Origin of the sequence: Flavobacterium sp. 90 (genome assembly GCF_004339525.1) — a bacterium.
Lineage (GTDB): Bacteria > Bacteroidota > Bacteroidia > Flavobacteriales > Flavobacteriaceae > Flavobacterium.
Window position 1 is genome coordinate 5,190,045 of the sequence record NZ_SMGE01000001.1, and the last position, 115,343, is coordinate 5,305,387.

General features: G+C 34.1%; 94 protein-coding genes (1 of these 94 only partly in view). 52 read left to right on the forward strand and 42 right to left on the reverse strand.

Annotation, left to right across the window (positions count from 1 at the left end):
• Window positions 1-77 carry the end of a DUF6055 domain-containing protein gene (locus C8C83_RS20870; protein ID WP_121330490.1) on the forward strand. 2,161 nt of this gene lie to the left of the window's left edge, so 77 of the gene's 2,238 nt are visible here — the last part of the coding sequence; the start codon falls outside the window, past its left edge; its stop codon occupies window positions 75-77.
• Window positions 78-210: 133 nt separating this feature from the next.
• Here the strand turns inward: C8C83_RS20870 and C8C83_RS20875 are convergent, their stop codons facing one another.
• Window positions 211-1,149, reverse strand: coding sequence for a ring-cleaving dioxygenase (locus tag C8C83_RS20875; RefSeq protein ID WP_121330491.1), 939 nt, complete (start codon window positions 1,147-1,149; stop codon window positions 211-213).
• Between the two features lie 363 nt (window positions 1,150-1,512).
• Here C8C83_RS20875 and C8C83_RS20880 point away from each other — a divergent pair, with 363 nt between their 5' ends.
• Window positions 1,513-3,102 (forward strand): sigma 54-interacting transcriptional regulator, encoded by a 1,590-nt coding sequence (locus C8C83_RS20880; protein ID WP_121330492.1) that lies wholly within the window; start codon window positions 1,513-1,515, stop codon window positions 3,100-3,102.
• Window position 3,103: 1 nt separating this feature from the next.
• On the opposite strand, the gene C8C83_RS20885 is transcribed toward C8C83_RS20880, so the two are convergent.
• The 16 genes from C8C83_RS20885 to C8C83_RS20960 form a co-directional block, all read right to left on the reverse strand.
• Window positions 3,104-3,721: a TMEM175 family protein gene (locus C8C83_RS20885; protein ID WP_121330493.1), complete on the reverse strand. Its 618-nt coding sequence runs from the start codon at window positions 3,719-3,721 to the stop codon at window positions 3,104-3,106.
• Window positions 3,722-4,258: 537 nt separating this feature from the next.
• On the reverse strand, window positions 4,259-4,609 hold the full coding sequence (locus C8C83_RS20890) for a hypothetical protein (RefSeq protein ID WP_121330495.1): 351 nt from the start codon (window positions 4,607-4,609) through the stop codon (window positions 4,259-4,261).
• Window positions 4,609-5,229, reverse strand: coding sequence for a dienelactone hydrolase family protein (locus C8C83_RS20895; protein WP_121330496.1), 621 nt, complete (start codon window positions 5,227-5,229; stop codon window positions 4,609-4,611). The genes C8C83_RS20890 and C8C83_RS20895 overlap by 1 nt, the downstream gene beginning before the upstream one ends.
• Before the next feature lie 164 nt (window positions 5,230-5,393).
• Window positions 5,394-5,684, reverse strand: coding sequence for a GNAT family N-acetyltransferase (locus tag C8C83_RS20900; RefSeq protein WP_121330497.1), 291 nt, complete (start codon window positions 5,682-5,684; stop codon window positions 5,394-5,396).
• A gap of 71 nt (window positions 5,685-5,755) precedes the next feature.
• On the reverse strand, window positions 5,756-7,114 hold the full coding sequence (locus C8C83_RS20905; RefSeq protein ID WP_121330498.1) for a sigma-54 dependent transcriptional regulator: 1,359 nt from the start codon (window positions 7,112-7,114) through the stop codon (window positions 5,756-5,758).
• Between the two features lie 9 nt (window positions 7,115-7,123).
• The gene (locus C8C83_RS20910) at window positions 7,124-9,403 is read right to left on the reverse strand and encodes a histidine kinase dimerization/phosphoacceptor domain -containing protein (RefSeq protein ID WP_132011890.1); all 2,280 of its coding nucleotides are present in this window, start codon (window positions 9,401-9,403) and stop codon (window positions 7,124-7,126) included.
• A 53-nt stretch (window positions 9,404-9,456) separates the two neighbouring features.
• Entirely contained in the window at window positions 9,457-10,122 is a 666-nt protein-coding gene (locus tag C8C83_RS20915; RefSeq protein ID WP_121330501.1) for a YoaK family protein, read from the reverse strand.
• Window positions 10,123-10,130: 8 nt separating this feature from the next.
• Window positions 10,131-10,604, reverse strand: coding sequence for a DNA starvation/stationary phase protection protein (locus C8C83_RS20920; RefSeq protein ID WP_121330502.1), 474 nt, complete (start codon window positions 10,602-10,604; stop codon window positions 10,131-10,133).
• A gap of 240 nt (window positions 10,605-10,844) precedes the next feature.
• Window positions 10,845-11,276: a DoxX family protein gene (locus C8C83_RS20925; protein ID WP_121330503.1), complete on the reverse strand. Its 432-nt coding sequence runs from the start codon at window positions 11,274-11,276 to the stop codon at window positions 10,845-10,847.
• An 11-nt stretch (window positions 11,277-11,287) separates the two neighbouring features.
• Complete coding sequence (locus tag C8C83_RS20930) at window positions 11,288-13,174, reverse strand: amidohydrolase (protein WP_121330504.1); 1,887 nt, start codon at window positions 13,172-13,174, stop codon at window positions 11,288-11,290.
• A gap of 8 nt (window positions 13,175-13,182) precedes the next feature.
• Window positions 13,183-13,914, reverse strand: coding sequence for a M17 family peptidase N-terminal domain-containing protein (locus tag C8C83_RS20935; RefSeq protein WP_121330505.1), 732 nt, complete (start codon window positions 13,912-13,914; stop codon window positions 13,183-13,185).
• 17 nt (window positions 13,915-13,931) lie between these two features.
• Window positions 13,932-15,308 carry an alginate export family protein gene (locus C8C83_RS20940; RefSeq protein ID WP_233566174.1) on the reverse strand — a complete coding sequence of 459 codons (1,377 nt, stop codon included), beginning with the start codon at window positions 15,306-15,308 and terminating at the stop codon, window positions 13,932-13,934.
• A gap of 93 nt (window positions 15,309-15,401) precedes the next feature.
• The gene (locus tag C8C83_RS20945) at window positions 15,402-16,034 is read right to left on the reverse strand and encodes a hydrolase (protein WP_121330507.1); all 633 of its coding nucleotides are present in this window, start codon (window positions 16,032-16,034) and stop codon (window positions 15,402-15,404) included.
• Between the two features lie 136 nt (window positions 16,035-16,170).
• Complete coding sequence (locus C8C83_RS20950; protein WP_121330508.1) at window positions 16,171-16,494, reverse strand: phosphoribosylpyrophosphate synthetase; 324 nt, start codon at window positions 16,492-16,494, stop codon at window positions 16,171-16,173.
• Between the two features lie 69 nt (window positions 16,495-16,563).
• Window positions 16,564-17,382, reverse strand: a complete 819-nt coding sequence (locus C8C83_RS20955; protein ID WP_121330509.1) for an alpha/beta hydrolase — start codon at window positions 17,380-17,382, stop codon at window positions 16,564-16,566.
• An 815-nt stretch (window positions 17,383-18,197) separates the two neighbouring features.
• Window positions 18,198-20,186, reverse strand: coding sequence for an ATP-binding protein (locus tag C8C83_RS20960; RefSeq protein WP_121330510.1), 1,989 nt, complete (start codon window positions 20,184-20,186; stop codon window positions 18,198-18,200).
• Window positions 20,187-20,477: 291 nt separating this feature from the next.
• Here C8C83_RS20960 and msrA point away from each other — a divergent pair, with 291 nt between their 5' ends.
• Window positions 20,478-20,972, forward strand: a complete 495-nt coding sequence (gene msrA, locus C8C83_RS20965; protein WP_121330511.1) for a peptide-methionine (S)-S-oxide reductase MsrA — start codon at window positions 20,478-20,480, stop codon at window positions 20,970-20,972.
• Window positions 20,973-21,315: 343 nt separating this feature from the next.
• Here the strand turns inward: msrA and C8C83_RS20970 are convergent, their stop codons facing one another.
• From C8C83_RS20970 to C8C83_RS21000, 7 genes are all read right to left on the reverse strand, one after another.
• Window positions 21,316-22,731 (reverse strand): alkaline phosphatase, encoded by a 1,416-nt coding sequence (locus C8C83_RS20970; RefSeq protein WP_121330512.1) that lies wholly within the window; start codon window positions 22,729-22,731, stop codon window positions 21,316-21,318.
• A gap of 125 nt (window positions 22,732-22,856) precedes the next feature.
• Window positions 22,857-23,780, reverse strand: a complete 924-nt coding sequence (locus tag C8C83_RS20975) for a glycerophosphodiester phosphodiesterase family protein (protein ID WP_121330513.1) — start codon at window positions 23,778-23,780, stop codon at window positions 22,857-22,859.
• A gap of 19 nt (window positions 23,781-23,799) precedes the next feature.
• The gene (locus C8C83_RS20980) at window positions 23,800-25,074 is read right to left on the reverse strand and encodes an MBL fold metallo-hydrolase (RefSeq protein WP_121330514.1); all 1,275 of its coding nucleotides are present in this window, start codon (window positions 25,072-25,074) and stop codon (window positions 23,800-23,802) included.
• An 85-nt stretch (window positions 25,075-25,159) separates the two neighbouring features.
• Entirely contained in the window at window positions 25,160-26,569 is a 1,410-nt protein-coding gene (locus tag C8C83_RS20985; RefSeq protein WP_121330515.1) for a RagB/SusD family nutrient uptake outer membrane protein, read from the reverse strand.
• Window positions 26,570-26,586: 17 nt separating this feature from the next.
• Entirely contained in the window at window positions 26,587-29,781 is a 3,195-nt protein-coding gene (locus tag C8C83_RS20990) for a TonB-dependent receptor (RefSeq protein ID WP_121330516.1), read from the reverse strand.
• A 37-nt stretch (window positions 29,782-29,818) separates the two neighbouring features.
• Entirely contained in the window at window positions 29,819-30,883 is a 1,065-nt protein-coding gene (locus tag C8C83_RS20995) for a FecR family protein (protein WP_121330517.1), read from the reverse strand.
• A 165-nt stretch (window positions 30,884-31,048) separates the two neighbouring features.
• A complete protein-coding gene (locus C8C83_RS21000; RefSeq protein ID WP_121330518.1) occupies window positions 31,049-31,648 on the reverse strand; it encodes a sigma-70 family RNA polymerase sigma factor in 600 nt (199 codons plus the stop codon).
• A 637-nt stretch (window positions 31,649-32,285) separates the two neighbouring features.
• Between C8C83_RS21000 and C8C83_RS21005 the strand changes: the two genes are divergently transcribed.
• Entirely contained in the window at window positions 32,286-34,037 is a 1,752-nt protein-coding gene (locus tag C8C83_RS21005; RefSeq protein ID WP_121330519.1) for an alkaline phosphatase D family protein, read from the forward strand.
• A 276-nt stretch (window positions 34,038-34,313) separates the two neighbouring features.
• Here C8C83_RS21005 and C8C83_RS21010 read toward each other — a convergent pair whose 3' ends face one another.
• The gene (locus C8C83_RS21010; RefSeq protein ID WP_121330520.1) at window positions 34,314-35,603 is read right to left on the reverse strand and encodes a hypothetical protein; all 1,290 of its coding nucleotides are present in this window, start codon (window positions 35,601-35,603) and stop codon (window positions 34,314-34,316) included.
• An 826-nt stretch (window positions 35,604-36,429) separates the two neighbouring features.
• On the opposite strand from C8C83_RS21010, the gene C8C83_RS21015 reads away from it, so the two are divergent.
• A complete protein-coding gene (locus C8C83_RS21015; protein WP_158598179.1) occupies window positions 36,430-37,428 on the forward strand; it encodes a helix-turn-helix domain-containing protein in 999 nt (332 codons plus the stop codon).
• A gap of 12 nt (window positions 37,429-37,440) precedes the next feature.
• Here C8C83_RS21015 and C8C83_RS21020 read toward each other — a convergent pair whose 3' ends face one another.
• Together C8C83_RS21020 and C8C83_RS21025 are read right to left on the reverse strand one after the other, a co-directional pair.
• A complete protein-coding gene (locus C8C83_RS21020) occupies window positions 37,441-38,409 on the reverse strand; it encodes an AraC family transcriptional regulator (RefSeq protein ID WP_121330522.1) in 969 nt (322 codons plus the stop codon).
• A gap of 32 nt (window positions 38,410-38,441) precedes the next feature.
• Window positions 38,442-39,422 carry an AraC family transcriptional regulator gene (locus C8C83_RS21025; protein WP_132011891.1) on the reverse strand — a complete coding sequence of 327 codons (981 nt, stop codon included), beginning with the start codon at window positions 39,420-39,422 and terminating at the stop codon, window positions 38,442-38,444.
• Window positions 39,423-40,329: 907 nt separating this feature from the next.
• Between C8C83_RS21025 and C8C83_RS21035 the strand changes: the two genes are divergently transcribed.
• The 15 genes from C8C83_RS21035 to C8C83_RS21105 all read left to right on the forward strand — a co-directional run bounded on the left by C8C83_RS21035 (window position 40,330) and on the right by C8C83_RS21105 (window position 53,401).
• Window positions 40,330-40,629 (forward strand): phosphoribosylpyrophosphate synthetase, encoded by a 300-nt coding sequence (locus C8C83_RS21035; RefSeq protein WP_121330524.1) that lies wholly within the window; start codon window positions 40,330-40,332, stop codon window positions 40,627-40,629.
• Between the two features lie 55 nt (window positions 40,630-40,684).
• On the forward strand, window positions 40,685-41,098 hold the full coding sequence (locus tag C8C83_RS21040) for a hypothetical protein (protein ID WP_121330525.1): 414 nt from the start codon (window positions 40,685-40,687) through the stop codon (window positions 41,096-41,098).
• Between the two features lie 33 nt (window positions 41,099-41,131).
• Window positions 41,132-41,608, forward strand: a complete 477-nt coding sequence (locus tag C8C83_RS21045) for a Dps family protein (RefSeq protein ID WP_121330526.1) — start codon at window positions 41,132-41,134, stop codon at window positions 41,606-41,608.
• A gap of 73 nt (window positions 41,609-41,681) precedes the next feature.
• On the forward strand, window positions 41,682-42,125 hold the full coding sequence (locus C8C83_RS21050; protein WP_121330527.1) for a DoxX family protein: 444 nt from the start codon (window positions 41,682-41,684) through the stop codon (window positions 42,123-42,125).
• 5 nt (window positions 42,126-42,130) lie between these two features.
• Window positions 42,131-43,552 (forward strand): tyrosinase family protein, encoded by a 1,422-nt coding sequence (locus tag C8C83_RS21055; protein ID WP_121330528.1) that lies wholly within the window; start codon window positions 42,131-42,133, stop codon window positions 43,550-43,552.
• Window positions 43,530-44,150 carry an SCO family protein gene (locus tag C8C83_RS21060; protein WP_121330529.1) on the forward strand — a complete coding sequence of 207 codons (621 nt, stop codon included), beginning with the start codon at window positions 43,530-43,532 and terminating at the stop codon, window positions 44,148-44,150. Before C8C83_RS21055 ends, C8C83_RS21060 begins: the two co-directional genes overlap by 23 nt.
• A 17-nt stretch (window positions 44,151-44,167) precedes the next feature.
• The gene (locus tag C8C83_RS21065) at window positions 44,168-45,517 is read left to right on the forward strand and encodes an alginate export family protein (protein WP_121330530.1); all 1,350 of its coding nucleotides are present in this window, start codon (window positions 44,168-44,170) and stop codon (window positions 45,515-45,517) included.
• A gap of 39 nt (window positions 45,518-45,556) precedes the next feature.
• On the forward strand, window positions 45,557-46,351 hold the full coding sequence (locus C8C83_RS21070; RefSeq protein ID WP_132011892.1) for an alpha/beta hydrolase: 795 nt from the start codon (window positions 45,557-45,559) through the stop codon (window positions 46,349-46,351).
• A 437-nt stretch (window positions 46,352-46,788) separates the two neighbouring features.
• Window positions 46,789-47,475 carry an alpha/beta hydrolase gene (locus tag C8C83_RS21075; RefSeq protein ID WP_121330531.1) on the forward strand — a complete coding sequence of 229 codons (687 nt, stop codon included), beginning with the start codon at window positions 46,789-46,791 and terminating at the stop codon, window positions 47,473-47,475.
• Between the two features lie 69 nt (window positions 47,476-47,544).
• Window positions 47,545-49,347: an amidohydrolase gene (locus tag C8C83_RS21080; RefSeq protein ID WP_121330532.1), complete on the forward strand. Its 1,803-nt coding sequence runs from the start codon at window positions 47,545-47,547 to the stop codon at window positions 49,345-49,347.
• Window positions 49,348-49,442: 95 nt separating this feature from the next.
• Entirely contained in the window at window positions 49,443-50,414 is a 972-nt protein-coding gene (locus C8C83_RS21085) for an alpha/beta hydrolase (protein WP_207903541.1), read from the forward strand.
• A gap of 109 nt (window positions 50,415-50,523) precedes the next feature.
• On the forward strand, window positions 50,524-51,213 hold the full coding sequence (locus C8C83_RS21090; protein ID WP_121330533.1) for a hydrolase: 690 nt from the start codon (window positions 50,524-50,526) through the stop codon (window positions 51,211-51,213).
• A gap of 18 nt (window positions 51,214-51,231) precedes the next feature.
• Window positions 51,232-51,660, forward strand: a complete 429-nt coding sequence (locus tag C8C83_RS21095) for a DoxX family protein (protein WP_121330534.1) — start codon at window positions 51,232-51,234, stop codon at window positions 51,658-51,660.
• Window positions 51,661-52,068: 408 nt separating this feature from the next.
• Window positions 52,069-52,482, forward strand: a complete 414-nt coding sequence (locus tag C8C83_RS21100; protein WP_199735316.1) for a nuclear transport factor 2 family protein — start codon at window positions 52,069-52,071, stop codon at window positions 52,480-52,482.
• Window positions 52,483-52,534: 52 nt separating this feature from the next.
• Window positions 52,535-53,401 (forward strand): alpha/beta hydrolase, encoded by an 867-nt coding sequence (locus tag C8C83_RS21105; RefSeq protein ID WP_121330536.1) that lies wholly within the window; start codon window positions 52,535-52,537, stop codon window positions 53,399-53,401.
• A gap of 81 nt (window positions 53,402-53,482) precedes the next feature.
• On the opposite strand, the gene C8C83_RS21110 is transcribed toward C8C83_RS21105, so the two are convergent.
• From C8C83_RS21110 to C8C83_RS21135, 6 genes are all read right to left on the reverse strand, one after another.
• A complete protein-coding gene (locus C8C83_RS21110) occupies window positions 53,483-54,556 on the reverse strand; it encodes a TlpA disulfide reductase family protein (protein ID WP_121330537.1) in 1,074 nt (357 codons plus the stop codon).
• Between the two features lie 100 nt (window positions 54,557-54,656).
• A complete protein-coding gene (locus C8C83_RS21115) occupies window positions 54,657-55,532 on the reverse strand; it encodes a pirin family protein (protein ID WP_121330538.1) in 876 nt (291 codons plus the stop codon).
• 80 nt (window positions 55,533-55,612) lie between these two features.
• A complete protein-coding gene (locus tag C8C83_RS21120; RefSeq protein ID WP_121330539.1) occupies window positions 55,613-56,194 on the reverse strand; it encodes a Crp/Fnr family transcriptional regulator in 582 nt (193 codons plus the stop codon).
• A gap of 98 nt (window positions 56,195-56,292) precedes the next feature.
• A complete protein-coding gene (locus C8C83_RS21125) occupies window positions 56,293-57,231 on the reverse strand; it encodes an AraC family transcriptional regulator (protein ID WP_121330540.1) in 939 nt (312 codons plus the stop codon).
• Window positions 57,232-57,255: 24 nt separating this feature from the next.
• Window positions 57,256-58,188, reverse strand: coding sequence for an AraC family transcriptional regulator (locus tag C8C83_RS21130; protein WP_121330541.1), 933 nt, complete (start codon window positions 58,186-58,188; stop codon window positions 57,256-57,258).
• Between the two features lie 128 nt (window positions 58,189-58,316).
• Window positions 58,317-59,237, reverse strand: coding sequence for a helix-turn-helix domain-containing protein (locus tag C8C83_RS21135; RefSeq protein WP_121330542.1), 921 nt, complete (start codon window positions 59,235-59,237; stop codon window positions 58,317-58,319).
• Between the two features lie 450 nt (window positions 59,238-59,687).
• On the opposite strand from C8C83_RS21135, the gene C8C83_RS21140 reads away from it, so the two are divergent.
• The 7 genes from C8C83_RS21140 to C8C83_RS21170 all read left to right on the forward strand — a co-directional run bounded on the left by C8C83_RS21140 (window position 59,688) and on the right by C8C83_RS21170 (window position 65,927).
• The gene (locus C8C83_RS21140; RefSeq protein ID WP_121330543.1) at window positions 59,688-60,206 is read left to right on the forward strand and encodes a RidA family protein; all 519 of its coding nucleotides are present in this window, start codon (window positions 59,688-59,690) and stop codon (window positions 60,204-60,206) included.
• A gap of 256 nt (window positions 60,207-60,462) precedes the next feature.
• Window positions 60,463-61,344 carry an alpha/beta hydrolase gene (locus C8C83_RS21145; protein WP_121330544.1) on the forward strand — a complete coding sequence of 294 codons (882 nt, stop codon included), beginning with the start codon at window positions 60,463-60,465 and terminating at the stop codon, window positions 61,342-61,344.
• 5 nt (window positions 61,345-61,349) lie between these two features.
• The gene (locus C8C83_RS21150) at window positions 61,350-62,108 is read left to right on the forward strand and encodes a sulfite exporter TauE/SafE family protein (RefSeq protein ID WP_132011893.1); all 759 of its coding nucleotides are present in this window, start codon (window positions 61,350-61,352) and stop codon (window positions 62,106-62,108) included.
• 17 nt (window positions 62,109-62,125) lie between these two features.
• The gene (locus tag C8C83_RS21155; RefSeq protein ID WP_121330546.1) at window positions 62,126-63,109 is read left to right on the forward strand and encodes a glyceraldehyde 3-phosphate dehydrogenase NAD-binding domain-containing protein; all 984 of its coding nucleotides are present in this window, start codon (window positions 62,126-62,128) and stop codon (window positions 63,107-63,109) included.
• Window positions 63,110-63,127: 18 nt separating this feature from the next.
• Window positions 63,128-63,742, forward strand: coding sequence for a pyridoxamine 5'-phosphate oxidase family protein (locus C8C83_RS21160; protein WP_121330547.1), 615 nt, complete (start codon window positions 63,128-63,130; stop codon window positions 63,740-63,742).
• Between the two features lie 160 nt (window positions 63,743-63,902).
• Window positions 63,903-64,841, forward strand: coding sequence for a ring-cleaving dioxygenase (locus C8C83_RS21165; RefSeq protein ID WP_121330548.1), 939 nt, complete (start codon window positions 63,903-63,905; stop codon window positions 64,839-64,841).
• A 39-nt stretch (window positions 64,842-64,880) separates the two neighbouring features.
• Entirely contained in the window at window positions 64,881-65,927 is a 1,047-nt protein-coding gene (locus C8C83_RS21170) for a proline iminopeptidase-family hydrolase (RefSeq protein WP_121330549.1), read from the forward strand.
• A gap of 774 nt (window positions 65,928-66,701) precedes the next feature.
• On the opposite strand, the gene C8C83_RS21175 is transcribed toward C8C83_RS21170, so the two are convergent.
• The 5 genes from C8C83_RS21175 to C8C83_RS21195 all read right to left on the reverse strand — a co-directional run bounded on the left by C8C83_RS21175 (window position 66,702) and on the right by C8C83_RS21195 (window position 71,475).
• Window positions 66,702-67,844, reverse strand: coding sequence for an HNH endonuclease signature motif containing protein (locus C8C83_RS21175; protein ID WP_121330550.1), 1,143 nt, complete (start codon window positions 67,842-67,844; stop codon window positions 66,702-66,704).
• A 152-nt stretch (window positions 67,845-67,996) separates the two neighbouring features.
• Window positions 67,997-68,845 (reverse strand): hypothetical protein, encoded by an 849-nt coding sequence (locus C8C83_RS21180; RefSeq protein ID WP_121330551.1) that lies wholly within the window; start codon window positions 68,843-68,845, stop codon window positions 67,997-67,999.
• A 155-nt stretch (window positions 68,846-69,000) separates the two neighbouring features.
• Window positions 69,001-69,858: a DUF4238 domain-containing protein gene (locus C8C83_RS21185; RefSeq protein WP_121330552.1), complete on the reverse strand. Its 858-nt coding sequence runs from the start codon at window positions 69,856-69,858 to the stop codon at window positions 69,001-69,003.
• A gap of 103 nt (window positions 69,859-69,961) precedes the next feature.
• Entirely contained in the window at window positions 69,962-70,297 is a 336-nt protein-coding gene (locus tag C8C83_RS21190; protein ID WP_121330553.1) for a hypothetical protein, read from the reverse strand.
• A 287-nt stretch (window positions 70,298-70,584) separates the two neighbouring features.
• Window positions 70,585-71,475, reverse strand: a complete 891-nt coding sequence (locus tag C8C83_RS21195; RefSeq protein ID WP_121330554.1) for an EamA family transporter — start codon at window positions 71,473-71,475, stop codon at window positions 70,585-70,587.
• Between the two features lie 103 nt (window positions 71,476-71,578).
• Between C8C83_RS21195 and C8C83_RS21200 the strand changes: the two genes are divergently transcribed.
• The 3 genes from C8C83_RS21200 (at window position 71,579) to C8C83_RS21210 (ending at window position 79,079) form a co-directional block, all read left to right on the forward strand.
• Window positions 71,579-72,055, forward strand: a complete 477-nt coding sequence (locus C8C83_RS21200) for an Lrp/AsnC family transcriptional regulator (RefSeq protein WP_121330555.1) — start codon at window positions 71,579-71,581, stop codon at window positions 72,053-72,055.
• A gap of 451 nt (window positions 72,056-72,506) precedes the next feature.
• The gene (locus C8C83_RS21205) at window positions 72,507-76,484 is read left to right on the forward strand and encodes an ATP-binding protein (protein WP_121330556.1); all 3,978 of its coding nucleotides are present in this window, start codon (window positions 72,507-72,509) and stop codon (window positions 76,482-76,484) included.
• Window positions 76,485-76,637: 153 nt separating this feature from the next.
• The gene (locus C8C83_RS21210) at window positions 76,638-79,079 is read left to right on the forward strand and encodes a TIM-barrel domain-containing protein (protein WP_121330557.1); all 2,442 of its coding nucleotides are present in this window, start codon (window positions 76,638-76,640) and stop codon (window positions 79,077-79,079) included.
• 219 nt (window positions 79,080-79,298) lie between these two features.
• Here C8C83_RS21210 and ilvN read toward each other — a convergent pair whose 3' ends face one another.
• Complete coding sequence (gene ilvN / locus C8C83_RS21215; protein ID WP_121330558.1) at window positions 79,299-79,841, reverse strand: acetolactate synthase small subunit; 543 nt, start codon at window positions 79,839-79,841, stop codon at window positions 79,299-79,301.
• 653 nt (window positions 79,842-80,494) lie between these two features.
• Here ilvN and C8C83_RS21220 point away from each other — a divergent pair.
• From C8C83_RS21220 to C8C83_RS21290, 15 genes are all read left to right on the forward strand, one after another.
• Window positions 80,495-80,845: a DUF6122 family protein gene (locus C8C83_RS21220; protein ID WP_121330559.1), complete on the forward strand. Its 351-nt coding sequence runs from the start codon at window positions 80,495-80,497 to the stop codon at window positions 80,843-80,845.
• Window positions 80,846-80,946: 101 nt separating this feature from the next.
• Window positions 80,947-81,894, forward strand: coding sequence for a thioredoxin-disulfide reductase (gene trxB / locus C8C83_RS21225; RefSeq protein ID WP_121330560.1), 948 nt, complete (start codon window positions 80,947-80,949; stop codon window positions 81,892-81,894).
• 269 nt (window positions 81,895-82,163) lie between these two features.
• Window positions 82,164-85,601, forward strand: a complete 3,438-nt coding sequence (locus C8C83_RS21230) for a pyruvate carboxylase (protein ID WP_121330561.1) — start codon at window positions 82,164-82,166, stop codon at window positions 85,599-85,601.
• A gap of 411 nt (window positions 85,602-86,012) precedes the next feature.
• Window positions 86,013-86,582, forward strand: coding sequence for an RNA polymerase sigma-70 factor (locus C8C83_RS21235; protein ID WP_121330562.1), 570 nt, complete (start codon window positions 86,013-86,015; stop codon window positions 86,580-86,582).
• 168 nt (window positions 86,583-86,750) lie between these two features.
• Window positions 86,751-87,941, forward strand: coding sequence for a FecR family protein (locus C8C83_RS21240; protein ID WP_158598180.1), 1,191 nt, complete (start codon window positions 86,751-86,753; stop codon window positions 87,939-87,941).
• Window positions 87,942-88,040: 99 nt separating this feature from the next.
• Window positions 88,041-91,511 (forward strand): TonB-dependent receptor, encoded by a 3,471-nt coding sequence (locus tag C8C83_RS21245; protein WP_121330564.1) that lies wholly within the window; start codon window positions 88,041-88,043, stop codon window positions 91,509-91,511.
• A gap of 16 nt (window positions 91,512-91,527) precedes the next feature.
• The gene (locus C8C83_RS21250; RefSeq protein ID WP_121330565.1) at window positions 91,528-93,024 is read left to right on the forward strand and encodes a RagB/SusD family nutrient uptake outer membrane protein; all 1,497 of its coding nucleotides are present in this window, start codon (window positions 91,528-91,530) and stop codon (window positions 93,022-93,024) included.
• Between the two features lie 304 nt (window positions 93,025-93,328).
• Entirely contained in the window at window positions 93,329-94,579 is a 1,251-nt protein-coding gene (locus tag C8C83_RS21255; protein ID WP_158598181.1) for a TlpA disulfide reductase family protein, read from the forward strand.
• A gap of 28 nt (window positions 94,580-94,607) precedes the next feature.
• Window positions 94,608-95,123 carry a protein-disulfide reductase DsbD domain-containing protein gene (locus C8C83_RS21260; RefSeq protein ID WP_121330567.1) on the forward strand — a complete coding sequence of 172 codons (516 nt, stop codon included), beginning with the start codon at window positions 94,608-94,610 and terminating at the stop codon, window positions 95,121-95,123.
• Window positions 95,124-95,179: 56 nt separating this feature from the next.
• Entirely contained in the window at window positions 95,180-96,643 is a 1,464-nt protein-coding gene (locus C8C83_RS21265) for a hypothetical protein (RefSeq protein ID WP_132011894.1), read from the forward strand.
• 43 nt (window positions 96,644-96,686) lie between these two features.
• Complete coding sequence (locus tag C8C83_RS21270) at window positions 96,687-98,060, forward strand: TlpA disulfide reductase family protein (RefSeq protein WP_121330569.1); 1,374 nt, start codon at window positions 96,687-96,689, stop codon at window positions 98,058-98,060.
• Window positions 98,061-98,508: 448 nt separating this feature from the next.
• Window positions 98,509-100,548 (forward strand): cytochrome c biogenesis protein CcdA, encoded by a 2,040-nt coding sequence (locus tag C8C83_RS21275; protein WP_121330570.1) that lies wholly within the window; start codon window positions 98,509-98,511, stop codon window positions 100,546-100,548.
• Between the two features lie 96 nt (window positions 100,549-100,644).
• Window positions 100,645-102,162 (forward strand): aminotransferase class V-fold PLP-dependent enzyme, encoded by a 1,518-nt coding sequence (locus C8C83_RS21280; RefSeq protein ID WP_121330571.1) that lies wholly within the window; start codon window positions 100,645-100,647, stop codon window positions 102,160-102,162.
• A gap of 182 nt (window positions 102,163-102,344) precedes the next feature.
• On the forward strand, window positions 102,345-105,137 hold the full coding sequence (locus C8C83_RS21285; RefSeq protein WP_121330572.1) for a pitrilysin family protein: 2,793 nt from the start codon (window positions 102,345-102,347) through the stop codon (window positions 105,135-105,137).
• A 213-nt stretch (window positions 105,138-105,350) separates the two neighbouring features.
• On the forward strand, window positions 105,351-105,827 hold the full coding sequence (locus C8C83_RS21290; protein WP_121330573.1) for a hypothetical protein: 477 nt from the start codon (window positions 105,351-105,353) through the stop codon (window positions 105,825-105,827).
• Between the two features lie 113 nt (window positions 105,828-105,940).
• On the opposite strand, the gene C8C83_RS21295 is transcribed toward C8C83_RS21290, so the two are convergent.
• The 3 genes from C8C83_RS21295 to C8C83_RS21305 all read right to left on the reverse strand — a co-directional run bounded on the left by C8C83_RS21295 (window position 105,941) and on the right by C8C83_RS21305 (window position 108,722).
• Window positions 105,941-106,573 (reverse strand): flavodoxin, encoded by a 633-nt coding sequence (locus tag C8C83_RS21295; protein WP_233566175.1) that lies wholly within the window; start codon window positions 106,571-106,573, stop codon window positions 105,941-105,943.
• A 34-nt stretch (window positions 106,574-106,607) separates the two neighbouring features.
• Window positions 106,608-107,648: an alpha/beta hydrolase gene (locus C8C83_RS21300; protein WP_199735317.1), complete on the reverse strand. Its 1,041-nt coding sequence runs from the start codon at window positions 107,646-107,648 to the stop codon at window positions 106,608-106,610.
• Window positions 107,649-107,744: 96 nt separating this feature from the next.
• Window positions 107,745-108,722 carry an aldo/keto reductase gene (locus tag C8C83_RS21305; RefSeq protein WP_121330574.1) on the reverse strand — a complete coding sequence of 326 codons (978 nt, stop codon included), beginning with the start codon at window positions 108,720-108,722 and terminating at the stop codon, window positions 107,745-107,747.
• A 254-nt stretch (window positions 108,723-108,976) separates the two neighbouring features.
• Between C8C83_RS21305 and C8C83_RS21310 the strand changes: the two genes are divergently transcribed.
• The 7 genes from C8C83_RS21310 (at window position 108,977) to C8C83_RS21340 (ending at window position 115,247) form a co-directional block, all read left to right on the forward strand.
• Window positions 108,977-109,882: a helix-turn-helix domain-containing protein gene (locus C8C83_RS21310; protein WP_121330575.1), complete on the forward strand. Its 906-nt coding sequence runs from the start codon at window positions 108,977-108,979 to the stop codon at window positions 109,880-109,882.
• 39 nt (window positions 109,883-109,921) lie between these two features.
• The gene (locus tag C8C83_RS21315; protein WP_121330576.1) at window positions 109,922-110,782 is read left to right on the forward strand and encodes a helix-turn-helix domain-containing protein; all 861 of its coding nucleotides are present in this window, start codon (window positions 109,922-109,924) and stop codon (window positions 110,780-110,782) included.
• 135 nt (window positions 110,783-110,917) lie between these two features.
• A complete protein-coding gene (locus C8C83_RS21320; RefSeq protein ID WP_121330577.1) occupies window positions 110,918-111,631 on the forward strand; it encodes a DUF1330 domain-containing protein in 714 nt (237 codons plus the stop codon).
• Window positions 111,632-111,728: 97 nt separating this feature from the next.
• Window positions 111,729-112,811, forward strand: a complete 1,083-nt coding sequence (locus C8C83_RS21325; protein ID WP_199735318.1) for a twin-arginine translocation signal domain-containing protein — start codon at window positions 111,729-111,731, stop codon at window positions 112,809-112,811.
• A 63-nt stretch (window positions 112,812-112,874) separates the two neighbouring features.
• The gene (locus C8C83_RS21330; RefSeq protein ID WP_121330578.1) at window positions 112,875-113,876 is read left to right on the forward strand and encodes an NAD(P)-dependent alcohol dehydrogenase; all 1,002 of its coding nucleotides are present in this window, start codon (window positions 112,875-112,877) and stop codon (window positions 113,874-113,876) included.
• A gap of 40 nt (window positions 113,877-113,916) precedes the next feature.
• A complete protein-coding gene (locus tag C8C83_RS21335) occupies window positions 113,917-114,600 on the forward strand; it encodes an NAD(P)H-dependent oxidoreductase (protein WP_121330579.1) in 684 nt (227 codons plus the stop codon).
• A gap of 35 nt (window positions 114,601-114,635) precedes the next feature.
• Complete coding sequence (locus C8C83_RS21340; RefSeq protein WP_121330580.1) at window positions 114,636-115,247, forward strand: NAD(P)H-dependent oxidoreductase; 612 nt, start codon at window positions 114,636-114,638, stop codon at window positions 115,245-115,247.
• The last annotated feature ends 96 nt before the right edge of the window (window positions 115,248-115,343 follow it).

A 115,343-nucleotide genomic window follows, 5' to 3' on the forward strand; every position in this document is an offset into this window, starting at 1 on the left:
ACTTAACTCCGGGAGTATATTTATTACATATTCAAAGAGGAAATAATGTTGTAAGCAAAACATTTATCAAAGAATAAGAATTCATTATTTTATTGATTCTAACGAAATCATTAGAATTACAGAAATACAAAAACCTCCAAAGTCATTGATTTTGGAGGTTTTATTGTATTCGAAAGCATAGTTTTATGTAGAACTATACTTTCATGAGAATTAATTTATTTTCACCAAATGCGCTTCAATTGCAGCTCTGTCAGACTCATATTGAGCAGGAAGTTTTAAGTTTTGACCTAATTCTTCTAAAGGCTCATCTACTGTAAATCCAGGATTTTCTGTAGCGATTTCGAACAAAACTCCTCCTGGTTCTCTGAAATAAAGAGAGTGGAAATAGTTTCTGTCAATCTGTGGTGTAATTTGCAAACCGTATTCTTCGATTTTTTCACGGAAGTGCATTAAAATTTCATCATTCTGAACTCTGAAAGCTACGTGATGGACAGTTCCGTTTGCTCCCAAACCGCGTTTTTCTTCAGGTAATTCTACCAAGTCAACAATTGCAGCATTTTCTACCGCATCTGTTGCATAACGGTAACGGTTTACGTCTTGATCGATCAATTTATAACCAAATATTTCGGTTAAGATTGCAGCAGTTGCTTTTATGCTGTTTAAAGTCAAAGTGATGTTATGAAAACCTCTTGTCGCTACATCAGCTTTTACTTCGTCAGTTTCCCAAGGTTTTCTGTTATCGTCTGTTTTAGATTCGATTAATTCTAATTTTAAACCGTCCGGATCTAAGAAAGTAAGGTATTTTTCTCCAAATTTTTCCGAAGGTTTATTATAAATCACATTGTATTGCTCAAAACGTTTTTGCCAGAAATCAAGGCTTCCTTTAGGAACAGAATAACCAATTTCTGTAGCCATTCCGGAACCTTTTCTTCCTTGTTGAATTCCTTCTCCCCAAGGGAAAAAAGTTAAGATTGTTCCAGCGCTTCCAACTTCATCTCCAAAGTAAAAATGGTACGTTCCAGGATCATCAAAATTTACTGTTTTTTTAATAAAACGTAATCCTAATATGTTAGAGTAAAAGTTGAAGTTACGTTTTGCATCACCCGCAATTGCAGTAATATGGTGTAAGCCTAAGATTTTATTTTCCATGGTATTTTATATTTAATTGTTATTGATTTTGTTATACAAATTTACGTCTGTTATACGGCTGCATCGATTAACCTAGATTAAGAAATAAAAAAGCCGTTATTTTTTCATTCGCAAAGTAATAACCAAATAATATTCCAGTTAGGTTAAGTGATTGTATGTAAGGTTTTTGATTATTCTTTAAGACTTCAAATGCTACGATATATCGTAATTTTATAAACGGATCTTATTTTATTTAGAAAACTAATAGTATTTTACTTAACGCTATTTCTTAAATTTACGGTTATAACTCGTTGCTTGTAATTCGCAAAAAAAACATTAAACTCAACGTTTTATAATATCAAAATACCACACCAATTATTATTTATGGATAAGCCAAATGACCAAACTGCAATTATAATGAAGCGATTGCAGGAACGAGAAAAAGAACAAATGCTGATTTTGTCAATTTGTAGTGCGCTTTCTCAGGCTTTAACAAAAGAAGAATTGGATATCGTAGTAAGTAACAGGCTTAAAGAAGAATTTTCTTTTGATGATTTTATTTTGGCTTCCGCCGATGAAAAAGAAACGGAATATCATATTTTCTATCACTATTTACAGAAGGAAACAGCAATAAAAAAGTACCTGATTAATGATGGTTTTTTTGATCTCTGTCTGGATTCTCCAGATACCGTTATTTTTGACCTAAAGACTTTAGACGAAAAAAAGAATAATTTTCCGGATTATATTTCTACGGTTAATAATAAAGGTCTTAAAAACGGAATAGGAATCTGTCTTCCATATATTAAAGGAAATAGAAATGTACTTTTCCTGTTCTTTAAAAACCCGAATATTTTTAGCAGAGAATCAAACCGAATCATTAGAGGAATTGGAATGCAGCTTTCTATAACTCTGAGAAATATTATTTTGAGTCAGGAATATGAAAGCAAAATCAGCGCGATTAAAAGTCTAAATATAAAGACTGTTGAAAAGGAAGAAGAACCGATAACCATAAGTAGTGAAGGCTTTTACGGAATTGTTGGAAACAGTAATGCCATGCAAAACGTTTACGAGCTTATTTCGCAAGTTGCAGCTTCTCAATCGACGGTTTTGATTTCTGGCGAAACGGGAACCGGAAAAGAACTTGTGGCGAGTGCGATTCATAATTTGTCTTTGGCTTCGAATAAAAAAATGATCAAAGTAAATTGCGCATCGATTCCCGAAAATCTTATCGAAAGTGAATTATTCGGACATGAAAAAGGTGCTTTTACAGGAGCATTAGAATCCAGAATCGGTAAATTTGAACAAGCTGAAAATAGTACAATTTTTTTGGATGAAATAGGAGAGATGCCTTTAGAATTGCAAGGAAAATTACTTCGTGTGCTTCAGGAAAAAGAATTGGAAAGAATAGGAAGTAATAAAATCATAAAAGTAAATGTTCGCGTTATTGCGGCAACAAACAGAACATTAGAAAAAGAAGTTGCCGAAGGTCGTTTTAGAAGTGATTTGTATTATCGCTTAAATGTGTTTCCAATCGCATTGCCTTCGTTGCGGGAACGCCCGGAAGATATTGAACTTTTAGGGAATTTTTTCTTAGAAAAACATGCTGCAAAAATCGGAAAGAAAGTAAAAGGTTTTTCTCAAAAAGTATTGAAAAGCATGGTCGCAAATGAATGGCCGGGAAATGTGCGCGAATTAGAAAATATAGTCGAAAGAAGTATTTTATTTGCTAAAGAAGAAGTAATAAAAGAAATGAGTTTTCCGAAGCTTTTTAAAACCGAAACAACTTCTGAAACTGATTTTCATATCAAAACATTACAGGAAATAGAGAAGGAGCATATTTTGAAAGTAGTGAAAAAATGCAACGGAAGAATCTCTGGACCACAAGGCGCAGCAGTTTTATTAGGTTTGCCTTCAACAACTTTGATGTCGAGAATGCAGAAATTAGGCATTAAAAAAGAACATTCTGCAAAATGATTTATTCCTGAATCATTTTTATTTTTCCGGAAGAAATTGCCCAAAAAATCAACAATCCCATACTGATAATCAATGCAAATGAAGGGTATTGAAATGAAATACCAAAAGCAATTAAGTAAGTTGGTAATCCGTATAAATAATTGTTTCGGATTTTTTTTATAGCCGAATTTGTAATTTCAGGACGTAAAAGTTTCTTATTGCTGCTTGCTGTAAACCACAATAAATTGTATGAAAGATTGATTAAAACGAAGATTCCTGTATAGATTGCAACTGCAATATTAGATGCGTCGCCTTCAAAAAAACGCGCCAATAAAGCCGTTGGATAAGAAACAAGCGTTACCAAAAAGAGAATCAATCCGTTTGCAAACATAATCGCAGTGTTGCGGCTGTAAATTTGTTTGAAAATCTTGTGATGATTCACCCACATGATAAAAATACTGAAAAAAGAAAGCGTAAAAGCAAGATACGATGTCCATTCTCCTTTTAAAAAAGCCAATAATTCAGCGCCATTTTTGATCGCATTGGCGTCTGGCGCATGAAGATCCAAAACCAAAAGCGTAATGGCAATGGCGAATACGGCATCGCTGAAATTTTCTATTCTTACGGTTTCTTTTTCCATTTTGTAATTGTATTGAAATACATAATCATTTAACCGCAAAGTGCGCAAAGATTTTTTTAGTTGCGTGATGTTGACAAACACAAAGTTCGCAAAGCTTTGTATTGATTTAGCTTTGCGAACTTTTTATGCACAAACGCGATTAACAGTAAGAAAAAACTTTTGCGAACTTTACGGTTAATATTTTTTACCGCAAAGTGCGCAAAGATTTACGCAAGGCTCGCAAAGTTTTTAGACAAAGCTTCGCGAACTTTTTATGCACAAACTCGATCAACATTATGAAAAAACTTTTGCGCACTTTACGGTTAATATTTTTTACCGCAAAGCGCGCAAAGATTTACGCAAAGTTCGCAAAGTTTTTAGACAAAGCTTCGCGAGATTTTGTGTTGAAAGACATAATTATTTTTACCGCAAAGTGCGCAAAGATTTACGCAAGGTTCGCAAAGTTTTTAGACAAAGCTTTGCGAACTTTTTATTGACAAACGCGATCACTAATATGAAAAAACTTTTGCGAACTTTGCGGTTAAATTTTTTCTCAATCTATAACTTTATAAATATTGATTTTCGCAGTTTTGGTTCAATATTTTTTGTTTTGTGTCCTTTTCCGGTTGTGTCTTCTACCAATAGAATTGATCCTGTTTCAAAGGTTCTTTTTTCTCCTAATGAAGTTTCGATTTCTACACCGCCTTCTAATAAAACAATATATTGACGATCCGGAGCATTGTGAAAATCATAATCGTAAGATGGTTTGACTTCTCTAAATACGATTGATTTAACAGCTTCATCATCAGATAAAAACCCGATATCGCCATTGTTTTTCAAGGAAACTTCGAAGTCTTCAAAATGACTTTCGCCATTTTCGTCGCTGTAAACCCGAGTTATCGTGATCATTATTTCTTAGAAAAAATAAGCGCATTTGCACAATCTACTTCATCCTGACTGATAGTATGCCCCATATTCGGATAGATTTTTTTAGTAACGTCTGCACCTAATTTTTCAAGAAGTGCTTCGGTTTCGTTTACTCTTTCGACCGGAACATGAAAATCAGGATCACTTGTTCCGATGAAAATTGGTGTGTTTTCAAAATTTCCGGAGTAATGGTTTTCATAGACTTTATCGCCAATAAGACCGCCTGTAAAAGCAACGACACCGCCATATTTTGCAGCATTTCTAGCTGTAAATTCCAGAACCAGACAAGCACCTTGTGAGAAACCAAGGAAATAAATATTTTCCTTTTCGATTCCGTTTTGCTGAACAGCCAGAACAACCTGATGAATAGCATCTAATGATTTTGAAAAAGAAGGTTCATTCTCTTCAATTGGCACTAAAAACGAATACGGATACCAGGTTCTGTTTTCTGCCTGAGGCGCAACCAATGCAAAATCCGAAACATTAAGATGTTTTGCAATCGAGAGAATATCATGAGCTCCAGCGCCACGACCATGAATCATGATTAAGGCTTTTTTTGCTTCATTTAAAGGAATACCGTCGGTTAAAATTTCTGTATTCATAAGTTTTGTTTTTTAATTGATGTTGTTGGAATAGCGTGATTTTTTGTTTCACTTTATGTGAAAACTTTGTGACTTTGCGTCTTTGCGAGATTATTTTTTTTTCTCTAAGCAGTGGGAAATTTGCGCAAAGACGCAAAGTCGCAAAGTTTTTTTAAGCTATTCAATTACTTCTTCCAGATATCTGCATATTCATCCGGATGTCTTTTGAATTGCGCATGAACATAAGGGCAAAGTGCCAAAACCATCATATTATTGGCGCGAACATAAGAAACCATTTCTTCCAGAAGTTTCTTTGCATAACCTTTTCCTTCGGCTTCCGGTTCAACACCAGTATGGTAAACGGTTAGTAAATCATCTTTGATGCTTACGGTCATTTCGCCAAGCTTTTTGTCTTCTACATAAAGATTAAAAGCGCCGTGTTTTTTTTCGTCTAATTCTAATTTTATTGTTTCCATATTTATTTTTTATGTCTTGGTTTAGAATTACAAAGTTCGTTAAACTAGGAGTTAAGTCTACTTAATGTAGATTAATTATATCCTTGTTTTATACCTAATTTTTTCATTTTTGAAAACAAAGTCTGTGGTTGAATTTTCAAGAGTTCTGCCGCACCGCCGGAACCCGAAACTTTTCCGTCACAAATTTTAAGCGCATTCATGATATGCTCTTTTTCCATTTCTTCCATCGATAACATTTTGCCGTTATTACTTTCTAACGGGTTTGAAGTATTTGTTGGAAGATCAAATTTTTCAATTTCGTTTGTTTTAGCGAGAAGCACATTTCTTTCTATTAAATGTTCTAATTCCCGAATATTTCCCGGCCATTCATATCCTTTTAATTGTTCTAAAGCTGTTGAACTAATACTGTTGACATTTTTCCGTGAACTTGTTGCGTATTTCTTTAAAAAGTAGTTTGCAAGAGCTTCAATATCTTCTTTTCGTTCTTTTAGAGTCGGCAATTGAATCGGAAATACATTTAAACGATAGTATAAATCAAGCCTGAAACGTCCTTCCGCAACTTCTTTTTCGAGTGATCTGTTGGTTGCTGCAACAATTCGAACATTGATTTTAATGGTTTTATTTCCCCCAAGTCGCTGAATTTCTTTTTCTTGTAAAACGCGTAATAGTTTTACCTGAGAATCAAGCGGTAATTCGCCAATTTCGTCCAGAAAAATAGTTCCGTTATCAGCTTGTTCAAACTTTCCGATTCGTAAAGAATTAGCGCCAGTAAAAGCACCTTTTTCATGTCCGAAAAGTTCCGATTCTATTAGAGAATGTGGTAAAGCAGCACAATTTACAATTACAATTGCATTTGATTTATGTGCTGATAATTCATGTATAGAATGTGCCGCTCTTTCTTTTCCTGTACCGCTTTCGCCAAGAATCAATACAGAAGTTTCGGCTGGAGCTACAATTTTTATTTTTTCGATTACATCTTTCAAAAGTTCACTATTACCAATAATCCCTTCAATTTCCTGATCTTCGTTATCAACTGATTTTTCTGCTAATGTTCCTCTTTCCTGATCGTATCTATATTTTGCAATGTCCAGCATTACGATAAGATCTCTTTCTCTAAACGGTTTTACCATAAAACCATACGGATGCGTTGCTTTTACCGCTTCAAGAGTAGATTGGTTGGTATTGGCAGAAATATATAGAAACGGCAGTTGTATTTCGCGGAGTTCCCAAGCAAGGTCAATTCCCGTAAGGTCGCCTTTGAGCATAATGTCAAGCAAAACCCAATCCGGTTTTTTGTCTTCGATTAATTTTCGGGCCTGAACCACAGAAGAAGCAATGCCAACTATTTGATAACCCGCTTTTAGCAACATGATTTTTAGATCATTTGCAACTATAAATTCATCTTCAACAATTAGAATTTTCTCCTTCATTTCTTAAAATTATATAATTTCAGCATTATCAGTTGATCCCTCAAATTCGGTGTTTCTTGTAAATGTAATAGTGATTTTTAAACCATTATCATTTTTCATCTCAAAAGTTCCGTCAATCTGATCGGTTAACCCCATCATTAAATTCATACCAAGTGAATCTCTTTCAGTATCTTCAAAATCTTTAGGAAGTCCAACACCATTGTCTGCAATCAAAAGTTTGTAATCCCTGTTTTCTATATTTTTAAGGCTTATAATTACTTCTCCTTTTTTGTCTAGAGGAAAAGCATATTTTATCGCATTATTTATCGCTTCATTTATAATTAAACCAAGCGGAACTGCTTGAGCAACATCAAGATAAACTTTTTCTGTATCAAGTACAAAGTTAATTTTGGTATCCGTATCAAAACATTCTCTCATATAACTAATGAGTTCATAAATATACCAAGACATATCAATATTTGCCAGATTATCAGATTGATACAGTTTTTGATGAATCAATGACATCGCGTGCATTCTGTGTTGGCTGTTTTGAATCGCCATTAACGCGTCTTCGTTATCTAAATACGCCGATTGTGTGTTTAATAAACTAATCACAATCTGAAGATTATTTTTTACACGATGATGAATTTCTTTTAAAAGCCATTCTTTCTCGATCAGCATTTTTTTGTTCAGTTCGTTTTGCTCATTAATCTGCTGACGTTTGATTTCTAATTCTTCGTTTTTTTTCTTTTTTATTCTAAAACTGTTGTATAAAAGCGCTATAAAAAGGATTAAAACCAAAACTCCGCCTATAAAAACATTACGAAGTACTTTATCATTATGAATTTTTATTTCTTGTAATTTCCCCTGTTCTGTGAGAAGTTTTATGTTTTTATCTTTTTTTTCTGTTTCAAATTGAACTTGTAATGCTGCAGACGTTTTTAGCTTTTCGACATTAAAAATAGAATCTCTTAAAAGTTGATGCTTTTGCAAATGTTTTATCGCAGATTCGTATTTTTTACTGGCATGATCAGATTGAAAAGACAAAAGTTCGATTTGCGAAAATAGAATTAGCTTGTTTGATTTTTTGGCAAATTCTTTAAATTTTTCAATGTAAGCGTACGTTTTTTCGACCTGACCGGATTGTTGTAAATAAATGATAATTGCCGTTAATTTATAAGCCAAACCTGCATCAGATTTTTGATAATCTTTTAATAATTGTTCGTAATAAGGTTTTGCATTTGTAATTTGTTTGAGCATCGAATAGCTTACTACAAATATAAAACGCTGTCTTATTTGTGTGATTTCATCTTGTGGCGGATAATCTTTTTCAGTTCGTTTTAGTGTACGTAATGCTCCGCGATAATTTTTTTGCTGGCAATACAACGATGCCAGATTATAGGTTATCGTATTGATATCGCCTACATTTTTATTCTCTAACGCAATATTTAGTGCTTTTTCAAAATTAGAAAATGCCAAATCATATTTCAGAAGATCATAATAAGCAAGCCCAAGATGATTGTAAATTGTACAAAGTTGATAACTTGTATCATGAACTTCTTCGGCTATTTTTTCTGCCATTAATGCATATTGTAGCGATAATTGTGTATTTTGTAATATTCCGTAATTATCAGACATTAAGGTATAAACTCCCTGAAGTTCTTTAAAACCTATGGATTTATAAATAGCAACGGCATTTTCTAAAAGTTCTAATGCTTTTTGGTGGTCTTCTATAATACCATAATAATCAGCAAGGTCTTTTAAGGCATCTGCTTCTTTTTTTAAGGCTTTACCTTTTTTATAAAGCGGAATTGCGATTTCGAGATATTTTATTTTTTCTTCAAAATCCCCGGTTTCATAGCCTTTATAAGCACAAAGTTCTCTGTAAACATCTGCTGTAAGGAGTGGTAAATTATTTTTTACAGAATAGTTGAGTGCTTCATTCGTCTTTTTTAATCCGTTTTTAGAATCTCCTTTTTCTCTGTCAATCTGAGCCTCTAAAAGAATTACTTTTCCTTTTCCGAGTTTATAACCCAAAGTATTGCTTAGTTTTTTTGCTTCAAAATTTAAATTATTTGCACTATCAAGATCTGCTTTAAGCTCGCCTGGTTTGGTTAGATAATAACTGCTTAAAGCCAAAAGCATTTCCACTTTTTGGTTGTCACTTTTAGCCGCAGCTATTTTCTTTTTTAATTGATCAGGGTCTTGTTTTGACTGTGCAATTACTTGCATGCTCAGGAACAAAAACGCAACTATAGTATATAGAGTGCATTGGTGGATTTTGATTGCTAAATGGGGAGTTTTATTCATTTTTTAAAGATAATCTATTATCAGTTATCTGCAAATCCGGATGTTAAATTTGCTTATTTTTCGCGGTGATAATGGTAACATATCAGCATAGCAATTCCGGGAATAATCAGCGTTCCTAAACCAAAAAACTTTCCTGCAATTGCGCCTAAAAAACAACCTGTCAAAAATCCCATAATAGTAACTACTTGTTTCTTAAAACTTAGTAGAATTTCAGCATCTTTTAAGCCATTTTTTAATAGGTTTCCTAAATCAAGAGAAGCTTGTGTTACGTTTCCGGTCATCATAGTTGTTGGTCCATGCGTTTCTTTAGCATATAATTTTCCAAAAGCATTCTGAAGTCCCATTGCAAAAACGGTTGCCATTGCGATTGCGTAAATCGTCCATTCAGAAAAAATTTCTAAAAAACCAAAAGCATAAGAAGCAATTCCGCTTAAAACCAATACGATACCTTCCCAAAACAAAATTGTATAATGATTTGTGTTTTTTAATGCAATTCTTCCTCCAGTAATAACAGCCATAATAAATACTGGAAAGGTTAGTAATTTGATCCAGGCATGTACATCAGAACCTTTAATGATCTGATAAGCAAAGACAATAAAGTTGCCTGTAACGTGTGCCGAAAATATAGAATCTGCCGCCACAAATGTTACCGTATCGCAATACCCTGCTATGATGGTTAAAAGCAGGGTTACGTACCAAATGTTTTTTTGTATTTCCATAATTGTAATTATTTAAGGTGAGCACGAAGCATCCATGCCATTTTTTCGTGATTTTCTAATAATCCTGTGATATAATCGCTGGTTCCGGCATCGTGAAGTTCGGCAGCAAAATTATTGATGTTTTCACGTAAGTGTATCAAAATACTTTCATGGTCTAAAAGCAATTCTTTGATATAACCTGCACTGTCGTTTTTCTCTCTTGATTCTTCTGTAAGATGTGTCAGTGCCAAATATTCTTTTAAAGTTCCTGGTGCATAATGACCAAGAGTTCTGATTCTTTCTGCAACTGCATCTACAATTTCGTCAAGTGCTTCATATTGTTGCTGAAAGAAGATGTGTTTGTTATAGAAATCCGGACCTTCTACATTCCAGTGTGCTTTTTTTGTTTTGGTATAAAGTACAAATTCGTCAGCCAAAACTTTTGTCAATACATCTACAACTTTTGTGATGCTTTCTTGTTTAATTCCGATGTTTGCTTTCATTTTATATAAGGTTTAATGAATAATAGGTTAATGTTAATTCTAAATGTTTTAAACACATAGCTGCGGAGTTACTTGTGGAGATTTCTCCTTCGTCGAAATGACAAAGCCTTTGCGGCTTCCCGTCTTTGCGAGATTAATTTAATAAAAAACTAAAATTAAATTTGCTCTAATCTGCAAAATCTGCGTGAAACAAAATCATTTTAATCTTAATATTTCTACGTTTCTATGTGTTTAAATTAATTAATTCAAAGAGTTTAATAAATAATAATCAAGTGAATATTTTCCTGCTCCAAGCGCAAGAATTAATAATAAAGACAACGTGTACATGTAGGGAACGTCGCGCACTTCGAGTGAATCTTTTCTGTGTACTACAAAATATCCTACGGCTGTAACGCCAATAGTTGGCAAGACAACAAGTCGGGTTCCAATGCCTAAAATGATTAGAAACGGAACTACAGTATCAGAAAAAGTAGCGACTAATCCGTTTAGTTTTTCCGGTAAATGCAAAGGATTTGGAACGTGTTCTCTTTGTCCATTTTCAACTCTGAATTTCTTCATTCCGTGTACTCTGAATAGCTCAACCGCAAGTAATACTCTAAACGCTAAAAGTGCCGCATTGTTGAATGATGTTCCTAAATCTGAGTGAAGGATTTGTTTGATAATTTCGATCATTTCTTTAAAATTTAAAAAGCAAAACAGGAACAGCCCAAAGCGCCCCAAAATGCATTATAGTTATTTACCGGCACGTTGCTCATTCTGGCAATATCATGACTGTGAGCATGAACATCACAGCTTCCTGAGCAACTGTGTATTTGAGAAGTCAGACTTGGTTTTGCATCTGCTTTTGAGTTCTTTTCGATTATGCTTTGCAAATTACTTTTGGCTGGATATCCGTTGTAAATATTCGTTGGCGACCAATCCGGCAAAATCGGAATATGTGGCGGTGAGAAGGAGGAGAAATCTCCGTTTGCATACACAATTTTTCCGTCGACAATGGTTAAATCAGCTTCAATTTTTTTAATGTCTTCATCAGGAATAGAAAAATAATCAGTGTCTAAAACGACTAAATCAGCAAACATTCCAACTTTGATATCTCCTTTTTTGGCTTGTTCTTGCGAAAACCACGCGCTTCCTCTGGTATATAATTCTAAAGCGGTTTCTCTACTTAATCTGCTTTCGTTATACAATTGCAAACCTCCAACTGTTTTTCCAACCGTCATCCAATACATTGAAACCCATGGATTGTAACTGCTTACTCTTGTAGCGTCAGAACCTCCGCCAACAGGAACTTCCATTTCAAGCATTTTTTTAATTGGCGGTGTATTTTCAGCTGCTTTTGCGCCATATCTGTCTGTGAAATATTCACCTTGATACGCCATTCGGCTTTGAACTGCGATTCCGCCGCCTAAATTTTTGACACGTTCTATGTTTCTTTCATCAATAGTTTCGGCGTGATCAAAAATCCACGGTAATCCATTAAACGGAATTTCCTGATTGATTTTTTCGAATACATTCAAAAACCTTGTTATGCTTTCGTTATAAGTAGCATGAAGTCTGAAAGGCCAACGATTTTCGACCAAAAGACGCACTACTTTTTCCAATTCGGCTTCCATATTTTCAGGAAGATCCGGTCTTGGCTGAAGGAAATCTTCAAAATCAGCAGCAGAAAAAACTAACATTTCTCCGGCTCCATTATGGCGATACATATCATCGCCCTGATACAATTTTACGGTATCAATCCAATCTTCAAAATCTTCGAATTCGTGTTTTGGCTTTTGGGTAAAAAGATTATAAGCGATTCTTACCGTTAATTGTTTCTTTTCGTTTAGTTCGTTTACGACTTTATAATCATCGGGAAAATTCTGAAAACCACCTCCGGCATCGATAACACTTGTAATCCCGAAACGGTTCAACTCTTTCATGAAGTGACGCGTTGAATTGATTTGATGCTCATAGGAAAGCGTTGGACCTTTTGCCAAAGTCGAATACAAAATCATGGCGTTTGGAGTAGCGATAATAAGTCCGGTTGGTTCGCCATTTGAATCACGCTCAATTTGTCCTCCGGGAGGTGCAGGCGTGTTTTTTGTATAACCAACGGCTTTTAACGCGGCTCTGTTCATAATTGCTCTGTCGTACAAATGCAGAATAAAAACAGGAGTTTCAGGCGAAATTGCATTGATTTCCTGTAAAGTTGGCATTCTGCGTTCAGCAAATTGAAATTCTGACCAACCTCCAACGACACGAACCCATTGCGGATTTGGTGTGCGATCGACTTGTTCTTTTAACATTCGAAGTGCATCTGCAAGAGAAGGAACGCCATCCCAACGCAATTCCAGATTATAATTTAAACCGCCACGAATAAGGTGAATGTGCGAATCGTTGATTCCCGGAACCACTCGTTTATTTTGAAGGTCGATTATTTTGGTTTCTTCACTTGCAAATTCCATAACGTTGCTGTCGTTTCCAACTGCAATAAATTTTCCGTCTTTAATAGCAACTGCGGTAACATTTGGCGTTTCGGCATTGAAACTATGAATTTTACCGTTGAATAAAATTAGATCTGCTTTCATAATTCTGATTATTTAGCGTTAAGTTTTGCAATTGCTTCTTTAATTCCTTCGCCGGCAACATTGTAGAAAGATGGACCTGCAAGCAAAATAATTTTGGTTAATGGCTTATAATCGGCTAATTTTTTATCTTTTAAATAAGTTTGCGTTCTGTAAGCTTCAAAAGAACCTAAAACTACATTTGTTGCTACTAAAGCCGTTGGAGAATCGATTCCAGCATCTTTAATATCACTTGCAAAAGCGTAGTTAGAAACTCCTAAACGTAAGGCTTCGCGCATGGCAACACTTCCGACACTTATCATTAAATCCGGCGTGAATTTATTGCGATCACCAAGACCAATAAGTAATAATTTTTTGGCTGCCAAAGTTCCTTTTGGAGGCGTAATCAATAAAGTTTCAAGTGAATGTCCGGTAAATTTTCCGCTTTTGCGTAATTCGGTGATAATTCCTTTTAAAGCATCGTCTAAATGTACCATTCCGTTAAGGTTTGCAGGAAGGGCAGGAGGGTTAAAGATATCACCTTCAGTATATTCGAAAACGCAGGCAACTTGTAATTCTGCTTCCGCTGAAGATGGTCCCTGAACCAATCCGTTTATGGCAACTCCGTCAACTTTTCCCCAAGTGGTTGTTGATCCAAGTGCTGCTGTTTGTGCAAATGATGCATTAGCAAAGAATATTGTGATAAAAAGAATTAGATAAGAATTTCTAAGTCTGTATGTGGATAAAAGTGTGGTATTTTTCATCGTTATGAATTTAGTGATTAAAATTTAAACCCTAATCGGGCATTAAAGAAAACGCCGTCTTTTGAATTTGGAATGATGTCGTCGATAAAAGCGCCGGTTTTAAAATATTGAATTCCGCTTACGACTGAAATAAATTTGTTAACGCTATAGGTAAAATTTGCAAGATAAGCCGTCCCGATATACGGTTCTGTCGAAGAACTTCCGGGAAGATTCAAAGTGCCGCTTGGCCTGTAAACACCGTCTTGAAGTGAATATCTCCAGTTAAAAACCACATCGACCTGCATCTTTAATTGTGGCAATAAATCCATCGTGGCATAAGGATGAATGTCGATAAGGTTTACCGGACCCACTTGCGGACTAAAACCAAAATATCCTCCTTTTGGATACAACGGATTAAACGTTTGCAGGTTTCCATTGCCTTGATTTTGATCTCCCGATATATAATCGTTTCGAAGGTTTATCGTTGGTTTGAATTTTATATTTTCGAAGGAATAACCCAAATCTGCAGAAGCTGTCCAGGCATTAATATTTCCGGAACCAAAACTCCCAAACTGATATGCCGCTTCAAGATTATAAATAAAACCTCCGCCATATTTCCAGAATCTTGTTCCTATTGTATGTCTTTTTTCGGGTGCAATTCCTTCTTCAAAAAGAGATTCTTTTCTGTTGATTCCGAGATAATAAAGATCCAGGTTTCCTGCTTTTGGGAATATTATTTTCGAATAAGCGCCCCATAAATTGATTTGTTTCGACATTTTATTATCAAAAACGCCTTTGTGAACCGTATCTGCCATCATTGCAAAAGCGTCAATTGAGAATCGGGCTGAAGAGTACATTATTTTGGCTCCTGTAAAATAAAGTCTCGCATTTGGACCTTCTCTTACTGAAATTAATCTTCCCGAACCGTAATCGAGTTCTTGTCTTCCGGCACGAATGGTTAGTTTTTTATCTTCTTTCTGATATAGATTTACATCTAAAAAAAGATTCTGAACATTCAACTGATCTTCGTCAATTCCTCTTGGACCGTTGATTCTGCCGTCTTGCAAGGCGCTTCTTAATTGTGCAAATACTCTAAAGGTTTTTCCTAAATGAACATCGGCATGAAGATCATAACGCTGCAGGAAAAAGTTGTTGTGACCAATATTTAATCTTCCCCAATCTTCATTATTGAAATCAACGTATTCATATCGGGCTTCACCTCCAAGAGACATATAAAAATCTTTCTGTTTGTTTAACGGAATGAATTTTAGATTCTCATAAAAGTTTCTGTTTGAATCTTTTAGAAATTCGTAGTTTTCGTCATAACGCAAAAGTTTAAAGTTTTGTGCCGATGCAATGCTTCCCATTAAAAGAAAACACATCACGATGATTCCGAAGTTCTTGTTTTTTGACAATATGGATTTTGATGATTCCAACATAATGAAGGGAGAGATTTGTTTTTATTTATTTGTTTCAGTTCCGAAGCTTCGGGATCAGGTTGAAATGAATTAGTGTTTCAACATGTTGTGTGCATAATGAATTCCTAAACCGTAAGATCCGCCGTGTTTTTTCATTAAATTAGTTACCGGAACATACGTTTCCTGACGTGCCCAGTCTCTTTGAAGTTCTAATATATATTGGATAGAAGTTATAGGCTGCGCTCCAACTTGTATCATTCTTTGTATTGCACGTTCGTGAGCTTCTGTGCTTACATCTCCACAGGCATCTGTGATTACGTAAACTTCATAACCTTCTTCAATGGCAGATAAAGCGGGACCAACTATGCAAACTCCTGTCCATAATCCTGCAAGAACCAGTTTTTGTTTTTTAGTTCCGGTAATTGCTTTATAAGCGTTTTCGTCTTCCCAGGTATTCATCGTTGTACGGTCAATATATCCTGAAGTTGCGATTGGGTAATATTCTTCAATTTCAGGGAAAACCGGACCTGCAAAACTTTCTTCAAAAACAGTGGTTACAACCGTTGGAACGTTGAAGATTTTTGATGCGCCGCAAACAATAGCAACATTGTTACGCAATTCGCTTAACGGAATACTGCTTGTAGCAAATGCCATTTGTCCTTCGAAATCAATTAATACTAATGCGTGATTGTCTGGTGATAATAAGTTTACTGATGGTTTCATAAGTTTGATATTTAATATTATTAGTTAAGCTAACAAAATGCCAAATGTGTAATTGGCTATTATAGTGGGATGTATAATTTAAAGGGATATTTTTTGGTTACGATATTTCGTAGATTTATTATCTCTTTATTGAAATTTATATAGAATGTGTTGAAAGTTTACGAATCATTTCAGCAGAAACGGCGTCGGCATATATTCCGAATGCGCTGGTTAGAACACCTTTGATATTGTAGATTTCAGATATAATGCCGTACACAATATCTTCATCGCCGGGATCTGTATCTCCTTCAAAACGGAATAAATATTCGATTTTGAATTCTTCAGGTGACATCGTTTGTTTGTTATTATTATAACGAATACAGTTTTCGTCAAGATTGAAGTTTTCGGTAAATCCTTGTTGATTTAGCCATTGCAAAGCTTCTGTAACGGTATCAAATGATGGTTGTTGAATAGTACTCATGGTTGGAAAGTTTTAAAACTGCCTTTAAAAGCGGATCAATAAAGGCAGTTTTGATTAATTTTAAGAAACTTATGCTTTAATAAAAGCCAAAATATCGTTGTTGATCGTTTCTGCCTCTGTAGTTGGCATACCATGAGGAAAACCAGGGTAAGAGATCAATTTTCCGTTTTTCAAAAGTGCTGCAGCTCTTGGCGCTTGTCCGTAAGGAACGATCTGATCATCTTCTCCGTGCAAAACCAAAACCGGAATATCTAAACTTTTAAGATCTTCTGTAAAATCTGATTCAGAGAAAGCTTTGATTCCTTCATAATGAGCCAAAACCGAACCCATCATTCCCTGACGCCACCAATTGTGTTTAATTCCTTCCTGAACTACTTTTCCTTCACGGTTCCATCCGTAAAACGGAATTGGGAAATCATAAAAATATTGCGCTCTATTAAATCCTGTTCCTTGTCTGATTTCGTCAAAAACTGATAATGGAACTCCTTCAGGATTTGTTTCGTTTTGAATCATAATTGGTGTTACAGCGCTAATAATTACTGCTTTTGCAACACGTAATTTTCCGTATTTTGCTGCATAACGTATTACTTCACCACCTCCAGTTGAATGACCAACGTGAATAGCATCTTTCAAATCAAGAAATGCAGTTAATTCAGCAATATCTGATGCATAAGTTTCCATGTTGTTTCCTTCAGAAGTTTGACCAGAACGACCGTGTCCGCGGCGATCATGTGCAATAACTCTGTATCCTTGTTTTAAGAAAAACATCATTTGTGCATCCCAGTCATCACTTGATAATGGCCATCCGTGGTGAAAAACTACTGGTGTTCCTGTTCCCCAATCTTTGTAAAAAATTTCTGTTCCGTCTTGTGTTTTAAATGTGCTCATCTTTTTATGGTTTTAGATTATTAAATTGTTTGTATAATTGTTAAAATTTGAATTATAATAAAGTGTTGTTTTGGTTTTATTGATGTTGTTTTATTTCTTTGACAAACTTACAGCAGTTTCGAAAGTTTGTTAGTTAACCTAGATTAAGAAAAAAATTAATCTCAAAATTGCCATGTTTATGTTCTGCATTTTTAAATACTATTTATTTTACGCAGAGTAATTTTCAAACAACGTGCCGTTGAAGTTAAGCGATTGTTTTTAAGGGAATTGTGATTTTTGAAGCGATTTTTGTTTTACGGTATTTCGTAAAATTATTAATAGGAGATTATGATTTTATATAAATTATATAAAATTTAATTTTTTTTAACGAGGAGATTTATAAGGCGGATGTAAGGAAAAGCAAAAAAAAGCAAAGAAAACCATAGCCCGTGGTTTCAACCACGGGCTATGGTAAGATTTATTGAAATAGGGAAGGCATAATCCGTATTTTTTTTATGGAACACTTGTTATGTGTTGTAAATAATTATTGCATTCCCACGGTTAAAATCGTATTACAATTATATTAAATGAATAGAAAAAACATAGCCCGTGGTTTCAACCATGGGACACGTATTATAAATCGTTGCGTTTCCATGGTTGAAACCACGGGCTATGGCTGGATTTGTTGAAACAGGGAGGGTATAATACGTGTTTTTCCACGGAACACGTGTTATATATTATAAAAAATTATTGCGTTCCCATGGTTAAAACCACGGGTTATAGATGGATTTATTGAAATAGGGAAGATAAAATCAATGGCTTCAATTACGGAGATATTATATTTCCTTTAAAATCTTGAATACTTCATTAATTTCATAATCTAACGCTTTTATTTTTTCTATTGTTTCAGAATTAAATTGCTCTCGTTTGGCTTCTTTTTCAATAGTAGATAAATAATTACTAAGATCTTTTAGCATGAAAATATCCAGACTGGATTTCATATTGTGGCAAATTCTCATTGCTGTATTGTAATCGTTATTACGAATGGCTTTACCTAATTCTATAACTTCGTTAGGAATTTTTTCCAGAAAAAGATCAATCATGTCTTTTCTAAAATCTGCTTCACCGCTTGAAACCTCATCAATAAAAGAAAAATCGATTATTCTCTTTTGTATCGGATCAACATCTTTAGTGATGACTGTTTTTATAGCTTCTAAAAGTTGTTCCTGCTTAAAAGGTTTAGGAACGTAAGCATTCATCCCAATTTTATAACAAAGTTCCTGCTCGCCTACGAGCGAGTGCGCGGTCATTGCAATAATAGGAACTTTTAAGTTCATTTCGTTTCTGATGTATTCTGTCGTTTGATAACCGTCTTTTATTGGCATCTGAAGATCCATTAATACTAAGTCATATTCATTTTTGGATAAAAGGGCGATTCCATCTTCACCATTTCCAACAATATCCAGTTTAAAGCCAAAATTTTGAATAACACTTTTTACCAGTTTTTGGTTTAAAACATTGTCTTCGCAAAGCAATATTTTAAGATCTCCGTGATTACAGGCAGTTGTTGTTTCAACCGTGGTTTCAATATGATTCGTTTTCTTATAAGTAAGAATAAAGAAAAATTCTGAACCAAATCCGGGTTTACTTTTTACCTGAATTTCAGAGTTCTGCAATTCAATAAGTTGTTTTACAATATTAAGACCAAGTCCTGTGCCGCCAAATTTTCGTGTTGTGCTTTCTTCGGCTTGTGTAAATCTTTCGAAAATGCTTTTAAGTTTAGCTTCATTAATTCCAATTCCGGTGTCTTTTACAGAGAATCTAAGCGAGTATTGATCATTAGTTTCATCAATCTTTTTTACCGAAATCGTTACTTCACCTTCTTCTGTAAATTTTAGTGCATTTCCGGCAAGGTTAACCAGTATTTGATTCAATCGTCCCTGATCGCCAATTACCATTTCCGGCATATCGGCATCTAGAAAAAGATTGAATTCGACATTTGCTGAAACTTTTACTTTTAGTAAATCATAAACGTGTTTCAGTGTATTTTTTAAATGGAACGGTTCTTCATCGATAGTCAGGTTTCCGGATTCAATTTTGGATAGATCCAGAATATCATTTACGATTAAAAGTAAATTCTCCTGAGCAATTTGTACACTATTAATATAATCACGTTGAATTGTATCGAGAAAAGTTTGTGCCAGAAGATCTGTAAAACCAATAATAGCATTTAAAGGCGTTCTGATTTCGTGACTCATATTAGCAAGAAAACTGTCTTTTGCGAGAACTGCACGTTCGGCAATTTTTTTCTGAGCCGCCAGGTCAATATTTTTTGTTCTTAATTCTAATTGATTGATAATGTGCTTTGCCACAATTGAAAGTGCATTTCGCTGATTTTCATTCAACTCTTTAGAGACATGGTCGATTGCACAAATAGTTCCAATATTATAACCGTCAGGCGTTGTAAGTGGGATTCCGGCATAGAATCTCACCTTAAAACCATCAAGAACATTAGGATCGTTTTTGAATCTTTCGTTTAAAAAAGTATCGGATATTTCAACCAATTCGGATTGCATAATTGTATATCTGCAAAAACTAATATCACGAGGGACTTCTGTTACTCCAATTCCAATTTCAGATTTAAACCATTGTCTGTTTTCATCTATAAAAGAAATATGCGCAATGGGCACACTACAGATATAAGCAACGAGTGCTGTTGCATCATCAAAAGCATATTCAGGCAAAGTATCGAGAATATTATATCGTTTTAATGCAGCAAGTCGCTCTTTCTCGTTCTTAGGTACAGGTTGTTGTAGATTATTCATTCAGTCAATAGGGAAAATGCAAAAGTATAGAGAATGTGATATAAACATATGTTAAATATGGCTTAGAACTGATTATTTCGCTATTTTAGAGGGAAAATTATACTATTTGAAAAATAAAATAAGAATATACTTCTACAAAAATGTTTGTGAAAGTTCTCTTTAATTTTAGGAAGAAATGCGCATGTTCTAAAAATATAGTATTAATTTAACTGCTCAAATAAGATAGGAGGAGACTGTGTATTTAAAATAAGTATTGGCGTCTAATCTTAAGGATCTTAAAAATAAAATACCATGGAAAATTTAAAAAAAGTGTACATAGCCGGAGGTTGTTTTTGGGGAATGGAAGACCTGTTTCGTGTGCGACCTGGAGTAAAAGATACCGAAGTTGGTTATATTGGTGGAGACAACGAAAATCCAACTTATCCAAATCATCCGGGACATGCAGAAGGAATAGAAATTACATACGATGCAAACGAAACTTCGTATAAAGAATTATTAGACTATTTTTTCAGAATGCATGATCCAACAACGATAGACAGACAAGGTAATGACAGAGGTTCAAGTTACCGATCTGCCTTATTTATTCAGAATGAGGAGGAAAAACAAGATGCTGAAGAAGTAATTAAAATTGTTGATGATTCAGGCAAATGGCCTGGCAAAGTTGTTACAACACTGGAACCTTATTCTAAATTTTGGACTGCCGAAGAATATCATCAGGATTATCTTGTGAAGAATCCAAACGGTTATACTTGCCATTTTGAGCGATTCGGAACTTCTTTTTTATAAATGAAATTATTTCAGAAAAAGCATATATAGACACTAGATTTGCTGGCATACTGATAATCAGGCATTTTTTTGAATTATGATTAACCTATTAAGTACAGTAGATTATGATTGTATAATAGCTATTGGTTTATTATAAAAAATAACTCTAAGTTGAACCCACAAACAAATTAAATAAAAAAATTTGTCATGAAGATTAAAATAGACTGGATTGTAATTAAAAACTCGCACCAATGGTGCGAGTTTTTAATTAATTTCTTCTCTAATTCAGCTTAACCGGAAGAGCTTAAAAACTTTTAACTCTTGAAAAAACTAGAATTATATAAGGTTCTTTTTATACAATTATTTAAAATTTATTTTCGACTTCTGCCGCCTGGAGCATTAAATAATGCAGATCTGTGTTTTTTACAAAAGGTTTTAAAAGTTCGCTTCCCGGGCCAAACATCGCCAGTTCAACATAATCTGCAGAATGATCCATGCTGATCCATCCAACAGAATTTATTTTTCCCTGCATTTCTGCAAAAGCTTTGTAAGGCAGTTTTTTGTAATTATACAAACCGTCTTCTTTATGTAACCCATCATAATAACCTAAGACTGTTTTTGCATCTTCATCCGAAACAGAGTGTCCATTTGCTTTTTCTATAATTTCCTTTACTTGGGAAACTGAAGTATCTGTCTTTATTTGATTCAAAATCCACTCATTGGTTTGGGTATAGTGCTGAATGCTGTCAAAATTATCATTGGCGTTTTTTCCATAAATTATTCCAGGATTTGCATTTCCGTGATCTGTTGTGATAATAACTAAAGTTTCTTTGTCTTTCTCTGCAAAATCTATTGCTACTTTTACTGCTTCATCAAATTCAATCTGGTCATTTATCAAACCAGCAATGTCGTTAGCATGTGCTGCCCAATCTACTTTTCCACTTTCAATTTGCAGAACAAAACCATTTTTATGATTTTTCATTCTGTCAATAGCTTTTTGCGCCATTTCACCCAGGCTTGGGACAGCTTTCTTTAAATTTTCATCACTATTTCTATCCACATAATAGGGAAGTCCATCATCAGCAAATACTCCCAAAATAGGTTGCGAACTTGAAGCTGCTTCCATTTCAGAGCGCGTTTTTACAACCTGATATCCTTTCGAACTAAAAGCTGCGAACATGTCTTTTTTATCTTTCCTTAATTCTGGACTGAAATAGTTTGCACCGCCACCCATCATAACATCAAAGCCAAGCTCTAAATATTGTTCGGCGATATCGTCCTGAGCATTTCTGCTTTTACTGTTAACACAAAACCCAGCCGGAGTGGCGTGCGTTATGGGAACGGTCGTAACACAACCTGCCATTTTTCCCGCCTTTTTAAATTTTTGCCAAATAGGCAAATGTGGTTCTCCTTGCGGACTAACATTTAGTACACCATTGTCTACTCTAAAACCTCCTCCCCAAGCAGAGCTGGCTGCTGATGAATCTGTAACTATAGAACTCGCAGAGGCGGTATCCATTAAAGCTCTTGACACCTTATTGTCTTTATATAATTGTATCCAGTTGGAGCCTTTACCGGTTTTTCTGTTCAAAAATAAATCGGCCATGTTTAATGTTCCTGTGCTCATACCGTCACTAACCAATAAAATAATATTTTTTGCTTTCTTATTTTTATTAATGGATTCTAAATCCAAAATATTAGCAGAACCCTGTAAAGGATTCATCACTACTGCGCCAATTGTAAATAAGGAGCCATTTTTAAAGAACTTTCTTCTGTTCATTATTGTGTTATTTATAAGTGTTTTTCAAAGATAATCAATAAACTAAATTAACTGTAAGAATAGCAGATTAAGCCTAACTATCCTGACTTATTGCATTTTTGCAAAAATATTTTCAATTGTCATAGTTATGGATGCATTTTTTTATTTTTTAAATATTCCAGTAATTCTTTTGGTCTGTCAGTTTGAATTATGTTAGCACCTTTTTTTATTATCCATCCCCAGGATTCATCAGGTTTGCTCTCATCTACCGCAGTATCATCATCATGTCCACCGTTTAAAGATGCCCAAAGACTGTTAATCCAAACACCATAACCTTTGTTTTTCAGCATTGGTAAATCATTAATTGTTTTGATTGTATCGGTGTCAAAAACAGGCTGAAAAACAGTTTTTTTATGACTCATATAACTGTTTACAATCTCTTGAGCATGACTGTCTGTATAGCGAATAATGGGCATTAATACTACTTCGGTATCTACTTTTCCATATTTAGATTCTACACTTTCTAAATTGGTGTTATCATCAATATTGATAAATGTCTGATCGAACATATTATGTTTTTTGATGAGCGCTACGACCTCGCCAAAATATTCGTAACCCTTGTCTACGTCAATCAATATTTTGCCTTTTGCGGTAAGAAGCATTTCTTCAAATGTTGGAATTTGATGTAAAGTAGGTCTGCCCAAACCATTTTTAAGTTTAAATTTCTGAATTTCTTCCAAAGTATAATCTTCCGGTTTTCCTTTGCCGTTAGTCGTACGGTCAATGGTTCTGTCATGCATTACAATTAACTGCCCATCTTTGGTTCTTTTCAAATCCAATTCCATAATATCAACACCCATATCGATGCAATATTTTAATCCTAGTAAAGAGTTTTCCGGAGCATTTCTCCAATCGCCGCGGTGTGCAGTAACCAATATTTCTTTATTTTTTGGATTAAACAATTGCTCTAGTTTTTGTTGTGGCAAAAGCGACTTTCCCTTTTTTTGAGCCTCTGCCTGATAACAAAAAAGAGTTGTTAGAAGAATAAGGGCTAAATATTTATTATACATCGTATTTTTTGTTTTAAAATTAATTAGAATTATAAGGTCCGAACGATTTTTTTATTTGAATCTTACCGCTTACCGTTTCAGCAATAAGAACATAAAACGAATTGCCTCCCGGTAAAACCCGAACAATTACGTGTCCAAACATACTTTTATATCCTTTGGTAAACCAATATCCTAAGGTGTGCTTGGTAACTTCTTGAATATTGGTCGCAAAAATATTTTTTTCTCCTTTATAAATATGGTCGGATAAAAGTCTGTGCATTACTTCCTGACCGGGATGGTCGCTACACCAGGTTTGCTCTACCACAACTTGTGGTTGCAAATACGAAAGGAAATTTTCGTTGGTACCATCACGATTACCATGATGATCTAAGGTTGTTACTTCTACTTTGCCTACAGCTTTTGCCATTGGAGTTTCTGTATCAAACCATTTGGGTAAACCATAACCTTGCAATCCTGTGTTATCTCCACCGGTGAAGTAATCAAATTTTCCATAACTAAGTTTTATGGCAAGGCTCAAAGGATTTTCGTTGAATTTTCCTTTTTTAACGATGCTATCGGCTAGAATGTATTCCTGTGTTTGATTGCCAACACCGGTCCAAATGGTGCCGCTGCTCTTAACTCCGGTTATGCGAAAATTTGGGTATTTTTTTGTATTTTTCATAAGCACCAATTGATCCGAATTTCCTACACTAAGACCTTCTGCTTTCAGACCTTTTGTTTTATTTTCTGCAATGAATTTTTGATAATTAAGGAAAATACTGTTTTCTTCGGTATAATATTTATTCAAATCAAGAGGGAAATTGTAGTTAGGAGCGCTACGGTCAATCAGTTTTTTGATGGGAACCAAATCACCAACCTGCGTAATTCCCGTAAGTTTGTATCCGCCTTGCAAAGCTGTTTTGCTATCTGGTCGAATTACTCCCATGTGATCTGTGTGAAAATGGGTAATAAGAGCATAATCAATTTGTTTAACCTGCGGATAAACCTGTTTCATATAATCAACAATCCATTCGCCTGAATTTTTACTCGAATCAGGATAGGGAGGTGTTACCGTCAAGGGCCAACTTCTGGAATCAGGTCCTGCATAATAGGTGTCGTCCATATCTCCGGCATCAACCATCATGGTTGTTCCGTCCGGTAATATAAAAAAGGTACAAACACCCCGACCAGTGTTGATATGGTGAATATCAAGGTATCCTTCTTTCCAAAGAATGTTGGTTGTATCATTATTCTCTTGCGCTACTGCAAAAGTGTAAATGAAAAAAGTGAACAATGCTATTGATAGCTTTTTCATCTGTGTATGAATTAGTTTTTTATAAAAATCACTATACTTCAGTATCAAATTGTAATGCTGAAGTATAGCAATTCTGGACTTATTACTATTGATAATCCTTATTTTGTGTTATGGTAGGATCAGCATCTCTTTGATTTTGCGGTATAGGCATTAAAAGGAATTGAGGAGTCACGGTCGTAGGTTTGTTTTGGGAAATAAACCAGGCGTTCATCGTACTTATTGCTTTTCCGGTTCTTAGTAAATCTAACCAACGATAACCTTCTCCTATCAATTCTAAACGCCTTTCCAGTTCAATGGCATCACGTAAATCAGCTTGTGTAAGGGCAGTTGAAGGAGCGAGTCCGGCTCTGTTTCTCACTTTGTCTAATGCTGGTTTTGCCGTTGTAAGCGTATTACCTAATTCGTTTTCAATTTCGGCTTGCATCAATAACACGTCAGCATAGCGAAGTACCACTGTATTACTTCCGCCATCAGCAGGAGGTGTTGGTGATACGGGTTTTTTCAGTTTATTATTGTACGGAGTACCAGCAGAAGAAAGCTTAACATAGTTATCTTTTCTTTTATCTCCGGCAACGTATTTGCCGTATAATTCTTTGGTAGGCAAGCTATGTCCTTTGGCACCACTTATTAGGCCTGATGGCGAAAACTGTTGAGCCATAGTGCTTCCCTCAGTATTACTGTTTATACCTGAACCAAACTGCACTGAAAAAATGAATTCACTTGCATTTTCATTTGCCAAATCAAAAAGTGTAGTTGGATCGCTAAATAGGGCGTGCGCACCAGAATTTACAACAGCATCAATTTGGATTTTTGCGTTAGCATAATCTTTTTGTACAAGATAAACCTTGCCCAACAAAGTCTGAGCCGCAGTTTTTATTACACGTCCCTGTTGTGTTGTCAATGTAGGCAAAGTCGAAATCGCATCTGTAAGATCTTGGATTATTTGCTTATAGACATCGGCTGCCGGTTGGCGACCTTTACCAAAATATACATTTGGATCTTTGGTCTCGTCAGTTGTCAAAGGTACATCACCATAAAACTGTACCATATTAAAGTAAATTAAGGCTCTTATGAACTTCATCTCTCCAATTCTGGAGTTTTTTACAGCATCTGTTTTGTAGGATACTCCGGCTATTCTGTTCAATACTACATTACAGCGTTGTATGGTAACATAGCTGGCTTTCCAGTTATCGGCAAGCATTCCATTTGAAGGAACGGTTTTAAATTCTTCTAAATCTCCGTAAATTGCACCGTCATTTGCCGGTACTTCTTCATAAGTATTATCAGAAGGCACTTCGCCCATGGCTGGCAAATACAAGCCATACAATCCATTTGCTTGTAATGAGGCATAGGTTGCTACTACATATTCTTCTACTTCGGTTTCGGTAGTCAAAAACTTAGCCGACTCTTTATCAGTTATAGGATGCTGATCCAGGTCACTGGTGCAGGAAACAAGAGAGACAGCACCAATTATTGCAAAAAATATTTTTTTCATTGTATTCGTTTTAGTTGTTAAAGAGAAATATTGGTACCAAAAATAAACGTCCTGGCTACGGGATAATTGGATGTAGCTTGCCCGTTTGTTAAGGCAGAGCCTGTAGTTCCTTCTGGATTCGTTCCTCTGTATTTTGTAATGGTGAACAAATTGTTTCCGCCCACATAAATTTTCATGTTTGCTATTTTGGCTCTTTTTACTACAGATGAAGGAAGTGTATAGGCAAGTTGTATATCACGAAGCCTCAAATAATCGGCATCAAGGATATACAAATTAGATGCTTTTGTAGCTCTTCGGGCTGCCGAAAAATTTCCTAAGTTGGGTTGAGCAAAAATTCCATTCGGATTATCAATAGGATGGTATCTGTTTTCAAAATAATATTTTGTTGGCAGAGCAAATCCTTCTCCGGCTTCTCCTCTTGAAGCTAAATTTGATTCATACACTTTACGGCCCTCAACACCTGTTAATGAAAAGGATAATGAAAAGTTTTTGTAAGCAAAAGTATTGGAGAATCCATAAGTGAATTTTGGAGAATAAGTCCCCATTGGTGTCCAGTCTTTGGTGTCAATTATGCCATCTCCATTTACATCTTTTACAATATAATCTCCCATTTGCGTACCTGGTAATTTGGGTGTCTTTGGATCATTAAACTGCTCTTGTGTTTTATACACACCCATAACCTGATAACCGTAAAACTCGGCTATAGGACCGCCCACTTTTGTAATAATACTACCTATATCACCAGCAATTATTTGTGTCTGACCTGGAGCCAAAGCCAATACTTCATTTTTATTGAAAGAAATATTCGCAGCAGGATTCCATTTTACCTGACCTAAATTGATATCACTGGCAGAGATACTAAAGTCCAGACCTTTATTTAGAACTTTTCCAATATTTTGTAAGGAGCTACTAAAGCCCGATTGTTGCGGGACAGGCACATCCAGCAATAAATTAGAAGTAGTGGCATTATAATATTCGGCAGTAATGTCAATTTTTTTAAACAATTGCAAATCCAGACCTAGATTATAAGACGTATTGGTTTCCCACGAAAGGTTTAGATTTGGTGTTGTTGAAGCACTAAAACCCGAAGCAGGCGTATTGCCCCATATATAATTGTTGGCAGCATTACCACCTGTTACAATACCCAATGAGCCATAAGAACCAATTTGATTGTTGCCTGAACGTCCCCAGGTCGCTCTCAATTTTCCGAAACTAACAACATCTTGCTCAGGGAAAAATCCTTCTTTACTAAAAATCCAACCAGCTGTTACCGAAGGGAATTTTCCCCATCTGTTATCAGCTCCAAATCTGGAAGAACCATCCATTCTATAAGAGAACGAGGCAATATACTTATCTGCAAAAATATATTGCAATCTTGAAAAATAAGAGATTTGCACCCATCTGTATCTGTTAGGATTTACAGTAAAAGAACTGGCCCCGGCAATGTTATCTATATTATCATCGGCAATATTAGCTCCGGTTATGATCGTTGAGAATGAATTTTCTTTCTGGTAACTGTAGCCTGTCAAGAGTGTAAAATCGTGCTTGTCAATTTTTTTAGAATAGGTTAAGGTATGTTCCAATAAGTAATTCGTTAATGATCCGTCAGTCTCTGAGGTAATTGCCGGCTTAGGTGCAGGTGTGCGATAAGCTCCCAGATTAGACGGGTTATAAAAATCAAACATACTTTGTGAAAAATCTCCGCCTAAAGTAAATTTATATTTTAAGCCTTTTATTATAGCATAGTTGATAAAAGCATTTCCATAAAGTTTGAAGAAAGTACGGTTGTTTTTTACCATATTAAGATAAGCAATCGGATTTTCTACTAAGGCACCATCTTCGGGCTGATTGGCTTTTATTTGTTGACTAATAGCCAAAGTACCGTCATCATTATACGGTTTGAAGAAAGGATACATTACTGCTATTGCACCAATTGGTTCGTCAAAACTACCATTGGCATCATAATACCGTTGTGTTGTATAAGAAGGATTAAGGCTTATGCCAAATTCAGCCCTATCAGATATTTTATTGTTCAGTTTTATACTGGCACTGTAACGTTTTAGTCCGTTTTCGACCACTAAACCTTCCTGATTAAAGGCATTGAAAGAGGTATAGTAAGATGTTTTTCCGTTGCCGCCGCTCAAAGCCACATTTATATTACTTATAGGTGCTGTACGGAATATTTCATTCGACCAGTTTGTATCTGTTAGGCCGGTTTGGTTGTTTAAGTAAGGATCCAGATAATTTAGACGTAATTCTCTAAGCGAAGCTCCTTTTGCAACTCTGGTCGCACGGTCATCGGTTATACTTCTGTTCGCTGGATCTTTTGATATATAGCCCTGATCTCTTGCTTCAGTAAAAAAAATAGCGGCATCATGCGCATTAACATATTCTACTTTATCTGATCGTTGTTGAAATCCGCTGTAAGCATCTATAGTTACATTAAATATGTCGGCCTTACTTTTTTTGGTGGTGATAAGAATTACGCCATTTGCCGCTCTGGAACCGTAAATAGATGCAGATGCAGGATCTTTCAATACTTCAAGGCTTTCTATGTCATTTGGATTAATGTAATTGAAAGAAGTTCCTTCCGTTAGAGGAAAACCATCTACTACAACCAAAGGGCTGCGTCCTGCAGTCAGCGTACCAATACCTCTAATGAGGATTTGAGGATTTGAACCCGGTTGCCCGGAAGCTTCGTTAATTTGAATACCGGCAGCTTTACCGCTCAATTGCTGAGCAAAGTTGCTTCCGCTATAATTAGATAATTGCTCCGCACTCACTTTGGTCACAGAACCTGTAACAAAACGCTTTTGCTGGGTACCATAACCAACCACGACTACTTCGTTTAATTTCTCGTTGCCATCTTTTAGCCTTGCCAAAAGTGTGTTAGTACCTGCTTTTACTGTAAATGAATTTATTTGAGTAGATTGATATCCTACAGAGGAAAAAGAGAAGTTATAGATTTCTCCTAATTTTAGTGCAGAAGTTGTAAATAAACCTTTTTCATCAGTAATACTTGAGTCTACTATTTTATGATCATTGTTTTCAATTTGTACGGTTACTCCCGGAAGAGACTCGCCATTTTCGGATATTACTGTACCCGATACAATTGGGTTTTGCGTTTGTGCAATGGCCTGAGTGACAACAAACAGTAATAGGCAGGTAAGTAAAGGCCATTTTCTTTTTTTTGGCATAAATAATAGATTCATTTTGTTTTTTTGTTTTAGGCGTTAAATTTTAATTGTTCTACTTTGTTATAATGAGTTTTCCTTGCTCTTCTTTTAATTTTAATTCATTCATATTTACTATGATGGATAATACAGTGTTGAGCTTATCTGTTTGTTCAACTCTTCCTGTAAAATAAAGTCCTTCAACAGTTTCCTTGTCGTAGTCTATAGTCGTTTTGTATCTTTCACTTAGTTTCTGTAGTACCATATTAAGTGGTGTATTATTGAAATTAAGAGAGCGATTGTTTGTCACTATTTGATTCTTAGAAATAATTTTAGCCATAGTTGGCAGCGTATTTTCGTTTAATCTAAATGTGCTTATTTCGTATTTGGCACTTAGCTTATTCAAAGTCACCAATTGTCCGGGTTTTAGATAGATATCCGGAATGTTTTTCCCCTTGCTATGTGTATCTCGCACTCTTACGTGTCCTTCAAAAAGTTTTACCTCAATTTGATTCTCCTTAGTGCTGGTTACTAAGAATTGTGTGCCCAGTGCGGTGGTAGCAAATCCCTGAGAAAATACGCTGAAAGGTCTTGCCTTATTTTTGGCAACTTTAAATATTGCTTTTCCTTTGAGGTTGATTATCCTGTCTTTTTTATTAAATTCCTGATTGTAAGAAATCGCACTTTTAGGAAATAAAACAATTGCAGATCCATCAGGCAAACCAACATTTATGCTATGATGTTGCTTATTTTGAATTATTTTGAATTTTTGAATTACTTGCGCAATTTTGTTATCTGGTGTATTCAGGGAGTGATAATTTATTTGAAAAAGAAATAAAGTACAAATACCAACTATAGCTGCTGCGGCCCACCAGATATATCTTGAACCAAAAGTCAATCGTTTTGGTTGACGCATTTCCATCTCGTCAATAGATTTCAAAATGCGCTCTAAAAGTATTGCCTTGTTTTTATTGTTTTGAAGAGGGTCAGTGTCCTGCTCGTATAATTTTCTAAAATGATTTTTGACTTGATTACTTTCTTCGTCGTTTACATTTTTTAAAGCATTTTCCAATATTGTGATTTCTTCGGAACTTATAGTCCCTTTCCACAATTTTTCAATAAGTGATTGAATTTTACCCATAGTATAAATTAAATGTCTTGTCCTTAAAATAAGAAGGGGTATTTGTCATACCGCAACTATTCTAAAAACGCACGACATCCAAAAATGGGGGGTGTAGTGTTCGTTAAGGAATTATGAACAAAAAAAGGATTAATTGTAAAATTCCAGGCTTTGCACGCAAACAGACTACATATGGAAGTATAAACCGATGATAAATAAAGATATCGCCGATTCTTTTTTGTAGGTATTTACGGTGTAGGTATGCACAAATTTTAGAGCAAGGGTAATATGCTCTTTTACCGTTTCTGAAGATATGTTCATAATTTCGGCAGCCTCTGCATAGGTTTTTCCTTGTAGTTTACAAAGTTCAAAGGCTTGTTTTTTGCGCAACGGTAACTGATTAATAGCTTCCGCTAAAATATTTTCTTTGATGTTCTCTATTTCGACTTCACTTTCAGGATCATATTCAAAATTGACATCTGCTTTCATGGATTCCAGATACTTTCTTTCTTTAATCAATTTTCTGATATGAGAAATAGACTGATTGTAACTAACAGAGAACAACCATGAAGCTACTGCGTGCTCATCGTCAAATTTGTGTTTGTTTTCCCAAAGTTTCAAAAAAACTTCCTGCAATACATCTTCAACAACATCGGTGTGTGGGATAAGCCGTGCGATATTGTTAAATACGATTTGTTGATATTGATTATAAACAGCTACAAAAGCATCTTTATTACCGTTGGCAAAAGAAATAATAATCTCATCATTTAGCTTATTTAAAGACATTTAGCTGTTTATTGTAAATAGTGAGTGTACCAATTGTAATAAATTATCATTATTAGTTTTTATTTAAACGAATAATAAATTTGATTTTATTTTGCGAAATTATACCCTCCCTAACAAACTCTTATTATGTTATTCGTTAACAAAATAATACCAAATCATTAAGTTGTTATTATAAGTGATATTTTCCCACAAGAAAGATAGCTCTTGAAATAGAATTCCTCTGAAGATTCCAAAATACTATCCAGAGTGAGTATTATTTAGGAACTACTAAAAAAATTTACAGTGCCAATATTACCTTTTAATTTATAGGTTTTGTTTTTATTTGATAATTCTTTTAAGCAAAGTTATTGTAGTGCTTTTTCAAAATCATAACCGTATCTGGAATGAAATTTTTTGATGCGGTAATTGCCGTTTGCATCTTTGTTATTAATATTCAATTGTATTCTAAAGCTTTGTATTTCTTAATCATAGACTAGTTTTGACAAAGTCTTCATTGTAAAAAAAAGCACAAACTCCATTAAATAGATTGATAATTTATTATAGTAAATGGATTGTTAATATTAATAAAAGGTAATGTTAAAAATGCCGTAACCTGAGTTGAAAGATTAAATTGTTTTTTTGATATAAAAATTTTTTTATGGAAAATAACAATGATTTAGGGAGAAGAAAGTTTCTTAGAAATTCTTTATTGGTTGCTGGAGGAGTTTTCATCGCTCCACTTATAGAAAGCTGTAGTAACGATGATAAAACAGATAATAGTAGCGCTCCAGATGGAATGAAAAATGAAGGGTTTGAGACAGGAGTAGCCAGTTTTGATCCTACTGAAACCGGAGTAATTATCTGGACAAGATATTCAACAGGTTTAGATGCTGAAATTACCTGGGAGTTAAGCAAGGATGCCGCCTTTTCTGAAGTAACAAGAAAGGGGCAGGCCGGAGCATCTTCGACGAATGATTTTACAATAGCGGTAGATATTCAGAACATTTCTTCCAATACAAAATATTATTATAGATTTTATAATGCCAAAACCAAACAAGTAACTGTTACCGGAGAAACTCGTACGCTGCCTTCTAAAACAGATAGTGTAAATGATGTAAAAATGGCTGTTGTTTCCTGTTCTAATTTTCCGGCAGGACTTTTCAATGTATATGGAGCGATTGCTTCTTCAGATGCCGATGTAGTGGTTCATCTTGGGGATTATATTTACGAATATGCACCGGGACAGTACGGAACAAATCCTTTTACCAATGCATTGGGCAGAGAACATAAACCAGCCAGAGAAATTTTAAGTCTCAGCGATTACAGAGAGCGTTACAGACAATATAGAGGAGATAAAAATCTTCAGCTTCTTCATCAGAAAAAGCCTTTTATATGTGTTTGGGATGACCATGAGTTTGCTAATGACACCTATAAATCCGGTGCCGAAAACCATCAGCCATCCGAAGGAGATTTTCAAATGAGAAAAATGGCTGCTTTTCAAGCTTATAGCGAATATATTCCCCTTAAAACAGGAAAAGATCTTAGAATTTACAGAAGTTTTAATTTCGGTACTATTCTTTCACTTTATATGATGGATACCAGAGTTATAGCAAGAGATAAGCAGATGAGTTATGCTGATTATATTGATAATGGTGGAAATTTTGACCAGACAAAATTTAGAACAGATCTTTTAAGCCCAAGCAGAAAATTAATAGGAAGCGAACAAATGACATGGTTAGGATCACAGATCAATGCAGATACTGCTAAATGGAAAGTATTAGGTCAGCAGATTCTGATGACAAAAATGCTGATTCCTGCAGAGCTACTGCTGCTTTTGAACCAAATTTTAGCAGAAGTAGACCAATTAGGAAGTGCACAGCCAGCGACCATGCAGGCTCTTGTTAATGCAATATCAGAACTTGTCGTTATTAAAATGAGACATAAACAAAGTGATCCTTCTTTGACTGCTCAGGAAATTGCGAGAGTTACCACAACTTTGCCATACAATCTGGATGCCTGGGATGGTTATTTTGCAGAAAGAGAACAATTGTATGCGATACTTTCTGGAAAAAATGTTGTGGTTTTAGCCGGAGACACTCATAATGCATGGATGGGGAAACTTACCGATATGCAGGGAAATCATCTAGGAACTGAAATAGCGTGCAGTTCTGTTTCTTCGCCAGGACTGGAAGCTTATCTTGGAATTACATCCGATCCTAAAAAGGCGATAGAATTAGCACAAGCATTTACAGTACTGATTGATGATTTAGAATATGCAAATTTGTATAAACGAGGATATACATATCTTAAATTTACATCATCTGGTTCTGAAGCTGAATGGCGATTTGTAGATAATGTAACAACTGAGACGATCAATACTATTACAGAAAAGAAATATACGATAGCATAATATATTTATGTTTATTTGGTACTGATAGAACTTTTTCGGTACTGCAAAAAAACTTAATAAATTGCAATTATAAATTAAATCGGGGCAGGAGTAATCATGTTCCGATTTTTTATATCATTCTTTATCAGTACTATAATGATAGTTCAGTTTTTGAAAACACTTGCCTTCAGGTCACAACCAGACAGACCGAATTTTAAAGGAATTCTAAATAAAAAAAGGAAACAGCGAGTAAACGCTGTTTCCTTTTTTATTAGTTTTTAGAAAAACAATTCAGATTTATCTGCCGCTTGAGGCTGTTATTTTTCCTAATTGAAGTCTATAGTCAGGTCTTTTTGTATTAGATATATCAACAAAAGTTTCTTTGTTATCAGTTTGTGAGTAAACATTAAAGAATACGCTGTTTCCGTACCAGTTTTCTAAATCTGTATTGTCAGCTTTGTTTTCTGTAAAGATATTACCACTGCATTGATTAAAGAACATTTCTTCAAATCTGATTTTTTTTAGATTAGCATCATTGATTTCAGTTTTGCTGTCTATCAACACCGCAGGATTAAAACCAGAAACTACACTTCTTTTCATTTCCAAAGATGAATTTTCAGCAACGTAAATAGCTTCTTTTATTAAACCAGACTGAATATCGGCTTTAATATTTTCGCTATCGTTTAACATTGTTAAGTTTGTAGCTGTAACAAATGTTGCTTTTTTAGTAAAGTCAGTTTCGTTTTTCTTTTCATAGGATTTTACCTCCACACATCTGGATCCATCTTTATTGCTCGATAAATAAGATGACCTTACAGCTAATGAATTAAATAATCGGCATTGGACTCCCTGCGTAAATTTAAAATCATCATTAATAGATTTAAAGGATACTAATTGAGAGATATTCACATCACCTCCATAAAAAGCAAATGAATCACCACCTGAGTAACTTACCATGATATTCTCCAAAATGGTTTTATTACCCACTCCTGCAACAGTCAATCCATTAAAAGGATCCATTCCTTTAACTTTTTTACCGGCAAATTCAATTCGTACATATTTTAATACTCCTGAATTTGAAGCTTGGTTGTTCCCTCCATATATAGTAAGTGCCGGATCAAGATCCATACTGTAAGAACCAGCATTGCCAAATTTATTTATTGGAGCATCACCAAGAATTACTAAGCCACCCCAATCGCCTGCTTTTTTCATGCTTTGGTTTGAGGTAAATATAATAGGGTCTGTTTCCTGTCCTGCCGCCATGATTTGGGCTCCTTTTGTGATTACAAGAGTACCTTTTGAAACAGCATCTCCAATAATTACTGTACCAGGCTCAATAGTGAGCACTGCATTATTAGTCACATATACATTTCCTTGAAGTATATATACATTTCTTTTCAGCAGTTTTGTATTTTCAGTAATATTTCCAGCTAAAATTTGATTAGCATCTTTAGAATCAGTCTTTTGAGGCTTAAATTCTGTCCAGTTATCCAGCCAGTTGCTGTATCCTATAATTCCTTTTTCCTGTTGTGCACTTGCGCCAGCAGCTGCAAGCAGCAGGCAAATCATTAGAGTAATTTTTTTCATAGTCTTGGGGGCTATTAGGTATTATATGTTTTTTTGACATCCAGAAAACAAAGTATATAAATTAACAACATTTTTTGCAATCTTCGGCAATTAATCTGAAAAATAATATCATTTTAAAAAATGATAAAGCAAATTGCCGTGGTGTCCATTACAAATATAGAGAAACAAGTTGAAGTCTGCGAATAGATTTACTCATATTTAACATCAGAGAGAGAAAATTTAACAGTGCAGCTAATATCGCCTTGCACAGCAATTAAATAATAAACTTCGGAAGGTATCAGACAGGTACAATAATGGTACAAATAGGATAAACTATCTGCAAATGAAATTATATAAACAGAAAGAGTCCCAGTTAAAATGCCGTTTTAAAACATTTTAACTGGGATTCTTTGTTTTATTTTGTGATGTTTTGTGTGCTCTATTTTCGATGCAGAAATTAGAAGTCCAGTGTTTGCTGGTGTTAACAGATCTCGAGGTACAAATAAAGTATTAATCTGAACAAAATAACACAAAATAACAACAAACAAACTTTTATAAATTTTTCAATTGAATGACCGTATTTTGTCAATTTGTAGAAGTATATTTTTAAGAACACATTAACCCAGAGGTTAGTATAAAAGTATAAATTTATTTGAGAAAAATAGTTTTAATTATATTTTGGTGAGGGGAGAGCAGGATTTGAACTTTAAGCTTGGAACTCGCTTATATATTAAATTGTCATTTTTTATAACTATGTACGAAAGTAGTAGTAAACTTTTTATTTCAATCTCGAAGTATTTTGGTTACTATTTAAGTAAATTTACTCGGAAAGTTAATTATGGCTAAGATGAATCAAGTAGGTAAAAATATGAAACCGGAGATAACCACTTTAAGAAAGTTCAGAGATATGATCGCTTATATGAACTTACCCGTTTTCTCTTATATTGATAACGACGATTTTGCTATTATAAAAATTCATGATATGGGACTAAAAATGCCATATATTACACCCACCTTTAGACCGGATTTTTATACTTTAATAATTGTAAGTGAAGGAAAAGGTACCTTTATGGCAGGTGATCATGTATTTGAACTTGGTGCGCAACATGTCTTTATGAAATATCCTGATAGTTATTTGTCCAGTGGCTGGACAGAATCTCCAATAGGATATAACATTTCTTTCACGGAGGAGTTTTTAACTAAATACTTTCCTGATGGAATTGATGAAATTCCTGCAAAAGACAAAACAAACGCATTTAATTACGGTCTCAGCGATGAAGATTATAAACTATTTGATGACATTTGCGCGGAAATGTATAATGAAGCTATTTCTTCTTCAAAGAATAGATATGAAATGATCGCAAATCTTCTTATTCATTTTTTGTTATTAGTCCAACAATATCAAAATAAGATTAAATTAGAAATTCAGAATGAAAAAAATGCTCTTATCCTGGCATCATTCTTTAAAAATGTTGATCAGAATTTCAACATGCTCTTATCGGGAGATAGTTCAACAGTTCTTCGTACTAAAGAACATTCTAAATTGTTAAATGTTAATGAAACTTTTCTCTCTAAAGTAATCAGTAAAACCTCAGGCAGAACAATCAATCAATGGATAAACGACAGACTCATTGATGAAATCAGCTATTTATTAAAAAATACCCATACACCAATTCCTGAAATTGCACAAATATTTGCTTTTACCGATCTTAAATATTTTTACACATTTTTTAAAAAGAATACTAAAACTACTCCCAGTTCAGTAAGAAATGATTTTAATGCTTCTGATTCTGATCGCGCTCATGTGTATCGAGGTGAGGTAGTAAAAATAAGGACGAATTGGTAATTCAGAAGCTGTCTACAATTGAAGACTTTTTTTACGGTAATTAATTGGTGATAGACCAGTATGTTTTTTAAAAAAGATACTAAAGTAAGACAAATAAGAGAATCCCAGCATATAAGCAATTTCTTTTAATGATAAGCGAGGGTCTTCTATAAGAATTTTTGCTGCACTCAGGGTTTTTTCCGCTATTAGTTGTCCGGCTGTTTTTCCGGTTTTTTCCTTTAAAATACTGGAGAGATAATTTTCATGAAGTTGTTGCATTTCGGCATAATCTTTTATGTACAATGTTCTTTGAACTTTTCCTTTTAATAATTGGTCGTAATGGTGTTCAAGATTCTGGAAAAAATCATTCACGATATCCGGATGTTTCGTTTCTGTATTATTAATCACATAACCTTCCCAATATTCCTGCTTTATTTTTAGCAAAAATCGTGTCAATAAATTTGCGCAGATTTGATTTTTCCAAGGCGAATCATTTAAGAGTTCATCAACAATTAGCAAAAGAATTTTTTTAAGTTCCTGTTGAAATACTTCGGAGGTTTTTAATGGTATTTGTCTTTCAAAAAGCAAAAATGGAAAGGTTTTATAAATAGATATTCCGGCATATTTGGAGATAAAATTCTCGGAAAAAATTATTCCGTAAGACTCATTCATAACTTCCCATGTTAACTGCTGAAGCTCGCCTGGTTTATTGACAAATAACATTCCAGGTTTGACATTGAATGGCAGTTTATCTACTATAATTTTTCCGTAAGCATCCAGAACAAAACCTACTGAGAAAAATGTGGTAAAAAAGGGAGGTGTTGAAAAAGGAAGCTGGTCATTAGGATGAAGTACTTTGGAATTGACAAAGGAGAATTCAGCATCTCCTAAATGTCCATGAGACATATCGACATGATCCAGATCCACGGATGACAAATCCAATCCCATTATTTTGGCAGTGTCATAAAAATCTGTGAATTTAATATTTTTACTGTTTTCCATTTTCCTAAGATTTACGGGTACAAGTTTCTGTATTATTTACTAAATGTCTGATGTTTTGTAAATGGAGGATTATAGACAACATTCTGATTTTTTTCGATGTTGTTAAAGTCTTTCCTCAATGCGCTGGGGGCATTTAAAGTCTGCGATTTAAAATAACTGCAAAAATAATTTAGATCGTTAAAAGCAAATAATTCAGCAATCTCTTTCATTGATTTATCGGAATGTTTTAGCAGGTATTTAATCTCTTCAATTAGCTTCTCATTAATCCATTCATTGATTGTTTTTCCTGTGCAATTGCTTATTACTTTCGAAAGATAATTTTCGTTGATATTCAATAATTTGGAATGTTCTTTCGTTCGCATTAGTGAAGTGTCCTGACCCTTTATGAGTTGGCTAAAATTATTTTCCATATTTTGACGAAATGCGCTCACAGTAGTGATTTGTTTTTCGTTTTCCAATTTCAGTTTTGAATTGCCTTTCTGATGTAATTGTATTAAAAACAAAAGATTAAGAATAAGGTTTGCAATAAGTTCGTCTTTATATCTCATTGTTGAAATCGCTATGTCGTACATCTCATGGCAAGTTTGTTCAAAATATTCCATCTTTTCAGCAGTCAGATCGCAGGAATATCCAATTTCTCCACCTAAATCCAGAACAGTATCAATACTTGCCGGAAAATATTGCAGGAGAAAAGATTTCCGAAAACTCATAAAGCATACATTTTGAATTTTTGTCCAATAGCCGGATGAAAATGATTCAGGTCTTGAAATTATGATTTGGTTAGAACTAAGTTCAAATTCTTTATCCCCAATAGCATAAGTACCACATCCGTCTATGATGATGAACAAATTATAAAAGTCAGGCCGAAAGGTTGGTGACTGGAAAGGTAATTTTATCCCAATTTCATGTAGTTTTATAAAACTAAAATCTTCACTATTATAAGCGGAAATCGGTAGATTCATAAAAGCCAGACATTCAGTAATTGTACTTAAAGTGGTTAATACTGGTTTCATCTTAAATTACTTATATTTAGTAATGCGGCTTATGTGTACGTAGATTTGATTTTTCAAAATTGCATAAAAATCTAATGATATAAGTTACAAATCCTGACTAAAAATTATAATATTTAAAGATTTTAACTTTATGTACGTTTTTCTTTACTTAGAAAAATTTAAGGGCTTATTTTTTTATGAATTGAAATCATTTAAGGATATAATTTTTTTAACCGAACCTGTTTTAGTAAAGATTGATCTTCGAAGTTTTGGTTCAATATTTTTTGTTTTATGTCCTCTTCCTGTCGTGTCTTTGACCAATAGAATCGATCCGGTTTCAAAGCTTCTTTCTTCTCCAAACGAAGTTTCGATTTCTACACCTCCTCCAATAAAATAATATATTGGCGGTCGGGGGCATTATGAAAATCGTAATCGTAAGAAGGATTAACTTCTCTAAAAACAATTGATTTTACAGGTTCATCATCAGATAAAAATCAGATATCATTGTTTTTTTTTTAGATAAAAGAGAACTACTATTCATTACTTACTTAAAGGTAATCTATTATCATAAGTAGGTGATTTTAGATCGAGTTCTTACTTAATTCGTGCTTAACTTCTTTTACAAACTTACGAAAGGTTACAAAGTCTGTCATTAACCTAGATTAAGAAAAAAAATAATCTCATACTACTTCAAGGTTTGTTTAATTATCTGTTATTCTGATAGATACAAACAGATTTTGTGGGATAATATTTTATTAAATCTACGATTACACCTCAAATCTTTAATATTTATAATTTTTGATAACTTTTCTATAGAAACTGCGGTTGTGTTTCGAATTAGTTTTGCTCTAACGAAAACCAAATCTATGTTTTATGATTTTACATCAATTTTAAAATTATAAAACATAGAATTATAAAACATAAGAAAATGACAAATTACGATACACTAACAGAGGCGATAACTGTAAAACAAGCAGAGGGATATACTTTTGATTTTAATCTTAGTAACTCAACATTAGACTGTAAAAAGTTAAATAGGACATTTGATGCTACTGAATTCAATGTAGATGCATTTTATCGCTTTGAAGGAGATTCTAATCCGGATGATTCGTCAATACTCTACGCGATAAGTACAGAATATGGCATAAAAGGATTATTGGTAGATGCCTACGGAGCTTATAGTGATAATTTGAATGCAGCAATGATTCAAAAACTGAAGATGAGATAAATAAAATATCTAAGTACCAATAATAAAAGTAAAATTGAATTTAAAAAATAAAAATATGGAAACAACAATAAAAAGATTGCATTCCGAAAATAAAATCAAGCGATATTTTGGAAGTATGGCTTTAAACGATAAAACAGAAATAGAATTTTTATCGAATCCTATTGTAACAAACAATACTGTTTTTAGAAAAGTTATTGAAAACTATGACTATAACTTACACATCTCGGCACAGGGTCAATATGTTATACTACTGGATCGCGAAATTGAGGCTTCATCAGGCATAGAAAATGACTTTTTTTCCGGAGGCACATTTTTAATAGGAGAAACAGTTAGAGAAGTGCAGAAAACTAAAAGCATAAAAACTCAGGTCAGCCCTTCGTTTTTGATTTATAAAACTTTAAAATCATACGCCATGCCGTTTTTAAATTGGAAGCGTTTTATAATTGACTCAAGCATATTAGATATATAATATTCTTATTCATAACATTTTAAAAATAAAAAAATGAACGATTTAAATGCCATAGGATTAAATACTGTAAAAAGTAAAGAGTTAGCAAATCAATTGAATGATCTGCTTTCTAATTATTCGATATTTTATCAAAATGCGAGAGGATATCATTGGAATATTAAAGGTGACGATTTCTTTGTATTGCATCAAAAATTTGAAGACTTATATAATAATCTCTTTTTAAAAATTGATGAAGTTGCGGAAAGAATACTAACATTAGGATTCAAACCAAACCACAATTTTACCGAATATTTTAAAACAGCATCAATTTTAGAAACAAATGAGGTAATTAATGGGCAGCATTCTGTTACTAAAGTTGTAGAATCTCTGGGAATACTTTTAGCTAAACAAAGAATAATCCTTGATTTATCTGCAACAATAGATGATACCGGGACTAATAGTTTAATGAGCGATTACATTCGGGAACAGGAAAAAATGGTGTGGATGTATTCCGCATATATAAAAAGTTAGGAAACAGTTTGAAGATCAGGCATGAATAAATACTAATTAATATAAATACTAATTAATATAAATAAAAAATATTATGAAAAATAAATTATTTGAAACAAGCGAATCCTATGCACCTTTAATTTTAAGACTTATTCTGGGTTTTGTTGTATTGATGCACGGTATGCAAAAATTATTTGGCTTGTTTGGTGGTCTTGGTTTTTCTAAAACGATGTTATTTTTTACTGAATCAGTGGGATTACCCTGGATAATGGGCTTTTTAATAATCACACTGGAAACTGCTGGCGCGATTGCACTTATTATTGGATTGGGAACAAGACTCATTGCCTTTTCCTATATAATGCTTCCCTTAGGGATGATATTTACTACACATCTTAAAAACGGATTTTTCATGAATTGGTTTGGAACATTAAAAGGAGAAGGTTACGAATACTTTATTCTTTGGATAGGAATGGCTCTTGCCTTATTTATATTGGGTGGAGGCAAATACGCAATAGATAAAATTTTTATTGAAAAATAGTAGATATGGAAAATATTGATCACAATAATAGAAGATTATTCTTGAAAAAAGTAGGAATGGCTTCCTTTGGTTTTGCAGGCTTACCGTTGCTGTCTTCATCGCTGATTGGCTGTAAAGATGACAAAACAAATCCGGACAATGGCAGCTTTGAAAAGAAAGCATATTCAAATATCGTGGTAAGAAAAAATATTGCCGATATCGCTGTTGATGATGCAGAAATAAAGTTGTTTAAAGATGCGGTAGGAATCTTAAAAAAACGTTCGCAAATATCACCTTTGGATCCAATGGGCTGGCAGGCAAATGCCTTGTTACATACTGCTTTTTGTGCTACAAGCATGTATTCTAATCAGGTACATTACAATTGGTATGTATGGCCATGGCATAGATTATACCTGTGGTCATTAGAGCAGAAACTTCAAAAAGCAGTATCTGAACCCAAATTGGCATTGCATTACTGGGATTGGACAAAAAGTAATTTTATACCAGAACATTACTGGGGAGATGAGAGTAATCCATTATTCAATGCTTCAAGGTTTGTAGGGCCAAATGATAAAATACCAAATGACTTCATAAATGTAGGTGCGGGCTTTAGAGCAAAAGACTATAAAACTTTTGGAGGGTATCCCGCTATAAAAAAATATGGTGATGCACAGTTGGATGGTTTGGCAGAACAGTCTTTTCATAACAATATCCATAATTGGATTGGAGGCCAAATGGCAACTTTTGTAGAGTCTGGTTTTGAGCCCATTTTTTACGGTCATCACGGAAATTGTGATCGCATTTGGGATGCCTGGCGCACTTACAGTCCGGAGAATAAATTACCGGATAGTGAAGAATGGTTAGAAAAAAAATTATATGCAACAGACGGAAATGGACGTCCGGTAGATTTTAAAATAAAAGAGTTATTAAATACAGAAGATTTAGGGTATCGTTTTGCTGATTTAGACCTTAATCCTAATTTTTGTAATCCATATATTGAAGGAGATAAACCAAAGAGAGATGAGTCGAAAAAGGATTGCATTGCAGCCTTAAATTTAAAAACTTCAGATACAAATGCTATAATTAAGGATTTCGCAGACAAGGAGAGATCTCACGTTATACTGCACTTTGAAAGAGCTCAGCTTCCGTATCAGCCTTATTGCGCAAGAGTATTTTTTGAGTATACGATAGACGGAAAGAAGCAAAGTAAATACACCGGTACTTTTACTATTTTACCAATTTTGGATATAGATTCAGTACTGCTGCAAAACGGAGTATTTCTTCAAATTGAAATTGAAAAGGAAATTGCTCAGGCCATAGATCAGAAAATAAAGATTGACGTGATTTTTCAACCAGTGCCATTACCAAATAGAAATATTCCGGATGAAATTTTAAAGTTAGAAAATATTTCAATTTATAAGGATTATGAAAATAGAAGTAACCATTAGAGTTTTACTCTTTGCATTGATTTTTGCAGGATGTACAAAGACTGATAAACTTCCCATTTTAGGTGAAGTATCAATTGACCCATTAACTGGAAAAAATAAATATTATCAAGCACCGGAATTTTTATTAAAAAATCAATTTAATCAGGAAATAACGCACCATGATTTTGAAAATAAAATACAGATTGTTGATTTCTTTTTTACGAGTTGCCCTACGATTTGCCCTAAAATGACAAAACATTTAAAATTAGTAGAAAAGGCTTTTGAGAAAATAGATAAAGTTGCGATTGTTTCATACAGTATAGATTATAAGAATGATAGTCCTGAAACGTTAAAACAATATTCAAAAAACTATAAAATAAATAATAATAAATGGACATTCTTAACTGGAGAAAGTGATGCCGTTTTTGAGCTTTCTAAAGATTATAAAGTACGGGCATTTGATGACGGTAATGTGAATCAAAGAAACATAATTCATGATGGCACATTTGTATTAGTTGATGGTAAAAGGAGAATTAGAGGTTATTACGATGGTTTAAGTGTAAAAGATACAAAACGACTGATTCTGGATATTAATAAGCTTATAAAAGAGGTAGAATAAATATAATTTTTAAACAGATGAAAAAATATTACCTAATTTTTATAGTTGTATTTGCTTCAGCTGTTTATTCACAACAAACAAATGAATTCAGATTTTTAAGGTATAATGATGTTATCTGCATTGATAGTACAAATCAAAATTTTTATTACAAAATCAAACAAATATCGATATCTGAAAAGCCTAAGGCATTTCTTTTTTTTGGAGCTGAAAACAGGACTCAGTACCAATATTTTAAAAATGAAAATTGGGACGAAGCGACTAGAGATGATGATGGTTTTATACTTAACAGGGCACTTTTTTATGGTGATTTAAAAATAGGGAGTTCATTTCGTTTATTTAGCCAATTACAAAGCAGTACTTCGATTAGTAGATTAGATCCTAATCCTTTAGAGGAAAATCCTTTAGATCTGCATCAATTGTTTTTTGATGTAAGAGTAAGGAATTGTAGCCTTAGAATGGGAAGACAAGAATTATATTATGGATCTCAAAGATTGATTTCAGTTCGGGAAGGCCCCAACAGCAGGCAATCATTTGATGCTCTGAAAATAATTTATCAAAAAAACGATTTATCGGTAGATGCATTTTACAGTTATTATGTAAAAAACAGGTTTGGACATTTTAATGATAAGATTGACTCAAACACAAAACTTTTTGGATTGTATACAAGCATAAAAAGAATTAAATATTTAAACAATATAGAAGCCTATTTTTTAAACTTTAAGAAATCAGAAAGCACATACAATACTTTTTCAGGACAAGAAAACAGAAACACAGTCGGTTCAAGAATTTGGGGGAATTATTCTAATTGGAATTATGATATAGAAGGCGCCTATCAATTTGGGAATTTTGATACAAAAAGCATTAAAGCCTGGACATTTTCAATCAATAATTCTTTTACTTATTTGCTAAATAAAAGAATTCAGAAAATAGGTTTTAAAACCGAATATATATCAGGTGATAAAATTCAAAATGATGGTGCTATACAAACATTTAATCCTCTTTTTCCACGAGGAGCATATTTTGGTTTAGCGGCTTTAATAGGACCTTCAAACTTGATTGACATGCATCCTTTTCTGGAATTTCAGTTAACACAAAAGTTAAATTTTTATGTCGATTATGATATGTTTTGGAGGGCTTCTAAGAACGATGCAATATATCAGCCAAATGGTACAGTATTATTCGAAAGTTCAAATGCGACTTCAAAAAAAATAGGAAATCAATTAGGAGCTTCATTTGAATATACTTTTAATAAATACCTGAATTTCACTTTGGAAGGCACATGGTTTAATAGTGGAAGTTTTATAAAGGATGTTAGTAATGGTAAAGACATTCTATTTACAGCCAGTACTTTGACTTTAATTTTATAAATAAATAATACAATTAATATAACTATAAATTTTTTAAAAATGAAAAAATCAATTACAACAGCAGCAGTGATTTTAATGACTGCTTTCGGAACACAAATTCAGGCTAATACGGTTAGCCCAAGTACAATTGTTATAGTACATGGAGCATGGTCTTCAGCCAAGGATTTTAAGGATGTTGAAGCAGAACTTAAAAAGAGTGGCAATGAAGTAATAACAGTAAATTTGCCAGGGCATGGAGACGACAAGACACCAGTTTCATCATTAACATTGCAAGGTTATGTAGATGTCGTTAAAAAAGCAATTGGAACAAGAAAAAACATTACTCTTGTAGGACATAGTTTTGGCGGTATGGTTGTTAGTGAAACTGCTGAGCAAATCCCAGGACAAATTAAAAAACTGATATACCTTTGTGCATATGTACCAAATAACGGAGAAAGCCTTTTTTCAATTTCGGCGGCAGATAAAGAAACTCATATCGGGCAATACATACAACCAGATGAAAAATCAGGTGTGGTAGGAATTGCTAAAGAAGGTATTTTAGACTTTTTTGCTGCTGATGCACCGAAAAAAACAGCTGACGGTTTAATTGCTAATTTTAAGCCAGAGCCAATGGGCCCGCTTGCAACTCCAGTTGCACTTACACCTGCTAATTTTGGTAAAATAGATAAGGTATATATTTTTACTGAATATGATCATGCTATAGGGTTGACCTTGCAAAAAAGTATGGCAAAAACGGCTAACATAACAAAAACGTATTCGCTACCTACAAGTCATACACCGTTTTTCTCGCAACCAGGAGTGGTGGCATCCATTTTAAGCCAGGAGGCAAAATAAAATTATTATAATGGAATAATATTATAGTAAGATCTTAAAGATTATTGCAGAAACTTCTGTTCGTCATATTTAATATGATTAACAGAAGTTTTCTTTTGTGTACTATTTTAATCTACTGTTTTTCAATATGATTACGATATCCAATCTTAGATTTAGGTTTAAAACAAAATAAGCTTTACCAATATAAAGTGACAAAACTTTTCAAATCTTAGTTTATTATAATTTTTAGTGAATTATTCACAGAAAAGCACGCTTTCATTAGGTGTAATTTTGTTTCAACAAGTAAAGGAACTGGTTTTTAGTTTTTTATCAGACTTCAAATTCTATAATTAATAAGATGTGATTCTTAAACTTAAAGTGATGAAATAAACAATACTTTCTGGTTATTAAAAATCACAAAAAATAATCGTTTTATAATCGCTAAAAAAAATAAAAGCATGAAAACAATTAAAAATATAGTGCTTATGCATGGTGCATTTGCAGATGGTTCAGGATGGAGAGGTATATATAATATACTTAATAATAGCGGATATAATGTTACTGTAGTACATAATCCCTTAACATCACTAGAAGACGGTGTTCAGGCTGTAAATATAGCTTTAGACAAACTAAATGAAAGCGCTGTTCTTGTAGGGCATTCATACGGTGGGGCTATAATTACAGAGGCTGGTAATCACCCAAATGTTGCGGCATTAGTTTATGTAGCAGCATTTCAGCCGGGAGACGATGAAACAGCATTACAATGGATACAAACTGCTCCGCCGGCACCTGAAAACGGAGTTTTGTCTCCGGACGAAAATGGTATTATTTATTATGAAAAGGATAAATACCATATGGGAATATGCGCTGATCTAAGTGCAGAAGATGCCGATTTTATGTATGCTTCGCAAGGTGCCTTTTATGCTAAAGGATTTGTAACACCAATTAAAAATGCGGCTTGGAAATCAAAACCTGCATATGGCGTAATTGCAACCGAAGACAAGAGTATTCCGCCAGAAATCCAGGAAGCAATGTACAAACGTTCCAAAACAATTGCCACGTATGTTAAAGGAAGTCATGCGGTTTATATATCGCAGCCTGAATTAGTAGCAGATGTAATTATTTCAGCTTCAAGGATAGATTAATTACTTCTAAATAAAGTTCAAACAATTAAGATAGTATTCGCAATTAATAATATATAAAAAACAGTCACAATGAGAAAATCTATATTCTTAGTATTACTTATAATACTATTCATTTCTTGTCAAAAAGAAAAGAAAGAAATTGATGCTTCAACACCAGATTTAATTGTCACCAATGGCAAAATAGCCATCATGGATAAAAACAACACGATTAGTGAAGCGATAGCAGTAAAAAAAGGGAAAGTCTTAGCATTTGGAACTAATGAAGAGATTCTAAAGCTAAAAGGGGAGCAAACAAAAGTTATCGATGCTAATGGGCGAACAATTGTTCCCGGATTGAATGATTCTCATTTGCATTTAACCAGAGGAGGACGTTTTTATAATGCCGAATTAAGATGGGATGGTGTAACGTCCTTGAAAACAGCACTAAAAATGTTAAAAGAACAAGCCGCCAGAACTCCAAAAGGGCAATGGGTGCGAGTAGTAGGAGGTTGGAGTCCGTTTCAGTTTGAAGAAAAAAGATTTCCAACAACCGAGGAAATTAATGAAGCAACAGGAGATGTTCCAGCATTTGTATTATTTCTGTATAGCCGAGGCTGGATGAATAAAAGTGGCTTAAAAGTTCTTAAAATTGATGAAAATACTAAACCGCCAGAGGGAAGTTCATATGAAAAAGGTCCGGATGGTAAATTGACTGGAGTTTTGTTGGCAGAACCAAATCCAACAATTCTTTATGCGGCAATAGGGGCATTGCCACCTATGAATGATGAGCAAATGCTAAATTCTACCAAACAATTTTACAGAGAATTGAATCGATATGGTATTACAAGCGGTATCGATGCCGGAGGTGGCGGACATGCGTTTCCTAAAGATTATGGTGCGACAAAAGCACTTGCCAATCAGGGAGAAATGCCAATACGATTATCTTATTACTTATTTCCTCAAAATAAAGGAAAAGAGTTTGCAGAATTTCAAAATTGGATTGCAACAAATAAAGTAGGCAATAATGGAGAAATTCATTTGGATCATGGTTATGAATTAGAAGGAGGTGGAGAATTTCTTACGTGGAGTGCAGGTGATTTTGAAAACTTTTTGGCTCCACAACCTATGTTAGAAGACAGACCTTCGTGGAGAAGTGATATCAAAAAAGTGATTCGTTTGCATGTTGATAGTGGTTGGCCGTTTAGAATTCATGCAACCTATGGAGAAACGATTGCTAATTTGTTGGAAGTTCTTGAAGAAGTCAATAAAGAAACGAATGGAAAGTTAGCAAAACAAAGATGGTTGTTTGATCATGCAGAAACCGTTACGGAACAGCAACTAAAAAGAATTAAAGCGCTGAATGGAGGTATTGCGATTCAAGCCAGAATGGCGTATGCAGGAGAATATTTTGTTGAAAGATATGGAGCATCTAAAGCAAAATATGCACCGCCTTTAAAATTAATGATCAAAATGGGAATTCCTCTAGGGGCAGGCACCGACGGGACAAGAGTTGCCAGTTATAATCCGTGGTCTGCATTGTACTGGATGGTTTCCGGTAAAACGGTTGGAGGTTTACAACTAAGTGCTCCTGACAACTTACTTACCCGCGAAGAAGCACTTTTATTATACACAAAAGGTAGTGCGTGGGTATCAAAAGAAGAAGCTGTAAAAGGTACTTTAGAAAAAGGAATGTTTGCCGATTTTATACTATTATCAGATGATTATTTCAGCGTACCAGAAAGTAAAATCAAAGATTTATCGGCTGTTTTAACAGTAGTAGGAGGTAATGTTGTCTTTGGTGATAAAGAGTTTGCAAGGCTAAGTCCTGCAATAGAAAAAGCAATTCCAGATTGGTCACCGGTCAATTTTTATGGAGGATATCAAAAAAAATAATTCCCAATAGGCTGATTAAAACATTCAATCTGATATAATTTTTTGGTCAGGGAAATATTCTACAGACAATTTATTAAAAACTAAAACAAATAAAAATGAAGACAAAACTTATTATGTCAGTCTTAACGATTATGTTTTTAACAAGCTTTAAATCTTACGCAAAACCTTTTGTAGCGAAAAATACGATTTCAAAAATTGATATTTATAAAGCTGTTGAATACAAAACAATACTCGTTGATAGTTTGAAAATTTTTTACCGCGAAGCAGGGGAAACGTCAAAACCTACCATTATTTTATTGCATGGATTTCCGTCATCGTCGCATATGTACCGAAATCTCATTAATGAACTTGCTCATAATTATCATGTAATTGCTCCTGATTATCCTGGTTTTGGACAAAGTAGTGCTCCAACTCCTCAGCAGTATCAATACACCTTTGATAATTTATCCATTACAATAGAGCATTTTATTGATCAATTGAAAATCACGAAAACGAGTTTTTACATTCAGGATTACGGAGGACCCGTTGGTATGCGAATAGTAACAAGAAGACCTGAACTGATTCAATCACTTATAATTCAAAATTCAAATGCTTATGTTGAAGGATTAGGTGAAGTTCTAAAACCTTTAATAGCCTATGTTGAAAATCCAAATGCTGAAACTGAAAAAGCAGCACGTTTTTTTCTGACCCTTGATGCTACAAAATGGCAATATCTAACAGGTGCTGGAGCTCCTGAAAAGATAGCACCGGATAGCTATAGTATTGATCAGTATTATTTAGACAGAAAAGGAAATGATGTTATACAGTTGGCGCTATTTCGTGATTATGGATCTAATATAGTACTGTATGAAAAATGGCACCAGTATTTTGCCAAATACAAGCCGCCTATGTTAGTTATTTGGGGCAAAAACGATCAGTTTTTTACTGCTGCGGGAGCAAATGCCTATAAAAAAGACAACCCAAATGCTGAAATTCATTTATTAAACGGCGGTCATTTTGCATTAGAAGAACACCACTTAAAAATCTCTAAACTGATTATAAACTTTTTGAGTAAAAAAGTTAAATAGAAGAAAATCAGTAATAGATAATCAATTTAAAAATTGATCTAAAGTTTTAATTAAAAAGAAGTTATAAAAATCAAACAGTTAAAAAATTAACCATTAAATCTAAATCATTATGAAAAATTTAATTTTAGCAGCAACAGTTGCATTGTCTTCACTAAATGCCTTTGCACAAAAACCAAGTCCACAATTGTTAAACCCTAAAAATCATACTTTGATTTTAGTAGATCATGAAAGCCAAATGGCATTTGCAGTGGGTAACATACCAGTTGATCAACTAAGAACTAATACTGCTCTGGTTGCAGGAGCATCTAAGATTTTTAAAGTGCCTACTGTTATTACAACGGTTGCCGAAGAGTCTTTTAGCGGACCGGTTTTTCCTGAAGTTCAGGAATTTTATCCTAAATCAAGCACTAAGTATTTTGACAGAACCTCCATGAATTTCTGGGAAGATGCTAATGCTTACAAAGAAGTAGTAAGTAAAGGAAATAAAACAATAGTAATGGGTGGTTTATGGACTTCTGTTTGTATTGTTGGACCTGCATTATCAGCCATAAATGATGGATACACTGTTTATGTAATTACAGATGCAAGTGGAGATGTGACAGATGAAGCTCATAATCAAGCTGTGACGCGTATGGTTCAGGCCGGAGCAAGACCTATTACATCTATGCAATATTTATTAGAGTTGCAACGTGACTGGTCAAGATCAGAAACCTATACTGCCGTAACAGACTTAGTTCAAAAATATGGTGGATCATATGGAATTGGTGTTCAATATGGCAGAGCAATGCTAAAACACTAATAAAGAAAAATAGAAATAATGATAAATATATATGCTCTATTCCGTTCAAATTTGGGAACCAAGTTGAATAACATTGTTTTACTTTTTTTTAGGATCGCCATTTCATGTGAACTGATTTATGCTCATGGGTTAAAAAAAATAGGTATTGGGACGGCACTAGCAGAAGTTGTCCCTAATCCTTTAGGACTTCCGGAAGCATTAAATCAAGCTTTTGCAACAACTGCAAATCTTGTCATGCCTATTTTTATTATATTCGGTTTAATGACACGTATTGCCACTTTACCTATTTTAGCGGTTACACTTACAGGTTATTTTGTACTGCATTTTAACGATCCTGCTCTAGTAAAAGATGTTCCCTTAATTTACAGTCTTTGTTTTTTATTAATTTGTTTTTTTGGTGCAGGTAGATATTCGTTAGATCATTATATCAGTATGAAAAAGGAATAAAATTTTAGAGTTTTTAGGATCACGATTCCAATTTTTTAAGTAGTGATTATATTTTCTAATTAAAAATGAAAGGTTATGATGAGGCTGAAAAACTAACAGTGTTAATAAATTAATTCGCTTTTTAAAATGGCAGCATTCTTTTGGATGCTGCCATTTTATTTTAGACTATATCATACGGTTTAAAATTCTAAAAAAAAGCTCAAATTCAGATGATTTTTAGTAATCAAAATACCTTTTAAAAATCAGTTTTTCTGTATGATTCGACACCTTAATTCTTATTCATTTCCAGATTAAAGAAATGGTCTCCAAATATCTTTATTTATTATAATTTTTGGTAAGAATATAACAGAAATGCTATTGAATTCAAAGCCTAAGTTTGTGGTATATAAATACTTAAAAATATAAATCATGGTAAAGAGATACCCAATTCCGCCCTTTACATTGGAGACGGCAATTGAGAAAATTCAATTGGCAGAAGATTCCTGGAACAGTAAAGATCCCTACAGAGTTTCGCAGGGATATACAGCTGACAGTGAATGGAGAAACCGTCATCTATTTATAAACGGCACCGAAGAAATTGTAACATTCTTAACAGGAAAATGGTCAAAAGAGCTTGACTATAAGCTTAAAAAAGAATATTGGGCACATACCGATAACCGAATAGCTGTTCGATTTGAATATGAATATCATAATGAAGAAGGGCAGTGGTTCAGGGCGTATGGAAATGAAAATTGGGAATTTAATGAAGATGGATTAATGCAAAGAAGGTTCGCTTGTATCAACGATCTGCCCATAAAAGAAAGTGACAGAAAATTTATTTAATCAATTAAAATAGAGTTTAAAAAGTAAAAATTTAATTTAAAAACCCAGTATTATGAAAACAAGTTACCACACAAGAAAAATTAATGGAGTAGAAATTTTTTACAGAGAAGCAGGTGATAAAAACAAACCAACGATAGTTTTGCTTCATGGATATCCAACATCATCTCATATGTTTCGAAATTTAATAAATGATCTATCAGATGATTTTCATTTAATCGCTCCAGATTATCCAGGATATGGCAGAAGTGAGCAGCCTCCAATTGCAGAGTTTGATTATACATTTGAAAACATGTCGAATATTGTTAAAACTTTATTGGATGAATTGGATATAAAGAAATTCAGTCTTTATTTGATGGATTATGGAGCACCGATAGGTTTTAGAATTGCCAGTAGAAATCCGGATCAAATAGATACACTTATTATCCAGAATGGCTGTGCTTATGAGGAAGGGCTTGAAACTTTCTGGGATCCGTTTAAAGTATATTGGAAAGATATAAATAACCAGGAGGCTATAAACACATTAAGTACGTTCCACGCTCCTGATGGATTAAAATGGCAGTATACTCACGCTGTGCCAGATGTTTCTGTAATTTCACCAGACAATTGGGAGATTGATTTGAGACATTTAGAACGTCCGGAAAATGGAGATATTCAATTGGCGATGTTCTATGATTATCAAACCAATGTGGTATTGTATCCTGAATGGCAGGAATATTTTAGAAAGTACCAGCCAGAAACCATCGTTGTTTATGGAAAAGACGATTATATTTTTCCAGGCGTAGGAGCAGAAGCTTTCAAAAAAGACCTGGAAAATTTAGAGTTCCATTTATTCAGCACGGGACATTTTGCGCTTGAAAGTTTTGGTGTTGAAATGGGCGGACTTATAAAAGATTTTCTTTTGAGAAAAACAGGAAAATAATTAAGTGATAAAAAAAATGAAGGAGTATTTTTAACTACTCCTTCATTTTTTATAATATCCATTTTAGGGTAAGTGAAATTTTTATGTCTTTTTGGTATTGGCAGATAAAATTTTACCTATTTCTGTTGGAGAAAGATTAATTCCTATAATAATACCTTTTTCATCAATAAGATAGTTGTATGGAATGTTTTCTATTCCTAGACTGCTTTCGATTTTTTGATCCTGATCTAGTAGATTTATCCAATCTAACTTATCTTTTTCTATAGCAGCATTCCACTGTTTACTATTTTTATCTCTGGAAATTCCAATTATTTCAAAATTAGTACCCGAATATTGCTGTTTTAAAGCAATAAGTTCAGGACTTTTTTTTCTGCAGGGGGCACACCATGAAGCCCAAAAATCAATAAGAATAATTTTTCCATTAAATTTATTTAAATGAACCAGAGCACCATTTTGGTCTGGTAATTCAAAATCTAAGAAAGGTTTTCCAACGGCATAAGTACCTAATCTGTCAATTCCTTTTTTAAAGAATCTGAGGTCTTGATCCGTTTGTTTAGTAATATCTAAAATGGAATAAAGTGTATTTAATTCTTTTTTGCTAAGTATAGGATTTACCATCGCCAATTCAGCTAATATTGCCCCGCTAAAAGGATGACTGCGATGTTTTTTTAAAAAGACGGTTAATTTAGAATATAGTAGCTTATTAAATTCTTTTTTTCCTGCATTCTGTTGATAAAAATTTAAATATTCTTGCTGTATTTGCGAAGAATGAGATCCTTTAATTCCGTCAATATGCATGGTTTCCACAGATTTCCCATCTTTATTAACCTTATTTGCACTAATCTGAATGTCAATAGTATTATTCTCCAAATAAAATTGAGGAGCATTCTCTGCAGATTTTATATAAACCTGAGCACTTACTGTATCACTAACTATACCCTTAAATTCAAAATTATTATTGGCAATCGTTACGCTGTCCTCAACATTATTATAATATAAGTACGCAAAGCTATCGGTAATATCGCCTTTTATAGTACCATGAATTTTATACATGCTCACATTGTTTTTTGAAATGTTTTGGCTGTAGAGACATGTAGTTGCAAAAATAAAAATAGATAATGCCCACTTTGCGACTTTGATCTTGGATTTAATCATTTGTTTTTGAATTTTATGAAACGTTGAAATAAGAATGGTATTGATTTAAACTGTGTTTTTGACCTATAATTGTAGTCAAATGTGAATGATAATGATAATTTTACATAGTCATTGGTACTTCCATCAGAAGTATTTCAGAAGCATCCAACTGAGAAATTACTTCAAGAGAAGCTAGGTCCCAAATTCCCATTCCATCCTTTTCGTTAAGTAAAGTACCATTTACCAAAAAACTTCCTTTTATAATAAATGCATAGATACCATTACCTTTCTTTTTGATCTGGTATGTACTTGTAAATTTGTTATCGAAAATTGCCAGGTGAAACCAGGCATCCTGATAGATCCATACACCCTCATCTGTAGCATCAGGAGATAAAATTTGTTGAAACTTATTATGGCGGTCTTGTGGCTTTAAAGTAATCTGGTCGTATCTCGGAATTACACTTTTTCTATTAGGATAAAGCCATATTTGAAGAAATTTAACTGGTTTGTCCTGGTTGTTGTTAAATTCACTGTGGTAAATTCCGGTTCCTGCACTCATAACCTGAATATCCGCTTTTTTGATGATAGCCACATTATTCATACTATCCTTATGTTCAAGATCACCTTCCAGAGGAATAGATATGATTTCCATATTATCATGAGGATGAGTGCCAAATCCTTTTGATGGGTTTACAACATCATCATTGAGTACTCTCAGGACGCCAAAGTGCATTCTGTCCGGATTGTAATAAGAAGCAAAGCTAAAAGTCTGATGCGTATCAAGCCATCCATGATTAGAATGCCCTCTTGATTCGGCCTTGTGTAAGACGCTATTTTCTGTTACTGGAGTGTCTAGATTGGGCAGGTGATTAAAACCTACAGGGTCGAGTGGTTTTATTTCGTCAATATCATTTTTCATGATATTTGCAACTGCTGCTGAGGCAACAAACATTCCTGTTCCTAAAAGTCCTTTTTTGATAAAATCTTTCCTGTCCATTGTTTTTGAGTGTTTGGGTTCACCGCAAATTTCTATTATAAATGAAACCTGCGCATTGAACTAGGACAAGATTTATGTAATTAGGATTTAAGTTTTCTGGTTCTAATTTTTGATAAAAATTCTGGCGAAATACCCAAATAAGAAGCAATATAATGTTGTGGCACTCGCAATGGTATAGTTGGATATACCTGCAGAAATTCATCATATTTTTGTTCTGCCGTGCAAGTGATATTGTGAAGAAGACGATTTTGAGTAACGGCTAAATGACGCTGAACCAAAATTCTGAAAGCTCTCTCAAACCTTGGCGCGCGCTCAAAAAGCTGCTCTTTGGTTTCTGGGGTAAAGATCAAAAGTTCAGAGTTCTCAATAGTTTCTATAAAAACATGGCTGGCATCTTTTTCGTAAATGCTAAATGAAATATCGCTGATCCATGAATTTTCGACTGCAAATTGCAAGATTACTTCGAATCCGTTTTCATCTATATAATATTTTCGGATACATCCACGAACCACAAATGCCTCAAAACTGCATTTTTCACCTTTTTGAAGCATAATGGTTTTCTTTTTTATTTCTTTGAAATACAATAAAGAATCAAATATATCAAGCTCCTCCTGTGTGAAGTTCACATATCTTGAAATGGCGGTATTAATTTGGGTAAACATTATTCCAATTTATTTTTAATTAAAATTAAAATAAAGTTTTTTAAGTTTTATTCTAATAAAGATGTTGAGTTCGTTTATGGCGGACATTTCTACGACAATTAATTTGATAAACTTTTTTTGCGGTAATCTAAAGGAGTAACACCGGTATGTTTTTTAAAGAAAATACTAAAATAGGAAGTGTAGCTGAATCCTAACATATATCCAATTTCTTTCATAGTAAATTGAGAATCCTGAATTAAAATCTTTGCTACAAAAAGCGTTTTTTCGGAGATTAACTGACCAGCCGTTTTTCCAGTCTTCTCTTTAATAATAGTTGACAGATAGTTTTCGTGAAGTTGCTGCATCTCGGCATAATCCTTAATATGCAGAATTTGTTTAACTTTACCTTTTAGCAGTTGATCATAATGATACTCCAAATTTTGTGTAAAATCGTTCAAAATATCTGAATTTCGAGATTCTACATTATGCACACTGTATCCTGCCCAGAATTCCTGTTTTATTTTAAGTAAAATTCTGGTAAGCAAATTGGCACATAATTTCTTTTTAAGAGGTGAATCTTTTTTTAATTCCTGATAAATTAATAAAATAATAGTTTTTAGCTCTTGCTGAAATTCTGCGGAGGTATGTAGCGGCAAATGTCTTTCGAACAACAAAAAAGGAAACGTTTTATAAATAGAAATTCCGGCATATTTTTTAATAAAATCTTCTGAAAATAACAATCCATAGGTTTCGGTCACTTCTTCCCATTTTAATTCCTGTAGATCTCCTGGTTTGTTCATAAACAACATATTGGGCTTAATATCTACAGTTAAATCTTCGTATCTCATCGAGCCATAAGAATCAATAACAATTCCAATTACAAAAAAAGTGGAACGATGCAATGTATATGTCCATGGAAGCCTTTCTTTTGGATGTAATATTTTTGAAATTATTAATGAGAAATCTTCGTCACCCACGTGTCCCTCAGAGAAATTGCTCCCCATGACTTTTACGGTATCGTAAAAATCGGGCATTTCTTTTTTATCTATTTTACTCATCTTTTTTTACTTTAAGAAGAAACATTAATCAGGAAATGAGTTTTGAAATTGTTTCCTGTAAACTCCTGGAGCACATAGTGTTTGGGTCTTGAAAAAGCTGTAAAAATAATTCAAATCACTAAAACCAAAAAGAAAAGCGATATCTTTCATCGGTTTTTCGGAATATTTTAGCAGATACTTAATTTCATCTATTAGTTTTTCGTTTATCCATTCATTTACTGTTTTTTTAGTCCCGTTCGTTATGATTTTGCATAAATAATTTTCATCTAGATTTTGTATTTGTGCATGTTCTTTAATACGCATCAGGACGGAACAGTTACCATTAATCAATTCGTTAAAATTATTTTCCATATTTTGGCGAAAATCAATTATGATCTTATTGTTTTTTTCATTATTTTTTTTTGATATTATTTCATTTTCCTGTTCTAATTGTACTAAAAATAAAAGATTAAGTGCCATGTTTGCCATAAGCTCTTCTTTATAACATGCATCTGAAGTGGCTGCTTCATATATTTCAAGGCAAGTTTGTTCAAAATAGTTCATTGTATCTTTAGGCAGACAGCAGCAATAACCATTTTTAGCATCAAAGTCCAATATATTATTAATGCCGCCTGGAAAGTATTTTAAAATGAAAGATTTTTGGAATGTTATATTGTAAACTTTTTCCATATCTGTCCAATCAATTTTAAAGAAGGAATCGGGACAGGTTACTACCACATGATTGGGACGTAATTCAAACTTATTATCGCCTACAGTAAAACTGCCATTTGCCTTAATGACAATAGTAAAACTATAATAATCAGATCTAAAAGTTGGCGAATGGAAAGGAAATTTCAGATCCCATTCATGAACTTTTACGATCGAAAACTCATCATTGTCTATATAATCATGAAAAGTAAGATTTAAAAAATCAATCTGGTCTTTGTATTTGCTAATAGTGGTTAGTTGTGGTATCATGGTTTGGTAAAATAAAGTTGGACAATTTTTTGAATGAGGAATTGGGAACTTTTATTTTTCAAAGATATGTGATAAGAAAATTTGAATGATACTCTTATTTTGGCAATTACTTATAAAATTTAAAGATTTTAACTTTTATGTAAACTTTTCCTGTAGAAAGCAGGTGTGAGTGTAGTTTGGCTTTTAAAGTAGAAGTTAAAATAACGACTGTTGGTAAATTGAAATAGGTCGGCAATTTCGGTTATTGGCATAGATGTTTCGGTTAATAACAATTTAACTTCAAGTAGAAGTCTGCTATTTATCCATGTAGTTGGGGTTCTTCCTGTTTTAGTTTTTATTACTCTGGAAAAGTAATCTTCATTTAAAAATTGTAAGTCTGCAAAATCTTTGGTTTTTAATTGTTTTGGTTTTTTTCCTTGTACTATTTCATTAAAGTAATTTCCCAAATCTTTATAAAAGGTATTTACTGTTGAATTACTATTATCAGTAAAAGGATGCAATGGATTCTGAAAAAGTTCTTTAATCTTAATAAGCAGAAATTCAACCATATTACCAATTAGTAACATTTTTTGCTCAGGATTACGTTGAATTTCTCTTTTAATTTGGTTTGTATTATACGTTATTGCGTCGTAGTTTTCTGGATCTGCTTTTGTATAAATTAATGACTCAGAAAGCAAAAAAGGAAATTCTTTATATATATCCGAAAAGCAATGGCTGGCAAGAAATTTTTCAGTAAAAGAGATAAAATGGGCTTCAGTTAAATGATCAAATTTATAATTACGATAATGTCCTGGACAAGTTAGAAAAATACCGGATGCTTCTAATTTTATTATCTTATCATTAAAAAGGTGTGTTGCACTACCTTTATTAATTATCAAAATGGTAAAGAAATTGGCTTTATAATTATCAGGAACAGTAAGTAATTTATTTTTGTTCCATTTGTCAATTTCCTGAATCATAAAATCATTGCTTATTAATTCCGTTGAGGGCAGTCCAAACCAATCGCTAATCTCTTTTGGCGTTTTAAATATGGGGATTTCCTTTTTCATTTAGTCTTTTTATATTAAACTTCTTAAAAGCAGATAAAAATAGCACTGTATCTATTTTAACAAGTTGATTTTTTATGCAAGATGTGTTTATCACAGCTTGTTAATTGTTATTGCTTTTTTATATAAAATATTACATTTCAGTTTCTTACACAGTGCATATTTACTAAAGAAAAATAAGGATTACTAATCTAAAGCGAAAAAAATAATTAAATCTTAGTTTATTATAATCATTAGTAAATTATTCACAGAGAATGAAATTTTCATTCGGTATAATTTTGCTTCAACAAGTAAACAAGCTCATTTTTAATCTACTGTTATATGCTGATTCATAAGAAAAAAATCTGAGGTCTAAAATAGCCACGTATTAGTAATATTCTTTATTTGTGTTAATTGAAAATAAAAAAGGGAAAGCTGAAACCCTATTAAAGTAGGCGCAATAAAATTATCGTTATGAAAACCGTATTAAAAAAATTAAGATTAATGTCAATAGGTATTACATTGGCATTTACAATTCAAAGTTGTGGTCAAAAGGAAAAGGAATTCGAAGATCAAACTAAAGATAAAGCAGTTATTGTAAATGAGAGACCGGAATATTTTTTACTTCGTCCGGAAGTTGAAAAGGCTTATGGTTATTCGCATGCAGTAAAAATAGGCAATACAATTAAAATTTCTGGAGCTGTGAGTTTTGACGATAAAGGGAAGCCTACAGCAAAAGGTGATTTGGAGCAACAAATGAAAAATAGCTATGCCGATTTGGATAAAATATTAAAGCACTACGGTTGCACATTTGATGATGTAGTGATGGAAAATATCTTCACAACCAACATGCCATTATTTCTTGAAGTCTCAGGATATAGAAAAGAAATCTACAAGAAAAATTTCCCAACTGGGTCTTGGCTTGGAGTAAAAGAACTGGCATTTCCCGAATTAATGATAGAAATAGAATTGGAAGTTTATAAGGCACAATAATTTTCAGAGGTTATTTTGAATTAGAAGAATACCGTTTAGTTATTTCCTGCTTTACTTATTTTTCATTTCCAGAGTTAAGAACTGTAATCCAATATCTTTATTTTTTATAATTTTTAGTAAGTATATAACAGAAATGCAATTGGAACCAATGCCTAATTTTTTGATATATAAATGCTTAAAGTTTATAAACGTTTCAGAAATCCACTAAGAGAATCGGGAAATAAAATGATTTCATGTATTATTAAATTTAAATGTTATGGATTTTAGGAGTAAACAGACAACGAAAATAAGTTATAAGGTTATAAGCATAGATTCGATAAAAATTGCTTATCGCGAAGCCGGAGAAACTGGAAATCCTATTTTATTATTACTTCATGGATTTCCTTCCTCTTCGCATATGTTTCGAAATGTGATCTCTAAATTAGCAGAACATTTTCATGTAATTGCCCCAGATCTTCCCGCATTTGGTTTCAGTGATGTTCCTAGTTTGGAAACTTTTAGTTACACTTTCGAAAACTACGCTACTATTGTTACCCATTTCCTGGAAAAGTTAAAGATAACTAAAGCGAGTTTTTATCTTTTTGACTATGGTGCACCGATTTTAATGCGATTGCTCATCAAGCGTCCGGAAATGATAGAGATGCTTATTTTTCAAAATGGGAATATTTATACTGAAGGGGTTGGTGATGTGTTAAAAGAAGTTAATGAATTATATAAAAAGGATGATTTTGAAAGCCATAGTAAACTAAAAAGGTTTTTTGAATTTGATTATACCAAATGGGAATACACAAATGGAGCGCAGGACATTTCAAATATAGCCGCAGAAACCTATTTTTTAGATCAGTTTTTAATGGAACGGGAGGGAGTTAAAGAGATTCAAATAGAATTAAAGCGTGATTATAAGACCAATGTTGCGCTTTATCCGCTTTGGCAGGATTTTTTAAAAAATCTGCAACCCGTTACCTTGATTGTCTGGGGCGAGAATGATGAGGTATTTAAAAAAGAAGGAGCAGAAATGCTTAGAGAAGACCTAGACAATTCAAAGCTTTTATTTTATCCTACAGGTCATTTTGCACTTGAAGAATTTGGACATGATATCGCAGGAGAAATAATAACATATTGGTATTTAAACTTTTAACTGTTATGGACGCTTATTCTGAACTTTTCTTTTTATTTTTAATGGCCCTTATTGGAGGTGCTGCGAATGTAACTATTGGCGGAGGCTGGTTTATTATTTTTCCAAGTTTGATTTTTAGAGGCATACAACCCGTAACAGGCACTGCAACTACAACCATAATTCTTTTATCTGGTTTTCTTGTCTCATCAAAATCCGGTAAGAAAACAAGAGAAATTTCTAATAGACATTTCAGCTATATGGTTTTAGCCTGCACTATAGGAGGAGTTACAGGAGCCTTTTTGCTCATAGCCTTTTCACATACGGTGTTTGAAACTGTTGCCCCTTATTTATTATTATGTTCCTGGATTCTTTTTACTTTTTTTAATCGGATACAGAGTTATTTTAGTTCGGAGTTTGCAGTCAGAAAAGAGTTTAAATACTCGCACGAAAAGCTAATTCCGATTTTTTTATTAGGTATCTATGGTGGCTATTTTGGAGCAGGTATGGGAATAATCATTTTTATCTTATACAGTTTTTACGGAATCAAAAATAATGAGACTCTGGAAAGATTAGCGCTGTTTTTAGTTGGAGCCAATAATGGAATTGCGATTCTGATTTTTATTTGTTCAGGGTTAATTTATTGGCCTTTTGCACTCGTAATGATGGCGGGTTCTATTTTGGGAGGTTACTTAGGAAATATATTCAAAGAAAAAATTAATATAACAATGGTGAAAAAAAATGCAATTGTTATTGGGGCAACAGTTACCCTTTATTTCTTATTATAAATTAAATACACTATTATATGAAAAGAATTGCAATTAATGGTTTTGGCCGTATAGGCAGAGCCGCGTTAAAAATTATTACCAATACTCCTGATCAGGAAGTGGTAGGAATTAATGATCTAATGAGTATCGAAAATGCTGTTTTTTTATTGCAAAGAGATAGTATTTACGGTAAATATGAAAAAGCGGTATCGTTTAAAGATGATACTATTTTTATTGAAGGAAAGGCAATTAAATATACAACAATTAAGGATCCGTCAGAACTTCCGTGGAAATCTCTAAGTGTTGATGTTGTAATAGAAAGTACCGGTTTTTTTACCAATAAACCCGATGCAGAAAAACATTTGAAGGCAGGGGCTAAATTTGTGGTTATTTCTGGTCCTACAAAGGATACTCCCACAATTGTGCACGGTGTGAATACAGAGGAAGGAAAAGTAGAAATTTTTTCATGTGGTAGCTGTACAACGAATAATATTGGCCCAATTATGGAAATTCTTGGACGACGTATAGGGATAAAAAAAGCAATTTTAAATACTACACATGCCTATACGGCTTCTCAAACTTTAGTTGATGCTCCCTCTAAAAGAGAACCAAGAATGGGACGTGCGGCCGGTCTTAATTCAGCACCAGCTGCGACGGGTGCAGCTGTGGCCGTTACAAAAGCATTACCCGAATTGGTTGGCAAATTTGATGGTATTGCCGTGCGTGTGCCGGTGCCAATTGGTTCAATATCTGATATTACTTTCGTAACGCAAAGAGGAACTACAGTAGAAGAAATTAATGCGATTTTAACCGAAGAAGCGCAAACGCCCCGCTACAACAAAGTAGTTGAAGTTAGCCATGAGCAATTGGTTTCGAGCGACATAATTAAAAGCACTTTTGCTGCAACTGTAGATCTCGAAATGACAAGAGTGGTAGACGGAGATTTGGTTAAAGTTATGGCCTGGTACGATAACGAATGGGGATTTACAAATCAAATGGTCAGACAGATTCAGGAACTTTAAATATAAATATAATTTAACATGAATTATCAAGAATTAGCTTTCAGCGATGCCATAAAAGAAATTCAAGAAAAAAAAGGAAGCCGGAACGGCTATGCCCGAATGGAAAAAATGTCCTACACCGATGGCTTGACAGAGCAAGAGATAGGATTTATAGAAAGTCAGGACAGCTTTTACATGGCTTCTTATGGTGAAAATGAATTTCCCTACATACAGCATCGTGGCGGGCCACAGGGTTTTGTGAAAATAATAGATGCAAATACAATCGGAATTGTTGATTTTGTTGGGAATCGCCAATATATTTCGGTCGGAAATATTTCAAAAAATCCTAAAGTAGCCATTATTATGGTTTCTTATCCGCAAAGAGCACGCTTAAAAATTTATGCAGAAGCTCAAATTTTAGCTGTTGAAGGCAACAGTGAATTATATGAAAAACTAAAACCTGAAGATTATAAGTTTAAGCCGGAACAAATGATGGTTTTTAAAATTAAGGCTTATGATTGGAATTGCCCACAGCATATCACGCAACGATACACAGTTGCAGAAATCAAAGAAGTTTTTGATCTTCAAAACAAACGTATTAACGATCTTGAACAGCAAATTAAAGATTTAGAGGCGCTTCTTTCAAAAAAATAAAACTAAATACTAGATTATTTTTTAATGGTATAAAACTGTTTGGGAATAAGGGATATAAAAACATGATTTTTATTTCTTAATCTAGATTAATGGATGTTGCGGATCTTCGGAAGTAAATTTGTGTAAGAAAATTAAGAACAACTTAAATACATATAGCACCATGGAAAATAAAATTTTAGGCTTACACCATATTACTGCAATTGCAGGTGATGCTAAACGCAACTTTAACTTTTACGCTAATATACTTGGATTAAGATTCATCAAAAAAACAGTAAATTTTGATGATCTGGGAACCTATCATTTTTACTTTGGTGATGAAGTAGGGAGCGCCGGAACAATCTTAACTTTTTTCCCTTGGGGAGAAGGCATTCAACAGGGCAGAAAAGGATCTGGAATGGCAACTGAAATTGGATATTCTGTTCCAAAAGGAAGCCTTGATTTCTGGCAGAAACGTTTTGAGCAATACAATGTAATATACAATAAACCAGCTGAAAAATTCGGAGAAAAGTACCTTACTTTTCTTGATCCAGACGGGTTAAAATTAGAGTTAATAGAGTCTAAAACAGATGATAACAGAAAACCTTGGGAAACAGATGAAGCAAAAGCAGATGTAGCTACAAAAGGCTTCCATAACATTACGCTCACTTTAAATAGCGTAAAAGCAACTGCTGCAATCTTAACAGAAATATTTGGCTACAAGTTGATTGATCAGGATGTAAATCGTTATCGTTATGCAACAGATGCCGTAGAAAATGCCGCAATTGTTGACTTAGTAGAATTGGCTGGTGAAAAACGAGGTTTAAACGCAAATGGTACAGTTCACCACGTTGCTTTTCGTGTAAAAAATGATGAGATTTTAATGCACTTCCGTGAAAAAATCGAAGCATACGGATTATCAATTACACCGCAGATCGACAGACAATATTTCCATTCTTTGTATTTCAGAGAACCAGAAGGCGTTTTGTTTGAAATAGCAACAGATAATCCCGGATTTACAGTAGATGAAAGCTTAGAAGAATTGGGGCAAAATTTAAAACTTCCTCAACAGTACGAATCTCAAAGAGCTAGTATTGAAAAACATTTGGTCAAAATTAATTAAGAATTTTTAGAGAAACATAAATAAATTTAAACATCGCCCATGATCGCTTACAAGAACATTTTTTTACTAGCCTTAGTTGCATTTTTTCTAAATGCATGTAATAAAGAAAACAGTTTAGAAAATAAAAACACAACTGTAACCAATTATGTAACAGATACTACTTCGGGAATCAAAACGGGTGGCGTAAAGGTGGTACAAATTACGACACCAAAAGGTAAATTTAATGTATGGACAAAAAGAATTGGAAATAATCCAAAAATCAAGGTGCTGCTTCTTAATGGTGGTCCAGGCGCAACACATGAGTATTTTGAATGTATGGAAAGTTTTTTGCCAGCAGAAGGTATCGAGTTTATTTATTACGATCAACTAGGAACGGGTAATTCTGATAATCCAGACGATCCTGCACTTTGGGATTTGCCACGCTTTGTAGAGGAAGTTGAGCAGGTGCGTGTGGCTTTAAAACTCAACAAGGATAACTTTTATTTATTAGGCCATTCGTGGGGAGGAATTTTAGCAGCACAATATGCGCTTAAATATCAACAAAATTTAAAAGGATTGATCATTTCAAATATGATGATGAGTGCGACAGAATATGATAAATATGCAAAAGAAGTACTGGCGAAGCAATTAGATCCAAAAGTTTTAGCCAAAATCAGGGAAATCGAAAAAAATAAAGATTTTGAAAATCCGGAATACATGGGATTACTTGTGCCTAATTTTTATTCGAAACATATTTTACGTTTAGATGCAAGTTTGTGGCCGGAACCCGTTAATCGTGCTTTTAGCAAAATTAACCAATCGCTGTATGTTACGATGCAGGGACCAAGCGAATTTGGTCTTTCGGGCAAACTTGAAAAATGGGATGTTACAAAAGAGCTTCCTAATATTACAATACCAACGTTATCTATTGGCGCAAAATACGATACGATGAATCCGGAACACATGAAATGGATAGCGACACAGGTTAAAAACGGAACGTATTTGTATTGTGATAAAGGAAGTCACATGAGTATGTATGATGACCAGCAGACCTACATGAAAGGTTTAATTAAATTTTTAAAAGATACAGATCGTAGTAAGAATTAAATGCTTGAATATAAATTTAAGCTTTAAGAATTAGTTGTTCTCTAAGTGTAATAATAAAAGAAAGATGCTCAGGCATCTTTCTTTTATTATTAGAAGCAATAGGTTTTTAATACTGTAGTTAATTCTGTATGCTGATTGTATCTCAAATATGTTTTAACTTATTTTGTATGAGAAGTTAATTTCTGGGAAAGAAAGTAACAAATCAGTGTTTACAAGACCTCACAGATAATAGATGAAAGAGTGGTACATTTTTAAACCAAATAAAACAAAAGAAAAGCAAGTAAATGTTAATTTGACTAAATTTTGATTGTTTTTAATAATATTAAGTGGATTTAAGCATCGTTATTTGCCCCTAAAATACACATAAAAGAGATTTTTTCTTTTATGGTACAATTACGGTACAAAAAGTGTCTTTTGAGGTAAAATATATAGGATTTTTAGCTTAAGATTTAACGCAAATTTAAATAAATATGTTAAAATTATATTAATTATTTTCCGATGCAGAAATTAATATTTTAATGTTTACTGGGCTTTCCAGATTTTAAGGTACAAATGAGGTACAAATTTTAGCAAAATATCGAAAACAAACCACATTCATTTTTTTGTTGAAACATAAAAAAAAGTTAAAGTGCAAAATAATCTATTTTAAGAAGATATTAACACTCTTGTTTGAGTAAAAGTACATAATTTAATTTTAAATAAAATTTCGTGCTAATGAAAAATTTGGATTCAACGTAAATTTTGCAATTTCTCGAAATCGCTGATAGATGATGTTTATTGATCTTGGTCTTCATCAAAGATATCGTCAAATATGTCCCTGTAAGCAATGTTTGGCTTCCTGTCTTTTTGTAATTCGGGTAACCCAAAACAATAAGGTCGAATATCTATCAATATATGTCTTTTACCTTCTATTTCTTCAATTTCTACATTTCTAATTTTTCCAAATATCATATATACAGTCCGGTTACTAGTTCTCCATTTTGCTGAGCTTGAAGTGAAAAATTTCGGATCTACTAGCCATTCTACAGAGAATGGTTTTTTTTGAATATGAAATTTCATAAACTCAGATTCGTTAGATATTGAATTTGGAAGTTTAGAACTATATAATCCACCAACATAAAAACAATATTCACCAACGATACCTTCTTTTACTGATTTCTGTGTAAGTAAGGTATCTAAATCTTTGAAATTTAAAGTGGCAAGTACTTTTTTAAAGATCTCATAATAGTGAAATAGCAGCATTGCTGAGCCTAAAGGATTAAAAAATATTAACGGAGTAGAAGGATTATCTGCTATTTTTGAAACTTTATTTAAATTTATATTTCCATCGATTTTTATAAGTTTATCTTTTATAAGTGTTGCAGTGTAAGTTGTTTCAGGCACACCTCCAAAAAGTTCAATACAAAGCTCTAAAATCCTGGGAATATTAATAAAATCAATTTCGAATATGTTGCCATTTCTTGACGCTTTTTCAATGTTTCTATTTTTTACTTCCTTTTCCCATGTTTCTTTTGCTTTATATATTTGATCTTGTGTAAGTTTCAAAGTTAAGGATTTGCCAGTTTTATGTGCTAAATCGTGGTCATCAGGACATAGAACAGCTAAATTATAATATTGGTTATTTTGACTTACAGAAAACTCTTCTATATGGTGAATAATGTATGATTTTCCTTTTGTTCCTTTACAAATACAACAGGTGTAATTTGAATTTTTCAGTAATGCTTCAACTGTATTTACATCAATAGCTTTTCTAGTTATACATTCCTTAACTAATTCAACTTCAGCAACACTTAATCCATATTTTTCAACTAGATTTTTATTTGATGTCTTTTCAAAGGTTGTTTTGGGAAGACTAAGCGACTTTAGTTTTTGGGTTAAATCACTCGGGACACCATATTGAATGTATGTATTTACCATGTATTGTGTTTGAAATTTTTATAAAATCCCACCATAATATTGGATTTGAGACTAAATTAGCCTCTATTTTAGGATTTACCAAATCATCCGATTTAGTAGGATTCTATAGTTAATGAAAAAATAGTTTTTTACCTAACATGTATTTCTGAGTTCTAAAAATACTTGCAATAACCTACTAGATGAAAATAATCTTCTTTTAATTCTTCTTCAAGAGTTAAATATTTTTTCTTTATTCTTTGAATTACAAGAAAAAAATACCCAAAAATAGCAATAACTACTATTGATAGTAGAAATATAAATAAGCCCTTAATACTAAATATTAAAGAGTAGATTGATTCAATACTTAATTCTAATTCTGGTTCTTTACCAATTTCGATAGGCATTAAATGCAGTGGATAAATTACAGTCAGAAAAAAACCGAAAGCTAATATGTATAAGGTGTATTTAAAAGAATCTAAACCGTTTTTGACAATTAAGAAATCAGATCTTACATCTTTAAATTTATTAATCAAAGTAGAACTATCTATTTGTAATTGGTTAATTAGTTCTCTTTCCTGGCCTAACTTATCCCATATTCCATTAGGGGCTAAAATCATTGGAGATCCACGGAACGTTCCAAGACCGGTATTTCGTGGAGAGTGATTGACTATCATTTCATTTAATTTCATTAAACATTCATCTGTTTTAAATAAATGTGATTCAAGTGAAAAAAGTAACGTCAATTTCTCGTTATCACTTAAATTTAAAAAATTACCTTCTCTAATTGCATCGACCACATCATGACTATGTTCAATATTTAAACGATCATACCATCCAAATTTTCTAATAGAAATTCTCTTAATTATATCGTTATAATCGATTATAAGTTTTGATATTTGACTATCATAGGTCTCTTGTTTTTCATTTTCTCCTAATAGTTTTGAAATTACAAAAGCTGCTACAATTGAAATTAATCCTGCAGCAGATTGTGATAACGTAGAAAAAAAAGTATTCCAATCCATATTAGTAAAATTTAATATTTTTAATTACGTAGAAAGCTTTGATCGATTGATCGAGTAGGAGCCCATATTTCAGATTATTCGCTCTAACCGAAGATATAAAATAAACAGTAATTCAAATAGGAGATCACTAACTGAAATGGTTCTTGGCAGTATTTTTATTGAATTTGCATATCTGTCGGTTCATAATGATTACAAAATATTAAATATTCATCACAATCCCGACCAACTTTTAAGCTGATTTTTTCAAATAGTTCGTAAGGGATTTTATTTACTTTATCAATGCGTAATTTCCGTAAGGGATTGTCTGTTTTTTCAGATTCAGGATGGTACATAAAAAGACAAAAATCTTTCGATAATGGGAAATAGATTTCCGTTTCTACCGGAATAAGCCAATAGTAAATTCCTTGATTATCTAAATGAATCGGACTATCAGTTGTAATCCAGCCTTTTCCATCGCAATCTCTAATTATAACCTTTTTGAAAGTTCTAAAAACATTTAACAAGTGATTCATCAAAGTCCCCAGCGCTAGATTTAATTGGAAATCTTTACCGAAATGATCCAGAACCAATTTGTTTTCTTCTGTATCATTTGAAAACATGGTTATTTCAGTAATTAGCTTGTCCCTAGTTTGATCATCATTTAGTAAATCATTAATATATCTTCTGAATGGATTTGTTCTGCATAGCAGATTTGCAACAAAATGATTTAGAACATCTTTATCTTTTTCTGTTAACCTTTTTTGATTATGAAGATTTGAAATTACTGTACGATAAAAATTTTCCACTTCACTGCTCAAATTTTCAAAATGTCTTTTTATTTCAAAATCATCAATTGGTAAATCAAAAATATTAGTCTCTGCAGTAAAATTTTTAATAAGGACGTTTTCAGTTTTTTTTTCTCCCATTTTATAAACCGAAAGCCAGTAATCTTTGTCAATTTTGTATCCAAATTGTTTTAAATAAACCTGAGAAACTTTATGTTGTTGCTGATAAATAGGTTCTTCTTTCTTCATTTAAACTTTTTTGCAGTTTTGGATCTATAATGTTAGAGTTTGCTTATTACAACGCTTTTGAACTAAATTTAACTTAGTTTTCAGATTGCTTTATCATTCCATTTTACTTTTTCAGGACTTCAATCTGATTGTAAACAAAAATCTTTGCCGCTTCTGGCTCTCCTTTGGTTCCATACCCTTTAGGAATTCCTTTTCCAGGTTTAAATTTACCTTTTACAGCAACTTTAAATGGTAATGTTTTTCCGTCCCAAAGTTTATCTGCATCAGGGAGTTTTTTATTTTCTCTCTCTAGATATATATTTTCTTTTTCATCTTTTACTTTCCATTGAGCGCAAGGACATGAAATGGCAGAATATAATGCAATTATTTTTTTTTCTTTGCTATCACTACCACTGATTAAAAGTAAAATTGCTGATATGAATACTATTAGTTTTGTCATTTTTTTTAGGATTTGGTTTTAATATTCTATTTAAATTTCGTCCCTATTTGATTAATTATAGAGTTAAGAGTATGGTAATTCTATTAACCGTAAATATAATTAATTTTGAAAAAGTTCCATTCCTGAAATATATAAACATTTTTAGAATAAGAAGTTGATGAAAATATTTACATGTTTTATTCGTTGTAGAGTTCTCGTCTTCAATCAGTAACTTGTTGATTGCCGTTTCCGAGTTTTTAAAATATTTGATTTCAAATTCTTTCCAATTAGTTTTTTTTGAAATTAAATTACTTACTGATTTTTCTTGTCAAAAGAAATACTGTTGAAATTATACAAATACTCCCTATCCAGTCAACAGGGGCAAAAGGTGTTTTTAGCCAAATAACCGATAAAATTACTGCAACAAGAGGTTCAGCAGAAGCGAGCAAGCTTGTTTTTTGTCCGCCAATCAATTTAACAGCATTTAGATAAGAATAGAAAGCTATCAATGTACCGAATATGATGATGAAAGCGACAGTAGAAAATGTATAAATATCCCATTCACCTTCTATACTCCAAGGAGCTTTTACAAAACTAAAGGCTATGCCGCCAAGAAGCATTCCCCAGCCTACAACGACAGCAGAGTTATATTTAGAGAGTAAATCTTTTGGTTGTAATGTATAAATGGCTAAAGTTATGGCTGATGCAATACCAAAGAAAAGTGCTGTCTCTGAAATAGAAAGCGTATCTATTCTTCCATGTGTTACTAACAGAAAAGTACCGATTACAGCTAAAAGTATTGCCATAAATTCTATTTTTTTTGGAAATCGTTTGTGTTTGAGCGCTAAGTATATTGCAATCAAAATAGGTCCTGCAAATTGTAAAACCGTTGCTGTCGCAGCATTAGAATGTTTAATTGCTGCAAAATAAGTATATTGAACACCTAGCATTCCTATAATACTGAAGATTAATAGTTGAATTACATCTTTTTTGTTATTCCAAATCAAAAAAATATTATTTTTAGTTGCTTTTGCTATTATCAATAGACCAATTCCTGAAATAAGCAATCTTACTGTTATAAGCCATTCGACGTTTATTCCTTTTTGCTGAAATAAGAATTGTCCCAATGTTCCACCAACTCCCCATAATGTTGCAGCAAGTATCCCTAATAAAGTCCCTTTTTTTATTTTTGTTTCCATCTTTAAATTATTTATTGCGCAAATTTGCATCAAAAAGTACTTGCTTTTTCCTTATATTTATACTCAAATTTGCAATTTTGTTTCACTATAATGTCTTTTAAATATGCTGGACACCTTTGATCATAAAATTTTAGAAATAATCCAAAAAAATAATCAGACACCGCAGAGAGATATTGGTGAAACAATTGGATTATCAGCCGCAGCTGTTCAGCGTAGGATAAAGAAGTTGCGTGAACTTGGTATTATTGAAAAAGATATTGCTGTAATTGACAGAGAAAAAATAGGTAATAATGTTACTATTCTTGTAGAAGTTTTTCTTGATAGTGAAAAAATCGAATTGGTAGATGACCTTAAAAAAAAGTTTATATCAATACCGGAAATACAGCAATGTTATTATGTAACAGGTGAGTCCGATTTTTTTCTTGTAATTGTTGTTCCATCAATGAATCATTATGAAATTCTTACTCGAAAGATATTTTTTGCGGACGATAATATTAAACGTTTCCGTACAATAGTAGTGATGGGAATAACGAAAAATAGCTTGGAAATTCCTTTGAATCTGCTTGTTCCACAAGGATAAGTAAGTGATTTTGTTTTTCCTATTTATACCTTCTGTACCAAATGTTTTAAGGTATAGGCATTCTTAATCAGTTCCATTTCGCTTTCAAAAATTCCTGCAATATCTGATTTTATTTGACGGTAATTGTCATTAATCTGTATAGCCTCATTTTTTCTTGGCGGGGAAAATAAACTACAATTTACTGAAATCCACAATTGCGATTCTTTATTATTAATACAAAATAAGAAGCAAGGATTTATATTCAAATTTAGATATATTTGAGTATAAATCGAAAAATGGTTTAAGAGAAGAGTTTAAAAACTTAAAATTATATTTAATTGAATAGCTTTTAACACTAATAGTTGATTAAAGAATATCAATTTTTAGTTTAAAATATACAGATGGGAATACATAGATAACAATCTGCTAATAGATGAAAAGAGGATGATTAAAATGTTTGATCAATAGAATTATGAAAGAGAAAGTTTTTTTTCAACTCTCTAGTTACCTTCAACTTTTGATATACATACTGCTATGTTTTTATACTGCTAATGTACGTGCACAAGATTTTTTATTCTCTCCAATTGAAGACAGGCAGCAACTCAATGAAGAGAAAATTCGTAGTTTTATTGAATTGCAAGATGGAAGAATTGGTGTTTTTACTGAGGGAATGTTCAATTTGTATGACGGTTCAGGTTTTAAGACAATAGAAATTGACGACGACAATTCAGCCTCACTTATAGCCTATACAGGATTTCATCACAGTTATTTAGAAAACAATCGTATTTGGTTTAAATACAGAGGAAAAATTAGCTTGATTAATGTCTCCAAAGAAAAGAGCGAAGCAAATCCGATTAAAGTTTTAAAATCATTAGGTTTTAAGGGCACACCAGTTAATTTATTCGTTGATGAAAAAAAAGACATATGGATTGTAAACGATTCAGGTAGATTACTTTGTTATGAGCAAGAATCAAAAAAAGTAATTTCTTTTTTAAACAGTATTGATTTAAAGGACGCTGCTAATGATATACTTTACGATCTGGTTTTTCATAAAAAGAAGGTCTATTTAATTTACAAATCGGGAGTAATTCGCTGTTTTGACCGCTCATCGGCAAAAGAAATTTACAAAGGATTCATTGCCAAAGATACTTCAGATAATTTTACGCAATGGAATCACGCAACGGCAGTAGGTGATTATTTATATGTAATAAGAGCAGGAATAAGTCAGGGGCAACTGGTTCGATACGATACTCAAACAAGACAATCTGTTGTGGTATTACAGGCCGATACGTATTGGCTAAATACTTTTGCTGCCAATAATAATGGTGATTTTTTTATAAGCTGTAGTCAAGGTCTTTGGTATTTTAAAGCTGGAAATACTACTGGAACTTTTTATCCAGAGTTGACTTTAACGGATAATCATAAAATAAAAACTGAAGTAAGTACTGTTTTGTTTGATCGTCAGGGTGGACTTTGGGCGGGAACATTAAATAAAGGAATTTATTATCAGCATCCAGATCGTTCTCGTTTCAAATATTTTCAAAAAAACAATTTTAACTTAAAAAGTAATGATGAATTTCAAGTAAACTGTTTTGAAGAAACTGTTGATGATAAATTACTAATTGGCACAAATGAAGCTTTGTATATAGCTGAACTTCCTCTTAATCGAACTAAAGCTTTCAAGGTATTAGTTCCGGATTTATATTGCTATTCCCTTCATAAAGATTCTGCAGGTCAAATATGGATTTCGACCAATAAAGGTCTATATGTGTATGGGCGTGATGGTTTTATAAAACAACATACAAAACAATCTACTAGTTTTGTATACGAAACCAAACAAGGTGATATATATGTTTGTACAAACACTGGAATTTTAAAGTGGAATAAATCTTTGCGGTCTTTGGGTCTTTCGCCTTTGATTAATTCGCCTTTGAATATATTTCAAATGACGCAATGGAATCAGAAATTGATTGGTATTTCGTCTAACGGACCTTTTATAATGAATGCAGCAGGCGATAAAATTAGTATGCCTTTGGAAAAGGAGCATAAAAAAATGCCTATGTTCAGCCAAAAGAACCATAAATACAGTTGCCTTTTATCTGATTCTGACCAAGATTTATGGGTAGGAACTTATAACGACCTGACGATTTGGGACAATAAAAATCAGAAGTTATATGAAATAAATACAGATAAAGGTTTAGTAAATAATAGTATTAAGGCTATAGTAGAAGATAAGGATTGTTCGTTTTGGGTTACGACTTCACGCGGTATAAGTCATATTATTAAAAAAAGAACAGCAAGCAGACTTACTTTTAGAATCGTAAATCACGATAAATACACTGGAGTTCAGGAATATCCATTTACAGATCGTGCGGCATTTATTTCTTCAAAAAATGGATTGTTTATTGGCGGAATAGATGGTATGAATAATCTGGAAAGAAATGATGCGAGAGATAATCAATTTGTTCTTAATCCAATATTATTTAATTTCAAATTGTTTGGTAAAAATGTGACAATCGGTGAGGAAATAGATGGAAATATTGTTTTAAATAATGCGATATCATCAATAGATACTTTAAGACTGAAATATGATCAAAACTTTTTTAGTGTTGGGTTTTCGGGACTCAATTATAAAAATCCATCACAAACATATTACAGATATAAATTGGAGCATATTGATGAAAATTGGCGCAATGAGAATTCCACATCCGGAATTGGTGAAGCTAGTTATACCAATATAACTCCCGGTCACTATATTTTTAAGGTGCAAGCCAGTTCTGATGGAATACATTGGCCAGGCAAGGATAAAAATCTTTTAATTATCATTGAACCGCCTTTATGGAACACAACTTTTGCCAAAATACTCTATTTTATATTAATATGTATTGGGATTATTATACTTTCTAAAGCTCTTGTAAAACGTAATATTTTAATCCGCAAAAAACAGCAAGATCATGCTATAGAAAGAGCCAAGTCTGATTTTATAACCAATATCAGTCATGAATTGCGTACGCCACTCACACTTATTATAACACCTTTAAAATCGCTGCTTGCAAAAGTAGAAGATCAGAAAATTAAAAAAGAACTCCTGCGAATAAGCTCCAATAGTGATCTTTTATTGGATACTGTTAATCAGCTGCTTGATTTTAAAAAGATAGATACAGGCGAAGAAATATTACATCGTAACTTTTATGATAATCTTTCGTTTCTGACTGAATTGTGTATTGCTTATGTCTCAATAGCAGAGGAAAATGGAATTTCTTTTACTTGGAATATAGACCAGCAAAACGATGATTTGTATCTGGACAGGCAAAAAATTACCAGAATAATAATTAACCTGCTTTCTAATGCTTTTAAATTTACAGGTTCAGGTGGTACAATTAAATTTTCAGCCGTAATTGACTCTAAAGATAAAGTACTTACAATTTTAGTTGAAGATTCTGGTATTGGAATTTCTAAAACAGAAACTGATCATATTTTTAATCGTTTTTATCAGGCAGACAATCAAAAAGGTATATCAACTGGCAGTGGAATAGGGCTGTACATGGTAAAATATTATGCAGAAATGCATGGAGGATCAGTTAGTGTCGTAAGCAATCCAGGACAGGGAACTTGTTTTAAAGTATTATTATCAGTTCAGAAAAAAACTGAATTACCTTCTTCTGAAGTAGGAGAAGAGTCAACAAGAAAAAGTATACTTATTGTTGAAGATCACACTATTTTTAGAGGTTATTTGTTTGATGAATTGAAAAAGTATTACAATGTGATTACAGCCAATAATGGAGAAGAAGGTTTAAAGAAAGCAATAATCCACATTCCTGATCTTATTATAACAGATATGATGATGCCCGAAATGGATGGACCACAATTAAGTCATACGGTTCGAAATACGATTGCTATAAGTCATATTCCTATTATTATGCTTACAGGAAGAGCTTCTGATGAAGCTAGATTTGAAGGTTATGAGGCTGGAGTAGATGCTTATATGGTAAAACCATTCGATATTAATTTGTTAATACTTCGAATTAATAAATTATTGGAGATTAACGAAACGAGACGAAAAACGTTCATTAAAGAAAAGGAAGTAAAAGCTGATACCTTAACAGATAATCCTATTGATCAGGAATTTTTGAAACGTGCTTTTCAATGTATTTCAGATAATTTATCCAATTCAGAGTATACTGTAGAAAAGTTCAGTGAGGATATGAATATGGATCGTACTGGTTTATATCGAAAACTTATGGCCCTTACGGATCATTCTCCCACAAATTTTATTCGTACTATCCGACTTAAAAAAGCAGCCGAATTATTATTGGATAAAAATCTCACAATCGCAGATGTATCTGATCAGGTAGGTTTTAATAGTATTTCTTATTTTACCAAATGTTTTCATGAAGCTTTTGGTAAAACACCAAGCCAAAGCAGAGAGGGAAATGTTTCAGCAGAATAAATTAATTATTTTTTAATGTGTTGATTGTTTGTGTTTTGAAGATGTGTGCGATCTGATTTCAACATGAGTTATAATTATTTCAACATAGTTTAAAGACTTTAAAAAGGACTAAAGTTATTTTTATCCCACTATAAACTATCTAATTTAATTGAAATGAAAATTATTTACTCCTTATGTACTATGTTGCTTTTTTGCATTCATAGTAATGGGCAAAATTTCCAGAAAACCACTCAGGGAATCAAGACAACTGCAAATGGCTATAGCATAGAAATACAATTTTACAGTCCTTCTATTGTCAGGATTACTAAATTTCCTGTTGGAAAAAGTTTTACAAAAGAAAGTCTGTCGGTGGTTTTAAAGCCTGAAAAAACTATTTTTAGTGTCAAAAAGATTGACAATATTATCCTTTTAAAATCAAATCAATTAACGGTTAGTGTAAATGCTGCATCAGGAAATATCGCATTTGCAGCTTCTAAAAATGAATTATTAAAAGAAAAACCTGAAGGAACAAAATTTGAACCTTTTAATGATACAGGAGTAAATACTTTTACAGTCACACAATCTTTTCTTTTAGATAAAGAGGAACCTATTTATGGTTTGGGACAACACCAAAAAGGAGATTTAAACCAAAGAAATCAAAAATATCATCTAGAGCAGGGAAATGTAGAAGATGCTGTGACTTTTTTTCAGTCAATAAAGGGCTACGGACTTTATTGGGATAATTATTCTCCAACAGAATTTACAGATGATGTCAATGAAACTTCGTTTAAATCAATTGTAGGAGATGGTGTTGATTATTATTTTATGTATGGAGGTAATGCAGATGGAGTAATTGGTAAAATGAGGGAACTAACCGGTAAAGTGCCAATGTTTCCGTTGTGGACGTATGGTTTCTGGCAAAGTAAAGAGCGATACAAAGGTCAGAATGAATTGGTCGATGTCGTTAAAAAATATCGAGAACTTTCGGTACCCCTTGACGGAATAATACAAGACTGGCAATATTGGGGCAACAATTACCTTTGGAATGCAATGGATTTCTTAAATCCTGAATTTTCAAATCCAAAAAAAATGGTTGACGATGTTCATAATCTTAATGCACACATGATTATTTCGATTTGGTCTTCTTTTGGTCCCCAGACAAAACCGTATAAGGAAATGGATAAAAAAGGAATGTTATTTAATATTACAACCTGGCCGGAATCCGGTTCAGAAATATGGCCGCCAAATCTGGATTATCCTTCAGGAGTGAGCGTATATGACCCTTACAATCCGGAAGCAAGAGATATTTACTGGAAATATGCCAATCAGGGATTATTTTCTAGAGGAATTGACGGTTGGTGGATGGACTCTACAGAACCAGATCATCTTCAGATAAAACCAGAAGATTATGATACAAAAACCTATCTGGGATCTTTTAGAAAAGTACGAAATGCGTATCCTTTAATGACCGTGGGTGGAGTTTACGATCATCAGCGTAAAACGACTTCAGATAAACGTGTGTTTATTTTAACGCGATCTGCTTTTGCGGGGCAACAGCGTTACGGAGCCAATACATGGTCTGGTGATACAGGTTCTAGCTGGGAAACCCTTCGCAATCAGATTCCTGCCGGTTTGAATTTTACCCTTACAGGGATACCACATTGGAATTCAGATATAGGCGGTTTTTTTGCAGGAGCTTATAATCAACCTTGGAATGAAGGATCAGGTGCTAAAAATCCGCTTTATCAGGAACTTTACGTACGTTGGATTCAGTTTGGTACCTTTAATGCAATGATGCGTTCTCACGGAACAGATGTTCCAAGAGAGATTTATAATTTTGGTACAAAAGGAGAGCCCATTTATGATGCAATAGATAAATTTATAAATCTGCGTTACACACTTTTGCCGTATATTTATTCAACATCATGGGAGGTTACTGATAAAGAATCAAGTTTTATGCGTGCCTTGTTTATGGATTTTTCAGCTGATAAGAAAGGGTGGGATATTAAAGACGAGTTTATGTTTGGTAAATCAATTCTTGTAGCTCCTGTTGTCCAGGCACAATACACTCCGGAGAAAATAGTAAAAGTTAATGAAGCAACAGGCTGGGATAAACAAGGAGATAAAAAAAATGCAGAAAAAGTAACTGTAGATTTTACAGCAGAAAAGTCAAGGAATGTCTATCTGCCAGCTGGTGCAAATTGGTACGACTTCTGGACAAATGAGAAAATTAACGGAGGTCAGGAAATTACAAGAAAAACAACTATAGACATGATTCCGATTTATGTAAAAGAAGGAGCAATTATTCCGTTTGGACCAAAAGTGCAATTTGCAACCGAGAAAAAATGGGATAACCTGGAGATAAAAGTATATCCAGGAAAAGATGGTTCTTTTGTACTTTATGAGGATGAGTTTGATAATTATAATTATGAGAAAGGATCTTATTCTGAAATTGAGTTTTTATGGAATGAAGCATCAAAAAAAATAACGATTTCAAATAGAAAAGGACAATATAATGGAATGTTAACCAACAGAAAATTTACTATCGTAATGCCTAATGGTTTGAAGAAGGTTATCAATTATAATGGTAAAAAAGTAGAAGAGAAAATGTTTTAAGAACTGTAATATGTTATAATATAATATTCACTAATTATTTCAATTCAATAAACACCCTCATTAGTTTAACTTTATTAATAATAATTCAATCAAATAGTTAACTGCTTGATTGAATCTTAAATATAAAAATATTTTTAGATTTTATTGACAGATTTTTGAAATTAGATTCCAAACTTTTTGAATTTGAAGTATTTCAGTTTTTAATATCTTAATATTTTATTATTGTTGATTGTATTGATTATTTTTTTCAATTTCCAATAATTCTTTCCCAAATCCTTCACCGGATTTCATAAGGGCAATTGTAGAACTTTTTATAAATTCAACAAGCCCCAATCTATTTAATGCCTCTGTTAAATTATCAATTTCATTTTCTTGCCCCATAATTTCAAATACAGTATAATCCTTTTCAATTATAGTAAATCTGGCATTATATTGTTTCATTAAATGATTAATTTTTTCTTCTTTCATAATCATTTCGGTTGATACTTTATACAACGCTGCCTGAGTATATATGATTTCATGTTCTGTATTATAGTAGCATCTAAAAACATCAATAATTTTTTCTATTTGAAGCGTTAAGTTTTTTACAATTTCTAATGTTTCGTTCACTACAATGGTAAAGCGGTACATTTTGTCAATTTCGCATGATGAAATATTGAGACTTTTCAAATTAATCTTCTTCCTCAAAAACATTATGGCTATTTTATTGATGAGACCGATTTGATCTTCCGTGTAAACTGTTAATGTGTATTGCTTTTTCATTTTTGTTTAGTTTTTTAATTTCAATTTTTCAGAAATAAAAAAACCTTTCTCGTTGGACTGAGAAAGGTTTTGTATTAGACAATATAATCCTGACTCGTCATAAGAGACAAATAGTGATAATTGTGATAATGATAATTGTTACTGAATTTTTCATGTTTGTTTTAAACGAAAAAACCTCCCAGTTTTTGGGAGGTTTTTAAATTATATATAGCTTCTTAATTTATATAGCACCCCTCCATAGCTATCGAATGATAATAATGTTAATGATAATAGAGTTGCTAATTAAGTTTTTCATTTCTTTTTATTGAACGACAAATATATAGATTTTTATCATACTGCAATTTTTTTTATTTAGCAGGCGATAATTTCAAATGCTGATAAAAGTTTGTATATATCGGGAAAAAGCAATTTTTCTTATTTATTAAAAGTCATCGTATAATCTCCAAATACATTATGAAATTAAGTCACAAGTTTAAATGGAAGAAACAAATGCCATCAATTTTAAGTTTGAACTGTGATTTGTAAAAATTTCAATTAGGGGATACACTTAAAAAATGGCACTATAATAATGAGGTCAGTTTTGAATTGACGAAAAGGAGAAAATTTATTTCCTACTTCATTAAGCACGACACCGCAAAGGTATTTTTAAACTTATGGATATTGAAATTTTACGATTATTACAAAATATTTTTCATTACAGCCTGCATTTTTTAGCACCCGGACTAATTGCATTTGTTTTTTTTAAACCACACTGGAAACGTGCCTGGCTTATAATGGCTGCTACAATGTTGATCGATCTGGATCATCTGTTTGCTACGCCGATTTTTGACCCGACCCGATGCAGCGTTGGGTTTCATCCTCTGCATTCCTACTATGCCATATGTCTTTATATTTTAATGCTGCTATTTCCAAAAACAAGAATAATTGCTGTTGGACTGCTTTTTCATATTATAACTGACTGGCAGGATTGTTATTGGTCAAATATGATACTTCTGGCAAAATAATATATACAAATAAGTGGGATAAGAAAATCTAAGTTTTTTTATTTCTAATCACATTCAATAAATTATAAACGAAAGTTAAATCTAAAAATTTAATATCATCTATGTCAAATACAATCGAAAAAATTAAATGCCTTATTATAGGTTCTGGACCGGCGGGTTATACTGCTGCAATTTATGCTGCCAGAGCAAATATGAATCCGGTTTTATATCAGGGAATGCAACCAGGTGGTCAGTTGACAACTACAAATGAAGTAGAAAATTTTCCGGGTTATGTTGATGGAGTAACGGGACCAGAGATGATGATTCAGTTACAAGATCAGGCAAAACGTTTTGGTGCTGATATCTGTGATGGCTGGGCTACTAAGGTTGATTTTTCAGGAGATATTCATAAAGTTTGGATTAACGATACGATCGAATTGCACTGTGAAACCGTTATTATTTCTACGGGAGCGTCAGCTAAATATTTAGGATTGCCATCAGAGCAGCATTATCTACAAATGGGTGGAGGAGTTTCTGCCTGTGCTGTTTGCGACGGATTTTTTTATCGTAACCAGGAAGTTGTAATTGTTGGAGCGGGAGATTCTGCTTGTGAAGAGGCACATTATCTATCTAAACTTTGTAAAAAAGTAACGATGTTGGTAAGAAGCGAAAAGTTCAGAGCTTCAAAAATCATGGAAGAACGCGTTCGCAAAACTGAAAATATCGAGATTTTAATGAATCACGATACTGTTGAAGTTTTAGGAGATAATAATGTGGTTCATGCTATAAAAGCATTGAATAAAACTACAGGTGAAGTTATTGAAATTCCTGCAACTGGATTTTTCGTGGCAATTGGTCACAAACCAAACACAGATATCTTTAAAGATTATATTACACTTGATGAAACGGGATATATCATCAATACTCCGGGAACATCTAAAACAAATGTTGAAGGTGTTTTTGTAGCCGGAGATGCCGCAGATCATGTATACCGTCAGGCAATTACGGCTGCAGGTACAGGTTGTATGGCAGCACTTGATGCAGAGAGATTTCTGGCGTCTAAAGATTAGTTTAAGACTGCTGGAAAAATTAAAGAATAGCTGCGACCAGTGTTGCATTATTTTTATTGTAAAGAAAGAATTGATTATTACATTTATAAAAAAAAGTTATGAATTGAGTATCCTAAATCAGTGGGATTAGTTTATTTATTATCCATTCTATTAAAAGTGAGTTTAAGAAGAATTGGATTTTAAAAAGTATAAATTAATACTCCGAAAGTTTATAAGGTATTCAATATAAGGCTTTTTTGTTTTGTGAATATTTAACTTAATTTATTAAAATGAAACAAATTTCTAAATTACTAGTTGCAAATAGAGGAGAGATTGCACTACGTATTTTTCGCGCAGCCGCGGAACTTAAAATTAAAACTGTTGCTATTTATACCTATGAGGATAGGTATTCATTACACAGATACAAAGCCGATGAGGCTTATCAAATAGGGAAAGACACAGACCCATTAAAGCCCTATCTTGATATTGATGAAATTATTAAAGTAGCCAAAGCAGAAGGAGTTGATGCCATTCATCCCGGTTATGGTTTTTTATCCGAGAATGTATTATTTGCGACTAAATGTGCTCAGAATGGAATTTTATGGATTGGACCTGATCCTAAAGTTATGGAACAACTAGGTGATAAAGTAGCTGCTAAAAAAATTGCACTCGCGGCCAATGTTCCTTTAATAGCAGATAGCAAAATAAACCTTTCAACATTTGACATTGCCCAAGAAGAAGCAAACCGCATCGGATATCCCCTGATGTTAAAAGCTGCTGCCGGAGGAGGAGGCCGTGGTATGCGAGTGGTAAGAAAAGAAAATCAGTTAGAAGCCTTATTTAATGAAGCTAAAAGAGAGGCAAAAACAGCTTTTGGTGACGACACTCTTTTTCTTGAAAAATTTATTGAAAATCCCAAACATATTGAAGTACAAATTTTAGGAGATAATTATGGAAGTATTGTTCATTTATTTGAGCGTGACTGCAGTGTACAGAGAAGGTTTCAAAAAGTAGTTGAGATCGCACCTGCCCCTAATTTAAAACAAGAAACAAAGGATAAATTATATAAGTATGCACTTAGTATTGCATCCAAGGTAAATTACAATAATGCAGGAACAGTAGAGTTCTTGGTTGATGCGGCCGAAAATATTTATTTCATAGAGGTAAATCCCCGAATTCAGGTTGAGCATACTGTTACTGAAGAGGTAACAGGAATAGATATTGTAAGAAGTCAAATTTTAATAGCTTGTGGTCACAAACTCTCAAGCCCCGGGATTTATATATTAGGACAAGAAAGTTTAAAATGTAGCGGTTTTGCTATTCAATGCAGGATTACCACTGAAGACCCTGCCAACGATTTTACACCGGACTACGGAACAATAATTGCTTATCGAAATGCTGGAGGCTACGGCATCAGAATCGATGAAGGAAGTTCTTATTCAGGAGTTAAGATTTCTCCTTTTTTCGATTCCATGCTCGTGAAGATTACTGCCAGAGGAAGAACTCTGGAAGGAACCAGCCAGCGTCTTTTAAGAACGTTAAAAGAATTTACAATCGAAGGGGTTAAAACAAATATTCCTTTTTTAGAAAATTTAATTGTCCATCCTGATTTTCAGTCAGGAAATATCACCGTGAACTTCATAGGTGATAATCCTTCTTTGATGAAAATCAAAAGAAAATCCGATAATGTAACTAAGAATTTAGCTTTTATAGGCAATACAATTGTCAATGGAAATCAGGATGTTAAATTCATTTTACCCGAGAAAAAATTCCTGACCCCAAAACTACCAGTCCCATCAAATACATTTCATTCTGATGGAACCAAACAGTTGCTGGATCAGTTAAAACCCAAAGCATTCTCGCAGTGGATTAAAGACCAAAACCAAATTTTGTATACAGATTGCACCATGCGAGACGCACATCAATCTTTATTGGCAACTAGAGTACGAACCATTGATATGCTGCCTTTTGCGTCAACATTTACAAAAGATTTTCCTCAAATGTTCTCTATGGAGGTCTGGGGAGGAGCGACGTTTGATGTTGCGATGCGATTTTTGAATGAAAGCCCTTGGGAGCGTTTAGAACAAATGAGAAAGGCGATGCCTAATGTACTGCTTCAAATGCTACTTAGAGGATCAAATGGTGTTGGTTATACGGCTTATCCTGATAATTTGGTTGAAAAATTCATTGAGGTATCTGCCCAAAAAGGGATTGATGTTTTTAGAATTTTTGATTCTTTAAACAGTATCGAGAATATGAAAAACAGTATTAATGCAGTGCTCAGCGGTACAGACTCTATTGCAGAGGTTTGTATGGGATATTCCGGAGATATATTGGATCCCGAACGTCCAAAGTTCAATCTCAACTATTATTTGGATTTAGCCAGGAGAATAGAAGACACAGGAGCTCATATTTTATGTATAAAGGATATGGCGGGTTTATTGAAACCTTATGCAGCGGAAAAACTAATAACCGAACTAAAGAAATCTATTGCTATTCCAATTCATTTACACACTCATGATACGGCAGGAATTCAATCTGCTACTTATCTTAAGGCTGTAGAAGCAGGGGTTGATATTATTGATGTTGCCTTAGCTTCTATGTCGGGACTTACATCTCAACCCAATTTTAATGTATTTGCCGAAGCTTTAAAGGGAACATCTCGTGATTCTAATTTTGATGTTGAAAAATTAAATCAATATAGTAACTACTGGGAAGATATCAGAGAGTATTATTATCCTTTTGAGTCCGATTTAAAATCCAGCACAGCAGAAGTGTACAAGCATGAAATTCCTGGTGGGCAATATTCAAATCTTAAACCTCAAGCCTATTCATTGGGCTTAGAGACCAGAATGCCAGATATCAAGCAGGCGTATCAGGATGCCAATAGCTTGCTTGGAGATATCATTAAAGTGACACCTTCCTCAAAAGTAGTAGGTGATTTGGCCATGTTTATGGTTAGCAGTAATCTGAGCAAACAAGATGTTTTAGATCAGGGAACTATTTTATCTTTTCCTAATTCTGTAAAAGGAATGCTTAAAGGAGAGCTGGGACAACCCGATGGAGGGTGGCCTGTAGACTTTCAAAAAATGGTTCTCAAGATGGAAAAACCTTTTTTAGATCTGCCCAATGCTCATTTAACTCCTATTGATTTTGATAAGGAATTTGAAATTTTTCAAGAAAAATTTTCATCATCCTGTACTTTGGCAGATTTTTTATCTTACCAATTTTACCCAAAAGTTTTTGAAGATTATTTTAATAAAGTTGAAAAATATGGAGATGTGAGCGTTATTCCTTCTACTACATTTTTCTACGGATTAAAACCCAATGAAGAAGTGATCGTTAATATTTCGGAAGGGAAATCTATCATTGTGAAATTTTTGTATAAGTCTGAACCGGATTTACAAGGAATCAGAACTGTTTATTTTAAGCTAAATGGTCAGACCAAAGCCATTGAGATAAAAGATGAATCTGTAAAAACGAAAAGTATACAAAATAGAAAAGCATTTACAGATCTGGAAATTGGTGCGCCTCTGCCGGGACTCTTAAGTAAAATATGGGTGCAGGAGGGTGAAGAGATTAAAAAGGACCAGCCTTTATTTACGATAGAAGCAATGAAAATGGAAAATACAGTCTTAGGTCGGGCAGGGACTATTGGCAAAATTCATTTAAAAGAAAATAGCCTTGTAGAAAAAGGAGATTTGCTGATAGAATACATGATAATTTAAAAACTGATATTTAATTATTATATATTGATTCTCTAATTTATTGGATAGAACCAAATTGCATTACGCTCCTTTTTATAAGGAGCGTTTTGAGTTTGATGAAACACTAATATGCTGAAAAAGATGTGTTTTTAAATACTCTTTTCTTAATCCTATTAAATAGCATTCATAAAGTGGTTTTTTTCTGATAATTAGTATTGGCAACATCTCATTTAGCGCTTATTTTAAAGTTGAATTTTATAAACAGTATGTAAAAAATGCTTGTTTAAATTTATGAAAATAGAAATATAAGATTGTTCGAGGGGCTTTTTGGTGGAGAATTCTTAAAAAAATAATATTTTTATTTGTAATAAGGGTAAAAAGTATCGGAATTGTTAACTTTTGGTTAAATTGCAAAAATATTTGTATTACAGAATGAATATTACTGACGACGAAATACTTCAACGCCTCAAGGAAGGTGATAAAAGGGCGCTAACAATACTTTATGATAGTTATTGGAAGCCTCTGTTTGCATCCTCATACCTATTACTTAAAGACAGGGAATTATGTGAGGAAATTATTCAGGATATATTCATTGAGATTTGGAACAGACGTTTGGAACTTCAAATTAAAGTTTCTTTCAAAAGTTATCTCTATGCCTGCGTACGCTACAAAGTTTTTGCAGAATTTAGAAAAGATAAACCAGAGCGGGTTGAATTGTATGATGATATTAATGGACGGTTTCAGTACTCCACACCTGAAACAAGAATGATTCATGAGGAATTAGAACAGCATGTCAAGCTTGTTGTGGAAAGTCTGCCTGATAAATGCCAAATGGTTTTTAAACTAAGCAGAAATGAACAACTGAGCCATAAAGAAATAGCAGAACAATTGGGTATTTCAACAAAGACTGTTGAGAATCATATCACTAATGCACTAAAGGTATTACGAGATTCTTTAGGTAATGTGCTTGCGGTGGAAATTATTCTCCACTTCCTGCGCTAATCACTTAATTATTTGTAAATATTGAATTATTATTGAATTTAAGTATTCTTTGTAAACAATTTAGTATAATCAACTCTTTTAATGTAGAATTATCTACGAAATATGAAAAAGTATCTTTTTTTTTAGGGGATGCTTTCTTTTATCTACACTATATTAATATACACTACAATGACAAAAGAAAAATCAATGGATACTAACTATAATAAACAGGATTTTCAAGAGCTGATTGAAAAATATCTGGATGGTAAAATATCTTTAGAAGAAGTTAAGCTGCTTGTAAACTATTACCATAGTTTTAAGTTGGATAACGAATGGGTGGAGGAATTAGGTCCAGAGGATCCTATTAAACACAGGATGCTTATTAATATTTTAGAGGCTATTCAAGATGAAGAGGAGCCTCAGGAAAGAGGAATAATCAGATTATTTAAAAGTAATATTTTTAAATATGGTGTGGCAGCTGCGGTTTTACTTTTTGTTTTTTTTAACGCTGTTTATAACGAGGACAGTTTTTCAGGTACAAAACCAACGCAGACGACTGTGGTTAACAATAATATTAAAATAGGCACTGATAAAGCGACCCTGACTACAGAAGACGGTCAGACTATTGTACTGGAAAAAGGTAAAAGTTTTACAGCAAAGAATCTGGTAAGTAATGGAAAGGAACTGGTTTATGCTAAGGCTAATACTCCAAAAACGGCGATAGCGTATAATTATTTGACAATACCCAGAGGAGGTGAGTTTTTTGTAAAATTAGCAGATGGGACTCAGGTTTGGCTAAATTCGGAGTCTAAGCTTAAGTATCCTGTATCATTTGTTGAAGGGGAAACCAGAAAGGTAGAATTGGTATATGGTGAGGCATATTTTACAGTTTCTCCCAGTACAGCCCATAAAGGAGCAAAGTTTCAAGTGTTGACAGGGCTTCAGGAAGTAGAGGTAATAGGTACACAGTTTAATATAAAAGCTTATAGAGATGAAGATATAATTTACACCACATTAGTGGAGGGTAAGGTTGCCGTTGAAATTGCGGACCAAAAAGAAATGCTCAAACCTAGTCAACAGCTTACCTTAAATAAACTTAATAAAAACAGAGTGATTTCCCAGGTAGATGTTTATTCTGAAACAGCATGGAAAAAAGGGTTATTTGCTTTTCAGAGCAAAAGTTTAAAAGAAATTATGCAGGTACTCTCCAGATGGTATGATGTAGATGTAGAATTTGAAGATAAGAGCCTCGAAAATATTGAATTCAAAGGTGTACTGAATAAAAAACAAAATATTGAAGAAATACTAACCCTAATTAAGAAAACTAAATTTATAAAAGCCTATGAAATAAAAAAAGACAGAATAATAATTAAAAATTAAAGGGAACAAAGTTTAGACCGACCAAAGTATAAATACTTTATCCCCTTAATGATGACTAATCAATTTAATGCTAAAACCAATTAAAAATCGACCAAATTTATGGAAAATAAATTAACCAGTGTTTCTTTTCCCCACAGAAAAGAAAATTTTAAAATAAAAAAGACACGAAAGCTTCTTTTTTTATTTTGTACAATTGTGTTTGGTTTGCTGCCAAGTACTGTTTTATCCCAAACTGCCAATATTAAAATTGACCAGGATAAAACTGCGAGTGTGGATGAGGTATTTAATCTCATTATGAGCCAGACTAATTACACTTTTATTTATCAGGTGCAGCAGTTTAAAAATTATCCCAAAGTTAAACTTGAAAAAGGTACGATTCAGGCTGATGAACTTCTGAAAAAAACTTTGTCTTCTGGTAATTTTAATTATAATTTCACAGGCAATACCATAGTAATCAACGAAATTCCAAAATTGAAGGATAACAGTGAAATTACTATTTCAGGAAAAGTTACCGATAAAAATGGTCTGTCGATTCCTGGTATTTCCGTTTATGCATCAAGCAGTAATAAAACAAGTGGAGAAACTCCGGATAAAAATTTTGTAGTAAGAGGAACCGTAACTGATTTTGACGGTAGCTTTTCGATTAAGGCACAATCAGGGTATTATATGTTCGCAACCGGTGTTGGTTATGATCTTTATTCTGAGCCTATTACTTCTAACAAAAAGAACTATACTATTGTGCTTAAAGAAAAAGTAAGCCAGTTAGAACAGGTTATAGTAGTGGGTTATGGTACCACAAAAAAGAAAGATCTAACAGGAGCAATCGGTTCTGTAAAAGCGGAAGAGATTACTCAGGTTAAAACCCAGACTATTGATCAGGCCTTAGGAGGCAGGGTCAGCGGGGTTTATGTTTCTCCCCTTAGCGGCAGACCTGGTGCTGGAGCCGCTGTAAATATCAGAGGACTGACTTCTTTACGTGGCGACAATCAACCGCTTTATGTAGTGGATGGTATACCAATCACTATAAATCCAAGTTTTGAATCTAATGGTCTGGGAAGTTCGGGAGTGCGTGAGAATCCACTTATGGCTATTAACCCTAATGATGTAGAGCGAGTTGATATTTTAAAAGATGCATCTGCTGCTGCAATTTACGGGTCAAGAGCGGCAAATGGTGTTATTATCGTTACGACTAAACGCGGGAAAAGAAATCAAAAACCGCAGTTTAATTTTTCTGTAAATTCTACCTTTCAAAATCCAACCAGTAGATTTGATTTTTTGAACGCTGATCAGTATAGAGCTTTTCAAACTACTTATGCTCAGAATAGAATAGCTCAGGGACAAGGTACGCCTGCCGACAATGCAATTATTGACGGAACTTTTTTTGGAAATGCCAATACAGACTGGCAGAAAAAAATTCTAAACCAAAATGCGTTGTGGAATGAATACCGTTTTAATGTAATGGGAGGATCTGAAAACGTAAACTATCTTGTTGCTGCCAATGTAACGGATCAGGAGGGAATGATGATCGGTACCAAGTTTAAAAGATACAACTTTGCCAGTAATCTTGATGCGACTATAACAGAACACTTTAAAGTAGGAGCTTCTATTAATTATAATTATTCTATAAATAAAACTTCTAATGTCAATGGACTGATGATGGGTAATTTCAGGCCAGATTTGGATGTATATCAGGACAATGGAGAATACACGACATCTCCTGCATTGCTTGGACCAAATCCAACATCTAGAAATCCTGTGGGAGGAGAAGGGCTTGCAAAAAACAACACTGCAGCTCAAAATATTTTTGGATCTGTTTATGGAGAGATTAAAATTATTGAAGGTTTAAATTTCAAATCTTTATTAAGTATAGCTGCCAATAATGACGAAACAAATAATTTTATGCCTTCATTTTCGCAATTAGCTGGGCAAGATCCAGTAGATGGATCTGCAGAGGCGACTTTATTGGTACAGCACAATAAAGGCTACAGCACTTCTTTTAGTAATACTTTAAATTATATTAAAAAATTTGAAAGCGGTCACAGTATTGATGCCGTTGTAGGTATTTCATGGGATCAATCCAGATTGGACCTGCAGGCACAGAACTACGCAGGGTTTCCCGATGATTTTATCTTGACTAATGTAGGATCTGCCAGCCGTGCTACGACCTATCAAAGTGAAGCATTGGAAAATGGATTAAACTCTGTTTTTGGAAGGTTTAACTATATTTATAAAGACCGTTATTTGGCCACTTTTACAGCAAGAAGAGATGGATCTACAAAATTTGGAACCAATAATCAATATGGTTTTTTCCCTTCAGGGGCACTTGCATGGAATGTACATAATGAAGCATTTTTTAAGAGTAAAGTAATTAATCAATTAAAACTGAGAGCTTCTTTGGGTAGAACAGGTTCGGATAATTTGGCTTCATTTTCTTATTTGGCTTATTTAAATTCACTTGCAGGAGGAAACTCTATTTATGCAAATGTTAATGGAATTGTGGTAAATTCAATACCAAATAATAATATCAAATGGGAAGAAACCAATCAACTTGATTTTGGTTTAGAATTTGGGTTATTCAATAACCGTCTTAATGGTGAGGTGGGCTATTTTAAGAAAAAAACCAACGGTATTATCTTATACACTCCAGTACCTTCAGAAACAGGAACAAGTAGGTATAATTCAAACATTGCAGATGTCAGCAATAAGGGATGGGAAATTACCTTAGGTGGTGATGTGATCCGTGGTGGAGCTTTTAAATGGAATTCATCATTTAATATTTCGTTTGTAAAAAATAATGTTGATCACTTAAATGGAGGAAGTGTACTTGCAGGCGGATCGTCTCCGTCAATTGTAGAGGGACAGCCTATTGGTGTTATCATGGGATATGAAGTTGTAGGGATTGCTCAAAACCAAGCACAGATTAATGCATTAAACGCAGGATCACCAACAGGGAGTTATTATGGTAATTTATCACAGCCGGGAGATTATATTTTTAGAGATGTTAATGGTGACGGTAGAATAAATGCAGATGACAGAAAGCCTTTAGGTAATCTGAACCCAAATTACTTTGGAGGATGGAACAATACCATGACCTATAAAAATTTCAGTTTTTCTTTTAATTTTCAATACTCACAAGGAAATCAAAAACAAGTAAACCTGGGGGATTTTATGGGTGAACCAAATCCTCAATTTAATGTTAGCAATACTACTACAATTGTGTATGATACCTGGACACCTGAAAATCCTAACGCGACTTATGGGCGTGTAGGGGTGGCTAGTGAAGGGGTTGCTATTTCAAAATATGTTGGGGATGCTTCTTATATACGTCTTCGCTCTACTTCTTTTGGATATAACTTTCCGAGACAATGGCTGGATAAAACGGAAATTGCCAATATGAGATTATCACTTTCTGCTAATAATTTATTTACGATCAGCAATTATATAGGAATTGACCCAGAATCGGTTGTTCAGCCAAGAGCTGGCAGTCAAACAACTGATTTAAATCAGGATTCGACCTATTCGTATCCGATGGCAAAAAGCTTTACGATCGGTTTAAATGTGACTTTTTAATTAAAAAAAACATAAGATGAAATCAAGAATTAATATATATATAGCAGCAAGTCTTTTTTCAGTTTTTTTGGGATCATGTGAATTGACAAAAGATTTAGACGAGTATGAACCTTTGTATTCTCTGCCGGCTGAAACTGCCATTGCAGACGAAAGTTCATCAGAGCTTGCCCTTACAGGAGTGTATGCCATTTTACAGCAAAAAGGAGGGAGTAATCCTATAAGTTCGATTTTAGGAAGCACTTTAAGCGGTGTGGATACCGGAGGCTATCCGGCATTTCTTAATGCTGAGGATAGAGCTTTATTAGCCAATACCCCATTGACAATTGGAGGTAAAGTGCAGAGCCTGTATGCTGGAGAATATACTATGATCAATAGAGCCAATTGGGTAATAAGCGGTGTTGAAAAATTGACAGATGCTAATTTTACCAACGATAACAGGCGATTGGAGATTATTGGTGAAGCCAAAATTATGAGAGCTTTGGGGCATTTTACCCTGCTCAAGGAATTTGGGCAGTTTTACGATATTAATTCTGAGTACGGAGTTAATGTCCGTTTAGAACCTGCAAAAGATGCGACAGCGCTACCAAGAGTTTCGGTTGGGGCAACCTATGATGCTATTTTGAAGGATTTGGAAGATGGCATTACACTAGCTCCGGATTTAAGACGAAAATATTATGCCAATAAAACGTTTGCAAAAGGCTTAAAGGCTAAAGTGCTATTGTATATGGGAAGATATGCCGAAGCAGCAGCAACTGCTAAAGATATTCTGGATAATTCAGGGCCTAATTTTGCAATGGTGTCTAATTTTGCTACACTTTTTGATCATTCTACACTAAATACTTTAAATAATACAGAAGGGCTTTTTGCGGTTTATGCAGATGGTGACGAAACCTTGGGCAACGGAAATTTCTGGACTGTTTTTAATGCCGTTTCAGATTCATATTACAATTTAGGGACAACAGGAACTATGACAGTAGCAGGGCAGGTCATCAATTATGACGCAACGAGAATTCCTTTTATGAAAACAGGATCTTATGCTATTCCTAATTTTGGTTATAATGGGAACATGAAATTTGCACAACGTTTTGGCCCTCAGTCACAGTTTGAGACAGTGTATTATTTACGTATGGCCGAAATATATTTAATTTATGCAGAAGCCGCTGCAAGAAGCACCAATAGTGTGTCATCGCAAGCACTTGCTGCCTTAAATGCGGTAAGAATCAGGGCAGGAGCCACAACTGGAGGTAATGGTTTTGTGACTTATCCGGCTGCCATTTCATATGCACAATTTTTAGAAGCAGTGCGTATTGAGAAAATGATGGAGCTGGGTTCAGAAACAGGAGAGAACTGGTACGATTTGATTCGTTATGATTATGCAGACGGATTTGGAACAGGATTTCAAGTATCCAATGTAAAAGCGACAGCTACCAATCCGGATTTTTTCATTATGCCAATTCCTGATGTATCTATAAAAGCAGGAAATAATATTATTAAACAAAATCCTGGTTACTAGTTTTTAAATAAAAAGCCTTTGGCAGCTGCCAAAGGCTTATTTATCCCCTTTTTAATAAAATTAAAAAACAGCAGATAATTTATCTGTATGCTGGATGCGCTGTATGTAATATATTGAAGTACAGCTGTATAAATCCTTGCAGTTATTTTAAAATAAATTTTCTCATTAAATCCTCAGGCTTAATGAAGTAATGTGTTTTTGATTTGCCTTTCATGGGCTATAATAATAGAAGGTGTATTTAAGAATAGATTCCTAATTAATAGGACAACGAAATAAAAGATTAAATAATTAAATGAATTTTAAGATGAAAATTAGCTGTTACTGCATTGCCTTGGTAAGTGTATTACTACTAGGCTGTAAAGATGGAAAAGAAAAGACTTCATATACTTTTACTGGTAATATAGAAGGAGCTGCCGATGGAACTAAAGTATTTTTGAAAGCTGTTGACCAGGATCTTCAAACAGCTGTACTGAATCCCGGAACTATTGTGGACAGTACACAAATTAAAGATGGGAAGTTTATGTTTTCCGGAAAGCTTCCGGAGGCGAAATTACATCTTTTAGTAATAAACAGTAAATCGGATTCTGAAGAATCCAGAGAACCTGTTTATCAGCCTTCAATTCCTGTTTTCCTGGAGAATAGTGATATTGAGCTTAAAGCGATGCTGGACAGTATTCCATCAGCTGACGCACTTTTGTCTGAAGGTAAATTTTCATTTAAAAATATTTCAGTTACAGGTTCTGCTAGCCAGGATATCTATTTAAATTATTTAGAAGGAGTAAAACGTTTTGGAGAGAAAGCTAGTGCTCTTTTTAACTCAGAATACCTTCCATATTTAAATCCGGCGAAAGGATCGGTAAAAGAGCCTATTTCCAAAGGAGTTGCCATTGTAACTAAAATCGAAGACAATCAAGAGAAAAGACATGCCTATGTTTTTCAATTCATAAAGGAAAATATAGACAATATGGTAGGAATGACCCTTGCCAAAGAGGAACTGAGTAAGTTTTCTGTGGAAGAATTGGAAAAATTATCATTCTATATTCCTGCTGCTCAAAAAAATACCGCGACAGGCAAAAATTTAATTAAGCAAATTTCCAATACTAAGAGCGTGGCTTCTGGTGCTTTTTATATTGATCTTCCTTTTGAGGATTCAAAAGGGAAGACTGTGAAACTTTCTGATTATGTCGGAAAGGGCAAATATGTCCTATTGGAGTTTTGGGCTTCATGGTGTCATCCATGCAGAGCTGATATTCCGCATTTAAAAGAAGTTTATGAGCTGTATCATCCGGAAGGTTTTGAAATCATCAGTGTTTCTATGGATCAGGATAAGCAGGCATGGCTCGGAGCTGTAAAAGAAGAAAAGGAGCCCTGGCTGCAAATTTCAGATTTGCAGGCATTTAACGGTGACCTGGCTAAGATTTATCAGCTTCGCGCGATACCAACTTGTATCCTATTGGATCCTAAAGGAAAAATAGTGACCAGAAATATGAGGGGCTCGTTCATGGATAAAAAGCTTATAGAACTTTACGGTAATCAGTTCGGGAAAAATTTTTAATACGCAATAATAGTAAATACAATAGATTATGATAGTTTTTAAAAGATATGCATTTATACTGTTTATGATCCTTGGAGTAAAATCCTATGCTCAAAAGCAGCCAGATACAGGCTTTACCAAAAAAGTAGAAAAGGCGGCATCGGCACTTAAAGTGAAAAGCCCTGTCATTTCAGATCCTGTTTCACTTAATGCCCAAGTAGTATGGAATGATAATAAAAGCCAGGTGGCTGTTGTAATTAAGGTTAAAGTACTTCCGGGTTGGCATATTTACGCTTATGTCCCTAAAAACCAGCCTTACATTCAGTCTAAAATGGTATTGGAACTTCCTAAGGGCGTGACACCGTTATCAGAATGGACCAAACCAAATTCCTATCCATATGAGGATAATATTTTTGTCTATGAGGGTCAGATGTTATTTACCCGATATTTCTCGGTAAAAGATTTGGGTACAGGAGCTAAAATAAGCGCCGGATTATTTTACCAGACCTGTGATATCAGGCAGTGTCTGCCTCCTAATACAAAGGTTAAGGAGTTAAAATTATAATGTTAACAATTAAAAAAAATATAATGAAACAAGTAAGAACTTTGGTAGTATTGATTATGATACTATTCTGTGCAAATGTTACACTTCATGCACAGCAAAATAAAAAAGAAAACCTTTCGGTTTTGTATGTAGGATATGATCCTGCTATACCTGTTGATGAAAAAATTATCAATTCACCTACTGCAACTGGAGGGATGACACCTGAGCGTTTCAAAGAAGATGTAAAAACCCGTTTTAATGCATTTGAAAGTTATTTAAAAGAGTATTTTACCACTGTAAAAGCTGTTGATGCCCGAAGTTATACGATGGATATGTCTAAAAATTATGACGTTACAATCTTTGACCAGACAATTAACCCGTGGGAAAAAGAACAGCGTTCTCCATACAAACAGGCAAAATTTCTAACGGAAGATTTTGATTTCCCTACCATTTTTATTGGACATACAGCTCCCCAGATGGGAGGCAGTATCGGTTTGAAGTTGGATTGGTTGTGTTTATGCCTTGATGCTGATGCGCATCATTTAAAGGCCGAGCATCCTATTTTTAAAGGACCTTTTCCTGTAAAGCTGACTATGGTTGTCAAACCGACTCCGGCAGATATTTACCATTACCCTTCAGGGAAGGATGTGCCAAAAGAAATACCAATGTGGCGTGTGCAGAAAGAAGGCTATCAGGAAGGTAAAGGTTACCGTATTGGACTTGTAGCCAGAGGTGATGGTTTCTTAGATTCTCCTGATGCAGAATATATCTCTAGTGGCGTGAACAGTAAAGATGTAGGGGCAGTAGCTATTGGCCGCCATGGAAATTTCTTATTATGGGGCTTTTCTGCTTCACCGGATTTTATGACTGATGAAGCCAAACAGGTCTTTGCAAATACAGTGGTGTATATTAAAAAATTTAAAGGACAGAAACCTATTGCCAGAAAATATAATGATCGTATTGGAACAAAGAGCATTGTCGATGAAATGGTTGCCAAGCTCAACACAGAATCTTTTGAGGAGTTTAAAATCTACATGGGAGAAATGAATATAGTACGAGAGAAGAGTATAAATGAATTGCTGACCAAAAAAGAAAAAGGAGAAAAGCTAAGTGAGCTTGAAGAAGCGATATTGGGGGCTCAGTCACAGCCAATTCCTGTACCAACTTGGGAGCAGTATCTTCAACAGACCGCTCAGACTTTTTATAAGCCGGAATACATTAAAAATGTAGATAAATTAAAAAAATATTTAAAAGACAACAGAAAGTATATGTACTCTGATCCTAAAGGTTTCTTTGATCTAAAAGTTGATGAGGATGTTAAAAAGTTAGGTGTAGACAACGAAGACGTAAAGCTTTTACAGCGTTGTGTAAGTCTTTTAAAGAGTGGTAAAGATACTGATTTAGCAAAAAGAGTGCTTTTGCGTTACACAGGCATGGAGAAAAGTGCTCAGGAGTGGGAAAAATGGTTAAACGAGAATTCATCCAAATTATTCTTTACAGAAGCAGGAGGTTATAAATGGATGATTGACACTACCAAATAATAATTAGCATCAGTTTTAAAGATCAAAAATAAAAAATCAAAAAATGAGAAAAATAATTTGTTTAATAGCTTTGGCATTAGTGTTTGTGTCCTGGAACAAGAAGGAAGCGGACTATGCTTTAATTTCGGGAGTTATTACCCATAAGTCAGCGGATTGGAAAATTGTAAGTAAAGACCAATCCTTTTCACAGGTACTCAAAATCAATGCCCAGGGAAAATTCAGTGATACCCTTCGTGTTAAGGAAGGGATTTATTTTCTATATGACGGAAAAAATTTCGCCCAGCTGTACATTGAAAACGGGGCAGCTATTGTAGTGAATGCAGATGCTGCTGATTTCAATAAAACGATAAAGTTTTCAGGTAAAGGAAGTGAAGCTACTAATTATCTTGCAGTAAAACAGCAGACAGAGGATAAGTTGATGGGAGACCAAAAAGCATTTTACATGCTCGAAGAAGCAGAATTTAAAGCTAAATCAAAGCAAATCAAAGAAGGTCTGGAAACAGTTCTGAATGGTGTTAAAGGGCTTTCAGAAAGCTATAAAACCAAAGAGAAGAGAAATCTAAATTACAGCTATCTGGCAAAGTTAGACAACTTTGAGAAATACCATGAGTATTTTGCAGCAAAACCTGGTTTTAAGGTGTCTCAGGGATTTTTGAGTGAACTTGATGGTTTGTCTTTTGAGAATCTGGAAGATTTCAATTTTTCCGAGGACTACAAAAAAATGATAGTTTCGTATCATATGAAGCAAGCGGAGAAGCTAAGTAAATCAGATTCACTTGCTGAGGATGTGTCAGCATTAAAGTCAATAGGTACAGTTTCGAATGCGACAATTAAGAATGAACTTCTGTTTTCCATGGCTGCAGTAGGAATTACGACAACATCAGATCTAAAAAGTTATTACAAGGAATTTATGGCTGCTTCTTCAAATGAAGACAATAAAAAAGTAATTACTCAGAGTTACAATAAACTGCTTATTGTGGACAAGGGGCAGCCTTCGCCAAAATTTGTAAATTTTGAAAATAATGAAGGCGGTAAAACATCGCTGGCAGATCTAAAAGGGAAATATGTATACATCGACGTTTGGGCAACCTGGTGCGGTCCTTGTATGGCTGAACTTCCTTTCCTAAAAAAAATGGAGGAGAAATACGAAGGAAAGAATATCACCTTTGTAAGTATATCGGCTGATAAAGCCAGTGCTCATGACAAATGGAAAAAGATGATCGTAGATAAAAAATTAGGGGGTATCCAGTTAATGGCGGACAAAGATTTTGACTCTCAGTTTTTAAAGGATTATTCGATAATGGCTATTCCTAGATTCATCCTGCTTGATCCTGCGGGGAATATTATCAGTTCAAATGCGCCCCGACCTGCGGAAGAGGATAAAATAGTTAAACTATTTACTGACCTGGGGATATAAAAAAACAAAAACTGTCGTACATCTGCAAGGCAAAATATTATTAATTTACTTGAATTGAGCAATAAAAAAGTCTCTTTTTTAAGTGAGTAGTAATTTTGTTGCCTTTTTGTAAATAAAAAAATAAAAATTTAACAGTTTTTGACAAGGGTATAAGATCATTTTAGACTCTATATATAAAACAGCATCTCGTTGCAATTAGCATCACCTGACCTTTTTGAAAGTACTTTTAAAAGTTGGAATACTTCTTTATAATATTTTGTTTCAATAAGAAAATTTTGAATTAGTAAGCAAATTTAGAAACAATTAAGGAAGAAAGAAAAGAGGACTCAATACAACCGGTCCTCTTTCTATATTAACAAGTTATGAAAAGTATAAAAAAAAGCAGGAATTAAGAGATACTTTGTTATAGGGCCTTTAAAGATTCATCCCAAATAATTATAAAATATCTATGAAAAAAGCAATTCTACTAATAACCCTCTTGTTTACCTGTTTTGGTCAGGCACAAGTTTTAGACCCTGTAAAGTGGACGACTGCCGTTGAGAAAATTTCCGATACAGAGTATAAATTAATATCAAAAGCAGTCATACAACAGGGCTGGCATCTATATTCACAAAGTGTTCCTGAGAACGGTCCTATACCAACCACTTTTACATATGATACTGCCAAAGGAGCGGTGAAACTAAATGGCAGTACGAGTGAAAAAGATGGACATACCATTGATGATCCGATCTTCAGGATGAAGATCAAGTATTTTGAAAAATCTACTGTTTTTGAACAGAAAATTAAAGTTTCGGCTGGGGTATCCAAGGTAAATGGAGTAGTTGAATTCATGGTCTGTGATGATTCCAGATGTATGCCTCCAACAGAAGTTGAATTAAGTTTCAATTTAAGCAAATCAAAAATTATAGCCCAAGATGTGGCAGTACCAACTCAAGAGAATACTGTATCTGATTCTACAGTTGTACAAAAAGATACTGAAGTTGTAAAATTACAGAAAGAAAGTACTCAAGATGCTGTTGTTGTGACTAATAATTCGACACAAAATGAACCAGAGAAAGGGTTGTGGGGCATTTTCTTTATTGCATTTCTATCAGGTTTTGCCGCCCTTTTGACTCCATGCGTTTTCCCAATGATCCCAATGACGGTAAGTTTTTTTACCAAGCAAAGCCAGAATAAGGCTGTTGGGATTAAAAATGCCATTATATACGGTGTATGTATTATCGTGATTTATGTGCTGTTAGGAACTGCCGTAACCGGACTTTTTGGAGCTGATGCCTTAAATGCACTGGCAACCAATGTATGGTTTAATATTATATTCTTTTTACTGCTGGTGGTTTTTGCGGTTTCTTTTTTAGGTGCTTTTGAAATTATGCTGCCCAATTCATGGTCCAATAAAGTAGATTCACAAGCCGACAGAGGTGGTCTTGTTGGGATTTTCTTTATGGCTTTAGCATTGGCTATAGTTTCTTTTTCATGTACCGGACCTATTGTAGGAACCCTATTGGTTCAGGCTGCTTCTAAGGGAGGTTTGGCGCCAATTATTGGTATGCTTGGATTTTCTTTAGCTATTGCACTGCCGTTTGCCTTATTTGCTGCTTTTCCGGGATGGTTAAATTCACTTCCTAAATCAGGAGGCTGGCTCAATACGGTAAAAGTTGTTTTAGGGTTTTTAGAATTGGCACTTGCTTTCAAATTTCTTTCACAGGCAGATCTGGTTATGCAGACCCATTTATTGGAACGTGAAGTGTTTTTAGCAATATGGATTGCCGTTTTCGGTGCCTTGGCTTTTTACCTTTTCGGAAAAATTACTCTGCCTCATGATTCTCCTCTGAAGCATATCTCGGTAGGTAGATTAAGCCTTGGGCTTGTTGTTTTATCTTTTACCATTTACATGATTCCTGGTTTGTGGGGAGCTCCTCTGAATTTAATCAGCGCATTTCCGCCACCGCAGGATTATAGTGAATCTCCATATGGTGTAGGCTCTTCAAAAGGAGGATCTTCTTCTGCCGAAAGTCATGCTGAAATGCCTGAAGGAGCGCACCTGCTGGCTCCACATGATATTATGGCTTTTAATGATTATGATAAAGGACTGGCATATGCCAGAAAGGTAGGTAAGCCTGTTATGCTGGATTTCACGGGCTGGGCTTGTGTGAACTGTCGAAAGATGGAACAAAATGTATGGCCTGATCCAGCGATTTTAGCACTTTTAAAAAATGATGTGGTTTTAATTTCACTTTATGTGGATGATAAAAGGGAATTGGCTCAAAGTGAGGTTGTGGAGTCTAAATTGCATCCGGGTAAAAAATTAAAATATATTGGGCAAAAATGGAGTGAACTGCAGACTATTAAGTACAAGGCTAACTCACAGCCGTTCTATGTACTAATGGATCATAAAGAGGAAAATTTAATAACTCCGATTGCCTATACACCCAACATAGAGGATTTTCATAACTGGTTAAAAACGGGAATTTCCCATTTTAAAAAGTAATTATATAAAGGTTGTTAATTCTTTGAAAAGAATTGCTTTGAATGTTCAATTTAAAGTGATTCTTTTTAAAACTATTTAAATTTTAAAAGTATCGCAATGACAATTAATACTAAGTCTTTATCACAGGATAGCTCCCAAGAGCAATCTGCGCTGGAACGTTATTTTACTCCATTCAGAGCTAATATAGTAGGTATAGAACAGGAATTTGATTCACCTTACGGGAAGAAAAAAATTATTTATGCTGATTGGACTGCCAGTGGGAGATTTTATAGACCTATTGAAGAACTGCTGCTCAATAAGGTAGGGCCATTTGTTGCTAATACACATACCGAGACCGCTATTACTGGATCTGTCATGACCATGGCTTATCATGATGCCCGTACTATTATTAAAGAGCATGTGAATGCATCTTCTGATGATGTACTGCTTACTGTAGGGACAGGAATGACTGGAGCCATTAATAAATTCCAGCGTATTCTGGGACTTAAAATAAATGAGAATATAGCTGATTATACAAAAGTTCCAGATGCTTTAAGACCGATAGTTTTTGTGACTCATATGGAGCATCATTCCAATCAGACCTCATGGCTGGAAACTATTGCCAGAGTGGAAGTCATACCATCTAGTGCTAAAGGCCTGCCATGTTTGATGAGTCTTGAAAAATTATTAGAGCAGTATAAAGATACTCCGATAAAAATTGCGGCTGTTACGGCCTGTTCCAATGTAACTGGAATCAAAACCAATTATTATGAGATTGCTCAAATGATGCATTCACATAAAGGTTTGTGCTTTGTTGATTTTGCCTGTTCGGCACCCTATGTTACAATTGATATGCATCCGGCTGATGAGCTGCAGTATTTAGATGCCATTACTTTCTCACCGCATAAATTTCTGGGGGGACCAGGTACTTCAGGGGTTTTGGTCTTTAATAAAAAATTATATAAAAATTTGATCCCTGATAACCCGGGCGGTGGCACGGTTTCTTATACTAATCCATGGGGTGACAGGGATTATATTGATGATATTGAAACACGTGAAGATGGTGGTACACCGGGCTTTTTGCAGACTATAAAAACTGCAATGGCAATTAAACTCAAAGAGCAAATGGGTATTGAAAATATTTTGGGAAGAGAACACGAAATAAATACTATTGTTCTGGAAAGACTCTCAAAGATCCCAAACTTAAAAATACTGGCACCAGAGAATAAGGACAGGCTTGGGGTATATTCCTTTTTTATCGAAAATGTTCATTATAATCTGATTGTGAAGCTCCTTAATGACCGATTTGGTATACAGACCAGAGGAGGATGTTCATGTGCCGGAACGTATGGGCATTTTTTACTAAACGTGGATGTAAACTTATCAAAATCAATTGAGCAGAAAATACTCGAAGGCTGTCTTATGGATCGTCCGGGCTGGATAAGAATGTCTATTCATCCTACAATGACCAATGCAGAGGTAATTTTCATGTGTGATGCTATTGAAGAGACGGTAAAAAATGTAACAGAGTGGGGAGGGGATTACCAGTATGATGCACAAAAAAATGAGTTTCTTCATATAGGAACTGCTCCACTAGAAAGAGAAATAATAAAAAGCTGGTTTTATTACTTGTAATAATATATTATGAATCCACTACGACTTTTAAAGAAATATTGGCAGCATCAGGACTTCAATAAATTTTCGAAGAGTGAAATAGCTGTAATGATCCGCAGCGAATCATCGCTTAGAGTTATAAATGTATTTGAAAAAAAACAATAGTGAATGATCTTATAATAAACTTCATAATTTAAATAGAAATGAAAAAGAACATTATTTTGAGCATCTGCTCATTGGCTTTTTGTAGTGCACTGTCAGCACAAAAAAGCAACCCTAATTTTAATAAAATTAAGGTTTTAGGAGGAATTGAAGAATATTTGTATCAGCCCAATGGAATGAATGTCCTTCTTCTACAGGATAATGCATCGCCTGTTGTCACTGTACAGATAGTATACCGGGTAGGATCCAAAAACGAAGTTTTAGGAAACACTGGATCGACACACCTTTTAGAGCATTTAATGTTCAAAGGAACTCCAACTTTTAACAAAAGCAAAGGAACAACCATTACTGATGTGCTGCAGAATACCGGAGCTCAGTTAAATGCTACCACATGGTATGACCGTACCAATTATTTTGAAACGCTACCTAGTGATAAAATTGCTTTAGCACTTCAGATTGAAGCTGACAGAATGCGTAATTCTCTACTTTTAAAAGAAGATAAAGAGGCTGAAATGACAGTTGTGCGCAATGAATTTGAGCGTGGGGAGAATGATCCAAATAGTTTATTGGATAAAGAAATATGGGCTGCAGCTTATATTGCACATCCGTACCATCATTCTACAATCGGCTGGAAATCGGATATTGAAAAAGCACCAATTGAAGTACTGCGTAATTTTTATAATACGTATTACTGGCCTGATAATGCCACTTTAACAATAATCGGGGATTTTAAAAAAGACAATGTTTTTGAACTTATCGAGCAGTATTTCGGAAAAATCACAAAAGCTCCAAAGGTGATGCCACAGCCTTATACGGAAGAACCGCAGCAATACGGTCCACGTAAAATTATAGTTAAAAAACCAGGAGAACTTGGAGTAATCAATAAAGCCTATAAAATTCCTGGAGCATTACATGAAGACTTGCCCGCGCTTAATATTTTGGCTGAAATTATAGGAGCAGGGCCATCTGCAATTTTGAACAAAACTTTCGTGGATACTCGTCTAGGAATTTATACTTACGCCAGTGCCAGTAACTTTAAAGAAGTGGGACTTTTTACCATAGGTGTTGGTTTTCCTGCCACTTCCAAACATGAAGAGATTGATGCTAAAATAAGCGAGGTTGTAAGTAAAATTCAAAAAGATGGTGTAACTCAGGATGAAGTAAACCGAGTTGTAGCTAAAATAAGCGCACAGACAATACTGGCCAGAGATGGATCGGGAGTGATTGCATCGGAATTAACAGAAGCCATCGCAAGTGGAGACTGGACAGATTATGTAACAGGAGTTGACAGACTTAAAAAAGTTACTCCTGCTGATGTTCTGCGTGTGGCTCAAAAATATTTAGTGGAGGATCAAAGCACCACGGGCTATTTTATTCCAAAACAATCCGGTTCAAATGAAGGACAAAATTTTGGAGCAAACAGATTTATGGCAGAAAATGGACCTTTTTATTATAGAGATCCAAGTCATAGCCATACGGAAGATGTTCCTTCTTCGGTTTTATTAAAAGAAAATGATGCCGCGGGAATTAATACTTCAATAAAGGAGATTCCAGCGGAGAAAAGTGCTTCATTTTTTAAAAGAGAAAAAGTAGCCGGAATTGATGTTATATCAGTTAAAACTTCGGCTAAAGATTTTGTTACGGTAGCTGCGAGTATTTCACTGGGAAATTTTGCTAATGAAAATAAAAATTCAATGCTGCCTTCTTTAACAGCAGCAATGTTATCAAAAGGAACAACTCTTAACGATAAGTTCAAATTCTCTGAAAAACTTCAAAAATTAGGAGTGAATTTAAGTGTAAATGGTTCAACATCGAAAATAAACATTGGCTTTAAATGCCTTAAAAAAGATTTAGATCAGGTAATTACGCTATTGGCTGAAGAATTACGTTCCCCTTTAATGGATAAAACAGAATTTGAAAATGTGAAACAGCAATTTACAGGAAACACACAACAAAATTTAAATGATCCCACTCAAAGAGGAAGTATTGCTTTGACCCAGTCGATCTATCCAAAAGGGAATCCGAATTATAGTTTAAGTGTTGAAGAGGATCTTGTCAATATTAAGAATGCAACTTTAGAGGAAATTAAAGCTTTCCATAAAAAATATTTCGGACCAGCATCTATGCATTTAGTAATCGTGGGTGATACAGAGGGAGCTGATTTGAATAATTCTTTAAAAAAATCATTTAAAAATTGGAACGGCGGAGTAACGGAAACTTTAAAATTTGAAGAGGCTGTCAAAGCAGGATCAAAAACTGAGGTGGTTACAATTGCTGAAAAACCAAGTGCCGAGCTGTTTATAGGCCAGTATACCGGTTTAAAAAGATCTGATGCTGATTATGTGCCATTTTATATAGCGACTTATACTCTGGGAGGCGGATTTGCAGGACGTTTGATGCAGACTGTGAGAGATGTTGATGGATTGACTTACAGTATTTCTTCTGGAACTGGAGGTAATATTATGACTGGTGGTTATTGGTACATCAATGCATCATTTAACCCGTCTTTGTTCCAAAAAGGGCTGGATGCTACTATGGTTCAGGTGAACAAATGGCTAAAGGATGGCATTACAGCAGCAGAATTAGAAAACAAAAAAACAAACTTAATTGGAAGTTTTAAAGTAGGACTCTCAACGACAACGGGATTGAGCAGAACTATTTTGAGCTTTGTTGAAAGAGGCCTGGATCCTGGCTATATTGATCAATATCCGAAAGATATCGAGAAAGTGACTTTGAAAGAAGTTAACGAAGCTATCAGAAAATATATTCAACCAAATAAAATGGTCATCATTAAATCAGGATCACTTGATAAGGACGGTAATCCTTTGAAATAAATTTTAATAGTCGGTCTTTCTTAATTTTTATTTTTTAGAAACTATAATTTGTTAATTATTTTTTGAAGGACTCATAGAGAGCTGTTTGCCGACAGCTCTCTATTTTTAAAAAACTGTATAGGCAATTTTAGATAAGGTTATCATTTTCGTTTAACGACAATAGTGGATTCACGTATTTAATATTGAATCGTATTTGTCTAAAACTTTTTTTTGATGCGTAAAGATGTTTATTCGTTTATAACAATTTCAGCACCCCTTGAGGAGGTGTTTTCTTATTTTTTCTCACTCAATCCAACGGTTGTACTGCAGGGACTTTGGTTGGTTCCTAAAACGGAAAAGAATACTTTAAAAAACAATAGTGCAAAGCCGGGAAGTGAGTATTTGATTTATTTTGAAGATGGATCAACAGCGCTGTATCAGTTATTCAGTCTGGTTCCTCAGGTTTCGTTTTCAGTTCATATTGATGATTTCAGATCGAAACGTTTCAAAGGACTAGAAGCAATGCGTTGCCATTTTTCGTTTTTGCAATTAGAATCCGGCAAAATTATCGTAGACTGTCAATGCCAATTTAAAATGAGCTCTAGATTTCATATAGTATTATTTGATTTGTTTTTGCAGTCCATTATACAAAAGAAGCTTGATGCCACTTTAGTTTTGGCAGCTAAAAAACTGAATTTATTAGTGAAATAATTTTTGAGAAAACAACAGTTTAAAAGAAATATTATTTCCAGGAAAGCCTATTACGCAGAAGAGCTGTCTCACGACAGCTCTTTTTTTTTTGATCTTATGTCTTTTGCAAAATCTTATTGCAGAAGCTTAATTTCTTTTAGCCAATTTTCTACCAATCTCATAGCTTGTTTCTTCTGCTGATCTTTTATAACCAATAAAACACCTTCTTTTTCGACTCCGCCTTTTATGGTAAAGCCTTTTAGGATAGTACTCTCAGGACATAGTTTTTTTACAGTTTCAAAACTGTTTCCTACTCCATATCCGGCATTGGTATTAAAGGGAATCACAGTTTTTCCGCTGAGATTATACTGTTTTAGAAAACTCTGTATTGGGGGAGGCAGCTGCATTGACCAAGTTGGAAAGCCAACAAAAACAATATTGTATTGATCCATATTGTTAATCTTTGTTTTTAATGCTGGCAGAAAGCCAGTCTGTAGCTCATTGGAAACTTGGTTCACGGTTGTTTTATAATCTTTTGGATATGGATTTTCTAATTCAATTGCAGTGATTGTTCCACCCACATTTTTTTGGATTATTTCGGCAACAGCTTTTGTGTTGTTTGTCCTGGAAAGATAAACGATGAGTATATTCTTACCTGATGTCGATTTTTGTGCCTTTGCACAGCCTGAAGAAAGGAACATTAGTATCAGTGCCGGAAGAAGAATAGCTATTCTCATATCATGGAATTTACATAATTGATTTATCATGGAACCGAAGTCTATCAAAGACAGTCTGCTCTGTTTATAGATTCTTTCCGTAAAAATCGGTCAGTTTCTCTACGATTGGCGTAACATATTCCGGTTTCCAATATAAATCTATATGCGTAGCACCATCTATTGTATACAATTCCTTTGGTTCTTTTGCCAGATTGTAAGCCCGCTCACTGAAATAATAACTATCAGCGATGCTTCCGGCGATGAGTAACAAAGGACGTGGCGAAATCAACTCAACGTGGTCCAGTGCAGTAAAGTTAATTAGCTTGTCCAAACTTGTGAAGGTGTATTTATTGGGTGCTGTTTCCTGTTTGTGTGTTACCCTGTAATACTCATAACCCTCGATGTACATTCTATTGGCGTTTGCCGGTAGGTCTTCTTTGGAATTTGCAACAAAATTACTGTATCTTATTTCCCCGCCATTGGCTTCAATAGTTCTTTGTTTTCCTACTTCATCCAGTCTTTGCTGGATGGTAGATGTCAAAGATCCATTCATGCCATTTCTTCTAAGGTCGCCACCGTCCACCATACTGATGGTTGCTATTGCTTTATAGCGGTGCTCAGTCTGTGCAGCGTGGATAACATAGCCTCCACCTGCACAAATTCCAAGCAAGCCGACTTTGTTAGGGTCTATATAATCCTGTATGGTGATATAATCGGCAGCAGCACGAAAATCCTCGGTACGTACTTCGGGGTCGTCCAAAAAGCGTGGCTCGCCGCCACTTTCGCCTTGATAGGAAGCATCAAAAGCCAACGTAACAAATCCCTTTTCAGCCAATTTTTGTGCATACAGACCTGCCGTCTGTTCTTTAACTCCACCATTGGGATGCCCTACGACGATGGCAGGATATTTTTTGTGCTTATCAAAATCTTTTGGCAGGTACAGGTTTCCAACTATGGTAATGTTCCTATTTGGGAAAGTTACCCTTTCCATGGTAGTTGTTGTCGATTTCATATCAGTATTGTTTGTGATCTTCTTTGTACCTGCTTTAGTTTGTGCTTCTGCCATAGGGAGCGTACCAAATAGCATCATGCATATACCCAACGATCTTATCTTTATATTTTTCATTTCGTTATATTTTTTTTCTTTTTGTGGACAGCTGTCCGGTAAATATTGTCAATGCCCTAGATTAGGGCATGACAATACTTTTATAGATACACAACCTTAGCGGTCGATTGCAGCCATGCTCGCCTCATTGTGGCGTTCGCCGGAAGCTGGAGTAAGATTATTGAGTCTAATCAATTGATCGGCACTTAACTCAATGCTGTCAGCGGCGATGTTTTCTTCAACACGCGCCACACGTCTGGTGCCTGGTATTGGAGCTATATCGCTACCTTGTCTAAGCAACCACGCAAGAGCTATCTGTGCGGGAGTTGCTCCAAGTTCATTGGCAACATGTTTTACTTCTTCCACGATTTTTAAGTTACGCTGGAAATTTTCGCCTATGAAACGAGGATTACTCTTGCGCCAGTCATTGTCAGCCAGTTGATCCGGAGAAGTTATCTGACCTGTGAGAAAACCATGACCTAATGGTGAGTATGGAACAAAACCGATGTTAAGCTCGCGTAGTAATGGAAGCAGTTCAGCTTCCGGATCACGAGTCCATAGAGAATATTCTGTCTGAAGTGCTGTAATCGGGTGCACTGCATGTGCTCGACGGATCGTTTCAACTCCTGCCTCTGATAGACCGATGTGTTTGATCTTGCCTTCTTTTACAAGTTCTGCTAATACACCTACAGTGTCTTCAATGGGCGTATTACGATCTACTCTGTGCTGATAATAGAGATCAATATAATCTGTTCCGAGTCTTTTTAAAGAACCTTCAACTGCCGTGCGAATGTTTGCAGGGCTGCTGTCTATTATACCGACACCACCTCCCGCATGGGAAATAAAGCCGAATTTACTGGCAATTACTACCTGATCACGACGTCCTTTGATAGCTTTTCCAACCAGCTCTTCATTGATGTAGGGACCATAAATCTCGGCCGTATCGATGTGTGTTACACCTAGTTCAAGCGCACGGTGTATAGTACGGATCGATTCTTCATCGCTTCCTGCACCTATATCATAATAACCCGACATTGACATGGCACCTAGTCCTAAACGGGAAACTTCAAGTGTCCCAATTTTGATGTGTTTCATAACTGTATTATTGTTTTGTTACTTTTTTTCGATTCGATAGGGATCTAATATACCAGTTACTTTTTCTAAATAAATGTGTTACTAAGTCACTCTATTTGATCTACTTATTAATTTATAATGCAAATTTCAGCTTAAATTTCAGGATTTTATTTATACAGATTACTGTTTTACTTACCATTTTAACTGATATGAGGATATGGAAGGTGATCCATGGGAAAGAATTCCTAAATTTGTTTCATTCAATACAATAAAGGATGGAAAATACACTTAACTTTAATACAGTCAGCCAATACAATGATTATAATAATCATGAAACGCTACACCCTTTGGTAAGCATATTGGATTTTTCAAAAGCGGCCCCAAGGAAAGGCGGTCGTATGAATTTTGGCTTATATGCCATATTTTTAAAAGAAGTAGATTGCGGGGATTTAAGATATGGGCGCGAACTTTATGACTATCAAGATCATACTTTGGTATTTTTAGCACCGGGACAGGTTATTGATATTGATAATAAAGGAGAGTATTATCAGCCTAAAGGACAGGGACTTGTATTTCATCCAGACCTGCTGCTTGGTACTTCTCTGAATAAAAAAATGGATCAGTATAATTTTTTCAGTTATCATTCCAATGAAGCCCTGCACTTATCAACCCGTGAAAGGAAAATGGTTTTAGAGTGTTTTGCAAAAATTGAATATGAACTCCATAACTCGATCGATAAGCACAGTAAACTAATTATTGTTTCTAATATAGAACTATTTTTGAATTATTGCATACGTTTTTATGATCGTCAGTTTATAACGCGGGAGCATGTAAATAAAGCGATTTTGATTAAGTTCGAAGAGCTCCTTAATGGCTATTTTAATTCTGGTAAACCCAGAGAAATAGGCCTGCCTTCAGTAGCCTACTTTGCCGAAGAGCTTCATTTATCAGCTAACTACTTTGGAGACCTTATAAAAAAAGATAGTGGAAAATCAGCGCAGGAATATATACATACAAAAATCATAGAAACAATTAAAGAAAAAATGTATGACCACAATTTATCACTGAGTGAAATTTCATACCAAACTGGTTTCAAATATCCTCAGCACTTTACCCGGTTTTTCAAACAGCATACAGGGAGCAGCCCTACGGAATTCAGGCTACTGATTTCAGTTAACTAATTTGATAGAGTGTAAAATCGAAAAATATAAATTTACAGTATGAGAATATTTAAAGACTTCGCATCCTATAATGCGCATATAGGCCTTAATCCGCCAATAGATAACAATATAGATGTTGGTTACTATGATGCTCCTAATATGCTTTTGAAATCAGAGCCAATAATAGTGGATTTTTACAGGATTTCGATAAAAATCAATTTTATGGACAAGTCCAATCCCGATGCGGTGCCTATTAATGCGGTATTTTTTAACAGTCCTGAACTCGCAACGGGTTGGGATGTAGACCCGACTTACACGGGCATGTATGTACAGCTTTCAAAGAAAATAATAAATGAGAATCGCTTTTTGTTTAAGAATTATCTGGATTATGGGCAGCATGAAGCTTTATATTTGACTCAAAACGAAGTGGAGGAGATCAGTACTGTTTTTGCACTGATGATTAAATATTATGATAGTGAGAAGCAAAACTTTAATGTTTTGCTTTCCTATGTCAATGTGCTGACTAGTTTGGTTGAAGCATTTTACAACAGACAGTTCTCTACCAATCCAAAACAATACAACCGTATTATAAGTGATTTTCAGCAGCGTTTAAAAGAATATTATGACAAGCCTGTAAGCCAGGTGGCCAATGTTCAGTACTTTGCTGAAAAACTGGGATTGACTTCCAATTATCTGGGGGATATCATAAAACATTATACACAGCGCTCTGCTATGGAAACCATACACGATTTTGTAATTAAAAAAGCAAAGGAACTTCTGGAAAAGGAAGCAGGAATGAACAGTACAGAAATAGCCTATGAGCTGGGTTTTGAATACCCGAATAATTTTACGCAGTTTTTTAAAAAAAATGTCGGGCTTACACCAAAAGAGTATAGAAAATCTTCCGCTGCATCAGCCTAATAGTACAAATTACTGATAACAAAAATGGTTATCAGTAATTTTAATATCTTTTTCTAGTATTTTTTATATCCCGGACTTTGAGTGTCTCTATAATTTTGCTGAATAAATAATATTCACAAAATAACAGATTCAATCATGAAAAAAATAATTGGTTCGGCAGCCTTACTCATAGCACTTACTTTTAGTGTGCTGTCATTTGGTTTAAAAAATACTACAGTATCTTCAAAAGGGGACCAGCAGCCCACACCTAATGGATATCTTGTAATGAACTATAATGTTCGTGATAAGGTAATTTATACCAAATATACTAAAGCAGTAAATCAACTTTGGGCAAAATACAAAGGGGAGTTAATTATTTATACTTCAGTCTCAAAACCCGCAGAAGGTGCTCCGGGATCAGTGGTGGCTGTCGTTCGGTTTCCTACTGCCGCTGATGCAGAGAAATGTTACAATTCTTCTCAGTATACAGCATTAAAAAAACTTCGTGCAGCTTCTACTGAAGGCTCGGTCTTGCTGGCTCAGAGCAATATGCCTGCTGTAATATCAAACAACAAAATCAAACACCATGGCTATATGATAGCCAATTACGAAATTAAAAACCAGGCAACATTTCAAAAATACATGGATGCTGCAGGTACACTTGCGCCTAAATATAACGGAGAGGTTACCATTTTTGATTTTAAAGCCAAAGTACTTGAAGGAAAAGGCAAGCCGGTTTTCGGAGTAGCTGAATTTAATAGTCTGAAAGAGGCAGAAAAATTTTATAACTCACAGGAATACACCCTTGCCAGAAGATTTCGTATCACCTCTACAGAAGGTACTGTATTGCTGGCTCAAGGCAGTAAGTAGAGACTTCTTTTAAATTTTCTCAAAGTAAAAATTAATCATTTTATCTAACCCTTTACAACTGGGATATACAGATTGTAGGATATAAAAATATAACAAGATGGATAAGAAAGTAACAGCAACAATAAGTCTGGAAAAACCAAAATTCAGCCGTCGAGACTTTATGACAAAAACAGCTTTGATGGGTGCAGCAATGGTAACGGCTCCTTTAGCATTTGCCGCTTCATCTGAGCAAAATAATACACCTGGAAATAATTACAATACTATTATTGCAGATCAGCAAAGTGACTCAGAGTCTGATGCATTCATTAACGGTCTGGCTGATCTGATGGCCCATTCCACCAGAACTCCTATTTTAAGATGGCCTGGAGAATATGGGATGAAATTTGAGGAGATTTTCTTTCCTGCTATGGATGGCGTCACTATCGAAGGCTGGTTTATCCCTGCCGATTCCAACAAGCTTATTATCTGCAATCATCCTATGCCTTGTAACCGTTACGGCTATCCGGGACATTTGGAACCCTGGACTAATTTTGGAGGTTTTGAAGTAAATTTTTTACCGGAATACAAAATACTTCACGATGCAGGTTACAATATATTAGCTTACGATATGAGAAATCATGGACGTAGCGGTATGGGCAGTGGCGGGGTCAATGGACATGGTGTATTGGAATACCGCGATGTTATTGGTTCGTTGCGTTATGCAAAATCCAGAAAGGATACAAAAAAAATGAAAACGGCTCTCTACAGCCGATGTTTGGGAGCCAATGCCACTATTGTAGCGATGCACAAACATCCTGAAGAATTCAAAGACATTAAATCGCTTTTTGCCCTGCAGCCTGTATCACCGAGAGTTTTTGTGGAGCGTGCCGTGGAGATGCAGAAAATAGATAAAGGGCTTGAAAAGTTTGATACTGCTTTTCATGTGCGTACCGGATTTCATCTGGCGGATGTCTGGCCAATGAGTTATGCGTCGTCTGTAACGGTTCCTGCGCTTGTGGCACAGGTTCATGATGATTTTTTAACCAAGCCTTCCAATGTTCAGGAAATATACGATACCATTTCCTCTAAAGATAAAAAACTCTTTTGGATTGAAGGTACAGACCAGCGTTTTCAGGGCTATAACTATTTCGGTAAAAATCCTACAGTGATGCTTGAATGGTTTGACAGCCATATGCAATAATAGGCCAAAAGATAAAATCAATAAGAATAAGGTAAATAACATTAAAACATACAGCATAATCAAATGAAATCAATAGTTATACATAAAGCATACGGACTGGAAAATATTGCTATACGCGAGAGACCGACCCCTATTATTAATGAGAATGAAGTTCTGGTCCGAATAAAAGCTATTTCGTTTAATAAACTTGATATGATGATTGCTGCAGGCGCTCTTGAAAAACCGCTTCCTCATACCCTTGGGTCTGATGCAGCAGGTATTGTCGAGCAGATAGGGAGCAAGGTAACCGCTTTAAAAATTGGCGATGCTGTATCTACTCATTACATTCAGGCCTGGCAATCAGGAGCGCTTAAAAATAGTGATCTGAAAAGCCGTCTGGGGGCAGAGCTTCCAGGGGTATTCTCAGAATACATTGCCATACCGGAACAGTATCTGGTTAAGATTGCTGCGAACCTCACCTTTGAAGAAGCTGCCAGTATGCCTCTGGCAGGTGTAACGGCCTGGGAAGCGTTGTTTAATGCCGGTCTTTTGCAGAAAGGACAGACTGTTTTGCTGCAGGGCACAGGTGGAGTTTCACTCTTTGCGCTGCAATTTGCAAAGGCTGTCGGAGCCCGAGTAATCATTCTCTCAAGTAGCGATGAGAAACTGCAAAGAGCTAAGACACTTGGTGCTGATGAAATAATCAATTACAAAAAGGATATTGACTGGGCCAAAAAAATAATGGAGCTAACCGAAGGGAATGGTGTTGATCTGGCACTTGAGATGTCATGGACAGATATTGACAAGACCACACAGGCTATGAAGCTTGGTGGCCGTATAGCTGTTGTGGGAATGCTTGGAGGGATATTGGCAGAACTCTCAGTTCTGGGTGTCATGCTGAAGAGCCTTTCTATTGTTGGGATACAGGCCGGTTCTAAAAGCTCTTTTTTAGAGATGAATAAGGCTGTAGAGACAAATAATATCAAACCGGTAATTGATAAGGTATTTTCAGTATCGGAATTAAAACAAGCCGTTGACTATTTTGGAAAAGGGCAACACTTTGGCAAAATTGTTTTAAAATTTTAAAAAGGGTTGTTCTAATAAATTTAAAATAAAAAATAAAAAGATGAAATTAAGAATCTACATAATAGGCCTTTTGATGGCTGTAATCTCAGGGATTCAGGCTCAGGGAGATACATCTAAAAAGGAAAACATAAAAACCGTTTTACTAATAAATGCACATCTGGTTTATCCGGGATTATCAGAAGGGACTTTAAATAAATCATTTTATGAAGAAGCCAAAAAGTTTTTTATCTCTCAGGGATGGCGCATTTTAGAAACAAAAATTTCTGATGGGTATGATGTTGAAAAGGAGGTAGAGAAACATATGCAGGCAGATCTTATCATATTACAGACTCCTGTAAATTGGGAATCGACTCCATGGATTTATAAAAAGTATGTGGATGATGTTTTCACAAGTGCCATGTTCAGCAAAAAATTCCTGACAGGTGACGGAAGAACAGCCGCTGATCCTTCAAAGCAGTATGGTACAGGAGGAAATATGCAAAGCAAAAAGTTCATGCTGTGTGCCACATGGAATGCTCCTGAGGAAAGTTTTAATGATCCCTCACAGAAGCTATTTAAAGGAAAAAGCGCGGACGATGCCTTATTTAACGTGGCAGTAAACTACAGTTTTGTGGGTTTTGAAGTACTGCCAGGATATCATTGTTATGATATATTCCATAACAAACATATTAAAGAAGACTTAAAGAAATACCCAGGACATTTAAGAAAGGTTCTGAAATTATAATATAAATCATAATACAATACATAATTTAGAAAATAATGGAAAACACAAAAAAAGTTTTATTGATCAATACGCACCTTACTTATCCAAATTGGTCTGAGGGAACATTAAATGACGCATTTATTGCCAAAGCAAAGGATTTTTTTGAAGCAAAAAAATATGAAGTTTTAGAAACAAAAATTGAAGAGGGCTACAGCCCGGAGGATGAAGTTGAAAAACATCTTCAGGCTGAGATCATTATTCTTCAGATGCCGGTCAATTGGTTTGGTGCTCCGTGGATCTACAAGAAATATGTTGATGAGGTATTTAACAGCGGTTTGTTTAGTAAAAAATTCCTTTCTGATGATGGAAGAACAAGGGAAGATGCTTCAAAACAGTATGGTACAGGTGGACACCTACAGGGGAAAAAATTTATGATCTCTGCTACTTGGAATGCGCCTGCCGCAGCATTTGATGACCCGAAACAAGGATTATTAGAGGGTAGAGGAACAGCTGATTTATTGCTTCCAATATGGAGTAATTACCGTTTCTGTGGGGTTGAGATTACCGAGGGCTACAATTGCTTTGATATTTTCAAAGATTCACAAATTGAACTGGATCTTGAGAACTATCCAAAACACCTGGAGAAAATTTTAAATACTCCGCTTTAGGGGATTGACCCAAAAAACAGCACTATATAAGTATGTGCAAGTATTTTGCACATTGACAAATTCGGTTCTGCGATCAAAATGAAAAAATATTTCAAG

Excerpts from the sequence above, each read along its gene's own strand:
- C8C83_RS20925 (WP_121330503.1), bottom strand. The coding sequence starts at position 11,276 with ATGATCGAAATTATCAAACAAATCCTTCACTCAGATTTAGGAACATCA.
- C8C83_RS21210 (WP_121330557.1), top strand. The coding sequence starts at position 76,638 with ATGAAAATTATTTACTCCTTATGTACTATGTTGCTTTTTTGCATTCAT.
- C8C83_RS20955 (WP_121330509.1), bottom strand. The coding sequence starts at position 17,382 with ATGAGCACATTTAAAACACAAGACGGAACAGAAATTTTTTACAAAGAT.
- C8C83_RS21285 (WP_121330572.1), top strand. The coding sequence starts at position 102,345 with ATGAAAAAGAACATTATTTTGAGCATCTGCTCATTGGCTTTTTGTAGT.
- C8C83_RS21100 (WP_199735316.1), top strand. The coding sequence starts at position 52,069 with ATGGTAAAGAGATACCCAATTCCGCCCTTTACATTGGAGACGGCAATT.
- C8C83_RS20900 (WP_121330497.1), bottom strand. The coding sequence starts at position 5,684 with ATGGAAACAATAAAATTAGAATTAGACGAAAAAAAACACGGCGCTTTT.
- C8C83_RS20980 (WP_121330514.1), bottom strand. The coding sequence starts at position 25,074 with ATGAAAAAGCTATCAATAGCATTGTTCACTTTTTTCATTTACACTTTT.
- C8C83_RS21255 (WP_158598181.1), top strand. The coding sequence starts at position 93,329 with ATGAAAATTAGCTGTTACTGCATTGCCTTGGTAAGTGTATTACTACTA.
- C8C83_RS21230 (WP_121330561.1), top strand. The coding sequence starts at position 82,164 with ATGAAACAAATTTCTAAATTACTAGTTGCAAATAGAGGAGAGATTGCA.
- C8C83_RS21065 (WP_121330530.1), top strand. The coding sequence starts at position 44,168 with ATGAAAAAATATTACCTAATTTTTATAGTTGTATTTGCTTCAGCTGTT.
- C8C83_RS20885 (WP_121330493.1), bottom strand. The coding sequence starts at position 3,721 with ATGGAAAAAGAAACCGTAAGAATAGAAAATTTCAGCGATGCCGTATTC.
- C8C83_RS20995 (WP_121330517.1), bottom strand. The coding sequence starts at position 30,883 with ATGGGTAAAATTCAATCACTTATTGAAAAATTGTGGAAAGGGACTATA.
- C8C83_RS20960 (WP_121330510.1), bottom strand. The coding sequence starts at position 20,186 with ATGAATAATCTACAACAACCTGTACCTAAGAACGAGAAAGAGCGACTT.
- ilvN (WP_121330558.1), bottom strand. The coding sequence starts at position 79,841 with ATGAAAAAGCAATACACATTAACAGTTTACACGGAAGATCAAATCGGT.
- C8C83_RS21135 (WP_121330542.1), bottom strand. The coding sequence starts at position 59,237 with ATGAAAAAGGAAATCCCCATATTTAAAACGCCAAAAGAGATTAGCGAT.
- C8C83_RS21080 (WP_121330532.1), top strand. The coding sequence starts at position 47,545 with ATGAGAAAATCTATATTCTTAGTATTACTTATAATACTATTCATTTCT.
- C8C83_RS21130 (WP_121330541.1), bottom strand. The coding sequence starts at position 58,188 with ATGATACCACAACTAACCACTATTAGCAAATACAAAGACCAGATTGAT.
- C8C83_RS21280 (WP_121330571.1), top strand. The coding sequence starts at position 100,645 with ATGACAATTAATACTAAGTCTTTATCACAGGATAGCTCCCAAGAGCAA.
- C8C83_RS21155 (WP_121330546.1), top strand. The coding sequence starts at position 62,126 with ATGAAAAGAATTGCAATTAATGGTTTTGGCCGTATAGGCAGAGCCGCG.
- C8C83_RS21110 (WP_121330537.1), bottom strand. The coding sequence starts at position 54,556 with ATGATTAAATCCAAGATCAAAGTCGCAAAGTGGGCATTATCTATTTTT.
- C8C83_RS21035 (WP_121330524.1), top strand. The coding sequence starts at position 40,330 with ATGACAAATTACGATACACTAACAGAGGCGATAACTGTAAAACAAGCA.
- C8C83_RS20950 (WP_121330508.1), bottom strand. The coding sequence starts at position 16,494 with ATGAGTACTATTCAACAACCATCATTTGATACCGTTACAGAAGCTTTG.
- C8C83_RS21125 (WP_121330540.1), bottom strand. The coding sequence starts at position 57,231 with ATGAGTAAAATAGATAAAAAAGAAATGCCCGATTTTTACGATACCGTA.
- C8C83_RS21025 (WP_132011891.1), bottom strand. The coding sequence starts at position 39,422 with ATGAAACCAGTATTAACCACTTTAAGTACAATTACTGAATGTCTGGCT.
- C8C83_RS20905 (WP_121330498.1), bottom strand. The coding sequence starts at position 7,114 with ATGAAGGAGAAAATTCTAATTGTTGAAGATGAATTTATAGTTGCAAAT.
- C8C83_RS21190 (WP_121330553.1), bottom strand. The coding sequence starts at position 70,297 with ATGACAAAACTAATAGTATTCATATCAGCAATTTTACTTTTAATCAGT.
- C8C83_RS21235 (WP_121330562.1), top strand. The coding sequence starts at position 86,013 with ATGAATATTACTGACGACGAAATACTTCAACGCCTCAAGGAAGGTGAT.
- C8C83_RS21175 (WP_121330550.1), bottom strand. The coding sequence starts at position 67,844 with ATGGTAAATACATACATTCAATATGGTGTCCCGAGTGATTTAACCCAA.
- C8C83_RS20895 (WP_121330496.1), bottom strand. The coding sequence starts at position 5,229 with ATGAATACAGAAATTTTAACCGACGGTATTCCTTTAAATGAAGCAAAA.
- C8C83_RS21340 (WP_121330580.1), top strand. The coding sequence starts at position 114,636 with ATGGAAAACACAAAAAAAGTTTTATTGATCAATACGCACCTTACTTAT.
- C8C83_RS20915 (WP_121330501.1), bottom strand. The coding sequence starts at position 10,122 with ATGGAAATACAAAAAAACATTTGGTACGTAACCCTGCTTTTAACCATC.
- C8C83_RS21245 (WP_121330564.1), top strand. The coding sequence starts at position 88,041 with ATGGAAAATAAATTAACCAGTGTTTCTTTTCCCCACAGAAAAGAAAAT.
- C8C83_RS21005 (WP_121330519.1), top strand. The coding sequence starts at position 32,286 with ATGGAAAATAACAATGATTTAGGGAGAAGAAAGTTTCTTAGAAATTCT.
- C8C83_RS20910 (WP_132011890.1), bottom strand. The coding sequence starts at position 9,403 with ATGAATAAAACTCCCCATTTAGCAATCAAAATCCACCAATGCACTCTA.
- C8C83_RS21265 (WP_132011894.1), top strand. The coding sequence starts at position 95,180 with ATGATACTATTCTGTGCAAATGTTACACTTCATGCACAGCAAAATAAA.
- C8C83_RS21300 (WP_199735317.1), bottom strand. The coding sequence starts at position 107,648 with ATGAAAAATATAAAGATAAGATCGTTGGGTATATGCATGATGCTATTT.
- C8C83_RS20875 (WP_121330491.1), bottom strand. The coding sequence starts at position 1,149 with ATGGAAAATAAAATCTTAGGCTTACACCATATTACTGCAATTGCGGGT.
- C8C83_RS21010 (WP_121330520.1), bottom strand. The coding sequence starts at position 35,603 with ATGAAAAAAATTACTCTAATGATTTGCCTGCTGCTTGCAGCTGCTGGC.
- C8C83_RS20985 (WP_121330515.1), bottom strand. The coding sequence starts at position 26,569 with ATGAAAAAAATATTTTTTGCAATAATTGGTGCTGTCTCTCTTGTTTCC.
- C8C83_RS21170 (WP_121330549.1), top strand. The coding sequence starts at position 64,881 with ATGATCGCTTACAAGAACATTTTTTTACTAGCCTTAGTTGCATTTTTT.
- C8C83_RS21305 (WP_121330574.1), bottom strand. The coding sequence starts at position 108,722 with ATGAAACACATCAAAATTGGGACACTTGAAGTTTCCCGTTTAGGACTA.
- C8C83_RS21140 (WP_121330543.1), top strand. The coding sequence starts at position 59,688 with ATGAAAACCGTATTAAAAAAATTAAGATTAATGTCAATAGGTATTACA.
- C8C83_RS21260 (WP_121330567.1), top strand. The coding sequence starts at position 94,608 with ATGATAGTTTTTAAAAGATATGCATTTATACTGTTTATGATCCTTGGA.
- C8C83_RS21335 (WP_121330579.1), top strand. The coding sequence starts at position 113,917 with ATGAAATTAAGAATCTACATAATAGGCCTTTTGATGGCTGTAATCTCA.
- C8C83_RS21000 (WP_121330518.1), bottom strand. The coding sequence starts at position 31,648 with ATGTCTTTAAATAAGCTAAATGATGAGATTATTATTTCTTTTGCCAAC.
- C8C83_RS21120 (WP_121330539.1), bottom strand. The coding sequence starts at position 56,194 with ATGTTTACCCAAATTAATACCGCCATTTCAAGATATGTGAACTTCACA.
- C8C83_RS21250 (WP_121330565.1), top strand. The coding sequence starts at position 91,528 with ATGAAATCAAGAATTAATATATATATAGCAGCAAGTCTTTTTTCAGTT.
- C8C83_RS21095 (WP_121330534.1), top strand. The coding sequence starts at position 51,232 with ATGATAAATATATATGCTCTATTCCGTTCAAATTTGGGAACCAAGTTG.
- C8C83_RS21325 (WP_199735318.1), top strand. The coding sequence starts at position 111,729 with ATGGATAAGAAAGTAACAGCAACAATAAGTCTGGAAAAACCAAAATTC.
- C8C83_RS21105 (WP_121330536.1), top strand. The coding sequence starts at position 52,535 with ATGAAAACAAGTTACCACACAAGAAAAATTAATGGAGTAGAAATTTTT.
- C8C83_RS20975 (WP_121330513.1), bottom strand. The coding sequence starts at position 23,780 with ATGTATAATAAATATTTAGCCCTTATTCTTCTAACAACTCTTTTTTGT.
- C8C83_RS21070 (WP_132011892.1), top strand. The coding sequence starts at position 45,557 with ATGAAAAAATCAATTACAACAGCAGCAGTGATTTTAATGACTGCTTTC.
- C8C83_RS21205 (WP_121330556.1), top strand. The coding sequence starts at position 72,507 with ATGAAAGAGAAAGTTTTTTTTCAACTCTCTAGTTACCTTCAACTTTTG.
- C8C83_RS20930 (WP_121330504.1), bottom strand. The coding sequence starts at position 13,174 with ATGAAAGCAGATCTAATTTTATTCAACGGTAAAATTCATAGTTTCAAT.
- msrA (WP_121330511.1), top strand. The coding sequence starts at position 20,478 with ATGGAAAATTTAAAAAAAGTGTACATAGCCGGAGGTTGTTTTTGGGGA.
- C8C83_RS20970 (WP_121330512.1), bottom strand. The coding sequence starts at position 22,731 with ATGAACAGAAGAAAGTTCTTTAAAAATGGCTCCTTATTTACAATTGGC.
- C8C83_RS21040 (WP_121330525.1), top strand. The coding sequence starts at position 40,685 with ATGGAAACAACAATAAAAAGATTGCATTCCGAAAATAAAATCAAGCGA.
- C8C83_RS21240 (WP_158598180.1), top strand. The coding sequence starts at position 86,751 with ATGACAAAAGAAAAATCAATGGATACTAACTATAATAAACAGGATTTT.
- C8C83_RS21045 (WP_121330526.1), top strand. The coding sequence starts at position 41,132 with ATGAACGATTTAAATGCCATAGGATTAAATACTGTAAAAAGTAAAGAG.
- C8C83_RS21315 (WP_121330576.1), top strand. The coding sequence starts at position 109,922 with ATGAGAATATTTAAAGACTTCGCATCCTATAATGCGCATATAGGCCTT.
- C8C83_RS21180 (WP_121330551.1), bottom strand. The coding sequence starts at position 68,845 with ATGGATTGGAATACTTTTTTTTCTACGTTATCACAATCTGCTGCAGGA.
- C8C83_RS20880 (WP_121330492.1), top strand. The coding sequence starts at position 1,513 with ATGGATAAGCCAAATGACCAAACTGCAATTATAATGAAGCGATTGCAG.
- C8C83_RS21310 (WP_121330575.1), top strand. The coding sequence starts at position 108,977 with ATGGAAAATACACTTAACTTTAATACAGTCAGCCAATACAATGATTAT.
- C8C83_RS21055 (WP_121330528.1), top strand. The coding sequence starts at position 42,131 with ATGGAAAATATTGATCACAATAATAGAAGATTATTCTTGAAAAAAGTA.
- C8C83_RS20945 (WP_121330507.1), bottom strand. The coding sequence starts at position 16,034 with ATGAAACCATCAGTAAACTTATTATCACCAGACAATCACGCATTAGTA.
- C8C83_RS21145 (WP_121330544.1), top strand. The coding sequence starts at position 60,463 with ATGGATTTTAGGAGTAAACAGACAACGAAAATAAGTTATAAGGTTATA.
- C8C83_RS21085 (WP_207903541.1), top strand. The coding sequence starts at position 49,443 with ATGAAGACAAAACTTATTATGTCAGTCTTAACGATTATGTTTTTAACA.
- C8C83_RS21195 (WP_121330554.1), bottom strand. The coding sequence starts at position 71,475 with ATGGAAACAAAAATAAAAAAAGGGACTTTATTAGGGATACTTGCTGCA.
- C8C83_RS20920 (WP_121330502.1), bottom strand. The coding sequence starts at position 10,604 with ATGAAAGCAAACATCGGAATTAAACAAGAAAGCATCACAAAAGTTGTA.
- trxB (WP_121330560.1), top strand. The coding sequence starts at position 80,947 with ATGTCAAATACAATCGAAAAAATTAAATGCCTTATTATAGGTTCTGGA.
- C8C83_RS21150 (WP_132011893.1), top strand. The coding sequence starts at position 61,350 with ATGGACGCTTATTCTGAACTTTTCTTTTTATTTTTAATGGCCCTTATT.
- C8C83_RS21075 (WP_121330531.1), top strand. The coding sequence starts at position 46,789 with ATGAAAACAATTAAAAATATAGTGCTTATGCATGGTGCATTTGCAGAT.
- C8C83_RS20990 (WP_121330516.1), bottom strand. The coding sequence starts at position 29,781 with ATGAATCTATTATTTATGCCAAAAAAAAGAAAATGGCCTTTACTTACC.
- C8C83_RS21275 (WP_121330570.1), top strand. The coding sequence starts at position 98,509 with ATGAAAAAAGCAATTCTACTAATAACCCTCTTGTTTACCTGTTTTGGT.
- C8C83_RS21295 (WP_233566175.1), bottom strand. The coding sequence starts at position 106,573 with ATGATAAATCAATTATGTAAATTCCATGATATGAGAATAGCTATTCTT.
- C8C83_RS21270 (WP_121330569.1), top strand. The coding sequence starts at position 96,687 with ATGAGAAAAATAATTTGTTTAATAGCTTTGGCATTAGTGTTTGTGTCC.
- C8C83_RS20935 (WP_121330505.1), bottom strand. The coding sequence starts at position 13,914 with ATGAAAAATACCACACTTTTATCCACATACAGACTTAGAAATTCTTAT.
- C8C83_RS21090 (WP_121330533.1), top strand. The coding sequence starts at position 50,524 with ATGAAAAATTTAATTTTAGCAGCAACAGTTGCATTGTCTTCACTAAAT.
- C8C83_RS21050 (WP_121330527.1), top strand. The coding sequence starts at position 41,682 with ATGAAAAATAAATTATTTGAAACAAGCGAATCCTATGCACCTTTAATT.
- C8C83_RS21020 (WP_121330522.1), bottom strand. The coding sequence starts at position 38,409 with ATGGAAAACAGTAAAAATATTAAATTCACAGATTTTTATGACACTGCC.
- C8C83_RS21200 (WP_121330555.1), top strand. The coding sequence starts at position 71,579 with ATGCTGGACACCTTTGATCATAAAATTTTAGAAATAATCCAAAAAAAT.
- C8C83_RS21320 (WP_121330577.1), top strand. The coding sequence starts at position 110,918 with ATGAAAAAAATAATTGGTTCGGCAGCCTTACTCATAGCACTTACTTTT.
- C8C83_RS21015 (WP_158598179.1), top strand. The coding sequence starts at position 36,430 with ATGAATCAAGTAGGTAAAAATATGAAACCGGAGATAACCACTTTAAGA.
- C8C83_RS21185 (WP_121330552.1), bottom strand. The coding sequence starts at position 69,858 with ATGAAGAAAGAAGAACCTATTTATCAGCAACAACATAAAGTTTCTCAG.
- C8C83_RS21060 (WP_121330529.1), top strand. The coding sequence starts at position 43,530 with ATGAAAATAGAAGTAACCATTAGAGTTTTACTCTTTGCATTGATTTTT.
- C8C83_RS21160 (WP_121330547.1), top strand. The coding sequence starts at position 63,128 with ATGAATTATCAAGAATTAGCTTTCAGCGATGCCATAAAAGAAATTCAA.
- C8C83_RS21220 (WP_121330559.1), top strand. The coding sequence starts at position 80,495 with ATGGATATTGAAATTTTACGATTATTACAAAATATTTTTCATTACAGC.
- C8C83_RS21115 (WP_121330538.1), bottom strand. The coding sequence starts at position 55,532 with ATGGACAGGAAAGATTTTATCAAAAAAGGACTTTTAGGAACAGGAATG.
- C8C83_RS21330 (WP_121330578.1), top strand. The coding sequence starts at position 112,875 with ATGAAATCAATAGTTATACATAAAGCATACGGACTGGAAAATATTGCT.
- C8C83_RS20890 (WP_121330495.1), bottom strand. The coding sequence starts at position 4,609 with ATGATCACGATAACTCGGGTTTACAGCGACGAAAATGGCGAAAGTCAT.
- C8C83_RS21165 (WP_121330548.1), top strand. The coding sequence starts at position 63,903 with ATGGAAAATAAAATTTTAGGCTTACACCATATTACTGCAATTGCAGGT.
- C8C83_RS21290 (WP_121330573.1), top strand. The coding sequence starts at position 105,351 with ATGCGTAAAGATGTTTATTCGTTTATAACAATTTCAGCACCCCTTGAG.